At 38.0% G+C, this 88,181-nt stretch carries 93 protein-coding genes, 1 pseudogene and 2 riboswitches; of the genes and pseudogenes, 11 read left to right on the top strand and 83 right to left on the bottom strand.

The genetic code is table 11. The annotated features are described in order from the left end of the window. Positions 1–45 precede the first annotated feature (45 nt). The 10 genes from gcvPB to comGA all read right to left on the bottom strand — a co-directional run bounded on the left by gcvPB (position 46) and on the right by comGA (position 8,742). Positions 46–1,509: an aminomethyl-transferring glycine dehydrogenase subunit GcvPB gene (gene gcvPB / locus ACFSY7_RS09770; protein WP_126990269.1), complete on the bottom strand. Its 1,464-nt coding sequence runs from the start codon at positions 1,507–1,509 to the stop codon at positions 46–48. Continuing rightward, positions 1,502–2,869, bottom strand: a complete 1,368-nt coding sequence (gene gcvPA, locus ACFSY7_RS09775; RefSeq protein WP_139992351.1) for an aminomethyl-transferring glycine dehydrogenase subunit GcvPA — start codon at positions 2,867–2,869, stop codon at positions 1,502–1,504. The genes gcvPB and gcvPA overlap by 8 nt, the downstream gene beginning before the upstream one ends. A gap of 27 nt (positions 2,870–2,896) precedes the next feature. Next, complete coding sequence (gcvT, locus tag ACFSY7_RS09780; RefSeq protein ID WP_380147721.1) at positions 2,897–3,988, bottom strand: glycine cleavage system aminomethyltransferase GcvT; 1,092 nt, start codon at positions 3,986–3,988, stop codon at positions 2,897–2,899. A 58-nt stretch (positions 3,989–4,046) separates the two neighbouring features. Beyond that, a riboswitch (glycine riboswitch) is annotated at positions 4,047–4,125 on the bottom strand. 3 nt (positions 4,126–4,128) lie between these two features. Continuing rightward, positions 4,129–4,220: riboswitch (glycine riboswitch) on the bottom strand. A gap of 126 nt (positions 4,221–4,346) precedes the next feature. After that, a complete protein-coding gene (locus ACFSY7_RS09785) occupies positions 4,347–4,859 on the bottom strand; it encodes a shikimate kinase (RefSeq protein ID WP_126990272.1) in 513 nt (170 codons plus the stop codon). A gap of 127 nt (positions 4,860–4,986) precedes the next feature. Beyond that, on the bottom strand, positions 4,987–5,157 hold the full coding sequence (locus ACFSY7_RS09790) for a hypothetical protein (RefSeq protein ID WP_380147722.1): 171 nt from the start codon (positions 5,155–5,157) through the stop codon (positions 4,987–4,989). 40 nt (positions 5,158–5,197) lie between these two features. Further along, the gene (locus tag ACFSY7_RS09795; protein WP_380147723.1) at positions 5,198–5,503 is read right to left on the bottom strand and encodes a ComGF family competence protein; all 306 of its coding nucleotides are present in this window, start codon (positions 5,501–5,503) and stop codon (positions 5,198–5,200) included. Between the two features lie 429 nt (positions 5,504–5,932). Continuing rightward, the gene (comGD, locus tag ACFSY7_RS09800) at positions 5,933–6,367 is read right to left on the bottom strand and encodes a competence type IV pilus minor pilin ComGD (protein ID WP_380147724.1); all 435 of its coding nucleotides are present in this window, start codon (positions 6,365–6,367) and stop codon (positions 5,933–5,935) included. Continuing rightward, a complete protein-coding gene (gene comGC / locus ACFSY7_RS09805) occupies positions 6,357–6,662 on the bottom strand; it encodes a competence type IV pilus major pilin ComGC (protein ID WP_126990275.1) in 306 nt (101 codons plus the stop codon). Before comGC ends, comGD begins: the two co-directional genes overlap by 11 nt. Positions 6,663–6,677: 15 nt before the next feature. Next, complete coding sequence (gene comGB, locus ACFSY7_RS09810; RefSeq protein WP_380147725.1) at positions 6,678–7,754, bottom strand: competence type IV pilus assembly protein ComGB; 1,077 nt, start codon at positions 7,752–7,754, stop codon at positions 6,678–6,680. Further along, positions 7,720–8,742: a competence type IV pilus ATPase ComGA gene (gene comGA / locus ACFSY7_RS09815; RefSeq protein ID WP_370323597.1), complete on the bottom strand. Its 1,023-nt coding sequence runs from the start codon at positions 8,740–8,742 to the stop codon at positions 7,720–7,722. Before comGA ends, comGB begins: the two co-directional genes overlap by 35 nt. A gap of 227 nt (positions 8,743–8,969) precedes the next feature. Between comGA and ACFSY7_RS09820 the strand changes: the two genes are divergently transcribed. Continuing rightward, positions 8,970–9,665: a helix-turn-helix transcriptional regulator gene (locus tag ACFSY7_RS09820; protein ID WP_126990277.1), complete on the top strand. Its 696-nt coding sequence runs from the start codon at positions 8,970–8,972 to the stop codon at positions 9,663–9,665. A 290-nt stretch (positions 9,666–9,955) separates the two neighbouring features. Here ACFSY7_RS09820 and ACFSY7_RS09825 read toward each other — a convergent pair whose 3' ends face one another. The 4 genes from ACFSY7_RS09825 to rpmG all read right to left on the bottom strand — a co-directional run bounded on the left by ACFSY7_RS09825 (position 9,956) and on the right by rpmG (position 11,759). Continuing rightward, positions 9,956–10,594: an MBL fold metallo-hydrolase gene (locus tag ACFSY7_RS09825; RefSeq protein ID WP_380147726.1), complete on the bottom strand. Its 639-nt coding sequence runs from the start codon at positions 10,592–10,594 to the stop codon at positions 9,956–9,958. A gap of 134 nt (positions 10,595–10,728) precedes the next feature. Beyond that, complete coding sequence (locus ACFSY7_RS09830) at positions 10,729–10,968, bottom strand: YqgQ family protein (RefSeq protein ID WP_126990279.1); 240 nt, start codon at positions 10,966–10,968, stop codon at positions 10,729–10,731. Beyond that, complete coding sequence (locus tag ACFSY7_RS09835; RefSeq protein WP_380147727.1) at positions 10,961–11,551, bottom strand: 5-formyltetrahydrofolate cyclo-ligase; 591 nt, start codon at positions 11,549–11,551, stop codon at positions 10,961–10,963. Before ACFSY7_RS09835 ends, ACFSY7_RS09830 begins: the two co-directional genes overlap by 8 nt. A gap of 58 nt (positions 11,552–11,609) precedes the next feature. Next, the gene (gene rpmG / locus ACFSY7_RS09840) at positions 11,610–11,759 is read right to left on the bottom strand and encodes a 50S ribosomal protein L33 (RefSeq protein ID WP_126990281.1); all 150 of its coding nucleotides are present in this window, start codon (positions 11,757–11,759) and stop codon (positions 11,610–11,612) included. Positions 11,760–11,945: 186 nt separating this feature from the next. Here rpmG and ACFSY7_RS09845 point away from each other — a divergent pair, with 186 nt between their 5' ends. Continuing rightward, positions 11,946–12,302, top strand: coding sequence for a helix-turn-helix domain-containing protein (locus ACFSY7_RS09845; protein ID WP_139992361.1), 357 nt, complete (start codon positions 11,946–11,948; stop codon positions 12,300–12,302). Then, positions 12,299–12,748 (top strand): endolytic transglycosylase MltG, encoded by a 450-nt coding sequence (locus tag ACFSY7_RS09850; RefSeq protein ID WP_380147728.1) that lies wholly within the window; start codon positions 12,299–12,301, stop codon positions 12,746–12,748. The genes ACFSY7_RS09845 and ACFSY7_RS09850 overlap by 4 nt, the downstream gene beginning before the upstream one ends. 134 nt (positions 12,749–12,882) lie before the next feature. Here the strand turns inward: ACFSY7_RS09850 and phoU are convergent, their stop codons facing one another. The 9 genes from phoU to ACFSY7_RS09895 all read right to left on the bottom strand — a co-directional run bounded on the left by phoU (position 12,883) and on the right by ACFSY7_RS09895 (position 22,585). Next, positions 12,883–13,539 carry a phosphate signaling complex protein PhoU gene (gene phoU, locus ACFSY7_RS09855; protein WP_380147729.1) on the bottom strand — a complete coding sequence of 219 codons (657 nt, stop codon included), beginning with the start codon at positions 13,537–13,539 and terminating at the stop codon, positions 12,883–12,885. A 17-nt stretch (positions 13,540–13,556) separates the two neighbouring features. Beyond that, positions 13,557–14,336 carry a phosphate ABC transporter ATP-binding protein PstB gene (gene pstB / locus ACFSY7_RS09860; protein WP_139992762.1) on the bottom strand — a complete coding sequence of 260 codons (780 nt, stop codon included), beginning with the start codon at positions 14,334–14,336 and terminating at the stop codon, positions 13,557–13,559. Between the two features lie 58 nt (positions 14,337–14,394). Beyond that, on the bottom strand, positions 14,395–15,273 hold the full coding sequence (gene pstA, locus ACFSY7_RS09865; RefSeq protein ID WP_126990286.1) for a phosphate ABC transporter permease PstA: 879 nt from the start codon (positions 15,271–15,273) through the stop codon (positions 14,395–14,397). After that, positions 15,274–16,218, bottom strand: coding sequence for a phosphate ABC transporter permease subunit PstC (pstC, locus tag ACFSY7_RS09870; protein ID WP_380147730.1), 945 nt, complete (start codon positions 16,216–16,218; stop codon positions 15,274–15,276). Positions 16,219–16,287: 69 nt separating this feature from the next. After that, the gene (locus ACFSY7_RS09875) at positions 16,288–17,247 is read right to left on the bottom strand and encodes a PstS family phosphate ABC transporter substrate-binding protein (RefSeq protein WP_139992369.1); all 960 of its coding nucleotides are present in this window, start codon (positions 17,245–17,247) and stop codon (positions 16,288–16,290) included. 167 nt (positions 17,248–17,414) lie between these two features. Continuing rightward, positions 17,415–19,568 (bottom strand): peptidoglycan D,D-transpeptidase FtsI family protein, encoded by a 2,154-nt coding sequence (locus ACFSY7_RS09880; protein WP_380147731.1) that lies wholly within the window; start codon positions 19,566–19,568, stop codon positions 17,415–17,417. Between the two features lie 157 nt (positions 19,569–19,725). After that, positions 19,726–20,334, bottom strand: a complete 609-nt coding sequence (locus ACFSY7_RS09885; RefSeq protein WP_126990289.1) for a superoxide dismutase — start codon at positions 20,332–20,334, stop codon at positions 19,726–19,728. 139 nt (positions 20,335–20,473) lie between these two features. Further along, the gene (locus ACFSY7_RS09890; protein ID WP_139992373.1) at positions 20,474–20,953 is read right to left on the bottom strand and encodes a DUF456 domain-containing protein; all 480 of its coding nucleotides are present in this window, start codon (positions 20,951–20,953) and stop codon (positions 20,474–20,476) included. 15 nt (positions 20,954–20,968) lie between these two features. Beyond that, positions 20,969–22,585 carry a Na/Pi cotransporter family protein gene (locus tag ACFSY7_RS09895; RefSeq protein ID WP_126990291.1) on the bottom strand — a complete coding sequence of 539 codons (1,617 nt, stop codon included), beginning with the start codon at positions 22,583–22,585 and terminating at the stop codon, positions 20,969–20,971. 296 nt (positions 22,586–22,881) lie between these two features. Here ACFSY7_RS09895 and ispG point away from each other — a divergent pair, with 296 nt between their 5' ends. Both ispG and ACFSY7_RS09905 read left to right on the top strand, forming a co-directional pair. Further along, complete coding sequence (gene ispG / locus ACFSY7_RS09900) at positions 22,882–23,994, top strand: flavodoxin-dependent (E)-4-hydroxy-3-methylbut-2-enyl-diphosphate synthase (RefSeq protein ID WP_126990292.1); 1,113 nt, start codon at positions 22,882–22,884, stop codon at positions 23,992–23,994. 23 nt (positions 23,995–24,017) lie between these two features. Then, a complete protein-coding gene (locus tag ACFSY7_RS09905; RefSeq protein ID WP_126990293.1) occupies positions 24,018–24,590 on the top strand; it encodes a 5' nucleotidase, NT5C type in 573 nt (190 codons plus the stop codon). 41 nt (positions 24,591–24,631) lie between these two features. On the opposite strand, the gene ACFSY7_RS09910 is transcribed toward ACFSY7_RS09905, so the two are convergent. From ACFSY7_RS09910 to ACFSY7_RS09935, 6 genes are all read right to left on the bottom strand, one after another. Continuing rightward, entirely contained in the window at positions 24,632–25,786 is a 1,155-nt protein-coding gene (locus ACFSY7_RS09910; RefSeq protein ID WP_380147732.1) for a transglutaminase domain-containing protein, read from the bottom strand. Between the two features lie 442 nt (positions 25,787–26,228). After that, positions 26,229–26,645, bottom strand: coding sequence for a Fur family transcriptional regulator (locus tag ACFSY7_RS09915; RefSeq protein ID WP_126990295.1), 417 nt, complete (start codon positions 26,643–26,645; stop codon positions 26,229–26,231). Positions 26,646–26,660: 15 nt separating this feature from the next. Further along, a complete protein-coding gene (locus tag ACFSY7_RS09920) occupies positions 26,661–27,503 on the bottom strand; it encodes a metal ABC transporter permease (protein WP_380147734.1) in 843 nt (280 codons plus the stop codon). Beyond that, a complete protein-coding gene (locus ACFSY7_RS09925; RefSeq protein ID WP_380147765.1) occupies positions 27,500–28,249 on the bottom strand; it encodes a metal ABC transporter ATP-binding protein in 750 nt (249 codons plus the stop codon). The genes ACFSY7_RS09920 and ACFSY7_RS09925 overlap by 4 nt, the downstream gene beginning before the upstream one ends. Positions 28,250–28,393: 144 nt before the next feature. Continuing rightward, the gene (locus tag ACFSY7_RS09930) at positions 28,394–29,281 is read right to left on the bottom strand and encodes a deoxyribonuclease IV (RefSeq protein WP_139992375.1); all 888 of its coding nucleotides are present in this window, start codon (positions 29,279–29,281) and stop codon (positions 28,394–28,396) included. A 110-nt stretch (positions 29,282–29,391) separates the two neighbouring features. Next, on the bottom strand, positions 29,392–30,696 hold the full coding sequence (locus tag ACFSY7_RS09935; RefSeq protein WP_126990298.1) for a DEAD/DEAH box helicase: 1,305 nt from the start codon (positions 30,694–30,696) through the stop codon (positions 29,392–29,394). Between the two features lie 207 nt (positions 30,697–30,903). Between ACFSY7_RS09935 and ispH the strand changes: the two genes are divergently transcribed. Then, positions 30,904–31,800, top strand: coding sequence for a 4-hydroxy-3-methylbut-2-enyl diphosphate reductase (gene ispH, locus ACFSY7_RS09940; protein ID WP_380147737.1), 897 nt, complete (start codon positions 30,904–30,906; stop codon positions 31,798–31,800). A 154-nt stretch (positions 31,801–31,954) separates the two neighbouring features. Here the strand turns inward: ispH and ACFSY7_RS09945 are convergent, their stop codons facing one another. From ACFSY7_RS09945 to ACFSY7_RS09975, 7 genes are all read right to left on the bottom strand, one after another. Then, positions 31,955–33,076 (bottom strand): Nif3-like dinuclear metal center hexameric protein, encoded by a 1,122-nt coding sequence (locus ACFSY7_RS09945; protein WP_380147739.1) that lies wholly within the window; start codon positions 33,074–33,076, stop codon positions 31,955–31,957. Continuing rightward, a complete protein-coding gene (locus tag ACFSY7_RS09950) occupies positions 33,076–33,771 on the bottom strand; it encodes a tRNA (adenine(22)-N(1))-methyltransferase (RefSeq protein ID WP_126990301.1) in 696 nt (231 codons plus the stop codon). Before ACFSY7_RS09950 ends, ACFSY7_RS09945 begins: the two co-directional genes overlap by 1 nt. Positions 33,772–33,912: 141 nt before the next feature. Then, positions 33,913–34,458 (bottom strand): hypothetical protein, encoded by a 546-nt coding sequence (locus ACFSY7_RS09955; protein ID WP_380147741.1) that lies wholly within the window; start codon positions 34,456–34,458, stop codon positions 33,913–33,915. A 177-nt stretch (positions 34,459–34,635) separates the two neighbouring features. Further along, a complete protein-coding gene (gene rpoD / locus ACFSY7_RS09960) occupies positions 34,636–35,763 on the bottom strand; it encodes an RNA polymerase sigma factor RpoD (RefSeq protein WP_126990303.1) in 1,128 nt (375 codons plus the stop codon). 30 nt (positions 35,764–35,793) lie between these two features. Beyond that, positions 35,794–37,611, bottom strand: coding sequence for a DNA primase (dnaG, locus tag ACFSY7_RS09965; RefSeq protein ID WP_126990304.1), 1,818 nt, complete (start codon positions 37,609–37,611; stop codon positions 35,794–35,796). A gap of 204 nt (positions 37,612–37,815) precedes the next feature. After that, positions 37,816–38,622, bottom strand: a complete 807-nt coding sequence (locus ACFSY7_RS09970) for a pyruvate, water dikinase regulatory protein (RefSeq protein ID WP_126990305.1) — start codon at positions 38,620–38,622, stop codon at positions 37,816–37,818. A 14-nt stretch (positions 38,623–38,636) separates the two neighbouring features. After that, complete coding sequence (locus ACFSY7_RS09975) at positions 38,637–39,275, bottom strand: helix-turn-helix transcriptional regulator (RefSeq protein ID WP_126990306.1); 639 nt, start codon at positions 39,273–39,275, stop codon at positions 38,637–38,639. Between the two features lie 329 nt (positions 39,276–39,604). On the opposite strand from ACFSY7_RS09975, the gene ACFSY7_RS09980 reads away from it, so the two are divergent. Both ACFSY7_RS09980 and ACFSY7_RS09985 read left to right on the top strand, forming a co-directional pair. Beyond that, positions 39,605–40,993, top strand: coding sequence for a glycine--tRNA ligase (locus tag ACFSY7_RS09980; RefSeq protein WP_139992387.1), 1,389 nt, complete (start codon positions 39,605–39,607; stop codon positions 40,991–40,993). A 334-nt stretch (positions 40,994–41,327) separates the two neighbouring features. Continuing rightward, on the top strand, positions 41,328–42,143 hold the full coding sequence (locus ACFSY7_RS09985) for an MBL fold metallo-hydrolase (protein WP_380147744.1): 816 nt from the start codon (positions 41,328–41,330) through the stop codon (positions 42,141–42,143). Between the two features lie 102 nt (positions 42,144–42,245). On the opposite strand, the gene ACFSY7_RS09990 is transcribed toward ACFSY7_RS09985, so the two are convergent. From ACFSY7_RS09990 to ACFSY7_RS10005, 4 genes are read right to left on the bottom strand one after another with little or no spacing between them, the layout of a single operon-like run. Beyond that, positions 42,246–42,821, bottom strand: coding sequence for a 5' nucleotidase, NT5C type (locus tag ACFSY7_RS09990; protein ID WP_126991172.1), 576 nt, complete (start codon positions 42,819–42,821; stop codon positions 42,246–42,248). Between the two features lie 9 nt (positions 42,822–42,830). After that, a complete protein-coding gene (locus ACFSY7_RS09995; protein ID WP_380147745.1) occupies positions 42,831–43,913 on the bottom strand; it encodes an FAD-dependent monooxygenase in 1,083 nt (360 codons plus the stop codon). Positions 43,914–43,925: 12 nt separating this feature from the next. Beyond that, positions 43,926–45,026: a bifunctional diaminohydroxyphosphoribosylaminopyrimidine deaminase/5-amino-6-(5-phosphoribosylamino)uracil reductase RibD gene (ribD, locus tag ACFSY7_RS10000; protein ID WP_380147746.1), complete on the bottom strand. Its 1,101-nt coding sequence runs from the start codon at positions 45,024–45,026 to the stop codon at positions 43,926–43,928. A gap of 19 nt (positions 45,027–45,045) precedes the next feature. Beyond that, the gene (locus tag ACFSY7_RS10005) at positions 45,046–45,768 is read right to left on the bottom strand and encodes a GTP cyclohydrolase II (RefSeq protein ID WP_126991169.1); all 723 of its coding nucleotides are present in this window, start codon (positions 45,766–45,768) and stop codon (positions 45,046–45,048) included. Between the two features lie 164 nt (positions 45,769–45,932). On the opposite strand from ACFSY7_RS10005, the gene ACFSY7_RS10010 reads away from it, so the two are divergent. Then, positions 45,933–46,331 carry a hypothetical protein gene (locus tag ACFSY7_RS10010; RefSeq protein WP_255512402.1) on the top strand — a complete coding sequence of 133 codons (399 nt, stop codon included), beginning with the start codon at positions 45,933–45,935 and terminating at the stop codon, positions 46,329–46,331. A gap of 146 nt (positions 46,332–46,477) precedes the next feature. Here ACFSY7_RS10010 and recO read toward each other — a convergent pair whose 3' ends face one another. The 30 genes and pseudogenes from recO to lepA form a co-directional block, all read right to left on the bottom strand. Beyond that, a complete protein-coding gene (gene recO, locus ACFSY7_RS10015) occupies positions 46,478–47,248 on the bottom strand; it encodes a DNA repair protein RecO (RefSeq protein ID WP_126991167.1) in 771 nt (256 codons plus the stop codon). Positions 47,249–47,265: 17 nt separating this feature from the next. Continuing rightward, the gene (gene era / locus ACFSY7_RS10020) at positions 47,266–48,168 is read right to left on the bottom strand and encodes a GTPase Era (protein WP_380147747.1); all 903 of its coding nucleotides are present in this window, start codon (positions 48,166–48,168) and stop codon (positions 47,266–47,268) included. A gap of 20 nt (positions 48,169–48,188) precedes the next feature. Further along, positions 48,189–48,539 (bottom strand): diacylglycerol kinase family protein, encoded by a 351-nt coding sequence (locus ACFSY7_RS10025; protein ID WP_139992397.1) that lies wholly within the window; start codon positions 48,537–48,539, stop codon positions 48,189–48,191. After that, entirely contained in the window at positions 48,526–49,011 is a 486-nt protein-coding gene (gene ybeY / locus ACFSY7_RS10030) for an rRNA maturation RNase YbeY (RefSeq protein ID WP_126991164.1), read from the bottom strand. The genes ACFSY7_RS10025 and ybeY overlap by 14 nt, the downstream gene beginning before the upstream one ends. Positions 49,012–49,038: 27 nt before the next feature. Next, the gene (locus ACFSY7_RS10035; protein ID WP_139992399.1) at positions 49,039–51,165 is read right to left on the bottom strand and encodes an HD family phosphohydrolase; all 2,127 of its coding nucleotides are present in this window, start codon (positions 51,163–51,165) and stop codon (positions 49,039–49,041) included. A 30-nt stretch (positions 51,166–51,195) separates the two neighbouring features. Continuing rightward, positions 51,196–52,152 (bottom strand): PhoH family protein, encoded by a 957-nt coding sequence (locus ACFSY7_RS10040; RefSeq protein ID WP_126991163.1) that lies wholly within the window; start codon positions 52,150–52,152, stop codon positions 51,196–51,198. 123 nt (positions 52,153–52,275) lie between these two features. After that, a complete protein-coding gene (locus ACFSY7_RS10045) occupies positions 52,276–52,770 on the bottom strand; it encodes a hypothetical protein (protein ID WP_380147749.1) in 495 nt (164 codons plus the stop codon). A gap of 13 nt (positions 52,771–52,783) precedes the next feature. After that, positions 52,784–53,761: a flotillin-like protein FloA gene (floA, locus tag ACFSY7_RS10050; RefSeq protein ID WP_126991161.1), complete on the bottom strand. Its 978-nt coding sequence runs from the start codon at positions 53,759–53,761 to the stop codon at positions 52,784–52,786. Between the two features lie 19 nt (positions 53,762–53,780). Then, positions 53,781–54,488 (bottom strand): NfeD family protein, encoded by a 708-nt coding sequence (locus tag ACFSY7_RS10055; protein ID WP_126991160.1) that lies wholly within the window; start codon positions 54,486–54,488, stop codon positions 53,781–53,783. A 68-nt stretch (positions 54,489–54,556) separates the two neighbouring features. Next, positions 54,557–56,548 (bottom strand): ABC1 kinase family protein, encoded by a 1,992-nt coding sequence (locus tag ACFSY7_RS10060; RefSeq protein WP_380147750.1) that lies wholly within the window; start codon positions 56,546–56,548, stop codon positions 54,557–54,559. A gap of 194 nt (positions 56,549–56,742) precedes the next feature. Next, a pseudogene (locus ACFSY7_RS10065) lies at positions 56,743–58,119 on the bottom strand (amino acid permease). 261 nt (positions 58,120–58,380) lie between these two features. Beyond that, on the bottom strand, positions 58,381–58,554 hold the full coding sequence (gene rpsU, locus ACFSY7_RS10070) for a 30S ribosomal protein S21 (protein ID WP_010287987.1): 174 nt from the start codon (positions 58,552–58,554) through the stop codon (positions 58,381–58,383). 143 nt (positions 58,555–58,697) lie between these two features. Continuing rightward, positions 58,698–59,366 (bottom strand): deoxyribose-phosphate aldolase, encoded by a 669-nt coding sequence (gene deoC / locus ACFSY7_RS10075; protein ID WP_126991157.1) that lies wholly within the window; start codon positions 59,364–59,366, stop codon positions 58,698–58,700. A gap of 144 nt (positions 59,367–59,510) precedes the next feature. Further along, positions 59,511–60,350: an N-acetylmuramoyl-L-alanine amidase family protein gene (locus ACFSY7_RS10080; RefSeq protein WP_380147751.1), complete on the bottom strand. Its 840-nt coding sequence runs from the start codon at positions 60,348–60,350 to the stop codon at positions 59,511–59,513. 131 nt (positions 60,351–60,481) lie between these two features. After that, positions 60,482–61,825, bottom strand: coding sequence for a tRNA (N(6)-L-threonylcarbamoyladenosine(37)-C(2))-methylthiotransferase MtaB (gene mtaB, locus ACFSY7_RS10085; protein WP_380147752.1), 1,344 nt, complete (start codon positions 61,823–61,825; stop codon positions 60,482–60,484). 21 nt (positions 61,826–61,846) lie between these two features. After that, on the bottom strand, positions 61,847–62,587 hold the full coding sequence (locus ACFSY7_RS10090; RefSeq protein WP_126991154.1) for a 16S rRNA (uracil(1498)-N(3))-methyltransferase: 741 nt from the start codon (positions 62,585–62,587) through the stop codon (positions 61,847–61,849). Between the two features lie 4 nt (positions 62,588–62,591). Continuing rightward, positions 62,592–63,533 (bottom strand): 50S ribosomal protein L11 methyltransferase, encoded by a 942-nt coding sequence (gene prmA, locus ACFSY7_RS10095; protein ID WP_126991153.1) that lies wholly within the window; start codon positions 63,531–63,533, stop codon positions 62,592–62,594. Between the two features lie 19 nt (positions 63,534–63,552). Then, complete coding sequence (gene dnaJ / locus ACFSY7_RS10100; protein ID WP_126991152.1) at positions 63,553–64,701, bottom strand: molecular chaperone DnaJ; 1,149 nt, start codon at positions 64,699–64,701, stop codon at positions 63,553–63,555. 177 nt (positions 64,702–64,878) lie between these two features. Further along, entirely contained in the window at positions 64,879–66,717 is a 1,839-nt protein-coding gene (gene dnaK / locus ACFSY7_RS10105) for a molecular chaperone DnaK (RefSeq protein ID WP_139992418.1), read from the bottom strand. A gap of 88 nt (positions 66,718–66,805) precedes the next feature. Beyond that, entirely contained in the window at positions 66,806–67,381 is a 576-nt protein-coding gene (gene grpE / locus ACFSY7_RS10110; RefSeq protein ID WP_126991150.1) for a nucleotide exchange factor GrpE, read from the bottom strand. 26 nt (positions 67,382–67,407) lie between these two features. Continuing rightward, a complete protein-coding gene (gene hrcA / locus ACFSY7_RS10115) occupies positions 67,408–68,433 on the bottom strand; it encodes a heat-inducible transcriptional repressor HrcA (RefSeq protein ID WP_380147753.1) in 1,026 nt (341 codons plus the stop codon). A gap of 91 nt (positions 68,434–68,524) precedes the next feature. Continuing rightward, the gene (hemW, locus tag ACFSY7_RS10120; RefSeq protein ID WP_126991148.1) at positions 68,525–69,670 is read right to left on the bottom strand and encodes a radical SAM family heme chaperone HemW; all 1,146 of its coding nucleotides are present in this window, start codon (positions 69,668–69,670) and stop codon (positions 68,525–68,527) included. 150 nt (positions 69,671–69,820) lie between these two features. Beyond that, on the bottom strand, positions 69,821–69,994 hold the full coding sequence (locus tag ACFSY7_RS10125) for a hypothetical protein (protein WP_158621038.1): 174 nt from the start codon (positions 69,992–69,994) through the stop codon (positions 69,821–69,823). 293 nt (positions 69,995–70,287) lie between these two features. After that, positions 70,288–70,560 carry a hypothetical protein gene (locus ACFSY7_RS10130; protein WP_380147754.1) on the bottom strand — a complete coding sequence of 91 codons (273 nt, stop codon included), beginning with the start codon at positions 70,558–70,560 and terminating at the stop codon, positions 70,288–70,290. A 35-nt stretch (positions 70,561–70,595) separates the two neighbouring features. After that, positions 70,596–71,033, bottom strand: coding sequence for a hypothetical protein (locus ACFSY7_RS10135; RefSeq protein WP_380147755.1), 438 nt, complete (start codon positions 71,031–71,033; stop codon positions 70,596–70,598). Between the two features lie 55 nt (positions 71,034–71,088). After that, entirely contained in the window at positions 71,089–72,399 is a 1,311-nt protein-coding gene (locus ACFSY7_RS10140) for a lipopolysaccharide biosynthesis protein (protein WP_380147756.1), read from the bottom strand. Between the two features lie 12 nt (positions 72,400–72,411). Beyond that, positions 72,412–72,825 carry a hypothetical protein gene (locus ACFSY7_RS10145; protein ID WP_380147757.1) on the bottom strand — a complete coding sequence of 138 codons (414 nt, stop codon included), beginning with the start codon at positions 72,823–72,825 and terminating at the stop codon, positions 72,412–72,414. Between the two features lie 138 nt (positions 72,826–72,963). Then, positions 72,964–73,533, bottom strand: coding sequence for a YveK family protein (locus ACFSY7_RS10150; protein ID WP_380147758.1), 570 nt, complete (start codon positions 73,531–73,533; stop codon positions 72,964–72,966). 3 nt (positions 73,534–73,536) lie between these two features. Beyond that, positions 73,537–74,148: a sugar transferase gene (locus tag ACFSY7_RS10155; RefSeq protein WP_380147766.1), complete on the bottom strand. Its 612-nt coding sequence runs from the start codon at positions 74,146–74,148 to the stop codon at positions 73,537–73,539. Between the two features lie 340 nt (positions 74,149–74,488). After that, positions 74,489–76,324 (bottom strand): translation elongation factor 4, encoded by a 1,836-nt coding sequence (lepA, locus tag ACFSY7_RS10160; RefSeq protein WP_126991144.1) that lies wholly within the window; start codon positions 76,322–76,324, stop codon positions 74,489–74,491. 242 nt (positions 76,325–76,566) lie between these two features. Between lepA and rpsT the strand changes: the two genes are divergently transcribed. After that, entirely contained in the window at positions 76,567–76,815 is a 249-nt protein-coding gene (rpsT, locus tag ACFSY7_RS10165) for a 30S ribosomal protein S20 (protein ID WP_126991143.1), read from the top strand. 54 nt (positions 76,816–76,869) lie between these two features. On the opposite strand, the gene holA is transcribed toward rpsT, so the two are convergent. From holA to ACFSY7_RS10230, 13 genes are all read right to left on the bottom strand, one after another. Further along, entirely contained in the window at positions 76,870–77,898 is a 1,029-nt protein-coding gene (holA, locus tag ACFSY7_RS10170) for a DNA polymerase III subunit delta (protein ID WP_126991142.1), read from the bottom strand. Positions 77,899–77,986: 88 nt separating this feature from the next. Further along, positions 77,987–80,218 (bottom strand): DNA internalization-related competence protein ComEC/Rec2, encoded by a 2,232-nt coding sequence (locus ACFSY7_RS10175; protein WP_380147759.1) that lies wholly within the window; start codon positions 80,216–80,218, stop codon positions 77,987–77,989. Between the two features lie 11 nt (positions 80,219–80,229). Further along, a complete protein-coding gene (locus ACFSY7_RS10180; RefSeq protein WP_126991141.1) occupies positions 80,230–80,811 on the bottom strand; it encodes a ComE operon protein 2 in 582 nt (193 codons plus the stop codon). An 81-nt stretch (positions 80,812–80,892) separates the two neighbouring features. After that, complete coding sequence (locus ACFSY7_RS10185; RefSeq protein WP_126991176.1) at positions 80,893–81,519, bottom strand: helix-hairpin-helix domain-containing protein; 627 nt, start codon at positions 81,517–81,519, stop codon at positions 80,893–80,895. Positions 81,520–81,603: 84 nt separating this feature from the next. Continuing rightward, on the bottom strand, positions 81,604–82,344 hold the full coding sequence (locus tag ACFSY7_RS10190; RefSeq protein WP_380147760.1) for a class I SAM-dependent DNA methyltransferase: 741 nt from the start codon (positions 82,342–82,344) through the stop codon (positions 81,604–81,606). Further along, positions 82,337–82,690 carry a ribosome silencing factor gene (gene rsfS, locus ACFSY7_RS10195; RefSeq protein WP_126991139.1) on the bottom strand — a complete coding sequence of 118 codons (354 nt, stop codon included), beginning with the start codon at positions 82,688–82,690 and terminating at the stop codon, positions 82,337–82,339. The genes ACFSY7_RS10190 and rsfS overlap by 8 nt, the downstream gene beginning before the upstream one ends. Before the next feature lie 2 nt (positions 82,691–82,692). Next, positions 82,693–83,265, bottom strand: a complete 573-nt coding sequence (gene yqeK / locus ACFSY7_RS10200) for a bis(5'-nucleosyl)-tetraphosphatase (symmetrical) YqeK (protein ID WP_126991138.1) — start codon at positions 83,263–83,265, stop codon at positions 82,693–82,695. Continuing rightward, the gene (locus ACFSY7_RS10205) at positions 83,252–83,824 is read right to left on the bottom strand and encodes a nicotinate-nucleotide adenylyltransferase (RefSeq protein ID WP_139992444.1); all 573 of its coding nucleotides are present in this window, start codon (positions 83,822–83,824) and stop codon (positions 83,252–83,254) included. Before ACFSY7_RS10205 ends, yqeK begins: the two co-directional genes overlap by 14 nt. 11 nt (positions 83,825–83,835) lie before the next feature. After that, a complete protein-coding gene (gene yhbY / locus ACFSY7_RS10210; RefSeq protein ID WP_126991136.1) occupies positions 83,836–84,138 on the bottom strand; it encodes a ribosome assembly RNA-binding protein YhbY in 303 nt (100 codons plus the stop codon). Further along, positions 84,139–84,975 carry a shikimate dehydrogenase gene (aroE, locus tag ACFSY7_RS10215; protein ID WP_380147761.1) on the bottom strand — a complete coding sequence of 279 codons (837 nt, stop codon included), beginning with the start codon at positions 84,973–84,975 and terminating at the stop codon, positions 84,139–84,141. Positions 84,976–84,986: 11 nt separating this feature from the next. Continuing rightward, the gene (gene yqeH / locus ACFSY7_RS10220; protein ID WP_380147762.1) at positions 84,987–86,090 is read right to left on the bottom strand and encodes a ribosome biogenesis GTPase YqeH; all 1,104 of its coding nucleotides are present in this window, start codon (positions 86,088–86,090) and stop codon (positions 84,987–84,989) included. 3 nt (positions 86,091–86,093) lie between these two features. Further along, positions 86,094–86,612 carry a YqeG family HAD IIIA-type phosphatase gene (locus ACFSY7_RS10225; RefSeq protein ID WP_380147763.1) on the bottom strand — a complete coding sequence of 173 codons (519 nt, stop codon included), beginning with the start codon at positions 86,610–86,612 and terminating at the stop codon, positions 86,094–86,096. A gap of 53 nt (positions 86,613–86,665) precedes the next feature. Continuing rightward, the gene (locus ACFSY7_RS10230) at positions 86,666–87,442 is read right to left on the bottom strand and encodes a phosphatidylserine decarboxylase (RefSeq protein WP_380147764.1); all 777 of its coding nucleotides are present in this window, start codon (positions 87,440–87,442) and stop codon (positions 86,666–86,668) included. Between the two features lie 82 nt (positions 87,443–87,524). Between ACFSY7_RS10230 and pssA the strand changes: the two genes are divergently transcribed. Continuing rightward, on the top strand, positions 87,525–88,064 hold the full coding sequence (pssA, locus tag ACFSY7_RS10235; RefSeq protein ID WP_126991132.1) for a CDP-diacylglycerol--serine O-phosphatidyltransferase: 540 nt from the start codon (positions 87,525–87,527) through the stop codon (positions 88,062–88,064). Positions 88,065–88,181: the final 117 nt, after the last annotated feature.

Here is an 88,181-nt window from a genome sequence, read left to right on the forward strand (position 1 = left end):
TCCTTTCTTTAGCTAGGGTTTTGTCCCAGCCTCTTCATTAATAAATTATGCTTTTTCGTAGCGTAATACCGGCTTACGTGCAGCTAACGTTTCATCTAAACGTTTAATGACTGTCGTGTGCGGTGCTTCTTGTACGATTTCAGGATTTTCTTCTGCTTCTTTCGCAATTTGAATCATCGCGTCACAGAAAGCATCTAATGTTTCTTTTGCTTCTGTTTCCGTTGGTTCAATCATTAAACCTTCTTCAACATTAAGTGGGAAGTACGTAGTTGGCGGATGGTAGCCAAAATCTAACAGACGTTTTGCAATATCCAATGTACGGACACCTAATTTTTTCTGACGGCTACCAGATAATACGAATTCATGCTTACAATGGCGGTCATATGGCAACTCATAAAATGGTTGCAGACGACGCATCATGTAGTTTGCATTAATAACCGCATTTTCTGTGACAGCTTTTAGACCATCTGGACCCATTGTGCGAATATATGTGTACGCACGTACGTTGATACCAAAATTCCCATAGTAAGGTTTTACGCGACCAATTGTTTGTGGACGGTCGTAGTCGAAGTGGAATGTACCCTCTTCTGTTTTCACTAATACTGGTTTTGGTAAGAATGGAATTAAGTCTGCTTTTACGCCAACCGGACCTGAACCAGGACCGCCACCGCCGTGAGGGCCTGTAAATGTTTTGTGTAAGTTTAAGTGAACACAGTCAAAGCCCATATCCCCAGGACGTGCTTTTGACATAACAGCGTTCAAGTTTGCGCCGTCATAATACACTTTACCCCCGACACTATGCACGATATCTGCGATTTCTAAAATATCTTCTTCAAATAAGCCAAGTGTATTAGGGTTTGTTAACATTAATGCTGCTGTATCGTCACCCACTTTTGAGCGAAGATCTTCTAAATCGACAAGACCATTTTCCGCTGTCGCAATCGTCACCGTATCAAAGCCTGCTACTGCTGCAGATGCTGGATTTGTACCATGCGCTGAGTCAGGAACTAATACTTTCGTGCGTTGTGTATCACCATTTGCTTCATGGAATGCACGAATCATCATAAGTGCTGTCCACTCACCATGCGCACCTGCTGCTGGCTGTAATGTTACTTCATCCATACCCGTGATTTCGATTAAATGTTCTTGTAGGTCATACATTAATTCTAATGCGCCTTGAACTGTTTCTTCATCTTGTAATGGGTGAATATTTGCAAATCCAGGCATACGCGCTGCTGTTTCATTCATCTTCGGATTGTATTTCATCGTACAAGAACCGAGTGGATAGAAGCCTGAATCAACACCATGATTACGACGAGATAGTGCGGTGTAGTGACGCATAATATCAAGTTCTGCTAATTCTGGTAATTCTGCTGCTTCTTCACGAATGAATTGTGCAGGTAAAATGCTTGCTAAGTCTACTTCTGGAACATCTAAAACAGGTACGCTATGGCCTACGCGACCTTCGCGAGATAATTCAAATACAAGTGGTTGATTGTCTTTATGCATGGTGGGCCTCCATTTCTGCTACTTGAGCAGCTGTTGCTTGTACAAACGCATCGATTTCTTCTTTTGTGCGTTGTTCTGTCACACAAACTAATGTGTGATTTTGAAGTTTTTCATCAACGCGACCAAGGTCGAAGCCACCGATAAAGCCTTGTGCTAATAATAATTTATTTAATGCTGTGACATTTGCTTTCACATCAACAACGATTTCGTTAAAGTGTGCACCATCAAATGCGACAGTAAAGCCTGCTGCTTCAAATTGTTGTTTCGCATAATACGTTTTCACAATATTTTGTGATGCCATTTCACGAATTCCTTGCTTGCCAAGTGCTGTCATCGCAACAGAAGCTGCTAATGCATTGAGCGCTTGGTTTGAACAAATATTAGATGTCGCTTTTTCACGACGAATATGTTGTTCACGTGCTTGTAATGTTAACACGTAACCGCGACGACCTTCTTCATCTAATGTTTCCCCAACAAGACGGCCTGGCACTTTACGCATTAATTTTTTCGTTGTTGCAAAGTAACCACAGTGCGGTCCGCCAAAGCTTTCTGGAATACCGAATGGCTGTGCGTCACCTACTGTGATATCTGCACCCATTTTACCTGGAGGAGTAATCGATGCAAGTGCTAATGGATTGGAAGAGACGATTGATAAACCTTTCACCGCATGCACAAGCTCTGAAACTTTTGTCACATCTTCTAATTGACCGTAGAAGTTCGGATATTGCACCATAACAGCTGCTGTATTGTCATCGATTTGCGCTTCAAGTTCAGCTAAATCGGTTACACCATTTGTTGCTTTCACTTCCACAACTTCGATTGATTGACCGTATGCATATGTTTTCACAACATCTTTTGCGATTGGATGAACAGCTTCTGATACTAAAATTTTCGACTTACGTGTAGAGCCCGCTGCAAGCATACCTGCTTCTGCTAATGCTGTACCGCCATCGTACATGGATGAGTTTGCTAAATCCATACCTGTTAATTCCGCAATCATCGTTTGGAATTCAAAGATAGCTTGTAATTCCCCTTGAGAAATTTCTGGTTGGTATGGTGTGTAAGCTGTATAAAATTCTGAGCGTGAAATAACGTGGTCTACGACAACTGGTTTGTAGTGATCATAAACGCCTGCTCCTAAAAATGATGCGTATTCGTCGGTGTTGGCATTTTTCTTTGCTAAGCCTGCAAGTTCTTTAAGCAATGCTGATTCTGTTTTCGCTGGTTTAATATTGTATTCCCCTTGGAAACGTACACGTTCAGGGATGTCTGCAAATAATTCATCAACGGAAGAAACGCCAATCGTCTCTAACATTTCTTTTTGGTCTTGCTCAGTCATTGGTAAGTACCGATGCTTCATTGGAAAAAACCTCTCTTTTAGTAAAATTTATTTTTGACGCTTATAAAATGGTGTTGCGACCGTTTTCACTTTCAAACGACGGTTACGAATCTCTACTTCTAGCTCTTTATCAAGCTCCGCATATTCCGCTTTAATAAGCGCTAAGCCGACATTACGTTTTGTGCTTGGTAATTGTGTTCCAGTTGTTACTTCACCGATTTCTTCATCGCCTAAAAATACTTTATAGCCATGTCGAGGTACACCTTTATCAATCATTTCAATACCGATTGATTTACGTGGTACACCTTGCTCTTTTTGTGCTAGCAACGCTTGTTTACCATTAAAATCGTCTTCTTTGTTTAATTTCACAACGAAATTGATGCCCGCTTCTAATGGTGAAATGTCTTTTGCTAACTCTTGTCCATAAAGTGGTAAGCACGCTTCAAAGCGCAATGTATCACGAGAGCCTAAGCCACATGGTACAACCGCATCTGTCGCTAAAATTTTATCCCATAATGCTACAACTGTTTCTGGTGAACCATAAATTTCAAAGCCATCTTCCCCAGTGTAGCCTGTACGTGAAATTAATGTATTATGGCCTGCAATATCAACATTTTGTGCTAAACGGAATGGTTTAACATCTGTTAATGTGAAGTCTGTTAATGTTTGTAATGCCGCAATCGCTTTTGGTCCTTGAATCGCCAATTGTCCAAAATTTTCTGAATCATTCGTGATTGTAATGTCACCAAATGCTTGTTCTTCCATCCAAGCAACATCTTTTTCAATATTCGCTGCGTTTACGACTAATAAATATTTTTCTTCACCTAATCGGTAAATAAGTAAGTCATCAACTACCCCACCGTCTGTATAACACATTGTTGTATATTGTGTTTGATCGATAGCAACTTTTGATACATCATTCGTTACGAGCTTTTGTAAATAAGCTAAGCTGCCAGGACCTTCAACGAATACTTCTCCCATATGTGAAACATCGAAAAGACCAGCTGCTTCACGAACTGCTGCATGCTCCTCTTTAATTGAACTAAATTGAACTGGTAATTCCCAACCACCAAAATCGATTGTTTTGCCGCCGAACTTAGCGTACGAATCGAATAATGGGGTACGTTTTAATGTTGACACATTAACCCCTCCTTGTTTTCAAAAAAAAACAGAGAAATCCCTTATAATTAAAGGATTTCTCTGTCCATGCACCTGAAAGTTTAACCAGAAAACTGGCTGTCATCGTGGGTGGCTACCCGAAGTAGCGCTCTCCAGAGTTGCGTCCAATACGAGTCTTTTTGCCTGAGAGATTCATAGTTTCCCATTTGCTCCTTCGGCGACACAGTCAAGTGTTCTCTCCCCATATCTTCATCCGCTTCCATTATGATCATGTAGTATTACAGGATTTCTTGTCTATATCCTAACATTCACAATTCATTCTTGCAATATAATTCGTTAAATATTTTAAATACGAACAATTAATGTTTTTATCATTAAATTATTCGCCTTTTAAACGATTCACTTGGAAGCCACAATATTCTACAATCTGTCTCAACGAACGATTTTCCGTTCGTACTGAGATATGTGTGCACTGCTTATAATATTTTCTGCGCTCGTGGTACAAATCTTCTAATTCTTGTTTCGTTGATCGTTGAACAATTGGACGATTTTTATCCTTGTGGATACGTTTCCAAATGTCTGGGAAAGTAGCATCTAAAAATAATACTAAGCCTGTTTCTCGCATGATTTTACGGTTTTTTGGGTTCATCGCAACGCCACCACCTGTGGCAATGATACAAAATTCATCACGAAAATCCATTAAAAATTCCGTTTCAATTTTTCGAAAAGCTTCTTCTCCCTTTTGTTCAAAGATTTCCGGTATAGTCATCTTTTCTCTACGAACAATTTCTGTATCCATGTCGTAGTAAGGTAACTTTAAAAAATAACTAAGTCTTCTGCCAATGGCACTTTTTCCAGAGCCCATAAAACCGACCAAATAAATTTTACGCACATTTTCACCTTCTTAATGACGACAAACAACACTGTTGCTACTCAACACTATTTTTATTTATAGTAGCATGAACATCTCCGGATTCCAACGATATTCTCTAATATATCATGAAAAAGAAGGGAATTTTTTACGGTTTATTTTGCAAATCTGTAACTGTTACAACCTCTTCATTCCTTTGCTGCATAATAAACATCCGTTTTTCAATGCGCTGCTGTTCCAAATAACGATAGTTTTCAATCGTATTTAAATACGTTGTATATGATAAAACCATTACGGTGACATAGAGCGTTGTCATCATCAAAAAGAAAAAACTAATTAGAAATAACGACCCCTGCTCATTAGCTAGTATTCGGTAAAATGATGGTTGCCTCTCTATTCTGTTGGGCACGCAAAAATTGAATTTGTACATACAATTTATCCTCTTCTACTTTAAAATTTATCGTCTTTACATTCGTCAACAGCACAACATGACCTCCCGCTTTTTCAAATGTTGAATACACAATATGGTCACGGAATATAATACGATTTTCCTCCCCTTTATTTTGATGGAAATAAACGATATTCTGTGCATCATTGTCAACTTGAACCGTCGTGCTCTCTTCTATATTTTTTGACAGAATGGTCACAAATCGTTCCCATAACATATTTTCGGGAATAATATATGATTGTAATTTTGCAATGAAAGGTGAAAATACGAGTATCATATTTAAACACAACATTAAAATGGACAACTGTAATAACGCATCTAATAACGTATAGCCTCTGTCACCTAGAAATTTCGAAGCAAATATCCTTTTGCTGCTGAAACACCTCATATTCTACGCACATCCTTTTTTCATTGCCATGCCAAAAGTAGCTTTCTCCATTATAGGTGACTCTATTACTCATCAACGTCGGCTGTTTTTTCTGCTCAAGTAATGCATTGTAAGCAATTCGATGTGCATGATAATTACGTTCAACTATATGGACCTGTTGCATCATCGTAATAAAAAGGGGAAACAGCGTCCCAAAAACAAGTAAACAAACGGCTAAGCTAAATAACGCTTCAATAACTGAAGTTCCTCGCTCCTGCTTTAGTATCGTTCTAATTTTGGTACCCCCTCCCCGATATATAAGATGATTCTGTATTTTTTCTGATCAGCTTGAAAGTGAATTTGTTTTGATTCACTCGCGGCTCCGCTATTATTAAAAGTAAGTTTATTCATGCCACTTGAGATTAATTTCATTTGTTTTGGTAACGCCATTTCTTTCATAACAATATTACCGTTATAAACTTCATAATAAAGTTGATTATTTTTTGTCATAAATAAAATCGAACTTTTTACATTTGTCCGTTCCGCAAGGCTTTGTACATATTGAATATCTTTTAAGATTTGTTCCATATATAAATCAGACTCGTGAATCGTCCATTGGCGATAGCCAAATTGTGTCGTCACAAGTAAAATCATTAAAATAATGGTTAGTACGAGAAGCATTTCAATGAATGTAAAACCTTTGCTACTTCGCAACACCTACCACCCCATCAATAAAGGTGATTTGTTTTCCCTTACAACTTCGTTCATCCGAGCCTTTTGTCAAGTAACCTTTCGTTTCTAACTCGCCAATTGACGCTGGATAAACACCTTCATCAATCCGATAAGCCTCCACCTGTCCTTGTGCCATTTTAAGATATGCATTACACCCTTTTTCATCTACTGTAGCGAAATGCTTTGTGACATTTGGAATCGCAATCAAAATAAGCACTGTAATAATAAACAACACAATCAACATTTCAATTAATGTAAAACCTTTTTCATTTTTCAATATCTTTATTCCTCCTTATACAAAATCAATCATTTGATACATCGGTAATAAAATGGCTAAATAGGCACCTAAAATACAAACCGCAATTAGGCAAAAAAACAACGGCTGTACAATGCCAAGCAACCGATTTACGAGCTGCTGTTGTTTTGTTGCAATCAATTCCCCGTACATAATAAGTTCGCGACCTAAATTCCCTCCTCTCTCTCCGTGCATAATACAACTAGCAAAATCGCGCTGAAAATACGGTACTTCTTTTACTGCTTCTGACAATAATTGTCCTCGTAAAATAAACGTATACAAATGCGTAGCCAAATAACGAATATATGGCTGATAGGTTTGTTGCTTTAAAATGGTCAACGCATCTTGTAGCGACAAGCCACTCGTCAGTAATGTGCCAATTTCTTCTGCTAGTTGCTTTGTAAACATTAATTGAAAAAATAGCCTTAGTGGATAAATACGATAAACAAACGAAAGTTGTGCTGCTACATCACGTCTTGAGCCGATTATGACCGCTCCTGCAATCGCTACAGCCACCATGCTAAATAGCACAATAAAAACATCTGGTAAATGTAATAAAAGCCTTGATACGGTCAATTCAATCCATGTTTTATGACTAGTCGTCGTAGAAAACATGGTCGACATTTGTGGTAAAAAAAACTGGCGAAAGCCAATGAGAAGAAAAACGAGAAGAAAAAAAAGGGTGAATGGATAGGTTAATAATTTAAGCATCATCTGGTTATTTTTTGTTTGGCGGTCCATCTGTGCTGCAACATGCTCTAATGCACGATGAAATTCACCACGCTGTTCTGCTAATTGCAGTGTTAATAAATAGCGCGAGGATACACCAAAGTAAAAAAAGACCGTCGTCATCGGATGCCCTTCTTTTAATAAATTCTTTATATGTGCCAAAGATATTTCTTCATTTGTCATATGATGGGGCGCTAGCATATGCAGTGAATCATAAAAGGTATAGCCTTCTGATAGTAATTTAGCGAGTTTCCCTAAAAAGGCATTTGGTTGCTTCAGGCGTTTTTTACTGCGTTGTCTAGTACGCCACTCACTGTAAATTAGTGGTGCAGAGAATTCGACCATCTCGTATACCCCTTTCATATTGTCCTTGTAATGTTTCGTCATAAGGTAGCTGAAATGAATGACCCGTATCCGCTAACACTTCGTGAATTTTTTGTTCATCTAAAATTTCAAATAAAGCACGAACATTTTGCTGTTGCTCATCTTTTATTGGCACAAGCCGCTGCGCAATAATCGCTACCAAGGTTTGACGTAAATCCTCTTTTGAAATACCTAAATCGAGTAAACGATAAATACAGCCTACTGAATCTTTTGCATGTATCGTACTAAAAACGAGATGCCCTGTCAGAGCTGCCTCTATCGCTATTTTAGCTGTTACTTTATCTCGAATTTCACCAATCATCATCACATCAGGAGAATGTCGTAAAATTGCTTTTAAGCCGACCTCATATGTAACGCCAGCACGTTCATTCACTTGCACTTGTAGTAAATGGGCTTGTGGATGCTCTACAGGATCCTCTAGTGAAATCACCTGTTTTTGCTCTGCTACGGCACATTGCTGTACGAGAGAATACAGCGTCGTTGATTTTCCAGAGCCTGTCGGACCGGTCATAAATACCAAACCTTGTCTTCTTTTAGGTAATTCATATAATGTGGCAATACTTTGCTCGAACACGCCTAGCTCATCAAGTAATTTTGCCTCGTGATGATACATCATACGTAAAATTAAACTTTCATGTGAAAAAGCAGAAGGTAATGTAGAAACGCGACATGCGAAGCGCTCCTGCTCTAAATCCATTTGAAAGGCCCCACTTTGTGGCTTTCGTTGATCGCCAATATCTAACGCAGCTTCAAACTTAAAGAATGAAATAAAGCGCGTCGCTAGTGGAATCGTCATCTCATTCATATGGAAAAGTTGATGAAATTTCCGAAAATAAACGTCATATCGTTCTCTATTGGGCAAAAAGAGAACATCACTCGCCTGAAATAACATGGCTTGCTGCAATAACTGCTTGGCTTGTTGTTCAATTTGCTGTTCGATGATGCTCAACCTCCTCAATTATTATTATAATGAGTATACGAACTTCCGTTTTTTAAAAAAAGTGCTTGTCCGATCTTTAAAAAACAGACTTTTTTAGTACATACTATTTTAAAAACAAGGAGGTTTTCATGCCATTTTTTAAAAACCCTAGGATTTTTGAGACGTTTTAGAAATTACTATGCTTATTTAGGTCGTTTGTTCTATAATGAAAGTAACAATGATGGAGGTGCATTCAAATGATCGATCCTTTAAAAATTACTAGCACACTCGCAGATGAAACGAGATACTCAATTTACCAGCATATTATTAAACAAAAAGAAGCGTTCTCTGTTCAAGAAATTGCCGATGTTTTCCATATACATCCCAATGTTGCGCGGTTACATTTAAGAAAATTAACAGATATTGGTGTTTTAAATGCGGAATTTGAAAAAACAGGGAAAGGTGGTCGTCCTGGCCGTCTTTATAAAGCAACAGACGAAGGTGTAGCATTATCCTTCCCATATCGCGATGACCGTCAATTAATGGACTGGCTGCTTGATATTCTAAGTGCATGTGGCCCTGATGCAATCGAAGTAGGGAAAAAAATCTGCTACCGTAAAGGGATGGAATCGATTCAGGAAACACTTCAAAATCGCCGTCTCTCTATGACCAATTTAAAGCTTGAACAAAAAGTTGATTTAATTACAGAAACTGCTTCTCTTGTTGGCTATATTCCAATTATTCGTGATACGGCCGACGGAAAAACAATGAAATTCACCGTTTATAACTGTCCTTTCCATAATGGCATCGCCAAACATAGTAATTTTATTTGCGACTTACATGAAGCCTTTTTAAAAGGCCAATTTGAAGCTTTATTTGATGTCACAGAATTTACACAAGTAGAAAGTATGGTTCATGACTGCAAATTCTGCTCGTATCATGTCGGTATTTAAGGTATTAGCCTCGTTGAAAAATTTCAGCGGGGCTTTTTTATTTATAACGCGCATTAAAATCTATTATTTTTTGAGGTTTTCCAATTAACACTATTGACATAGTGTTAACGTCATCTTATAATAATTCTCGTAGCTTAACTTTATCCCTCCCATTTTATATGGTGAGAAAACATCCCCTAGATGAAGATATTTGCACATATCTTCCAAGTTGAAGAGGCATCCATCGCCTCTTTTTTTATGCCGTTTTTTGCAAACAAAAAAGGAGAGCATTCACCCTCCTTCACTAACTATTAAAAACCATTTAAAAATGGATTACTTTCCATTTCTTCAAATACAGTCGTTGCTTCACCATGCCCTGGATAAATTATCATATCCTCATCAAGTGATAATAATTTTTCATCAATGGATTGCACCAAAACCTTCATATTACCATCAAGTAAATCCGTACGACCAATACTTCCTTTGAATAGTGTATCTCCTACAATTGCAAAGCCCTGGTCCTCAAAGACAAACGATACACTTCCTGGAGAATGGCCTGGTGTATGGCGTACATCAAATGTGAAGGAGCCAATCGTCATATTCCCCTCTTTTGAAAAGAATTCATCCGCATCATGCGCCGTAACATCCGGAATTTCACGATATTTCCCTGAGCCATTTAACGAAGGGCTCCCTAACCATTTTGCTTCGTTTTTATGCACATACACCGGAATCGTAAATGCTGTGCGTATATCATCTACAGCGCCAATATGATCAAAATGGGCATGCGTTAATAAAATAGCGACTGGCTTTAAATTTGCTTTGCGCAATTTTTTTATTAATTGCTCCCCTTGATCACCTGGATCAATAATTAATGTTTCCTTATTTGCATTTGAAATAAAGTAACAGTTCTCCTGTACTAATCCTACAACATAGCGTCGAATATTATACATTTCTCTCACCTCTTGCTCATTATAACGGCAGACTAACACAACTGCCACTTTATGCCATATAAAAAAACTGTTCAATCAACAAATCGCCCACATGTTTATTATAAACATCGTCGCGACTCATCGATTCAAACAGTTTATTGTCGGTAACCTTCTTTTTCTAAGCGCAGTTCCTCTGCCCGTAAAATATGGCGTGCCTTTTGATATTCTCGAACATCTAAAATGCCCGCTTCGTATAATTCCTTAATATCTGCTTCCATCATACGCAGGTCGCCAATACGGTTTTTCGTATAGACAAATGTGCCAAATCGTTTTAAATATTGTCGGATGTCTTGCATATTTTCAATTTGATCAATGTCGATGACGCGTTTAGCCATGTGTTTCTTCCTTTCGTACTTGCTTACAATGAATCCATTCAAGCTCTGTCAAAATACTATCTATAGGATAATCATACGTATCTTTTGGTACTTTTGCAACCATCTGAGCCGCAAAGCAAAATGCCACCGTTTCCCCTTTGTACTGTGGCAAATAGCGGTCATAATAACCGCCTCCGTAACCAATGCGATAGCCTGCTTTATCAAAAACAACCCCTGGTACAACAAGTAAATCGATGTCCCGCGGTGTGACATATTGCGTACGCGATGGAACAGGCTCTAAAAGCGCCATATAGACCGTTTCTAGCTCCTCAAAATCGCTAAAAATATAAAAGTCCATTTCATGCGTTTCTGGCTTACAGCGTGGCACAGCGACCTTTTTCCCCATTGACCATAGCGTTTGAATAAGCGTACGTGTTTCAACTTCTGGAAATGCTGATACCGTTAAGCCAATAATTGCTGCTCGCTGCACTGCCTCGCTTTCTAAAAAACGCTGTTGTATTTGTTGTGACCATGCTTCATATGTAGCAGCATCTAGTTGTTTCAAAAACTGTTGTATTTGTTTGCGCAAATCTTTTTTCTCCATTATAATCCCCCTTAAAATAGAAAAAGCCAGTCTCAAAGGAGGCTGGCAAGAAGCGTGATTACTTAGTTTCACGGTGAAGTGTCATTTTGTTATCACGAGAGCAATATTTTTTTAGTTCTAAACGTTCCGGATTGTTACGTTTGTTTTTCTTAGTAATGTAGTTACGTTCACCACATTCTGTGCAAGCTAATGTAAGATTAACGCGCATTGTGTTATCCCTCCCACTCGTTATATTTTTTTAGTGAGCATGATTTATACGACTAGCCCATTATATCACATTGGTTAAAAAAATCTACAAGTATTTCGTTTTTTTTATGTTACAATGTAGTCAATTAGCATAATTAGCTTTTTTTAGTTAATTTGCGCTAGATACTACATATTGGAGTGATGAAGTTTGGATTTATCGATTATCTTAATGGGCGCAGGTATCCTCGTAATCATCGTGTCATTGTTTATGAGTCGCTCAAAAACTATGGACGAAGACACCGAGGACATCTCTGTCACATTATACAAAGAAACCTCCCAAATCAAACGGCGCTTAAAAGTAATTGAAGAAGAATTATTACTTGAACAACCTACCTTTAAAGCCCCTTCATCAAAACCCGCTACATCAGGCATTCACCAAATTTTAGTTAGCCAAGTACTTGCATTGCATAAACAAGGATATACGATTTCACAAATTGTCGAACGCTCTTCTCTTACACCACAGCAAATCGAAAAAATTATTGCTACGGGAGGAAAACTATTATGAGTGCTTCACTTCGCTCCTTTGGCATTGGCCTTTTCGTTGCTGGCGCAGTACTTGGTATGGTGCAGCTCACATCGAAAGAAAGTCCTGACACGCAACAGAGCGTGAAAGACACGTCAACAACTGCTACAACTGTCAAAACACTTGAAAAAGAAAATGCCGCACTAAAAAAAGAACTTACGGCACTTGAAAAAAAACTTAAAAAGCAGCAGCAAAAACAGCCAGCAAAAAAAGAAACAGCACCAGCAACTTATACATTACATATTGAAACGGGTATGGGGACAACTGAAATAACGAATACGTTACAAAAGGATGGCATCATTTCCGATGCGCGTGAATTTGAACAATATATTATCGATCAAGGTCAGGCTACTCGATTGCAAAACGGCTCGTTTACACTTCAAAAAGATATGAGCTACGCCGCTATTTTAAAGGCATTGACGAACTAAATAAAAAGAGGCTGAAAACATGTCATTTTCCTTTTTTAGCGTTCGCAACGAAAAGCCGGAACCGCGCTACAGCGCGATTCCGGCTTTTCTTATACTCATATGAACGTTTTTATACGTATGTCCCAGCCTCTTTTTTAATCAAAAGCATAATGCTTTCCTTTTACTAAATAAAACAGTGATTCTGCCAAATTCGTCGCATGATCTGCTGCGCGTTCGATGTATTTACATACAAATGACAACTGCTGTAGCTGACTCTCTGCGCCAGTTTGTGTATGGGTTGCTTCTAATAATTCAGTTAGTGCCTCGCCATATAGCGCATCAATTTGATCATCCATTTCAGCGAGCACCTTTGCCTCGAGTAAATTTTCCGTAATAAACAATTGCAGCATATCACGTAGCATTTTTACTGCCAGGCCCCGCATACGATCAATTTTTTCAATTGGTAGCATTAATTCTGTCTCACCAAGACGAATCGTTTCTTTTGCGATATTTACGGCATAGTCTCCGATACGTTCCATTTCGCTCGCCGCCTTTACAATGACCATCACCCGACGTAAATCCGTTGCCACTGGCTGCTGCTTTGCAATTAGTAATAGTACATCGTCTTGGATATGCTGCTCTAGGCGGTTAATAAAACGATCTTGATCAATAAGTACCCATGCTTTTTCAACATCTTTTTGTAATAATCCATCTACTGAGCGATCAAAAGCATGAATCGCTAATTCACATAAATCGACAAGACGCTGCTGCACACGCGTAAGCTCTTGCTCATATTTTTCACGAACAACCATCATCATAGCCCCCTAGCCTAGCCGAATCGTCCAGAAACATAATCTTCTGTGCGTTTATCTGTTGGATTTGAGAAAATTTTATCTGTCGTATCAAATTCAATGACCTCACCATTTAAGAAAAAGGCTGTTTTATCTGAAATTCGCGCCGCTTGTTGCATATTATGCGTCACAATAATAATCGAGTAATTTTCTTTTAGCTCTTGTACAAGTTCTTCTACCTTTAATGTCGAAATTGGATCAAGTGCCGAAGTTGGCTCATCCATTAAAATAACATCTGGTTCAATCGCCAGACAGCGTGCAATACAAACACGTTGTTGCTGCCCACCTGATAAACCATATGCATTGTCATGTAAACGGTCCTTTACCTCATCCCAAATGGCCGCACCGCGTAGTGACTGCTCAACAATTTGATCTAATACTTTTTTATTTTTGATGCCATGAATACGCGGTCCGTACGCAATATTATCGTAAATTGATTTTGGAAAGGGATTCGGCTTTTGGAACACCATTCCCACCTTTGTACGTAGCTCCTCTACCGAATAGCCTTTATCTAAAATATTGTGCTGACGATAATTAATTTCTCCCGTTGTACGCACACCTGGTACGAGCTCTACCATACGATTTAATGTTTTTAAATACGTCGATTTCCCACAGCCAGACGGTCCAATAATGGCCGTCACATTATTTTCTTGAATATTTAAATTAATATCTTTTAACGCATGATTATTGCCATACCATAAATTTAATTGATTCGTTTCATAGACATTTTCACGCTGTTTATTTTTTAAAACCTGCATCTCTTTTTTGGCTTGTTGTTGTTCCTGTACGATAGCTTGCACCATGACAAGTCCTCCCTTAATAACGATTTTGGAATTTATTTCGAATAAATACGGCAATACTGTTCATAAAAATTAACAGCACCATTAACACTAAAATACCAGCCGCTGCAACATATTGGAATTCTTCTTGTGGACGCTTTGCCCAGTCAAAGATCAACATCGGTAACGCCGTAAATTCACTTAATACGCCTGCTGGTAAAAACTGCACGATAACGGGAATACCAATAACAACAAGTGGTGCTGTTTCACCGATTGCTCGTGATAATGCTAAAATACTTCCTGTTAGTACCCCTGGAATTGCTGCTGGTAGCACGACTTTACGAATCGTTTGCCACTTTGTTGCGCCCATACCATAAGATGCCTCACGAAGACTTCCTGGTACCGAGCGAATCGCTTCCTGTGCTGCCACAATAATGACGGGTAAAATTAATAAACTCATCGTTAAACCTGCTGCTAAAATACTTTTGCCCATGCCAAGCATTCGTACAAAAATCGTTAAGCCTAATAAACCGAATACAATCGATGGCACACCTGCCAGATTTGAAATATTCATTTGAATAAATGTCGTCAGCTTACTTTTTTTCGCATACTCTTCTAAATAAATCGCGGCACCTACACCAAGTAGAAGCGATACCGGTGCAACAACTGCTAGCATTGCAAGAGAGCCTACTAACCCGGCAAATACCCCTGCTTTCTCAGGAAAGCGTGATGAGAAATTTTGAAGAAAATCAAAGGATACATAACCAGCACCTTGTGTAATCATTCGATAAAGTAAAATGACTAAGGCAAGTAAGGCAAGTAAGGTTGCGCCAAGAAATATATTTTTAAAAACCGTATTTTTCACACGGCGCTTCGTCATCTGGCGCTCGACAACCTCATGATTAATATAAGCCATTTAGTATTCCTCCCTAAACTTCTTCGAAATCCATCCCGCAATTAAATTCATCATCAACGTAAAGATAAATAATGTGAAGCCTACTGCATAAATTGAGTAATAAATTGTCGTACCATATCCTGCATCACCCGTTGAAACTTGGACGATATACGCTGTCATTGTTTGAATAGAACCTTCTACATCAAAGTTAAATAATGGTGTTGAGCCACCTGCAAGTGACACGATCATCGTTTCACCAATGGCACGTGACATCGCGAGAACAATCGATGCAAGGACACCTGATAATGCGGCTGGTAGCACAACTTTTAAGGCCACTTCAAATTTTGTTGAGCCTAGGCCAAATGCCCCTTCACGCATCGCATTTGGAACGCTTGATAGCGCATCCTCTGAAAGTGAAGCAATTGTTGGTAAAATCATAATACCGATAATAATCCCCGGACTTAGTGCGTTAAAAATCTCTAGACTCGGAAATACCTTTTGAAGCATCGGTGTCACAAACGTTAAAGCAAAGAAGCCATAAACAATTGTTGGTACACCAGCTAATACTTCTAAAATCGGCTTAATCAGGCGACGAACTTTATCAGATGCAAATTCACTTAAATAAATCGCTACAGCAAGGCCAAGTGGAACTGCAACGATAATTGCAATACCCGTTACTTTCAGTGTTCCGATAACGAGTGGTAGCACCCCGTAGGAAGGATCCCCTGCAAAAGGTAGCCATTCCGTACCCGTAATGTACTCCCAGAAGCTAACACGCCTGAAAAATTCCACTGTTTCAAAAATCAATGTAAACACAATACCAATCGTTGTGAGGACAGAAACGGCTGCTGTAATAAACAGCAATATTGGTACTATTTTTTCTGCTTTGCGGCCAAGCCCCTTTTTTTTCTTGTCCGCAATCATTTGCTGCACATCGAGCGACTTTTCTCGTTTTTGTGAGACCAACTTCAAAGACTCCCTTCTATTTAAAAAGACGGCATGCTTTGCAGACCGTCTTTTTACCTGCTATATCGCTTACTTTTTAAATTCTTCTAATTTTTTCTTATCTTCTTCATATACGTTATCTGGTGATTTCACATAACCTACGCTCTCAGCCATCGCACCTGCATTTTCAAGCGCATATTCCATGAAATTATACATTGCTGGCTCCTCTAATGCTTTATTGTTTGCATAGACGAATAATGGACGAGAAAGCGGTGTATAATCGCCTGATTGGATCGTATCATGTGTAGGTTCTACGCCATCAATTTTCACAACTTTTAGTTTATCTTTATTCGCTTCGTAATAAGCAAATCCGAAGTAACCAATCGCATTTTTATCTGACTCAACACCTGTTACAAGAACATTATCATCCTCAGATAGCGTTGCTGATTTATCAAGTTGCTGTTCTTCAAGTACATCGTTTACAAAGTAATCGTATGTGCCGGAGTCAGTTCCTGGCGAGTAGAATTTAATTTCTTCATCTGGCCAGTCTTTGTTGATATCCGACCATTTTTTCTTTTTGCCGTTATCTACCCAGATCTCTTCTAGCTCTTTAACGGTCACATCCTCAATCCAATCATTATCTTTGTTAACAACGATTGAAATTCCGTCATAGGCAATCTCAAACTCTGTATAATCAATGCCTTTTTCTTTTAGTTTGGCCGCTTCCTCTTCTTTTACTGGTCGAGAAGCATTTGAGAAGTCTGTTTCGCCATTAATGAATTTTTCGAAGCCGCCACCTGTACCAGATACACCAACAGAAACTTGAACTTTTGGTTGAGTAGCTGCGTATTCCTCAACAATCGCTTCCATAATTGGTGATACAGTAGAGGAGCCATCGCCTGCAACTTTACCTTGCAATTGTTCTTCAGATTGTGCGCTTGTTGATGTTTCTGATGACGAATTACTCGCCTTTTGATCAGCGCCACACGCTCCTAGTAATAAAGCTGATGTTGCCATTGATGTCACCATTAGGTACTTCCATTTTTTCATTGTTACTTCCCCCTACACATGTCGTTTGTTATTCTTTACACGTTTAACTATAAAGAATGATTGTAAGGCTCGTATTTGAGTTATGTAAGGAAATATGAAAGCATTGTAAATTCCATGTAAATAAAAAAAGAGAACCGCTATAAAGCGATTCTCTTCCTATTATAAGCTTAACGAGTAATTTTATCTCCGACCGTTTGCTTTTGATCTTTTGTTTCTTGTTTTCTCAATTTAAAGAATGCATCTACTGCTTCACGTGCCATGAGGTTATTAGGCGTTGAATGCTCTGCAGTCGTAGACATCCATGGCATAATAACCGCATAAGCTACTTCTGGATTATCTTTTGGCGCGAAACCAATGTGAGATACCGTAATTGAATACGTACCATATTTCTCCTTTTTTGGACCGTAGTAAATTACTTCGGCTGTTCCGGTTTTACCGGCTGCTTTATATTTTGCATCCGAGAAGAATTTAGAAGCTGTACCGCTAGGCGTATTATAAACCATGCTCATACCTTCATGAACCTGATTGTATTCTGCCTGTGTATTATTCGTATGATTTAAAATAGTTGGTTCGATTTCTTTATCTAGTCTACCAAGTGTTTTACCATTTTCAGACGGCTCATGAATTTCTTTTAAAATATGCGGTGCAATACGATCCCCGCCATTTGCTACAGTTGACACATATTGTGCTAGTTGGAGCGGTGTATACGTATCATACTGCCCAATTGCTAAATCGAGGTATTTCCCTGGTAATGTTTCATTCCCTTTAACCCCAGTAAATTCGCCTGGTAAATCAATACCCGTTTCCACACCTAAACCAAAACGAGCATACCCATTACGCATTTTTTGGAAGTCAGCTGCTGTGATGCCATTAATACTTTGTTGGCCATAATCAATACCTGCTACTTTTAACGCTGTTTTAAACATATACACATTCGATGATTTTTGAAGCGCAACCTTATCACTGATAACACTTGATTGTGCACCTGATCGGTTATAAAGAGAAGATTTCGTCATGCCACCAAGCTTCATCGGTGCATCCAAAATACCTGTACCTGGTGTAATTGCACCATATGAATACCCTGTTAATAGCGTACCCGCTTTCACGACTGACCCTACTTCATACGATGATGTAAAGGCACCAATCGAATAATCCGTTACTTTCATTTTGCCAGATTCATCGGTTTCAAGCTTTTTGCCACTCATTGATAAGACTTCACCCGTATGTGGGTCCATCATTACAAGGAATGCACGGTCTAATAAACCGGCTGTGCCATTTGCTTTTGTTTTTAATAAGTATTTTTCAACAATACTATCCGTTTTTTCTTGTAATTTACTATCAATTGAAATGACTAAGTCTTTGCCAGCCTGCCCTTCTTTAATCGTTTTCGTATCAACGACTTGGCCGCTTGAATTTGTTTCACTTTTCACAACGGCTTTTTGACCTTGTAGTAATTCTTCATATTGTTGCTCTAAATAACTTTTACCAACACGGTCATTACGTGAGTAATCTCGTGCTAAATAATATTGCAACTTATCTGCCGGAATCCCTTCTTCAGGCGTTGTTGTTTTCCCTAAGATGGTTAAATCCGATTTTTTCTTACGTGCCCAATCTGTTGTTGTGTTAACGCCTGGTAAGTTATTTAATCTTTCAGATACAACCGCAAATTCTTTATCACTTACACCATCACTTTTAATAATCTGTGGCGATAAGTTATACCCTGCAACCATTTTGCTATAAATTGCTAATGTTTTTAAATCTGATTTGGTTAATGTTTTTAATTCTTTTTTCGTAATGCGATCTCGTGTAAGTTCATCGATTTTCGCTTGAATTTCAGATGTTTCGCCACCTTTTTTACTAATGGCTGCCTGCTCTTCTTTGCTAACTTTCTCCGCAGCAGCATCTGCATTTAAACGAATCCAATAATCTTTTTTGTCCCGCTCAGTCAACTTCGACGTATCCATTTTTATTAACTTTGATAATGCCATCGCTGTTTCTAACATCTCTGTTTGTTTCGTTGTAGGATATTTGGTGTACGTAATGGCATTTTTCGCTTCATTATCAACGAGCACTTTCCCATTACGATCATAAATACGGCCACGCGGAACACTTGTATTGACCGTTACTTCCTCAGTTTTTTGTAATTCCTTTACATAATCTTCACCTTTGACAATTTGCATGTAACCTAGGCGTAAAATTAAGACCGAAAATAGTACGAAAATCGAGAAGAAAAGAACATTCATTCGAAATGAAAGACTAGCGCGTTGGTTCGCTTTTGGATTCGCTGCGCGCTGCTTTTGTGCTTTTTGTTTTCGTCGCATCAAATTCCCCCCTTCTGCTCAATTCACAATTAGTAGTATATCATTTTTCACCTTAAAAAACATAAAGTCTTAGCGGGTTCACGCAATTTTTCGTCCATAAAAAAAGCACGCACCTTCATGACGTGAAGGGTACGTGCTTTGTTCCATTTAAAATGGATTATTTTGCAGCAGCGTAAAGTTCTGCTACTTTATCCCAGTTTACAACGTTCCAGAATGCAGCGATGTAGTCTGGACGTACGTTTTGATAGTTTAAGTAGTAAGCGTGTTCCCAAACATCAAGACCTAATACTGGTGTTTTACCTTCCATGATTGGAGAATCTTGGTTTGGAGTAGAAGAAATTTCTAATTCGCCGTTTGCTACTGATAACCAAGCCCAGCCTGAACCGAAGCGAGTTTTTGCAGCGTTAGCAAATTGTTCTTTGAATGCGTCGAATGAACCAAATTTAGCATCGATTGCAGCTGCTAATTCACCTTCTGGAGCGCCTTTACCGTTTGGAGTAAGTAAAGTCCAGAATAATGAGTGGTTTGCGTGACCGCCACCATTGTTGCGTACAGCTGTACGTACTTCTTCTGGTACAGCATCTAAGTTAGCAATGATTTCTTCAACAGATTTACCGTCGAATTCTGATTTGCCTTCTAAAGCGCCGTTTAAGCCTTGTACATATGTGTTGTGGTGCTTGTCATGGTGGATTTCCATAGTACGAGCATCAATGTGTGGTTCTAGTGCGTCAAACGCGTAAGGTAATTGTGGTAATTCAAAAGCCATAATTCAAATTCCTCCTTGAGATAAGTAAATATTAGTTTTTACACTCTTAGATTATCAAAAACTTCCCGGTTGTTCAAATAAAATTCACTGAAACTGCATATTTCAGCCTTTTGACTGAAATCCTAGTAAACTTCAAGGATTAGACAGCAATGACAAAAATGACAATCATGATAACTTGAATAATCCCTTTTGTAACAACGGATGTCAAGAATCCGATGAGTGAACCGAACCCAATTTTGCAGCTTGTTAAAAAATCTTTTCGACTAACAATCCATTCTGCGACTACAGCCCCAATAAATGGGCCTAATAGTATACCTGCGAACGGAATAACAAAAGGTCCGATTAATAAACCAATTGTACTTCCCCATACCCCTGCATTTGTGCCACCAAACTTTTTTACACCAATCCAGTTTGAAATGGCATCTGCCCCGAAAATTAATACTGTTAATAAAATTTCAATAAGCCAGAACCACCAAGGTAAATCACCGAAGTTGAAGAAGAGGCCATATACAATAAACCCTGCAAAGATACACACAACCGCTGGAATAATCGGATAAACTAACCCGGCAAATGCCGCAATAAATAATAGGATAATAATTGTCCACGCTAAAATTGTCATCAAACTCCCCCTTTCTTATTTTCTTATAGATGCTTCTGCAATATTGACACAATGGTCACCAATTCTTTCTAAATTGCTCATCATCTCACTAAATATAATACCCGCATGTGCCGAACATTCACCATGATTTAGCCGATGAATATGTTTTTTACGACTGGCCCGTTCCATTTCATCAACTTGTTCCTCTAGCAGCATAATCTCCGCACGTAGCGAACGGTCGGCCGTATCAAATAATAAAATTGCCTTCGCTATCATTTGTTCGGTCATTTCAAACATGCGATTGAGCTCTGTCATCGCAACATCACTAAAGGAACTGCGCTGATGCATTAAATCATCATAAAGCTCTACAATATTTTCTACATGATCGCCGATACGCTCCAAATCACGAATCGTTTCTAATAAGGTATGATGCCGTTCGGATTCAACTTTTGATAATTGGTGCGCTGAAATTTTGACTAAATAATTCGTAATCGTCTGCTCGCTGCTATTTAAAAACCCCTCAAGCTTTAACGATTTCGTTCGCAAGCTACTATCACCTGTATTCACATACTCTCGCATTGCTTGATAGCCCTGCTGGCAAATTGTTGCCATATGAATCGTTTCTTCTTTCGCTTGGCCAACTGCTAGCACCGGTGAAATCTCTACTAAATTACGCTCTAAATGGGTCGGCACGTAATCCGTATCAGATATATTCCCTTTAATACATTTTTTAATTATCCACATAATAGCTCCAATAAAAGGTAAGAGTACAATCGTCGTGACACTATTAAAAGTACCATGCGCAAAAGCGATACTCATACGTAAGCTTAAATCCGTTGTATGCTGTAGCCACGTAATATAACTAATAAATGGGGTCATAACGATGAAAAATAATATTGTTCCAAAAATATTAATGACTACATGTGATAATGCCGCGCGTTTTGCTGACGTTGCCATCCCAATCGAAGCAACGCACACCGTTAATGTCGTACCGATATTTTCGCCATATAAAATGGGCATCGCCGCTTCAAGCGAAACGCCCCCTTGCGCATATAAGCTTTGTAAAATGCCCACTGTCGCACTACTAGATTGCACAATAGCCGTTGTAATGATACCGAGTAGCATTCCTGTAACTGGCATTTCACTTAATTGTCCACTCCATTCTAAAAAGCGTGTGGATTGAATAACTGGTTTAATCGCTGAGTTCATCCAAGCTAAGCCGATAAACATCCCACCAAACCCGAATAAAAACTGTCCCATATTTTGAAACGTGTGACGCTTTGAAAAGTACACACTGAATGCGCCTAACGCTAGTATTGGAAAGGCAAAGTAGCCGATATTAAAGCCGAGTAAAAAAGCGGTCAATGTCGTACCAATATTGGCGCCTAAAATAATCCCGATTGATTGACGCAATGTCATAAAGCCGGCACTGACTAAGCCAATCGTAATAATGATGGCTGCTGTACTTGATTGTAAAATAATTGCTAAACCAATGCCGATGAGCACACCCATCATTGGATTTGCGGTATAGCGATGCAATAATAAGCGCAGCTGCTCGCCCGCCCAGTTTTGTAAACCATGTCCCATATACTTTAACGAAAATAAGAAAAACCCTAAGCCACCTATAAATTGAAACGCGGTTTGCCAATCCATTTTTGTCGTTCCTCCTAAGTCTTGATGTCACACTAAATTATGTACTACATGTAAATCATTTGTAAATCATTCCTTTTTTACTGTAAAGCACTGCAACTTTCCAATCAAATCCTTCGTTTACTGTAAGAAAAAGGCTTATACTTATGAAAGAACAAGTATTACAACATTAAAACACCACAAAAATGCTGTCTCAGACAATTTTTGTATACGAAATGTTTCTTTGTTGTCAATTCATAAAAAACACTGCTAAAATAGTGAATAGTGAAGGCAAAAAGCCTATGAAGGAGAGAGTTTTCATGAATGAAATCACACACCGTTCTAAAACACGCCCTGTACGTGTTGGGGATTTAACTATCGGTGGTAGCAATGAAGTCATCATTCAAAGTATGACAACAACAAAAACACACGATGTAGAGGCAACTGTAGCAGAGATTCTTCGTCTTGAAGAAGCAGGCTGTCAAATCGTTCGTGTCGCTTGCCCAGATGAACGCGCAGCAGATGCATTAGCAGACATCAAAAAACGTATCCACATCCCATTAGTTGCAGATATCCACTTTGACTATAAACTTGCCTTAAAAGCAATTGAAGCAGGCGTAGATAAAATTCGGATTAATCCGGGGAACATCGGTCGCAAAGAAAAAGTAGAAGCTGTCGTTAATGCAGCAAAAGCAAAAGGTGTACCAATTCGTATTGGTGTAAATGCCGGATCACTCGAACGTAAAATCGTTGAAAAATATGGTTACCCTACTGCAGATGGTATGGTTGAGTCTGCACTTCACCACATTAAAATCCTAGAAGATTTAGACTTCCACGATATTATCGTATCGATGAAAGCTTCTGATGTAAATCTAGCAATCGAAGCGTATGAAAAAGCCGCAAAAGCTTTTGATTACCCACTACACTTAGGGATTACAGAATCAGGCACATTATTCTCTGGTACAATTAAATCTGCTGCCGGTCTAGGTGCGATTCTTTCAAAAGGTATCGGGAATACATTACGTATCTCCTTATCTGCTGACCCTGTAGAAGAAATTAAAGTAGCACGTGAATTATTAAAAACATTTGGTTTAGCTTCTAATATTCCAACATTAATTTCTTGCCCTACTTGTGGACGTATTGAAATTGATCTAATCTCAATTGCTAACGAAGTAGAAGAGTATTTACAAACAATTAAAGCACCAATTAAAGTGTCTGTACTTGGCTGTGCCGTAAACGGTCCTGGTGAAGCACGTGAAGCCGATATTGGTATCGCTGGTGCGCGGGGTGAAGGTTTATTATTCCGTCACGGTAAAACTGTTCGTAAAGTTCCTGAAGAAACAATGGTTGAGGAATTGAAAAAAGAAATTGATATTCTTGCAGAAGAATATTATGCGAAACAAGCGGCTGCAAAAGAAGAAGCAACGAAGTAGTCATTCACTTAGGAGGGCATTCGATGAGTAAAAAATACAGCTTTGGTATTGATATCGACGGTACCGTGACAACGCAAGAATTTATGGTGCCCTATATTAACAAACACTTCAATACGAATGTAACTCTCGATGATTTTACAGAATACAATTTATTAAATGTTTTACCGATTGATGCGGTTGAATTTCAAAATTGGTTTTTAGCAACTGAAATTGAAATGTACACAAATCCACCTGTACAAAAATTTGCACATGAGACATTACAAAAATGGTATCCAAATGCTGCATTAAACTATATTACAGCCCGCCAAGACAACTCATTTGATGTCACAAATCATTGGTTCAAAAATCAACAGATACCGATGGATTCATTGAGTATTGTTGGCAATGCTAGTAAAGTAGCTGCTGCAAAAAAACATCAAGTTGAATTATTCTTTGAAGATAAATATGAAAATGCCATTCAATTGCATGAAGAATTAAATATTCCGATTATTTTATTCGATGCACCTTATAATCGTCTTACACTACCTAACGACGTGATTCGTGTCCAAAGTTGGCAAGAGGCTGAACGCTGGGTCGCAAAAGAATTTGGTATTTAATAAAAAAGAGGAAGTGCCTAATCGCACTTCCTCTTTTTTTATTAAGATACTTTTAATTTATATTTCTTTCCTGCATTTGAATAGTACACATAATTTTTATTAATATACACATTCGTGCTAAATTTCTTTTTCAACGTTTTTAATGACTTACCATTTGTTTTGATACTCGCTAAATAGCCACTGTTTGAATAATTGCTGAAATATAGTTTACCGTTATAATACGCTAAATCTTGTACACGAATTGCCGCTAAACGCTTATGCTTTTTCGTTTTTTTATTATATGAATAAAGCTGTTGATTTTTCTTATCATTCGCATAATAAATCATTGTGCCATTTATCGCTACAGAAGAGGTATCCTTCAAGAAATCATATTTTGTATCCGTTGCTTTTGGATAAAGTGTCGGCGTTGTTGCGACATGATCCTTATTTAACGTTTTATCGCTCAATAAGAAGTATTTATGTGACACGCTATTGGCACGATTTGGTACTGGGTCATTCCACGTGACATCTAAGTTATACCACTTACCGTCCACTTTTACTTTATTCCACGCATGATCTTGCGGATTGCCATCTTTATCATAAGCTACCCCTACGACATAACGTACTTCCATCCCTAATTCTTTTAATAATGCATATGCCGCCGTTGCGTAGCCCTGACAGACAGCCACTTTATCTTGCAATAAACCGTACGCTGTATAACGATCATCTGTTGTGCCACCGTATGTCGTATTTAATACTAAATAGTCATTCACTGCTTTTACACGGTCAAATTGACTTTTGTTATTCTTTTTAATCGTATTCGCAATCGTTTTTAATGTCGCATCTGCTTGCTGTTTTTTCGCTTTTGTTGTGAAATAATCAATATTTAATTTAAAATCGGCTGATACCGGTTTCCCCCCCACAGACTTTAATGAAGAGCTCGTTGAAACGCTTTGTAAGATGCCTAAAATTTCATCATTCCCATTACCAACAGCCATTGAAATTGGGGTGATATTACGATAAATCGATTCCACATCTGCACCAGTGTACGTTATTTCTAATAAACTATCCGCATTTTCCATTGCCTGCTCAATTGCTTTTTCCAAATCTTGCTTATTATCAATATTAACATTGACGGCTGAAGCACTCGTAGCTAGTGAGCCACACGCCAACATGCATGTTGCTGTTAAACTAACGAGCCATTTCGATTTCGTCATACGTATCGTCTCCTTTAGCATTTAATGAAACTATTATCATATAAAATATACATTTTAAATGTCTTTTGAATCATTATATACATTTATTATGTATCAAAAGAGCAATTAATGTCAATTTAACGTATTAGAACTTTAACTTCATTTCTCTCTTTTTTTGAACATGTACTTTATCATGTTTTTTAAATTTATAGAATCTTTTTACCCATTAAAATGTTTCTCAATCTATTCTTTATAACGATTTTATTTTCTCTGTAACTATTTTAGAGAAAAGGCCTTTCCACATAAAAAAGAGACTGGGGCAAAACATGTCATGTACCTTTTTTAATGTTCGCAACAAAAAAACGGAACCGCGCTAAAGCGCGATTCCGTTTTTCGATATACTCCGATGAGTGGTTGTTTTTACACATAGTCCCAGCTTCTAATATACTTAACTCTTTATTTTTTACGCCTTTTGACAGGCTGGACACTTACCGTAAATTTCAAATTTATGACCTTCAATTTCATAACCTGGCAATTGCTCTTGTAAGAAATCCATTGGGCATAAATGAATTTCGCGAATGCTACCACATTCCATACAGATAAAATGATGGTGATGATGCTCCGTTTCACAATGCATACGGAAATGTTTCTCACCCGATAGCTCCGTTTCCTCTAAAATCCCTAAGGACACGAATGTCGATAAGTTTCGATAGATTGTATCATAGCTCATCCCAGGATAATCTTTCTTCATTACATCAAGCAAATCACGTGCTGTTAAATATTTTTCGCTATCTGCAAACATCTCCAAAATTTGTTCACGCTTATCTGTTTTTTTAAATCCTTGCTCTTTTAATACTTCCCATGCTTTTGATACATTCATACTCTACTACTCCTTTCAGACACTTCGTTTTGTTGCGATTTTCTTCACAAGCATTGCCATTAATAAAATAATAATCGATGTAATAACAATCGTTCCACCTGGTGCTAAATTTAAATAAAATGCTGTCACAAGACCGACTAATACCGCTGTTTCACCAAAGATAATGGCATAAATAATCGTTTGCTTAAAGCTTTTCGCTAAACGAATCGCTGCCGCAACAGGTAATGTAATCAGTGAGGATACGAGTAAAATGCCGACAATGCGCATACTTGCTGCAATGACAAGGGCTGTAATGACCATAAATAACATATGAATGGCTTTTGTGCGTAAGCCGCTTGCCCGTGCATACTCCGCATCAAATGATGACACAAACAATTCTTTATAAAATAGTGAAATAAAGGCAATTACAACAATTGCAATAACGATGACTATCCATAAATCTTGACGACTTACAGCAGATACGGAGCCAAATAAATAACTAAACAAATCGGTACTAAAGCCTTGTGCTAACGAAATAAAAATCGCACTCAGGCCAAGTCCTGCAGACATAATAATTGGAATCGCTAATTCTTCAAAATGCTTATAAACGCCACGTAGTTTTTCAATTAATAGAGACCCTCCTACAGCAGAGGCAATCCCTAAGTAAAGTGGATTTAATGTTGCGAACCCAACAAGGGTTTGTGATAAATATAAACTTCCTGCGATACCCGCTAGTGTAACATGGCTTAGCGCATCGGCAATTAAGGATAAGCGTCGTACAACAATAAAGACGCCTAATAGCGGTGCTAAGACACCAATCACCATACCAGATAAAAAGGCATTTTGTAAAAAATCATATTGAAATATTGAGGAAATCATACACGTTCCTCCTGTTCAATTGAATAACTGTACCATGCACTGATTTGTTCTTTCGTCAGCGCCTCATAGCCTTCTTTTGAGCCATAGTAATGGATTTTACCATTAAGACAAGCCACATCCGTTACCGCGCTCTCTACAACGCCCATATCATGTGTGACGAGCACAAGCGTCATACCCTCTTTATTTAATTTCTCCATTAACTGATAAAAGATAGCGACATTTTCTTGGTCGACACCTACTGTTGGCTCATCTAAAATAAGCATTTTAGGCTTCGCGATAAGTGCTCTTGCAATAAAGACACGTTGCTGTTGCCCACCTGATAGCTCCCCGATATTACGATTTAAATACGGTAGCATATCTACTGCTTGTAAGGCCTCTCTTATCAAATCTTGTTGATTCGTTGCTTTACGTTTAAATAAGCCCAATTTTTTCGTTAAGCCACTTGCGACTACTTCTTTCACGGTCGCAGGGAATCCCCCATTAAAGGCATTCGCTTTTTGAGACACGTAACCGATCCACTCACGCTTTTTAAATTTCGATGCTTCTTCACCAAATAGATGAATCGCACCTGTTGTTGGCTTTAATAAACCTAAAATAATTTTTAAAAGAGTTGATTTCCCCGAGCCATTGGGGCCTAATAATGCGACGAAATCTCCCTCATTAATTGTTAAAGATAAGTGACTAAGCACTTTTGTATAGTCATATTGAAATGATATATTTTGCAACTCGATCAGGGGCTGCTTTATCATACACTTCTCTTCTTTCTAATTCAGAATCGTTACGATTTACAAATATTTAGTATAGCGAAAAAAGATTCTATTGTAAAGTAAAAATTCTTGTCTTTCATTGTTCATTAAAAAAAGCCAGCCATCGCCAGCTTTCTTCGTTTATTATCCGCGTAATGCATCGATTTGTTCTGGCTTAAAGTTGCCTGTGCGTAACATCTCGATTTCATATAAATACGGTGCTTTTGTATTCTTTTTATCCGGTCCTACCCATGGTGTTTCTAAAATTTTCGGTACCGCTTCGAATGCCTCATGATGTACAATACGATGCAGCGCTTCAAAACCAATATGACCAAAGCCAATATTTTCGTGACGGTCCTTATGTGCACCACGTTCGTTTTTACTATCATTAATATGCAGTACTTTAATATTTTTCAAGCCAATATAATGCTCGAACTCAGCTAGTACGCCATCTAGGTCTGCCACAATGTCATAACCCGCATCATGTGTATGACATGTATCAAAACAAACCGATAAACGATGATTATTATGCACACCATCAAAAATTTGTGCTAACTCTTCAAATGTACGACCACATTCTGAACCCTTTCCAGCCATTGTTTCGAGCGCAATTTGCACTGGCGAATCAACCGTTAACACTTCATTTAAGCCCTCGATAATACGTTTAATACCAACCTCAGCACCCGCTCCAACATGCGCTCCTGGATGTAGGACGATTTGTTTTGCACCTAATGCTTCTGTACGTTCAATTTCTTTTTGTAAAAATTCCACACCTAGCTCAAATACAGCCGGCTTCGTCGTATTACCTAAGTTAATAATATACGGTGCATGCACGACCATTTCCATAATGCCATGCTCTTCCATATGAAGTTGCCCTGGGATAATATTCAATTCTGAAATATCTTTACGACGTGTGTTTTGTGGTGCGCCTGTATAAATCATCATTGCTGATGCTTGATATGATGCCGCCTCTTCACTTGAGCCTAGCAACATTTTTTTGCCACTCATTGAAACATGTGAACCAATTAACATGAAAAAATCCTCCAATTCAACAAAAGAAACGCGCTTATGCATGAGCGCGTTTCCTTTCTTTTCGATAATAAAATTATAGCAATTTCCATCGGAACTTCCTATGAATATGCTTATTTCATACGTTGACGACTACGTTTACGACGTTCTTTTTTCTTGATTTTATCCATTTCCCAACGCATATTACGTTTATACCCTGGTTTAACTTTTTTCGGTTTACGAACTTTTGATTTTGCGATACGGTCGATTTCGTCTTCTTTACGTTCACGTTTTTCACGTGCATGACGTTCTTTCATATCGATAATTTCACCATTTTTAATATCTTTTGGTTTAAATTCAATACCGAATTTTTCTACTTCTACAATACGATGCTCTTCAGAAGGTTCAAAGATTGTAATCGCTAAACCTTTGTTACCCGCACGCGCTGTACGCCCTACACGGTGAACGAAGAATTCTAAGTCCTGTGGCAGTTCGTAGTTGATTACGTGAGATACACCTGGAATGTCAATACCACGAGCAGCAAGATCTGTTGCTACGATATATTGGAATTCTAAATCACGAACTTGTTTCATCATTTTCTTACGTTCACGAGGTGTTAAATCACCGTGAATACGTCCTGGCTTAATACCATTATGAGAAAGGAAGTTTGCTACGTAATCAGCTTGTTTACGTGTATTAACGAAAATAATCGCTAAATATGGGTTGATTGCTTTTGTGATTTCCAGTAATTTATCATTTTTTGATTTTGAACGAGTTGGAATCAAATAAAATTCTAAGTTTTCAGCAACTGGGCGTTTGTCATTCATTTCAACATGTACTGGTGAAGTCATGTATTTACGTAAGAATGGTTGTAAGCTTTCTGGTACTGTTGCAGAGAATACATACATTTCTAATGTATCTGGCATTTGGCTAGCGAATGTATCGATATCTTCAATGAAACCCATATCGAATGCTAAATCCGCTTCATCGACTACAAGCATATTAGCTGTATGAACAAGCAACGCTTGTACGTTCACTAAATCGCGAATACGTCCTGGAGTCCCTACGACGATTTGAGGTTGCGTTTTTAGTTTATCGATTGAGCGTTGTTTATCTGTACCACCGATGAATAATTTCGTCTGGATATCTGTGCCTTCGACAAGTTTAGCTAACTCAATGTGAATTTGCGTAGCAAGCTCACGAGTTGGTGCAGTAATAACTGCTTGGACTTCTTGTTTGTCCTCTACAATACGTTGTACGATAGGAATTAAGAAACTATGTGTTTTCCCTGTACCTGTATGCGCTTGACCAATTGCGCTTTTTCCTTTTAAGATAAGCGGAATGATCTCCTTTTGAATAGGTGTTGGTTCTGTAAAACCTAATTTCGCGATTGCGTCACGCAAAAATGGTTTAAATTGATAATCTGTGTACTTTGACATTTTGTCACTCCTTACTTCATTCCCTCATTGTAACATGCTTTCGTTCGAGAATCCATTTGACTATAATAGCTTTTTGTATGTTTTTCGTCAATAAAATCTTCAAATTGTCAAAACTTTGTATAACGTAAAAACGTCCGTTATAATAGAACCGATGAATGTTTCTTTATTTTTAGATGAAGAAACCACTCGAAAGGAGTTAAATAATTTATGAAAGTCACAAAAATTACCCCACGAGGATATTGCTACGGTGTTGTCGATGCGATGGTCATTGCGCGAAATGCCGCATTAGATAAATCATTACCACGCCCTATTTTTATTTTAGGTATGATTGTACACAACAAACATGTAACAGATGCCTTTGAACAAGATGGCATTATCACATTAGATGGTCCAAATCGTTTAGATATTTTAAATCAAGTCGAGAGTGGTACTGTTATTTTTACAGCACATGGTGTATCACCTGAAGTACGTGAATTAGCACGTAAAAAAGGGTTAGTTTCTATTGACGCAACTTGTCCTGATGTAACGGTTACACATACGTTAATTGAAGAAAAAACAGCAGAGGGATACGATATTATTTATATCGGTAAAAAAGGCCATCCAGAGCCTGAGGGTGCTGTCGGCGTTGCGCCAGACCGCGTCCACCTCGTGCAAACAGTAGCAGATATTGAGGCACTTGAAATCGAGAATGATAAATTACTCGTAACAAACCAAACAACGATGAGTCAGTGGGATGTTATGAGTTTAATGCAAACATTAACATTAAAATTCCCAACAATTGAAGTACATGAAGAAATTTGTTTTGCTACACAAGTTCGTCAAGAGGCGGTTGCTNAAGTTTCGGAAGAAATCGCTGGTACACCATCTCACCGCATTGCTGATTTATCTGAACTAAAATTAGAATGGCTAGAAGGTGTTGAAAATGTAGCCGTAACAGCAGGTGCTTCTACACCAACACCAATCGTTAAAGAAGTGATTAAATTCTTAGATCAATATGACCCAGAAAACCCAGAAACACACGCCATCGAACGTCATATTACACTGGATAAAATTTTACCAAAAATTAAAGAACCAAAACCTGTTAAACGCATTGAGCCATATTAATGCGATAAACAAAAAAGAGCCTAGGAAAAAACATGTCATTTTCCTTTTTTAGCGTTCGCAACGAAAAACCGGAACCGCGCTACAGCGCGATTCCGGTTTTTCTTATGTTCATAGGAGCGGTTGTTTTCACACGTATGTCAAAGCCTCTTTTTTATTAAATAAACTGAAATGGCTCTGTTGATAATTCAGATGACAGAAATGACACTTGTAGCTGTTTCTCAGCACATAATGCCGCCATTTTACTTGCTACACCTTGCTTCATAATGCTCTCTACGTGATGTCCTGGATCCACAACATGTAAGCCCATTGCTTCTGCATCCTGTGCAACGTGGAAATATAAATCCCCCGTTACATAAACGTCCGCACCTGCTCTTTTGACTGCTTGAATATATTTATTACCGTCACCACCAAGTACCGCCACTTTTGTGACCATATCCTGTAAATCGCCAACCACACGTACAGTTGGTACATGCAAGGATGTTTTTACATGCTCCGCAAAGGCTTGTAATGTCATTGAATTTTTTAATGTCCCAATGCGACCTAAGCCCATTGTTTTCGCCGCTGTTTCAAGTTTAAAAAAATCAAAAGCGACTTCTTCATATGGGTGTGTATTGTACATTGCACGTAATACTTTATTTTTTAAAGAATCCGGTACGACAACTTCTACTTTTACTTCAGGCTCTACATGAAGTTTACCAATACTACCCGCAAAAGGTTCTGCACCTTGTTGTGCCTTATAACGACCTTCACCAGTTGATGTAAAACTGCATGCTTCGTATAAGCCAATGCTCCCTGCACCCGCGCCTGCAAGTGCCTGTCTTAGCGCATCCGCGTGACTTTCTGGCACAAAAATAGCCAGCTTATATAACGTTTCCTCGTAACTAGGCACAAGTACTTCACGCTGTTGAATATCTAAAGCATCTGCTAATAAATCATTGACGCCACCATCAGCAACATCTAAATTCGTATGTGCTGCATAAACAGCAATATCGTGTTTAATAAGTTTTTCAAATAACTGACCTTGTGGTGTATCTGTACGCAGATTAGCGAGCTTACGGAAAATCGGTGGATGATGCGCAATAATTAATTCGCATCCCTTTTCAATTGCTTCATCTACAACTGCTAAATTCACATCAAGCGTCACGAGTACTTTTGTTACTGCTTTGTTTAACGTACCAACAGCCAACCCAATCGGATCACCGTCCATTGCGGCAATTTTTTTAGGAGACCAACTCTCAAAAATTTGAATAATTTGTTGACCATTCGTTTGTTTCACTATGCGAGCACTCCTTCTACCGTTTCAATTTTTGTTAGAAGCTCTTGCTTTTTATTCATAATGGCTGGCGTTTGTTCTGCCTTTTCCATATTTTTTAACACAGTATGCCATTGTGCAATTTCATGTGTCCATTTTTCAACAAATACATCATTGCGCTCGGCCATTAATTTCTCACCAAGTAATAATTCTAGCTCAGAGAGTGGTTTTTTCCCTTTTTCTAACACTAAAATTTCGTAAATTTTTCCATCTTCTTTAATAATCGCTTCATCTACAATCATAAAGTCATGAGCAACAGCCCATTCACGTATGGCAATCGCGTGAATATTTGGCTGTAAAATTAAGCGCGTAACGCCTTCTAGACCTTGTGGATAATGGTCTAAAATAGAAGCGATTAATGGCCCTCCCATACCAGCAATGGTAACTGCTGTTACACCGTCCTCTGGTTGAATAGCTTCAAGACCATTGGCTAAACGCACGGTAATTTGCTCGCTTAGTTGTTCTCGTTGTACTTCATGACAAGCAGATTCATACGGACCTTTCACTACTTCACCTGCAACGGCTTTTTTAACAATTCCTTGATTCACTAAAAAACAAGGTAGGTATGCATGGTCGGAACCAATATCTGCAACAACCGCATCTTGTGGAACAAAAGCTGCGACTGTTGCTAAACGTTTTGATAATTTCTGGGCATTCATAAAAACTGTGCCCTCCCTTCGATACCATTGTAACGAATTTCATGTTTTTTTCATAGAGAAAGTACTACAGTTCTTTGCACAAAAAAAGACGAAATCTTATCATCTCGATTCGATTTCGCCTTTCATAATTATGTAGCTAGCTTATAGGAAGAAGCCAAAGAGAATAATAACGGCTAATCCTAAATATCCTGAAATGATAAAATAAATTAATTTCATTTTTGTACCAACTAAAAGCCATGCGACACAATTAGCAATTAACACACTATACATCAACCATGTGTCACCCGGTGCAAACATACTCGTAACGCGTATACTGAGCGCAAAAAGTAATAATGCCGCAACTGCAAATGTTACCGTTTTCATTAGCTTTGTCGTCGTTTCTTTAAATGTCATGTAGAGTACAATCCCAATTGCTACCACACTAATGGCAATTGGAATGAGGATATACTGTGCGCTAAATATGTACAACATCATCATACTACCCACTGCTAATAGTGCAGCAATTCCATATACTAGCCAAGTTTTTGAACTAGGTTTTTTCTTAACAGGTTCATCAGTTGCTGTATCACCATCATCTCCTCCAGTATAAAGGGTCGTTAAAAAGTCACAGTAATGCTCTGGAAGTAATTTATTCGTTTTCCAAAACGCAATTTCATGTAGAATGATGTCTTTTTTCTCCTCTTGCACGGTAAGTCACCTCCTCGCTAATCAACCTTTTGCGTCACAATATAGCGTTAAAGGTATCAGGCTTCTTCTAATTCATCGGCATAAATTGTTTTATCTTTTACTATTTTCAGGAAAATTAGCGAAAAAGAATTTAAGACACAAAAAAAGAGGCTAAGTATTAACTTAACCTCTTATATTTTATTCCAAGAAATCTTTTAGACGTTTACTACGTGATGGGTGACGTAGTTTACGAAGCGCTTTTGCTTCAATTTGACGAATACGTTCACGTGTAACACCGAAGACTTTACCTACTTCTTCAAGTGTACGTGTGCGACCATCATCTAGACCAAAACGTAAACGAAGTACGTTTTCTTCACGGTCTGTTAATGTGTCTAAAACATCTTCAAGTTGTTCTTTTAATAATTCATATGCCGCATGATCTGCTGGAGATTGTGCTTCTGAATCTTCGATGAAATCACCTAAATGTGAATCATCTTCTTCACCAATTGGTGTTTCAAGAGAAACAGGCTCTTGTGCAATTTTTAAAATTTCACGAACTTTTTCTGGTGTTAAATCCATTTCTTCACCAATTTCTTCTGGTGTTGGTTCGCGGCCTAAATCTTGTAGTAATTGACGTTGTACACGGATTAATTTGTTGATTGTTTCAACCATGTGTACTGGAATACGGATTGTACGTGCTTGGTCCGCAATCGCACGTGTAATTGCTTGACGAATCCACCATGTTGCATAAGTTGAGAATTTGAATCCCTTACGGTAATCGAATTTTTCAACGGCTTTGATTAGACCCATGTTACCTTCTTGAATTAAATCAAGGAATAACATCCCACGACCAACATAACGTTTCGCAATACTTACCACTAAACGTAAGTTTGCTTCTGCTAAACGTTTACGTGCTTCGTCATCGCCTTGTTCAATACGTTCTGCAAGTGCGATTTCTTCTGCTGCTGAGAGTAAGTCTACGCGTCCGATTTCTTTTAAATACATACGAACAGGGTCATTGATTTTCACACCTGGTGGCACGCTTAAATCATTTAAGTCAAACGTTTCTTCTGCTTCTTTTAAAAGAGGTTCTAAATCAGAATCTTTATCACCATTTAATTCGATATTATTCGCTTCTAATTTGTCGATGAACTCTTCAACTTGATCAGCTTCTAACTCATAAGTTTGTAGCTTATCTGCGATTTCCGCGTAAGTTAGTTCACCTTTCTTTTTACCTGCTTCTAGCAAGCTTTTTTTCATTTCTTCTAAAGTATGTTCTTGTTCTGCTTTTTTATTCGCTGCTGTACGTTTAGACTTTTCTGCCATTAGGTGTATTCCTCCTTATAACATCTTTAGCTACATGCTTGCTAAAGATTTCGTTAACTCTATTACTTCTTTTGAAAGTGTCAGAGCACGTTTAAAATCATGCATTTTTTCAGCTTCTTGGAGCTGTTGTTTTTTTTGTGCAACTTGCTGCTGCACTTTATATTTCGCCACTTGTCGTAAGCAATCATCCCACTCTTCTTCTAGATGGTCTAAATCGCGCTCTACAAGGGCTGCCTCCATCACAAGCTTACGAAGTTCTGAGTCGGTTAGCATCTCTGCAAAACGCTGAAAATCCGGCTTATCATGATGGGCATAAAAGCTGAGTAAGTGAATATAAATTGCGACATATTCATCTCGAACAAATGGTGGTTCCACACCATCTAACTGCAAGCGCTCCACGATATCAATATCGTTTAACATACGTGCTAAAATGAGACGTTCCGCACGGTCTATTGCAGTTAATTTCCTGCTAGATGTAGGCTTTTGTTCAACACGAACAGTACGTCTTTCAGGTTCAGTTCGTCGCTGTGCTTCTTTATGACGTAATTGAGTTGTCAATGTTTCCTGCGTAATACCGGTTTCTTGTTGCAATTGCTTTAGGTGTAATTCTCGCTTTACAGCAGATGAATCAAGCGCTACATATTGCAGTGCCTCCTCTACATATTGCTCGACATCGGTCGCATACTGGAAATTTTTATTGCGCTTAGAATAACTCATCATAAAACTCGTAAAATCTAGGGGCTCTCCGATGATTTTATCTCGAAAAGCTTCCGTACCATATTGCTTTATATAATCATCTGGGTCTAAGCCTCTTGGGAGAACGGCTATTTCAACTGATAGTTTCTCTGCGTGTAATAAGTCCGCAGCACGTTTTGCAGCCTCCCAGCCAGCATTATCGCCATCATAACAAACAATGATATCATTCGATAGTCGCTTCAGCTTTTGTACATGTTCAAGCGTCAAGGCTGTCCCCATTGATGCGACGCCATTGTGTACATTAGCTGTTTTTGCACTTAATACATCCATAAACCCTTCAAAAAGTACAACTTTCCGTTCCTTACGAATAATCGGACGTGCTTGATCTAAATTATAGAGTATCTTTCCTTTATGGAAAATGGGCGATTCTGGGCTATTCATATACTTAGCATTTTCGCCTTCTGTATCGATTACTCGTCCAGAGAAACCGATAACCGTTCCCGCTTCATTACGAATCGGAAACATGACACGCCGACGAAAACGATCAAAATAGCCATTACTGTCTTCTTTTTGAATAACGAGTCCAGCCTGGGCCATTTCCGCTAAATCATAGCCTTTACGTGACAGTAATGTTGTTAAGGCATCCCAACTTGGCAATGCAAAGCCAATGCCATATGCCTCAATCATCTCCCGTGTAAAACCACGCCCCTCTAAATATTGAAGCCCTTCTTCACCATCTTCTGTATTCAATAGTAAATGTTGAAAATATCGTAAACAAAATTGATGCGCCTCAATCATACGCTGTTGTTCAGGAGATACTTCTGTCTTATTCACATGCTGATGTTGATGCTCGGCAATATCTACTTCAATTCCTGCTCGCTCACCTAAACGAGCTACAGCATCCTGAAACGGAATATTGTCAATATCCATTAAAAATGTAATGGCGTTTCCGCCTGCACCGCAGCCAAAGCAATGGAAAATCTGCTTGTCGACAGATACAGAAAAAGACGGTGTCTGTTCCCCATGAAATGGGCACAGACCAAAGTAATTTCGACCACGTTTCGTCAGTTGCATATACTCACCGATTACATCGACAATATCTGTTTGCGAACGAATTTGCTCGATTGTTTCTTCTGGAATTCGTTGTGCCATCTCATCACCATCTTTGCTTCTAACTCTTTAATTCGAGATATTACCGTAAAAATCCTTCTTTCTCGAATAAAAAAATTCTTTTTTCTTTTAAAACTACTTAATTTCTTTTTACCACAATTCTTCATTATAAAACATATTGCTCATTTATTCTATCTATTTTCATAATAAAACAAAAAAACTCCCCTACTAAAAGGGGGGCTTGTATTACTCTTTTATTCGACGCAAAATGTCATTTGCTGTTTCTTCAACAGCTTTATTCGTCACATCAATGACAGGACATCCAATACGGTCCACAATGCGATAGAAATGATTGATTTCTTCATCAATTCGTTCAACTTTTGCATAACTCGCACTATCATTTAAGCCGAGTGCAATTAAGCGCTCTTTCCGAATATTGTTTAGTTTTTCTGGTGAAATAACTAAACCAAAGCATTTTTCCTTTGGTACATGGAATAGCTCTTCAGGGGGCTCGACTTCTGGCACTAATGGTACATTCGCTACTTTTAAACGCTTATGCGCAAGAAACTGCGACAATGGCGTCTTCGATGTACGCGACACGCCAATTAATACGATGTCTGCCTTCAATAATCCTCTTGGATCCCGGCCATCATCATATTTTACAGCAAATTCAATCGCTTCAATCTTTTTAAAGTAATCATCATCGAGCTTACGAACAAGACCTGGCTCTTCAATCGGCTCTACTTGTAGTGCTGTTGTAAACATCTCCATAGTAGGACCCATTAAATCAATATTCGGGATATTTTTACGTGCACATAATGTCTTTGTAAAGTCGCGCATTTCTTCTTTAACGAGTGTATAGACGACCATCGCTTGTTGCTCGATTGCAAACTGCAGAATTTCATTAATTTGTTCGCGATTTTCAATATGTGGGAAACGTCTTACAGCAACATCCTGCATTCCTGGACGAAATTGACTAATAGCAGCCTTTGCTACTAATTCACCCGTTTCACCAACTGAATCTGAAACGATAAAAATTGAGATTTTTTCCATTTAATGCACCCACCTCACAAATCATGGTTTTCGGCGAGCGATAAAAATGCTCGCGTAATATTCGTTTTCGTTAAACGCCCAATTACTTCGAGGCCATCTGTATGTTCAATGACAACTGGCAATGCATCAATTTGTCGTTCAATTAATTTATTTGCCGCCTGAATAAGACCATCTGTTTTAAAACAATAGGCAATATTCGGCATTCTCGTCATAATGATATGTACGGGAATATGATTTAAATCTTGACTTCCAATTGCAGTACGCAAAAGGTCCTTTCGAGATAAAACCCCTGTTAAATAAGAGTTTTTATCTACAACGAATAATGTTCCTACATCCTCTAAGAACATTTGACAAATGGCATCATAAACAGAAATATTTTCACTGACCACGACAGGAATAGATTGAAAATCCTTCACTTTCATATTGGTCATACTCTCTGCTACCGCTTGTCCTGTTTGTTTACCAGAATAAAAATAGCCTACACGCGGACGCGCATCTAAAAATCCAGCCATCGTCAAAATAGCTAGATCTGGTCGCAATGTAGCTCTTGTTAATGAAAGACGTTCCGCAATTTGTTCGCCTGTAATAGGGCCGTTTCCTTTAACAATTTCAACTATTTCTTCTTGACGTTTGTTGAGTTCGATCACGCTCACCGCCCCAAATGTTATATACTTTATTCTTAATAAGTATATACTATTTCATTCGATATTGCGAAGAAAACTATTGCATGGTACAATGTTGCCAAACGATATAAGGCGATGAATGAGTAATAAGTAGTTTGCAATAGAAGCGAGTAGTGATGGTGAAAGACTACACCGCAAACAAAAAGGCGCTCAGGAGCTAACAGTTAGAAAGTGGATCATCTTCTATGTTAATAGGATGATCAATCGGGGTGGAACCGCGGGCGCATACACAGCACTCGTCCCCGGGCAAAAGTTGCCCGGAGACGGGTGCTTTATTCTTTTTACTGGAGGTTTTTCAAATGGCAGAAAAAACAATGGAAAATGTAGTTAGTTTAGCAAAACACCGTGGCTTTGTCTTCCCAGGCTCAGAAATTTACGGTGGTTTAGCAAACACATGGGATTACGGTCCCCTAGGCGTTGAATTAAAAAACAACGTAAAAAAAGCATGGTGGCAAAAATTCATTCAAGAATCTGAATACAATGTTGGCTTAGACGCCGCAATTTTAATGAACCCTAAAACTTGGGTAGCTTCTGGTCACGTTGGTAACTTCAATGATCCAATGATCGACTGTAAATCTTGTAAATCTCGCCACCGCGCAGATAAACTAATTGAAGATGCTTCATTAGAAAAAACAGGTGTTGAAATTGTTGTTGATGGCATGACATTCGACCAAATGAAAGATAAAATGGAAGAATTAGATGTTCATTGCCCAGACTGTGGTGCAAAAGAATTCACGGACATCCGTCAATTCAACTTAATGTTCAAAACATTCCAAGGTGTAACAGAAGATTCTACAAATGAAATTTTCCTACGCCCTGAAACAGCACAAGGTATTTTTGTAAACTTTAAAAACGTTCAACGTTCTATGCGTTTACGTACTCCATTCGGTATCGGTCAAGTTGGTAAATCATTCCGTAATGAAATCACACCAGGTAACTTCACATTCCGTACACGCGAATTCGAACAAATGGAACTTGAATTCTTCTGTAAACCAGGTACGGAATTAGAATGGCATGCTTACTGGAAAGAATTCTGTAAAAACTGGTTACTAAACTTAGATATGCACGAAGATTCTATGCGTTTACGTGACCACGGTGAGGAAGAACTTTCTCACTACTCAAATGCTACAACAGATATCGAATTCCGCTTCCCATTCGGTTGGGGCGAACTTTGGGGCGTAGCTTCTCGTACAGACTTCGACTTAAAACGCCACATGGAGCACTCTAGCGAAGACTTCACTTATATTGATCCTGTAACAAATGAACGCTATGTACCTTACTGCATCGAGCCTTCTCTAGGTGCAGACCGTGTAACATTGGCATTCCTTTGCGATGCATATGACGAAGAAGAATTAGAAGGCGGCGACTCTCGCAAAGTATTACGCTTCCACCCAGCACTTGCACCATTTAAAGCTGCGGTTCTTCCATTATCTAAAAAATTATCAGAAGAAGCACATGGTGTATGGGCAGAGCTTCGTAAGGCATTCCCTGTAGACTATGATGAATCTCAATCAATCGGCAAACGTTACCGTCGTCAAGATGAAATCGGTACACCATTCTGTATCACATATGACTTTGACTCAAAAGAGGACGGTCAAGTAACAGTACGTCACCGCGATACAATGGAACAAAAACGTATGCCAATTTCAGAAGTAAAAGCATATATCGAAGGTTTCCTACAATTCTAATCGAAACAAATAAAAGCCGTTACTTCTTAAGAAGTAACGGCTTTTCATCTTCACTACATCAGCTCTTATTTTCGCTAGTATTCACCGAGAAATAAGGTCATTTCTTACAAAAATAAGTCAATACACCCAAAATGCTTGCATTATAAGACGTAAGATTTTATGATATTTAATATTTACGATGTAATTATAGATTTGGACCATCTATGATTCCTTTCGTCAAAGCCAACAACAGAAGAGACACGGTAACGATAATGGTTACCGTGTCTCTTTTTTATGAATAGCTATTCACCATCGGTATTGCTATACTAATAAAAAGCAAAAAGGAGTGAAAAGAATGATTGAAGTAGAAAAAAATCGTATTTCCTCAACACACGGACCATTAGAAATAGTCGAGCATATTGTGAAAATCCCAGGCGCACCCATGAATGTCTATAGCTTTTTATTAGATGGCGTCCTCATTGATACGGCTTCTCCTGGGTTACGCACACAATTTTTTGAATTTATTGAGCATAAAACCGTTGACCATGTGCTGCATACACATTTTCATGAAGACCACATCAGTAATACCGCTGAAGTGATTCAAAAATTCGGTATCGAAGCTTACATACATCCGATAAGCGTCACAAAAACGACGACTAAAATGCGTCTACCCCGTTATCGCCAAAACGTTTGGGGGCCACCACCAACGCCTTTTACAAGCCATGCCTATAGTTCAACATTTGCTTCTAAAAATAGCGTCTGGGACATCATTCCGACACCCGGGCATACAGAGGATCATGTCGCGCTTTATAATCGGCAGCATGGCTATTTATTTACCGGTGATTTATTCGTGACGCCAAAGCCAAAAATCGTACTCGTCGATGAAAATATTTTAGCGACAATGGCTTCGTTAGAAAAAGTACAGAAACTTGATTTTGATACAATGATTTGTCACCATGCAGGTGTGCTTGAAAATGGACAGGCATTAATTGATATGAAACTGAATTATTTAAAAGAGCTCCAATATCGTGTTCAAAAGTTCATGAACGAAGGGCTAGATGTTTTCGAAATTACCAAAACCATTTTTCCAAAACAATACCCTATCGTCGAGCATTCTAATTCTGAATGGTCAGCTATGCATATGATTCGCGTCTTTATGAATAACGGTTGACTAAAAACAGTGCCTCTGTTGGCAATAAAAAGAAGGGTTCGCGCTGACGCAAACCCTTCTTTTCTTATAATTATTTTTTCCAACCGGAACTGTCTATTTATACTAGCTTTTTTTATATTGATTTACCAATGTAAGAAATTCGCGCCAATCCGTTAAGCGTGTCCACGTTTCGTCGCGATTATACGCCTGGTCACGAATAATCGAAAGCGTTTGAACATCTTTTAATGTACGTAAAACGGTTGGCTTATCATCTACATAAACATCTAACTGCAATGTTTGAATCGTCGCGATTTTTTCAGCATCCTCCATACCACAGAAAAAATGCCCTTCTGCAATCGGATAGCCTTGCTCTTTCATCCATGCTTTAGAACGTGCACAATATTCTTTCGGACGCGCCGTAATATAAAATACCTCATGACCATCCGCTACAAGCTGCTGTAGTGTTTCTTTAGCGTATGGAAAGCTTGGACAGGTAGTGAAATAAATCGCTTCTAAATGCGCTTTCCACGCCTCATAGCCCGCTTCATCTGTTAGGCCGAACGGTTCATGAATTTCCACACGCTTAATCTGTTCAAAAACATCCATACTAAGCGTTTGATGAAATGTTTGATTGTACAGTGAAAATGCATGACGACGTAAATCAATTAACGTATCATCAATATCAAAACCGAATCTCATAAAATCCTCCTAATGCACCGCTTCAAATTGCTGCGCAAAATGCTGTTCTTCTCGTAGCTGCTCATGCTGTAAATGGTGAATCGTCGAACGACGCGATGCTTCGAACTGCTCGATTTGTACATTCGATAACGTTCCTTCATCCGTGATAATGGCTGCTAAGTACTCTGCATCTACTAAAGCACTATTCAACCCAAATGCTCCTGTTGGTGTCATCGTATGTGCTGCATCTCCTAATAAGACAACGCCATTACCACCCCAACGATCTGCATAAGAACTGTGCACATCAAGTAGTACAAAATCGCTCCATGACGTAATTGTGTCATCTACAACATCCGTTAACGTTGGAAATGCCTCTTTTAACTGTGCAATAAAGGGCTCAAATGGCTGTTTACGCCATTCTTTAAAACTTCCCTTATCGATGTTCCATCCGACTTGAATGCGGTCCTCAGCCTGCGTAAAGAGCGCTAACTGTTTCCCATCAATTAAAGCCATGCGAATAATTGGCTCCCAATCCTTTGGACGTGGAATACGTGCCCACAATAAATCATAGCCATGCTCCCACGTATGATACGGAATATTCGCTTTTTTGCGAACTGCTGAATAACGACCATCCGCTCCGACAACGAGCTTACTATGTACGCTAATGCGTTCTCCATTCATTTCTACAACTGTTCCAATAACTTGTTTGTTATCATATAAAAGTTCTCTCATACGCGTATTCAACAATAATTCGAAATTAGGCGCCTGCATAATTGGCTCCAAAATCGCCGCTAATAAATAGCGTTGAGGTACATGAATTCCTAGATGCCCCACTGTAATTTCTGGAAAAATTGTGTTATAACATACGCCGTCTTTCCAATTTTCCAAGCGTGTCATCGGAAGCATTCCACGTGCTTTGACGCCAGCTAATAACGCGTGACGCTCAAGCACCGCTTCTCCTTGTTCATTCACATGCTCTCCTCGAAAAGTCTTCCCAAGTGAGGGACTACTTTCAATCAGTGTAACATGTAAGCCCCGACGCACAAGCAATGTTGCCAGTAATGCGCCGGCAGGTCCTGCTCCAACGATACAAATATCCGTTGTTCTTTCCACGTTAAAAGCCTCCTAGTGCTTTGGGTAAGCAACGATGCGTAAGTCATTGCCTACAAAGTTTACCGTATCAAATTCAAAATCACGAGCTTCACTCATTTGCTGTGCATCACTACCGCCAACAGGTGTAATACTATTCGTCCCGCCTAATACTTTTGGCGCCATATAAATAATGACCTTCTGTACAAGCTGTTGACGGAAAAATGAAGCGTGTACACCTGCTCCCCCCTCTACTAGAATGTCTGTAATGCCCGCTTCATAAAGTGCATCAAGCGTTGCCTCTAAATCTAAGCCATCTGTTGTTTTTTCAACACGAATGATTTCAACACCTTGGGCAAACAATGCCTGTGCTCGCTCTGCAGGTGCCTCATTCGATGTCACAATAATCGTTCTTGCTTCAGCTGTTTGTGCAACCGCTGCAGTTGGTGGTGTTTGAAGTTCGCTATCTAAAACGATGCGAATAGGGTTTTTGCCTTCTTTTGAAACAAGACGTGTTGTAAGTGATGGATTATCTGCTAAAACCGTACCGATGCCAACAAGAATCCCATCCATTTCATGACGATATTCATGCACATCTTCACGTGCATCATCACCTGTCACCCATTTGGAATCACCTGTAGCAGCCGCAATTTTACCATCTGCTGTCATCGCATATTTTGCTACGACAAACGGACGCGCTGTCAGCATGTTATGAATAAAACGTTCATTTAATTTATACGCCTGTGCTTCTAGTACACCTACCTCTACTTCGATACCGGCATCACGTAATAGCGCAATGCCGCGTCCTGCGACACTTGGATTGGGATCAGTCATTGCGACAACGACACGTTTTACGCCCGATTCTTTTACTAAATTGGCGCAAGGCGGCGTTTTCCCGAAGTGTGAGCACGGCTCTAGCGTGACATACAATGTAGCACCTGCTGCATGGTCTCCCGCCATACGAAATGCATGTACTTCTGCATGAGGCTCTCCTGCTTTTCGGTGTAGGCCTGTACCTACAATCACATCATTATTAACAATGACGGCACCTACCATTGGATTGGGATTTGTGTTCCCTCGTGCACTCGATGCTAAATCAAGCGCTAACCGCATATAATATTCATCATTTCTAAGCATACCTGTTCCCCCTAAATCGCTAGCGAATATGTCCTGATTTTTCACGTTTCGTTTCTAAATAGTAATGGTTTGTCGCATTTTCACCACCCCATAATGGTACATGCCCATTCGTAGATAAACCATGTGCTTCAAGTGCCGCTAATTTTTTCGGATTGTTTGTAATTAATGTTACGGGTTTTTGACGTAGTGATTCTAATACTTTTAACGACTCTTCATATGAACGTGTATCATCTTCAAAACCTAATGCATGATTTGCCTCTACTGTATCAAGTCCTTCTTGTTGCAATAAATAAGCCATTGATTTTGAAAACAAGCCAATGCCACGGCCCTCATGATTTGCTAAATAGAAAATAGCCCCTACACCGTTATCAACAACCATTTTCATCGATTCATGTAATTGGTAGCCACAGTCACAGCGTTGACTTCCGAAAATATCACCCGTATGGCAAATACTATGCATCCGTACAAGTGCATCAGGCGCATGTTCAAAATCACCGTATACTAATACCGATGATTGTTGCCCAAAGGCTAAATTCATTGTATTTAAATGATTGATAACTTCTTTTTTAGACCAAGATTTTTGTACTGTTGTCCAACAGTACCAATTAAAAGTTGCTTCAAAATCCCCCTGTTTAATTGGTAACTTAACCGGCCCTACCACACAAATATTTTCTTCATTAGTAAGCGGCACGAACGTCATCTTTTCTTCTATCATAGTTAAATTTGTTTGTGTCATTTCCATATAGCGTCGCTCTTTTCATTTCGTTTTATTTGTTACTTTTCGTAACTTACTATATTGTAGTAAGTTTTGAATGTCAACTATTTCAATCTGAAAATAGTTTCATTCGATTTTTCATGCAAAAACCTCTATACTGAATTGTATGTGAAAAAGAGAGGATGATTATTGTGGGATTTCCTACCCATCATAAAGTGTACCGTATTTACGCTCAAGGCACCGTAGTTGTCCTTTTTAAAGGTGCCTTAACGAATCCATCTGATTTAGAGGAAGATTTAACCGTCTCAAACGGTTCATTTGATATTGAGCTTAAAATCAAAAACGCCTCAATTGTATCATCAATTGCCCCTGATATGTTAAACCTTACAGTGGAGACGATTTTTAGCTATACAGCCAAAGAGCCTTTATCAACGAAAGAGCTTCATCAAATGCAATTATCAATTTTAAACGGCCAAAATATTATGATTAAACCAAATTCGTTCCCATATGATGTTCCCGTTGTTTCAAGTAATATTTTTTGGGATTCGATGAGTTATCGCGAGGTCGAGCATTTAGATGCTTATCGCTAATCATACGAAAAGAGGCTGGGACATATGTATAAAAACAAACGTTCATATGAACATAAGAAAAACCGGAATCGCGCGGTGGCGCGGTTCCGGTTTTTCGTTGCGAACGCTAAAAAAAGAAAATGACGTGTTTTGTCCCAGCCTCTTTTTTATTCGTCTTCTTGTTCTTTAAATAGCAACGGTGTACGTTCTAATTGATCAATAAATTTCTTTGATTTAAAGCGCATACCCGTTTGCTCCTCATAAATTGTTGAAACAATATTTTTGATAAATCGCTTTGTTTCTTTTTTTAACGTTAACGAACCTACTTGCTCGATCGGCATCTTATAAAACATCCGAATTAATTTGAGTTGCGTTGGCGTTAAACGAATAATATACGGGTCTTGATGAAAACAGCGATGACATAAAAAACCGCCACTTGAAAATGAAAATGCAAATTCCCCTTCTGTAGCACCACATGAAGCACATTGATGTAAAATAGGTTGCACCCCTGTATACGGAAGCATCTTCCATTCGACAAACAAACTAATCGATTCTGGGTCATACCCTTCTTCGATTGCATGAAGCGCTTGTAATAGCACATTATAGGCGTACTCATCAGGCGTATCTTGCTCGGTTAGACGGTCTACAATTTCAACACAATAACTCGCATACGCCGTCGCGACAATATCGGTTTGAATATGTCGCATCGAATCAATGGCCTCACCTTGTTGCAATGTACCCATACCACGCCCATGATGAACAATAAAGATTCCATGCATGAATGGTTGACAAATACCTGCTAGACGACTAGAGGGCTTTTTCGCACCTCGCGCCATCGCAGCTACTTTCCCCGCCTCGCGCGTTAGCAATGTCACAACCTTATTTGATTCTCCGTACGGTTTTGTTTTTAAGACAATGCCTTCCCATTTATTCAGCAATTGCCCCACTTCCCTTATTAGTATTCATCATCACGGTAGCCGTAGTCACGTAATTGTGAAGAACGGTCACGCCAATCTTTTTGTACTTTTACCCATAGTTCTAAATACACTTTCGAGCCAAGTAAATTTTCGATATCTTTACGTGCGCGTGTACCGATTTCTTTTAGCATTGCGCCACGTTTACCGATAATAATCCCTTTTTGTGATTCGCGTTCGATAATGATTGTCGCCATTACATGGACACGGTCCTTATCTTCTTCACGACGGATTTTTTCAATTTCCACTGCGATTGAGTGTGGCACTTCATCGCGTGTTAAGTGTAATGCTTTTTCACGAATTAATTCTGCAATAATAAAACGTTCTGGGTGATCGGTTACTTGGTCAGCCGGATAATATTGTGGACCTTCTGGTAAATATTTTTTAAGCGTTGTTAATAGATTGTCCACATTATTTCCTTGAAGTGCCGAGATTGGTATGATTTCCGCAAAATCAAATTCGTCTTTATATTGGTCAACGATTTTTAAAACTTCGTCTGGGTGAATCGCATCGATTTTGTTAATAATTAAAAAGACAGGTGTTTTTGTGCCTTTTAACATATCGATTACATAACGGTCACCCGTACCTAATTTTTGTTGTGCATTGACCATGAGCATAATGGCATCTACTTCACGTAAAGCGTTTTTTGACACTTTTGACATGAATTCACCAAGCTTATGTTTTGGTTTATGAATCCCTGGTGTATCGATGAAAATCATTTGTGCATCATCTTGCGTTAATACACCTTGTACTTTGTTACGTGTTGTTTGTGGCTTATCCGACATAATCGCAATTTTTTGTCCAATTACACGGTTTAAAAATGTTGATTTACCAACATTCGGGCGACCGATAATTGAAATAAAGCCTGATTTAAATTCTGACATAAAATAAGTTCCTCCGTTGTTTAAAACCATTTTGGTAAAAAAATGATGCAAGCGATAACGACACTCGCAAGTGCATAAACAAGCACTGCTCCTGCAGCAATATCTTTTGCTGCCTTCGCAAGCGGATGAATATCTTGCGTTGCTAAATCGACGACTCGCTCAATTGCACTATTCACCATTTCAAGTGCAAGCATACCGGCAATTAATAAAATGATGATACACCATTCTAGCGCAGATAAGCCTGTTAAAAAACTAACAGCTAAAACAAGAATTGTCGCTACTAAATCCACGCGAAAATTCTGCTCAGCTGCAGCTTGTTTCATTCCACTTAGTGCGTAGCGAAATGAACGTATAAATTTAGTGACGTTCATTCGTGTCGCGCGATAAGCCATATGATTCTAAAATTTCATCTTGTTTACCAAACATGATTTTTTCATCTTCAGGAACCATATGGTCGTAACCTAACACATGTAGTAAGCCATGGACAGCTAAAAAGCCTAACTCACGCTCAAATGAATGACCGAACTCTTCTGCTTGTTCACGTGTACGATCAATTGAAATGATAACATCCCCTAAAATACGAGGCATACCCTCTGCAATAATCGCTGTTTCACCTTCACCAAGTTCTTCTAGCGCAAATGAAATCACGTCTGTTGGGGCATCTTTATGACGATACTCCTTGTTGATTTCATGAATTGCTTCATTCGTAACGAATGTTACCGATAACTCGGTACCATCTTCTACTTGCTCGATTTTCGCAGCATGTTGAAGTAATCCTTCTACAAGCTCTAAATCTTTGTCTGTTACTTTTCCTGTTTCATCTAAAAAATCAATATTTAACATATGTGCCTCCTAAGCAATCCATAAGTCTTATTCGTTTGGCTCTGGATATTCAATACGTGAATGGAATGTACCATTCAATGTTTCACAGAACACTTGCTCAATTGTATGCAACTCTTGAATCGTTAAATCACATTCATCAAACTGGCCATCCTGCAACTTGTCTTGCGCGATAGCATGGACCAAGTTTTTAATCTTCTCTGGTGTTGGATCTTTCATCGAACGCACAGCTGCCTCCACACTATCTGCTACTGTTATTATAGCAATTTCTTTCGTTTGTGGCTTAGGTCCTGCATACCGATAATCAGATTCTTTTACCGTCGGGTCTTGTTGCTTCGCCTTATAATAGAAAAACTTCACTGCCGTTGTCCCGTGATGTTGACGTGCAATATCAACGATTTCTTTTGGCATTTTATGTTTTTCCAAAATACGCACACCATCTGCCGCATGAGCAATAATTATATCGCGAGATTTCTCTGGTGGCAAATGGTCATGCGGATTTAAGCCATTTGTTTGATTTTCAACGAAAAAGCCGGGGCGTTTTGTTTTTCCAATATCATGATAATAGCAGCCAACACGTGCCAATAAACCATCTGCTCCAACTGCCTCACAAGCGGCCTCTGCCAAGTTTGCGACCATAATACTATGATGATACGTCCCAGGCGCTTCCATTAAAATCTTTTTTAGTAATGGATGATTTGGACTTGATAATTCGATGAGGCGCAGGCTAGATAAAATGCCAAATACCGTTTCAATAAATGGTAATGTGCCGATTGTTAATGCACCTGACAATAATGCGGAAACAATCGCTGCTACTAAATAAAATAGCAATTCTTTTGCTGTATAGCTTGATTGTGTCATTAATAAGTAAAATGCGATAAACAAACTATTGACGATTGCAACACCAAAGCTTGTTTGCAACACCTTCGAACGTTTTTGCATATTGCGTACAAAATACAAGGAGCTTATACCACTTAAAATCATATACAGCGCAATCTCCATCTGCATAACCGTAGAATAACCTTCTTGGAAAATAACGCCTGCAGAGATTCCTAGCATCATTGTCACCAATACCGCAATTCGCTCGCCTACAAGCATGCGGATCATCATTGGTGCAAGTGCAGCTGGAAATAGAAAACCTAGTAAAAGGTCAAATTCTCGGTCGACAATGCCTAGTAGTTCCATAAAGCCAATGCTTAATACATAAATAATCGATACAATTAAAAGATTACGAATTTTATGCTCGATTTTCATATTTTTCGCATTATTAAATATCATATAAAAGAACAACATTTGGATAATAATTAATAATGCGAGACCAACATAAGGTTTAAGAGATTGATGTGTAGCAAGCATACCGGTTACTTCTAATTGATGATATACATCGCGGTCAATCACTTCTCCCTCTTGTACGATGATTTGGCCTTGTAAAATACGCGTCGGATCTATTGATTCAATAGCCTGTTGACGTTTTTGCTCCGTTGCATCTTCATCTAATAATTCATTCGCTACCATCGCACTTCGCGCAATACGAATACTCACATTCATTAAATCCGTTGGAAATGAATAGGTCAGACGAATGGCATTTCCAATTGATTCCCGCTTTTCTGCCACATCTGCTTCACGAACCGGTTGTTGCAATACGGATGTTACTTTTTCAACAACCGAATCTCTGCCATCTTCGAGTTCACTTTTCGTTGCAGCTAATAATACAGCTAAATCTTCATCAGATAACTCAACATTTAATTCCTTACTATCTAATGATTTTTTTAGCGCTTCTAGTTGTTTTTTTTGTTGTGCCTTCGCTGCTTTCGCGGAATCGCTCGTCGCCTCAATTTCCTTTGCATCTAGCGCATAATTATAAATAGAGCGAACGACGGATGCCTGATTTTTTCCAACCTCTTCTGAATATGTATATACCGGCTCTACGCTATCTGCAGCGGCTTGTTTGTCTAGCTTCGTCTGTTCTGTATCTTCGACTGTTTTAACAGCGCGAATCGTTTCAGGAGACACTTGGAATAACTTCACATTATAATTTTGCCCCTGAATATTCCCCATCATTAAAAGAAATTGTAGGAGTCCTACAACACTAAGTGCAACGATTAGTAGTAGACGAAATGGTAATAATCGCTGTAACTTTTGGATGATTGTGGTCAATCGACTCATTCCCTTCTCACGAGCTGTCGACTACTGATTGGTATCATACGCATTAATAATTTTTGCAACAATTGGATGACGAACGATATCGCCTGCTTCAAGTACTTGGAATGAAATTTCCTTGATACCTTTTAACATATGTTCTGCATGCATCAAGCCTGAAGCCACACCATTTGGCAAATCAATTTGTGTTTTATCACCCGTAATAACCATTTTCGAGCCAAAACCTAGTCGTGTTAAAAACATTTTCATTTGAGCCTTCGTCGTATTTTGTGCCTCATCTAAAATAACAAAAGCATCATCTAATGTGCGACCACGCATATACGCAAGTGGCGCAATTTCAATCGTTCCACGTTCAATTAAACGTGTCGTTTGATCAAGGCCTAATACATCGTGAAGTGAATCATACAGCGGACGTAAATAAGGGTCTACTTTTTCTTTTAAATCGCCAGGTAAAAAACCTAATGATTCTCCTGCTTCTACAGCTGGTCGCGTTAAAATAATGCGCTTCACATGCCCATTTTTTAGCGCTTGCACAGCCATCACAACCGCTAAATACGTTTTACCGGTGCCTGCTGGTCCAATACCAAATACAAGGTCATGCTTTTGCATCGCACGAATATATTGGCGTTGACCAATTGTTTTCGCACGAATTGCGCGCCCTTTCGTTGTATGAGCAATCGCTTCATTATATAACTCAGCAAAATATTCGATTTTCCCCGTTTTCGCTAACTCAATCGCAGATACAACATCTCGCTGATTAATATTTATATTTTTTCGAATTACACGTAAGAGTTGATCGATCAGTGCAGCTGTTAGCTCTTTTTCAGCTTCATCACCAACAATATGAACCGTATCGCCACGTGTAATAATTCGTACACTAAACGCTTCTTCGATTAATTTCAAATTAGCGTCCGATGTACCTAGTAGCATTACGGCTTCATTTGGGTCTTTTAATGTTAATTGAATCGGTTGTTGTTCAGTCATGTTCATTCTCCTCAATCAAGAATTGCCTAGCTTAGTTTTACTGTAGCATTATCACTTCATTGGTGCAAAGTATACCCATAAGAAAAGAGGGTACTGCTAACTTCCTAGTACCCTCTTTTCTTATTATTTACGCTTGGCTTTTGGTGGCCCTAAAATTTCAGCCATTAATACCGCACGCTTCACGTCATTTTTTGTATGAAATAACAGATTTTTTTGTTTTTTAGCAGTAGGACCTTGCTCATTTAGCATTCGGTCCATTGATTTAATACGAACTTTTTCGACACCTTTTGAATCCGTTAAATCATGAGCACCTATTTTTTGTTCAAGTGCATCAAAACGTTCTTTATAACGTGGGTCTTGCGCCAATTGCTCCGCACGTTTTTTCGCTTGTTGCGCCACTTTACGTGCTTGCTCTTGTCTTTTAGACAACGGCTTTGCATCGTCTTCAATTTCATTCATTTTGTCTTTCATTTGTTGCATAAACTCATCTAGACGCCCTGTATTTTGGCTATTTGCTGAGCGTCGATTCGAGTTTTTCTTTGGGCTTTTTTCTCCTTTTTTATCAGAAAAGAAATAACCAATCAATGAAACAATAATAAAAATAATGAGTCCTTCCATTAATCAGACCCCCTTATTTTTCTTCTTGATGTGAATCATCCATCTTACTTAATGATGTACGCATTGATGTATCTGCTTGGACATTTTGATAATTCATATAATCCATGACACCAATATTTCCTTTTTTGAATGCTTCTGCTAAAGCTAGCGGTACTTCTGCTTCTGCTTCTACCACTTTCGCCTTCATTTCTTGTACACGCGCAATCATTTCTTGTTCATTTGCTACGGCCATTGCACGACGTTCTTCTGCTTTGGCTTGTGCAATGTTTTTATCCGCTTGCGCTTGTTCAATTTGTAATTCTGCACCGATATTTTTGCCAATATCCACATCTGCGATATCAATCGATAGAATTTCGAAGGCTGTCCCTGAATCTAAACCTTTTGATAATACGGTTTGTGAAATCATATCTGGGTTTTCAAGTACTTCGGTATGATGTTTTGCACTACCAATTGTCGAAACAATCCCTTCACCTACACGAGCGATGATTGTTTCTTCACCAGCACCACCGACTAAACGGTCAATGTTGGCACGTACTGTAATACGTGCTTTTGCTTTTACTTCAATCCCGTTCATCGCAACCCCTGAAATAAATGGTGTTTCAATAACTTTTGGATTTACCGACATTTGAACCGCTTCTAATACATCACGACCTGCTAAATCGATTGCTGCACAACGTTCAAATGTTAAATCAATATTAGCACGATGTGCCGCAATTAATGCATTCACAACGCGGTCTACATTACCACCTGCTAAGTAGTGACTCTCAAGTTGATTAATTGTTACTTCAATGCCCGCCTTATGTGCCTTGATTAACGGATTTACGACACGTGACGGAATAACACGACGTAAGCGCATACCGATTAATGTAAAAATACTTACTTTGACGCCTGCTGCTAGAGCTGAAATCCATAATGCAACTGGTACAAAAGTAAATAATAAAACCAGTACGACAAATACGACGACGATTGCAATAATTGTTCCGATTGCCATCAGTTTTTCCCCTCTTTCTCTATGCTTCTTTTATTTTTGCACGCACAACGATACGCGCTCCTTCAACCTCAATAATCACAACTTCTGTACCGGCTGCGATAAAGCCTCCTTCTGTTACGACATCAAGGCGCTCATCTCCATACATTGCTGTACCTGATGGGCGTAATGGCGTAGCTGTAATCGCTACTTGCCCTAAAAGTTCCGTACGGTTGACGTTCGATACATAACCACTCTTCGTATCTGTTGCATCGGATAAAACCATCTTATTAAAGACATTCAGTTTTTTACCGAAAAATTTCATCATAATCACCATTCCTACTACTGCGACGATAAGCGCAGTCAAAATTGAATACAGCATATACGGCGCATGCGGTGCTATCGACATCAAACTCATGACAATAAATGCAAAGCCAATGGTCCCAATGATGCCCCCTGGAACGAATAATTCTAAAAATAATAAAATCATTCCAGAGATAAGCATTAGTACTGCAAGCGCTGTCAAACTTCCTTCTACGAAAAAGATACCGTAAACAAAGCTAATCGCCAATAGGTGTACGATAATTGGTGCAACGCCACTTGCCGAAAATAATGAAAAAACTAAGCTAAGACTAGCAATGCACAAAAGAACAGTAATGATGAGCGGATGCGTCAATGACAACGACTGAGCCGACTCATGCGTACATCCACTAAGCAATAGCACACTTCCGATGAAGGCCATTCGTTTCATTGTTTTCACCCTTTCGTTGCTGTGCTTACTTTATTTACGGATTTACCTAGAAAAAGTTTCATAATTTTTCAAATTCTTTTCGAATAACGCAATGCTTGGACAGACAATCTAACAAGAATGACTGCACTCAAAAATAAACCAACAAAGGCTGCTGTATTTAAATACACAGCGTACATGCCATCAATAAACTGAGCTATGGCTAATAGTGCCACTGAAATAAAGCTAAATGTAATGGCCACTGTTAATAAAATCAGCAATGATAGCCAGTGCGAAATAAAAGTAGCATTTTTCGTATCTGCAAAAATATCTGCTTTTACTGTCATTTCGCCACGCTCAAAATTTTGAAAGATTTGATCTACACGCCTTGGTATATCGCGTAACTGCGGCATCAACAAAATCATTTCCTGAACGGCGGTTGTTTTTAACTCATCAACGGTTAATGTTTGTGCAAACTCCTGTTTATTATCGATTGAAAAGCGCTTCGCTTCATTAAAAATATCATAATGTGGATCGACAGAGCTTAATGTCCCATCCATCGTAATTAATGCTCTAAGCGCCATACTAACCATTGGATAAAGCTTTAACTCATGACTTTTCATAATATCAAACAAACGTTGGATAAGCGTTTCTGTTGAGATTTTATCCATATATTGAATACTAATTAATAATTGACTTAAATCCTGTTCTAGTCGCGCACGATTTTTCAAATTACCGTCTGTTACTAAGTTTTCAAGTCCTTGTGCCATAATTTTTACGTCGTTACGTGCAATGCCTATCAGCAAGGTTCGAAGCCCTCTGTTTTGAAGTGGACCAATCCGACCTGCTGCACCAAAATCTAAAAATACCGGTTCCCCCGTTTCTTCCATGACATAAACATTTCCTGGATGTGGGTCTGCATGAAAAACACCGGCCACAAGCAATTGTTCTAAAAAAGCACCATATATTTCACCTAAAACTTTTTGCTGCGGAATCCCTCGTTGCTTCAATAATGGTGTTGCTTTCGTAATCGATACGCCTTTAATATACTCCATCACTAAAATTTTTCGATTTGAAAGCTCAGGGTACACTTTTGGAATACGTACATTATGTTCTGAACCTTTTAATGCATTAGTAATTTGCTCCATATTGCGGCGTTCAATATCAAAATTAATTTCTTCCCGCAAACCCGAAGCAAACCCTGTCGCTAATTGATAGAACCCTAAATTTTCAGCCCAAATAGATTCTTCTTCTAACCACATCGCAAAATGAAGTAAAATATCCAAATCCTTATTCATAATACGAGTCACATCAGAACGTAGTACTTTTACAATTACCTCTTCATTTGTATCTCGAAGTTGTGCGCGATGTACTTGTCCAATAGAGCCTGCTGCAAGAGGCGACTCTGAAAAGTATTTGAAATAAACACTTGGATCCTCTCCAAATTCACGACGGATAATTTGCTGTACTTCATCACTTGGCATAGCCCGAACATTTTGTTGTAATTTAGAAAATTCTTCAATAAATATGGGTGGTAAAATATCTTTACGCGTCGACAGCACTTGTCCAAACTTAATAAAGATACCACCTGTTTCTTCTAAAATATTTCGCAGTACAACAGCAATATAACGATCATTCTCATACGAACGCTTATATTGTAATGCCTTCCCAATCCCTTGCTTAAATGCAATTCGAAAAACTTGTGCAAGACGGCGTTTACGATAATAATTACTACGAATTTTTAAAAATGTATTTTCTTGATTTGCTTGAAAGTCACTTTCCTGCTTTGGATCAAACAATTCAAAGATTAAATAAAATAGCATTGAGATAAGCAACATACTACCAAACCAAACAAGTGTTGTAATATTTGATACTTGCTCAACTACATCTTGATTAAAAAAATTCGTATGACGGAAATAAGAATACCAGAAAATAAATGTTGTAAGCCCGACACTAAGCATAGCTGACAAAATCCGTTTAATCATATTTAATTTTGTCCCCATCAAACGCCCACTTAAAAAGTAAATGAAAAAGCCCATTACGAGCAGTTGTATGATTGTCACGACGATACTCAATTCTAACACCACCCTTTCTACTCTTTAAGCATACAATCCTTTCCAAAAAAAGTCGCATATCTAGCTGAAAAAAAGAAAAGAAAGCACTGCCTAGATACCGAGACAGTAAAAAACACTTCCAAAGGTTTTTCCTTTAAAAGTGTTTGTCGTTATATTTTCTTAGTTTTTTAATTCAGTAAGTTTAAGCATCACTTTGTTTTTTATTATGCATGTGATTTTTTACGATAATACATATCAAAACCTACCCAGGAAATAATAAGTGCCGGTACACCAAAGTAAAAAACACTACGCTGACCTGGGTCTAATAATAGTCCTAGTGTAAAGATAGTTAATAACACAAACGCTACGATTGGCATCAATGGATATAGTGGCACTCGAAATGCCAGTTTCTTTACATCTCCACCATCACGTATATATTTACGGCGGAACATATACTGTGCTCCTACAATGCCCATCCATCCAACGACACAGCCAAATCCAGCAATTGCTACTAGCATTACATAAACCGTTGTTGGTGCGTAAATACTTGAAAGTAAGCATAGACAAGAAATAAGCATACAAATAATTAACGCTGGCATTGGAATTCCACGTTTATTCACCTTTAAGAACATTTTGGGCGCCATACCTTCATTTGCTAACGACCATAGCATACGTGTTGATGCATAAAGACCTGAATTCGCTACAGAAATAAGTGCTGTAATAATAACAATATTCATAATGTCCGCTGCATACGGAATCCCAATCATATCAAATACAGTTACAAATGGACTCTCTGATACACTTGCATCTTGCCATGGTAGTAAAGCCCCTAAAACGATGACAGCCCCCCCAAAGAAAAATAGTGTGCGCCAAATAATATTTTTAATAGAGCGTGGAATATCTTTCCCTGGATTTTCACTTTCCCCAGCGGTGATCCCAATGAGTTCTGTTCCAGCAAACGCAAAACTGATTGATACCATCGCAATTAAAATAGGTGCTACACCATGTGGTAATAGTCCGTCTTCACTCATAAAGTTCGAGAAAAGAGGTGCTTGTTCATGACCTGTAATTGGTACAATGCCAAAAATAGCCGCTGCACCTAAAACAATAAATACTAATACTAGAATAATTTTTAAGCTAGCAAACTAAAACTCACTTTCGGCAAAAAATTTAACAGAGAAGGCATTAAAAGCAAAAATAATGACACCAAAAATGACACTCCAAATCCATACCGAAATATCTGGAAACCATCGTTGCATAAGCAATCCGACAGCCGTAAACTCCGAACCTACTGTAACGACCCAGTTGAGCCAGTATATAATACCGACAGCAAAACCTGCCCCTGGACTGATAAAACGTGTTGCATATTCATGAAATGAGCCAGTAGTTGGGCTATGTACAGCAAGTTCTCCGAGGCACATCATCACAAGAAACATTGTGAGGCCCCCAACTAAATAAGCAAGCAATGTCCCAAATGGGCCCGCTTCATGCATAATATTACCGGTACTCAAGAAAAATCCCGTGCCGATAACTCCCCCTAATGAAATCATAAACATATGTCTACTTTTAATTGAGCGTTTTAACTGATATTGTTGCTCCATATGTATCCCCCTGTTGTGCTGATTAGAAAAACAGATATTTCCCATCATTCTTTTCTAATTTTTTCAGCAATACAACCATATCGAATATTTATTCATATTTCAATATAAAAATTCAATTTTATACAAAAAAAGAATAATTCATATCATTTCAACACATAAAAAAAGACCTAAAGGATAAATCCTTTAGGTCTGATTCATTTGCAATTTGTTAAATCATGATAGTGCGTGTTTATGAACGTAGGGATTGTCTAGGAATGGAAATTACCACTTACGTTTACGAGCAGCTTCTGATTTCTTTTTGCGTTTTACGCTTGGTTTTTCATAAAATTCGCGTTTTCTTACCTCTTGAATAGTACCGCTTTTAGAAACAGTACGTTTGAAGCGACGAAGAGCATCTTCAAGCGATTCGTTTTTTCTAACGACAGTTTTTGTCATCTCTTTTCCCTCCCTCCGAACACACATCAACACAACATGATACTATTATATGTTCATATCGTTGTGTACTTAAAAAGTATACCAGATTATATTTCTGTGGTCAATAGGTATCAAAAAATTTTAGTCGAATAATGTTTTGTTGCTTAATAATCTGATTCTGCAGCTAAACCTTGCATAATTTTCACGCCAGAACTTGCACCAATACGCGTTGCACCTGCTTCGATCATTGCTTTTAAATCTGCTAAAGAGCGCACGCCACCTGAAGCCTTAACACCAAGGTCTGGACCTACTGTTTTACGCATAAGCGCTACATCTGTAGGTGTTGCACCACCTGTTGAAAAACCAGTTGATGTTTTCACATAATCAACCCCTGCTTCAACAGCTAATTCACATGCTTTTACTTTTTCTTCATCTGTTAATAAACATGTTTCGATAATAACTTTTACAAGTGTGCCGTTTGCCGCTTCGACAACCGCTTTCATGTCATTTAATACTAGTTCATAGTCGCTACCTTTTAATGCGCCAATGTTTAATACCATATCTACTTCATCAGCACCTTTAGCAATCGCATCTTTCGTTTCAAATGCTTTTACATCTGATGTATTTGCTCCAAGCGGGAATCCAATTACTGTACATACTTTTGATACAGCGCCTTCTAATTCTTTTGCAGCTGTTTCAATCCATGTAGGATTAACACAAACAGAGGCGAAATCATATTGCTTTGCTTCTGCGCATAATGCGATAATTTGTTCTTTTGTTGCCTCTGGTTTTAATAATGTGTGATCAATGTATGATGCATAATTTTCAGTCATGAAAAAAAACTCTCCTTTAAATAAAGTTGTCCGTACCTCTCATTAGAATAGCATGTTGCGTTCTAAATAGAAAGCGTTTACTAAAATTATACCCACTCCAATTTAGACAAAACGTTTTGCTTCGACAAAAAAAAGGAATTACCATTATTTCGCGGCTTGTATACCGTTCGCAATTCTTTTTACTAGCTTCTCCATATAAACGTTATCAGCTAATTTTTTATCATCTTTTACATTCGTTAAAAACCCTAGCTGAATCGAAATTGCAGGTGCTTTCGTATAATTAAATAGCGCTAAATCCTCTCGATAAAAATGTCCTGTTGAGAAAACCTTACCTTTTGTGGAAACCTTTTTTAAAATGGCATTGGCCTGCTGATTACTTTTCTTGTATCGTTTAGACGTCGTTGATTTCTTTGAAGGGCTCATTATATAAAAGCCGTTCTGATAGCTTTTCCCACCATCTGCATGCAATGAAATAACTAACGTTGCTCGCGCTTTATTTGCCACTTTAGCGCGTTCTTTATTGGAAAGCTTCACATCATGCGCAGAACGCGTTAAAACGACCTTATAGCCCTTTTCTTCAAGCTGTGTACGCAACGCTTTCGCATAGTTCATTGTTACGTGATATTCCTTTTGCTTCGTCACAACCCCTATAGCACTCGCTAATTGTTTTGCGCGCCGTTCTGTCGATTTTGGTGCAATTGGTTCTGTTGTTAAGTCCTTCGTTCTTTGATGACTTGCATCAATGACAATGACTGGTTTGCTTATTTTTTTCTTTTCTTTACTAACTACAGATTTTTTTGCACCTTGTTTATCCTTTTTAGATTCCACCTGCTTTATAATTACGTTCTTTTCAGGTTTTGCTACTAGTACATGTTCTTTATCTAGTGTAACCAATGAATCTTTCCATACAGGCTGTAGTAGCGTAAAAAAGGCTAAAGGAATAAGCACTGCTACTGTTAAAAGTGCTAAATGAAGTTTTTGCATGGCTATCACACCCTTCTGTAAGTTAAATTATACCCTACCCAGACATACTTAAAGAGATGTCAAAAATCCTCTCTTTTATAAAATACCACAAAAAAGGAGCAGTAGTTACCTACTCCTCCCTTCTAACATTGCTATAACTCTACAGGTTCATCATCCATTACACGAACAAATTGTCCGCTTGAGATTGGGTATCCTGCCTTGGTTACCTTCACTTTGACAATTTGACCAATCATATCAGGCGTACCTTCAAAGGCTACCTTCATATAATTCGCTGTATGCCCTAGTAACATACCTTCATGCGGTTCGCCAGCCTTGACGATTTCTTCAGGAATAACTTCTAAGACATCTTGTTCAAAACGACTTGCATATTGTTTTGCTAATTGATCATTAAGTGATAATAAGCGATGTACACGCTCATTTTTCACTGTTTCATCAACCTGATCCTCCATACGCGCTGCAGGTGTGCCTGTACGTTTTGAGAATGGGAAGACATGAAGCTCTGCAAATTCATATTCACGAATGAAATTATAGGTTTCCATAAACTCTTCTTCTGTTTCACCCGGGAACCCTACAATAACATCTGAAGTAATCGCTAAATCTGGTAATACTTCTTTCAATTTAGTTAAACGTTCTCCAAAAAATTCCATCGTATATTTACGACGCATACGTTTTAACACCGTATCAGATCCGGCTTGAATTGGAATATGCAAATGATTGACAATAATTTTTGAATCTCTTAAAACATCCATTACTTCATCAGTAATTTGCGAAGCTTCAATTGATGAAATACGCAAACGCTTAAGACCCTTTACTTTCGTTTCAAGATCACGTAAAAGCATTGCTAAATTATAATCTTTTAAATCTTGACCGTAGCCACCTGTATGAATTCCTGTCAATACAATTTCTTTATATCCTGCATCAACAAGTTGTTGGGCTTGTTTTACAACCTGTTCAGGGTCTCGCGAACGCATTAAGCCTCGAGCCCAAGGAATAATACAAAATGTACAGAAGTTATTACAGCCTTCTTGTATTTTTAAAGATGCTCGCGTACGGTCTGTAAAATAGGGTACATCAAGCTCTTCATAAACACGATTTTTCATAATATTACGTACTGCATTAATGGGTTGACGTTCTTTTTTATACTCTTCAATTAAACCTAATAATTTTTGACGGTCTTGTGTTCCAACAACAATATCAACACCTGGAATTGCCATAATTTCTGATGGTGATGTTTGTGCATAACAACCAGTTACACAAATAACAGCATCTGGATTTTTACGAACAGCTCGGCGAATCACTTGACGGCTTTTTTTGTCTCCACTATTCGTCACTGTACATGTATTAATCACATATACATCTGATTGGTGGTCAAAATCGGTACGCTCGTAACCATCTTCTTTAAATAATTGCCAAATTGCTTCTGTTTCGTAATGATTTACTTTACAACCTAATGTGTGAAAAGCCACCTTAGACAAGGTTGCGACACCTCTTTCTAATTACTCAAATTCATATGAAATTGCAGACAGCATATAAAGTGGTGCTGTTTCTGCACGTAAAATTCTTGGCCCTAAAGAGGTTGTAATGACACCTGCTGCACGGAGTTTTTCTGCTTCATCACGCGCAATACCACCTTCTGGTCCAAAAATAACCAATATCGATTTGCAATCGTAAATTTTTTTTAGTTTATCAACGAGTCGTGTGCGCTCTTTTACTTTTGCATCTTCTTCATCTGCTACAAAGACAACATCATACTTTGCACACTTTTTAACAAGTTGCGCAAAAGAAACTGGCTGTTCTACGACCGGAATATGTGTGCGGTGAGATTGCTCTGCTGCTTCTTTTGCAATCTTTTGTAAACGTTCTATTTTTTTCGCGCTTTTCTTAGCATCCCACTTCACAATAGAACGTGCCGCTTCAAATGGTAGTATGCCGTACATACCCAATTCTGTACCCTTTTGAACAATCAAATCTAACTTATCACCTTTAGGTAATCCACAAGCAATTGTTACATCGATTGGTAATTCAGGTGATGGAATTGTACGTCCCGTTTGTTGAACCAAAACATCGTGCTCGTTAAAGGCAGTTATTGCACAAATATGTGCTGTTTCCTCACATTCAACAACAATGATTTCTTCTCCTTCACGCATGCGCATTACTTTTGTAATATGACGTGCATCGTCTCCAGTTAACGTCACTGTACCTTCATGAAATCGTTCTTCTATAAAATATCGTTGCATCGTCTTACTCCGGTTTACGTGACACAATCGTTACCCAGTCTTCCATCATCATCACTTCATCGATGACAAATCCTGCTTCCGTAAGAGATTGTTTCACGTCTTCTTTTTTCGTTTCAATAATACCTGATGTGATGAAAAGACCACCTGGTTTAACAACTGTATATGCATCATTTGTAAAGGTCATAATGATTTCAGCTAAAATATTTGCGACTACGATATCTGCAGGTTCTCTTACGGTATCAAGTAAGTCCCCCTCGACAACGTCGATTGTGCTTGTAATATGATTTAGTGCAATATTTTCCTTTGCAGCCGTTACTGCAATAGGGTCTAAATCAAGTGCGTGTACATGACTTGCACCTAACATTGATGCGCCGATTGCTAAAACGCCAGAACCAGTACCAACATCTGTTACGTACATATCTTTTTGTACATATTTTTCTAATGCTTGTAAACTCATGACAGTCGTTGGATGTGTCCCCGTACCAAATGCCATTCCTGGATCTAATTCAATCATCAATTCATCGCTTTCAACAGGCTCGTAATTCTCCCAAGATGGAACAATTGTAAAGCGATTTGAAATTTTCACGGGATGATAATATTGTTTCCAAGTAGTAGACCAATCTTCTTCATCTACTTCTGAAAGTGATACAAGATTTTCACCAACATTAATATTGAAGTTCTTAAGATTATTGATTGCAAGTTTGATTTCTTCGACTGTTTCAGCTAAAAAACTTGATACGGGTAAATATGCTTTGACGATAACTCCATCTGCAGGAAAATCTTCACGATCTAACGCATAAATTTCTCCGTATTGTTGGTCGCGTTGTCGTTCAAAATCTTGTGAGTCCTCAATCACGACGCCACTAGCGCCGGCCTCATGTAAAATATTCGAAATTGCGTCTACCGCTTCTTCCGATGTGTGAATGGATAGTTCTGACCATTTCACTTGCAATCAACTCCTAATTTTAGTCTTTTAAATCGTTAATTTTACGTTTAATCTTATCAAATAATGAGCTACCTTGTTCTTCCGGAATGTCACCAGAAATTTCCGCAAACTCACGTAATAGTTCTTTTTGTTTTGCATTTAATTTTTTAGGTGTAATAACTTTTACAATGACATGTTGATCCCCTTGCCCGTAACCTTGAACATTTTTAACACCTTTGCTACGTAAACGGAATCGATCGCCGCCTTGTGTACCAGCAGGAATTTTCATTTTCACTTTACCGTGTACAGTTGGTACTTCGATTTCATCTCCTAATGCAGCTTGCGCGAATGTAATTGGTAATTCGTAGTAAATATCATCGCCATCACGTTCGAATTTATCGCTTTGTCGTACACGTACTGTTACGTATAAGTCACCGTATGGTCCACCATTTAATCCAGCTTCACCTTTACCACTTACACGAATTGTTTGACCGTGGTCAATCCCTTCAGGAATCGAAACTTTAATTTTTGTACGTTTTTTCATTTTACCTGCACCGTGGCAAGTATCACATTTTTCTTTAATAATCGATCCTGTACCACCACATACTTGACAGGCACGACGATTTGTCATTTGACCGAATGGTGTATTAACGGTTTCATTCACTTGTCCTACACCATGACAGTGAGAACATGTCTCTTTTGTTGTACCTGGTTTTGCACCTGAACCATGACATGTATCACATGTTTCGTCACGCACAAGTTCGATTTCTTTTTCAACCCCAAAAATAGCTTCTTCAAACGTTAAGACGATTGAATGCTCGATATCTGCACCTTTACGCGGTGCATTTGGATCACGACGTCGGCTGCTTCCGCCTCCGCCTCCGAAGAATGAACTAAAGATGTCTTCAAATCCTCCGAAGTCACCGCCACCTCCGAAGCCGCCAAATCCGCCGCCTCCAAAGCCCTGCTGTGCTCCAGCATGACCAAATTGATCATATTGAGCACGTTTCTGGTCATCACTTAACACTTCATATGCTTCTGCAATTTCCTTAAATTTTTCAGCCGCACTAGGTTCTTTATTAATATCTGGGTGATACTGTTTTGATAATTTTCGGTATGCCTTTTTTATCTCTGCTTGTGTCGCTGTTTTTTCGACGCCAAGCACTTCATAATAATCACGTTTTTCCATTTGTGTTCTTCAACTCCGCTCTATTCACATAGCTATTATTGTATCATGTTTTTTTCTGTTTCGATATATTGAAAAGAGCCAAAGCCCGGATACGGTCTTTGGCTCTTTATATACGATGGACTTTTACTAAAAGCTATTTAGTTGTCTATCTTTCGATACGCCAATTAGGCATCATCATTATTTTTTGTCTTCGTCTACTTCAGTGAAGTCTGCATCTACAACGCCGTCATCTTTTTTAGATGCTGTGTCAGCACCAGCCTCGCCTTGTTCTGCTTGTTGTGCAGCCGCAGCTTGTTCGTAAACTTTCATTACTAGTGGTTGTAATAAACCTTCTAATTTTTCTTTTGCAGCTTTAATGCCTTCAAGTTCGCCAGCTTCGATTGCTTTTGCTAACTCATCTTTCGCTTCTAAAACTGGTTTTTTCTCATCTTCTGTCACTTGTTCACCAAGGTCAGTTAATGTTTTATCAGTTTGGAATACTAATTGATCTGCTTCATTTTTAAGATCTGCTTCCTCTTTACGTTTTTTATCAGCGTCTGCATTTGCTTCTGCTTCTTGTACCATACGTTCGATATCTTCTTCAGATAAACCTGAATCAGATTGGATTGTAATGTTTTGTTGTTTTTGTGTGCCTAAATCTTTAGCTGTAACACTTACAATACCATTTTTATCAATATCAAATGTTACTTCGATTTGTGGAATACCACGTGGTGCAGCAGGAATATCTGATAATTGGAAACGACCTAATGTTTTGTTATCAGCAGCCATTGAACGTTCACCTTGTAATACGTGAATATCTACAGCTGGTTGGTTATCTGCAGCAGTTGAGAATACTTGAGATTTAGATGTTGGGATTGTTGTATTACGGTCGATTAATTTTGTAAATACACCGCCCATTGTTTCAATACCTAGAGAAAGTGGCGTTACATCAAGTAATACGACGTCTTTTACATCCCCTGTAAGTACGCCGCCTTGAACTGCAGCACCTAATGCCACTACTTCATCAGGATTTACACCTTTATGAGGTTCTTTACCTGTTGCTTTTTGTACAGCTTCTTGAACTGCAGGGATACGAGTAGAACCACCAACAAGAATTACTTGATCGATTTCTGAAGCAGAAAGACCAGCATCTTTAAGCGCTTGACGAGTAGGAACCATTGTACGTTCTACTAAATCAGCAGTTAATTCGTTGAATTTTGCACGAGATAGAGATACTTCTAAGTGTAATGGACCTTCTGCACCCGCAGTAATGAATGGTAGTGAAATTTGAGTTGTAGATACACCAGAAAGTTCTTTTTTCGCTTTTTCAGCAGCATCTTTTAAACGTTGTAATGCCATTTTATCTTGAGCAAGATCAATGCCGTTTTCCTTTTTGAATTCTGCTACTAAATAATCAATGATTTTTTGGTCGAAGTCATCACCACCAAGACGGTTGTCACCAGCAGTTGCTAATACTTCAAATACACCATCACCTAGTTCAAGGATAGATACGTCAAATGTACCTCCACCAAGGTCAAATACTAAAACTTTTTGGTCAACGTCTTGTTTTTCTAAACCGTAGGCAAGTGCTGCTGCTGTTGGTTCGTTGATAATACGTTCTACTTCAAGACCAGCAATTTTACCAGCATCTTTTGTGGCTTGGCGCTCTGCATCGTTGAAGTAAGCAGGAACAGTAATAACCGCTTTTGTTACTTTTTCGCCTAAATAATCTTCAGCATATTCTTTTAAATGTGTAAGAATCATTGCTGACACTTCTTGTGGTGTATATTCTTTATCTTCTACTTTTACTTTATAATCCGTACCCATATGACGTTTAATTGAAATAATTGTGTTAGGGTTTGTGATCGATTGGCGTTTTGCTACTTCACCAACTTGGCGTTCGCCATTTTTGAAAGCAACAACTGAAGGAGTTGTACGTGCGCCTTCTTTGTTAGCGATTACGATTGGTTCGCCACCTTCTAATACTGCTACACATGAATTTGTTGTACCTAAGTCAATACCAATAATTTTAGACATATTGAATTTTCCTCCTATATTTAAGCGCCTATTTTAGACGTTTGTTCCATTATATTTATTATACGTTCTTGACTGCGAATGGTTTCAGTTATTCATTAACTTTTACCATAGCTGGTCGTAAAACGCGATCTTTTAATTGATAGCCACGTTGAAGCTCTTGAAGTACGATGCCAGATTCTTGCTCTGGATTTGATTCTTGCATAACAGCTTGATGGATATTTGGATCAAACACTTCACCTTCTGTTGCAATAATTTTTAAACCTTCTTTAGTTGTGGCTTCAACAAGCGAACGATAAACCATATCAATACCTTTTTTCATATTTTGCGCTTCTTCAGAAGTCGCCTCTACTGACAAAGCACGTTCAAAGTTATCAAGCACTGGCAGTAAATCTGTTAATAATGTTTGGGCACGATATTTAGCTTGCGCCTCGCGGTCTAGTTGACTACGACGTTTTAAGTTATCGAAATCCGCACGAAGACGTAAATAGCGTTCTTCTTCAGCTACAAGTTTCGCCTCTAGCTCAGCTACAGGATCCACTTCTTCTGCAACTTCCTCTTCGACAATTTCTTCAACAGCCTCAGATGATTCTGTTGTTTCAATTGTTTCTTCAACAGCTTCATTTTCTTCCATTACTTGCTCTTGATTTTCATTTTTCTCAGTCACTGGTCATCCTCCTTCAAGATGTCGGCTTAGCGATTGTCCGTTAGCAGTCGGCTTAAATCACCGCTCATAAAATCGAGCAATGTTACGACACGCTTGTAGTCCATACGTTTAGGACCAATAATTGCAATTGAGCCATGTTGATTATCGCCTGCATCAAATGACGCCGTAATAATACTACAATCCTCCATTGCCAATAAATTATTTTCCGAGCCAATTCGAATTTGTACGCCTTGTTGATTTCCTGCCTGGAAAAGCGTTTGTACTTGTGGCGTTTTATCCATCAAGTCTAATAACATGCGCACCTTATTAATATCATGAAACTCAGGTTGGTTTAACATATTTGTTTTACCACCGTAATAAACGCGTCCTTCTTCTTGTGCAGAGATTCTATTAAATAGACTCGACACAAAATCACTGTACGCACCAACATGTTCTTTAATAAGCTTTGCAATTTCACCATCCATACGTAAAGGGATTTCAACAAGTGGCTTGCCTACTAATCGTTCATTTAAAATATTCACGACTTTCTCAATACGACGCATTGAAAAATCCTCTGGTAATGTAAACACACGATTTTCAACATGCCCACTATCTGTCACGATAATCGCAACCGCTTGCGTAGAAGATAGTGGGACGATTTGGAATCGTTTGACCTTATGCATATGGACATCAGGACCTAAAATAACAGACGTATACGTTGTTAAATCGGACAAAATATTAGCGGATTCACGAATCATTTGCTCAGTTTCCATTAACTGATCTGCATAGATCGAGCGAATGGATGCAATTTCTTGGTTCGTAATTACTTGAGGTTTTAGCAAATGATCCACGTAAAATCTATATCCTTTTTCCGATGGCACACGCCCCGAAGAAGTATGTGTCTTTTCTAAAAAACCTAAGTCTTCTAAATCCGCCATTTCATTGCGAATCGTAGCAGAACTAAATGACACATTGTCTTTTTTCGCAATTTGACGTGAACCGACCGGCTGTCCAGAAGAGATAAAATCGTCAACGATTACTTGTAACACTTGAAGTTGTCGATTTGTTAACATGATCATCACCTCTTTTTTAGCACTCGTTGTTAGTGAGTGCTAACACTATATTCAATATAACGAATGTTACTTTTTATGTCAACGTATAAGCTTATGAATCTAACAAAAATTGTTGAAAAACTTCATTTCCAACAAAACGCCCCTTATAACTTAATTTCAATGCATCTTCCGTATTTTCCACTAATGCTTCTTTCACAAGTTCCTCAATATGATTTGAAAACAATTGCTCCATTGGTAAATCAAATTTTTCAATAAAATGTTGTTTCGATACACCATCGATTTTACGCAGCCCTAAAAACATTTCTTCTTCAATAGACTCCTGCTTCGTTACAACATGTGTATTTAATAGAGGAAAGTCTCCATTTTCTATTGCTTCAATATATTTTTTTAACGGTCCAATATTTTGATAGCGAACTCCATCTAAGTAACCGCTTGCACCAGCACCAAAACCTGCGTATTCATCATTTTCCCAATAAATACAGTTATGTGTCGATTCAAAGCCTGGTTTAGCAAAATTACTAATTTCATATTGTTTTAATCCATGCGCTTCCATTTGATGCATCAGCATATCATACATTTTTGCTTCTGAATCTTCTCCCGGTAAACTCAATTTACCTTTATTCATGAGGTTATAAAAAATCGTTTTAGGTTCTACAATAAGTGAATACGCTGAAAAATGCGGAAGCTCTAATGAAAAAGCAATATCTAATGTTTCTTGCCACTGTTCAATGGTTTGTCCCGGTAATCCATACATTAAATCGATGCTAATATTATCAAAACCTACCTCTTTTGCATCGCGAAGTGTCGAAAAGACATGGTCATTTGAATGCGTACGGCCTAATTTTTTTAAAATCTCTTGGTCAAATGATTGTACACCTAAACTCAATCGATTGATGCCATATTTTTTTAATACAAGTAATTTATCATGTGTTAATTCATCTGGATTCGCCTCTGAAGAAAATTCTGTCACGTTGTTTACCGGTAAATATAAATGAATTAACTCCATTAATCTTGTTAGTTGTTCAACTGATAAGGATGTCGGTGTCCCGCCTCCTAGAAAAATCGTTTCAATATTTACGAATGCTGTCGGATTTTTTTCAACAGTCATACGCATTTCTTGTCCAATTGCTTCAATATATTCACCTACTGGCTGATTTTTAAAGAACACTTTATTAAAATCACAATAGTTACAAATTTGATGACAAAAAGGAATGTGTATATAAACACCTCTAGCCATTTGTAGATCCCTACTTTCTTTCTCGTTAAAGTTCTGCTTAAGTGTACCGTATTTTCAGCTAAAACTATACCGACAGCTTTTCTCATAAATAAAAGAACGCATCACACTTGCTTTTACAAGTATGATGCGCTCTTTTATATCTTTCTATTTTTATACGGCCGTTGTACGCCATAATTTATTCGATGGTTCAATTCGTTGATTTTGGATTGTTTTTAACTCCGCAATTTTCTTTTGCATGTGAGAAATGTTTTTTTCAAAATGATTTAGACGTTTCTCAATTGTCAAAATTAAACTGTCTAGACGTGCTTCATCTTTGTCTAACATGTTTCTCACCCCTTCAATTTCTACTATGCTAATAGGATAAACCAATGATAGCAGATAGCAGAACGTTTGTATATAACTTTTTACTCATGATTTTGCGCTTTTTCGACGTTACTTAAAAAGACTAAAAGCCATAAATATTGAAATTATTTTTTTACCTAAAGTCTCACTATAATATTCATAAAACTAGATGTAGTTATTTTATACTTGAAAAAAACACCAAATAATTACAAAACAATTCTTCCTATACTAGTCTTTTTACCCTCAGTCCATATTTTAAAACAATTTCCTAACACTTATTGTATTTTTCTATCAATTCCATTCAAACAGTCTTTTTCGTTGGATAGACGATTTGTGCTTCGACGCGTTGTCAACAATGTTTGATTTTTCAAAATCACTAGTACACCAGCAAGTACGACTAATGTTAAATAAACGCTAATACCTCTGCGCCAATTAGCCTCTTTAGCCCGCGGTAAAATATAAAATATAAAAACAGCAATAGCAAGATTTAACCAAGCAGCGCGAGAAAAACTAATCAACACAGCTCCAACAAAAATTATTAATAGCACGAAATATAGTGCTCGATGTCTTTGTTCTAAAAGCCCTAGCATATACACCGCTGGAAGAACAAAATAAGGGCCAAAAACATTTGGGTCCTTAAAGAACATTTTAATACGCTCAAATATAAACCAATCAGGTTTATACCTGGCATAATACCAAAGTAAACACTAAGCGCCACAAGTGCTGTGATAAGAGCTCCTATTGTATAAAAAGTCATTAATTGTTCTGCTAAACGTGTTCGATAAATTTCACCAAACCCGGCTACACCAGACCATGTAATAATTAAATATAGTGTGATTACAAAATAACTCATGCCGTCTATTGCTTCATATGCCATCCATGTTGAAATAAAATTTGCGACAATAAAACCAACTAAAAATAACGTACCAAGTAACGTTTCTTTTGAAACATACAAGCGCTTTAAAAGAATAGCAAGGATGGTTGCCAAAATTAACAATAAATCTGTTGGTGCAGGTTCCATGACAACATAGGAGCTTGTTAGCATGCTAATGATTAAACATAGCATAATCATCCGATCAGATTTCACGCTGTTCTGAGTTGTTGATAACGTTGTCACGCTTATCACCTGTCTTATTCATCACTTGCCACGCAAAGATGGCACATACAATATAGCCTAATGTTGTCATAATACTAATCATCCAAAGCGCTTCAAAATGCGTCATTTTATGGGTGGATGCAAAAAACAATGCCAAAATAATAAACACAAAGCGAATGGACTCTGCAGTAATTTGCATATAAAAAGCCTCACATACTTGGAAAACGCCATTAATTGGTTGTAACACCATTTTTGTGAAATACATTAATGATAGTATTTGAATAAATGTTACCGTCGTATCCCAACCATGACCAAAGAAAAATGTAAAACCAATTGGTGCTAAAATATCGATGCTAGCGATAATAACAAATGCGATAATAAATAGATGCTTCACTGTCTCTAAGCAATGTTTCTTTAAATCTTGTCCTTCTTGCATCATTTTGGCAGCTTGTGATAGATAAACTTGTGTTGCGGAAAACCCAACAAGATTTTCTGGCACTGTTAAAATTTTTTGTGCCAGATAATAAAAACCTGCTGTAGCAACATCAAAATAAGCCGCTAGAAATAATGCCGGTAAATTAACAGCAACGCTATAAATAACATTTGAAATGCTTGATATAAGTGGAAATTTTTTATAGCGTACAAGTATTTCTTTTGCCTGATGAAACGTTGTATGATTCGCTTGTTGTAAATCTTTTTTATAATAGCGTACATACTGTATCATGCCTGTTAACCGCCCCAGCATTTCTCCGAGCAATAAGCCGATGACACCAATATTTAAAAACCCAAATACTAATTGTCCAAAACCTTGTCCGGTATTCATCGAAATTTTTGCTCGATTAATAACGTCGTACTGCTCATAACGCAATGCCCAATTATTCATCGATTGGAAAATGCCTACAAATAATAAGCTCAGCCCTAAAATCCAAAAGAATGAATGCGTTTCACCAATGCCAATCCAAGTCGTAAAAGGGGTCGTCACAAGAAGTAAAATAACGATTCCTGCTACGATAAATGTACTAGCATTTGCAATGAATAATAAAGCCAGCGCCGCCTTTTTTTCTTTTGGCAACACAAGAGCCGCTTCATAACGCAACGAGACAATAATCATCAACACATATAAAATCGACGTAAAAATGGACAATACCCCAAAGTCTTCCGGTGTATACAGTCTCGTTAAAACGGGTGTGATGCAGAGCAGAATGATGCTTGAAACTGCTGAACCAGCAACTAATACAGATAACGCACGAATAAAACGATGCTTCATTTGCTTCTGCAACCACTTCTTCATAGTCAGCTCCCCCTACTTCGCAATGACGATGCCTAAACGATGCATCTTCAGTTGAACGACCTTTTTTAAAATGGATTTCGCTTGCTTTAAAGTGGTTTTTTTCGCATCAACGCAATAAATAAACTGTGTTTGATTAGAGGCCACTAACATCGTTTCTGCGCTATCTAACTGTGATGTTTCAACGAGTACAATATCGTACTGTTGTTCTAACTCATTGTATTTTTGTTGTAATGCAGAGAATGGTGTTGCCGTACTATAGATGAATGCATCGGGCTCGCCTTCATTTGTTTTAACAAAGTGGGCATTCCCTTCTATTTGCTTTAATACAACTACCTGCTTATGCTGCGCTAATAATTGGCTAAGTGGTTGTAAATAACCGCTCTCTTCCTTTGCCGAATTTAATAATAAAACGGTTTTTTTACCCAATTTTACTTCTCCTTGAATTAGCGCCGCTATATGATAAAGCCACTGTTGAGCTGAGTCCTTCTTTGTAACTTTAGCAAGTAAAGGCACATTCAGACGCTGCACATTTGTTTCCGTATCTACCTTTGTGCTATAAATCTCTCACAGTAGACAATAACAAATTGCTAACAGGAGACCAATTACGCCACCAATTAAAATGCTTACTAATTCGTTAAATGTACTATCTTGATTCGATGTACTTTGTGTCGCTGGATTTAGCACAAGTGCTGTATTAATTTTTGAATAATTCGTCAATTCTTTTTTGAACACTGTCGCAATTTTATTAACTAGTTTTACAGGCTCCAGCTCATTATCTGCTTTCGCTGTAATCGTAATTAGTTGTGACGTGTTAATCATCGTAATTTTCACTTGTTCATTGTACTCATTTGTCGTTAAATCAAAATTTCCTTGCTCATTTACTTTCTTAATTAACGCACTACTTGTTAAAACTTCGCGATATGTCTCCATCATATTTTGCGTATACAATAGATTGTCGCTTTTATCTGTCTCAATTAAAATTTCTGTCGTCGCCTCATACTTAGGTTTCATTTGAGTAGAAATAACATACCCTAAGACAATTCCTAAAATTGTAATTAAAAGAATAAGCCATTTTTTACGCCATAGTACTAGTAACAATTCTTGTAATGAATAGGGAGGTTCTAGCGTTTTCATCCGTTAATACGCCCCCTTCCGTTTAATAACTTGCATAATCGTTTTTTGTACAATCTCCACATCCATCTTAAAATTAAAATGTTCTACATAATAACGATCAAATTCAATTTTTTGTCCATGATTAATAGTAGAACGCCCATTAACTTGTGCCCAACCAGTTATACCAGGTTTTACATCTAAGCGTTTTGTTTGATAAGGTGAATAATAGAATGCATAGCTAGGTGTCTCAGGACGTGGACCTACAATACTCATTTCTCCTTTTAAAACATTTAACACTTGTGGAAGCTCATCAATACTCGTTTTACGCAACCACTTCCCTACTTTTGTAATGCGCGGATCCTCTAAATTATCTTTGAACACGAATGTATCTGGGATACCATTTGACCAAGAACTCCGATTTTTTGAATTAACCGGTAAGCCCAATTGATTTGTATACATTGTTCTAAATTTCCATATTGTAAATATTTTTCCTTTTTTACCAACTCGCTGTTGTTTAAAAAAATAGGACGTCCATCGTTTACTAAAATCACAATAACCGCCAGCAAGAAAATAGGTACTAAAAATGGGAGCGCAAGAAGTGAAAATGTTAGGTCGAATATTCTTTTCCCAAATAATTTATATTGCTGCATAAATCCACCTCTTTATCTTCTTTCTATATTCTTTAGTTAAACTAAAATAAGGAAATCAAAACCCAATTTGTTATATTCCTTTGTAAATTGCTATAAAATGAATATATTTTTACTTTTTTTTACATAAAAATGTTTTTTAGAACTATTATATTTTTAAAAATTAAAACTAACAATATAAAACTAACTACTTATTACTTAATTATAAAATCACTTATTAAAACTTTAAAAAAATATAGGTATTTTAGGTTAACAATTATTTCTTTATTGGTAAATTTTAAAGTAAAAAAAGAAGACCCCCTTACGAAAGGTCTTCTTCATATTTTTAATTATTTTTTCGGTTGATCATCGTCCATTTTAAGAACAGCCATGAACGCTTCCTGTGGAACTTCTACTGAGCCAACTTGTTTCATACGTTTTTTACCTTCTTTCTGTTTCTCAAGAAGTTTACGTTTACGTGAAATATCGCCGCCGTAGCATTTTGCTAATACGTTTTTACGCATCGCTTTAATTGTTGAACGCGCAACAATTTTATTTCCGATCGCTGCTTGAATTGGCACTTCAAATTGCTGACGTGGGATTAACTCACGTAGCTTATCAACAATTACTTTACCTCGTTCATATGCAAAGTCACGGTGTACAATAAAGCTTAATGCATCAACCTGTTCAGCATTTAATAAAATATCCATCTTCACAAGTTTCGAAGGTTGATAGCCAATCATTTCATAGTCGAATGATGCATAGCCTTTTGTTGACGATTTTAATTGGTCGAAGAAATCATATACAATTTCAGATAATGGCATTTCATAGAAAATATTAACACGTGTCGTATCAATATAATCCATTGTTAAGAAATTCCCACGTTTACGCTGGCAAATTTCCATAACAGCACCAACATAATCATTTGGAACCATGATATTTGCTTTTACATAAGGCTCTTCGATTTGCTGAATCTTTTGTGGATCTGGCATTTCAGATGGATTCGCTACTTGAACTTCTTCGCCATCTGTCATTTGTACATGATAAATTACAGATGGTGCCGTTGTAATTAAATCAATATTAAATTCACGTTCAATACGCTCTTGAATAATTTCCATGTGTAGTAAACCTAAGAAACCACAGCGGAAACCGAAACCTAATGCTTGTGATGTTTCTGGTTCATATTGAAGGGCCGAGTCATTTAACTCTAATTTTTCTAATGCCTCACGTAAATCATTATATTTTGCAGTATCAATTGGATATAATCCACAGTAAACCATTGGATTTAGTCGACGGTATCCTGGTAATGGCTCTGCTGCTGCATTGATAACAGAAGTGACTGTATCACCGACACGCGTATCACCTACATTTTTAATAGAGGCTGTTAAATAGCCTACATCCCCTACTGTAAGGAAGTCACGTGGCGTCATTTTTGGGGTATGCACACCTACTTCTATAACTTCGAACTCGGCACCTGTCGCCATCATACGAATTGTATCGCCTGGTTTTACAGTTCCTTCTGCGATACGAATAGAAATAATTACACCGCGGTAGGCATCATAAACAGAGTCAAAGATTAATGCTTGTAATGGTGCTTCCGGGTCTCCTTCTGGTGCTGGAACTTTTTCTACGATTTGCTCTAAAATATCTTCAATACCAATCCCTGCTTTTGCAGAAGCTAATACTGCTTCTGATGCATCAAGACCGATAACATCTTCTACTTCTTGACGTACACGTTCTGGATCTGCAGAAGGTAAGTCGATTTTATTGATAACGGGCAAAATTTCAAGATCGTTATCAAGTGCTAAATAAACATTGGCTAATGTTTGAGCTTCAATACCTTGTGCAGCATCTACAACTAAAATAGCGCCTTCACAAGCAGCTAAACTACGTGATACTTCATACGTAAAATCGACGTGTCCTGGTGTGTCGATTAAATGCATTGTATATTCTTGACCATCTTTTGCCTTGTAGTTCAATTGCACGGCATTTAACTTAATTGTAATTCCTCGTTCTCGTTCCAAATCCATTGAGTCTAATAATTGATTTTTCATTTCACGAGATGTTAGTGCTTCAGTTTTTTCTAAAATACGATCGGCAAGCGTCGATTTACCATGGTCGATATGCGCGATGATAGAAAAGTTACGAATATGTGATTGTCTATCTAATAGTTCTTGTCGATTCATTTATTTTCACTCCTATTTAAACTACTAGAATTATAGCAGTCGCAGTAGTACATTGGCAATATTCCGTGCATTTCCTACGAAATTCTTAAAAAAAATGCACTTTTTTTCTGTCAAGTAAATATTCTTTGCATTTCTCTCTTGCATTTACATAACTTGCTTTGCTATAATAATGCTTGTTGTATTAGATACAGACACAAGTTGAGAATTTTGCTCATCTCGATTTATCCTAGGAGGTGAATTTCATGCCAAACATCAAATCTGCTATCAAACGCGTTAAAGTTGCAGAAAAAGCGAATGCTGCTAACGTACAAGTTAAATCTGCTATGCGTACTGCAATCAAAAAAGCTGAAACTGCTTTAGTTGCTAAAGACGAAAACGCTGCTGAATTATTAACAGCTGCAGTTAAATCTGTAGATAAAGCTGCTTCAAAAGGCTTAATCCACAAAAACGCTGCTTCACGTACAAAAGCTCGTTTAATGAAAAAAGCTTAATTCTATATAATATAGAAAGAAAAAAGACGTTCCGATCGGAACGTCTTTTTTCTTTTATTTTATATTATATCCAATCGGTTTCATCAAGAAAAACTCTAAAAATCGCGCACGATTGCCACTCATTGTTTTTAATTGTAAATCTACTTCACCTAAACCATAAAGGGCATCAAGCAATTGTTGGTCGCCAATATGCCCTCGGTCTTCAACAATTCGCTTCACACGATACGGGTTTACTTTCAATTGTTTTGAAATTTGTTGTGGGTGATACCCCTTTGTCAGTAAATAATACACGTTAGACATTAAGCGCACTTGAGATGATATTAATGCTACAAGCGCAATCGGTTCTTCTTTTTGTCGCAATAAATCATGATAAGTTGCTAAAGAAGTCGTTTTGTCTCCTCGAATATACGCATTCAGCAGTTTAAAAACATCTTGTTCAAGTGTTTTGGCGACCATTTCTTCTACTAATGGTGGTTCAATCAATTCATTTGAATTTGCTGTATACAATGCTAGTTTATCAATTTCTGAACGTAGTTGTAGCATATCCATCCCAACCATTTCAATCAGTTGCGCAATTGCCGCATCTGATATCATCGCATTACGATTAGTTACTTCATTTTTCACCCAGATAGCCAGATCGCGTTCTTTTGGTGTTTCAGCAAATAAATAAAGTGCATGTTCTTTCATCTGTTTCGTTATTTTTTTACGTTCATCCAACTTGGGATATGGTGCAATAAACACTGTTACAGAGGTATCTGATGGAAACTGCAAAAAACGCTCTAATTTCTTTAAATCATGATTCAGTTTCTCTTTCCCTTTTTCCGTTGCCTTTAAAAAAGAAGCATTTTTTGCAATCACTAACTTTTTATCGGAGAAAAATGGGATTGTATCTGCTTCATCGATTACTTCATCCACAAGATGCTCTTCTAAATCATAATTCATAATATCAAGTTCGCCTTGTTCTGCTAATTTATCTTTCAATCGACGCAGCGTTTCGTCGATAAAATATGTCTCTTCGCCAACAATAATGTAGACAGGTGCGATATGCCCGTTTGTGATTTCTTTCCATACTTTTTGAAACATATAACCAACTCCTATAATACGTTAAGTATACACAAAAAAAATGCCCACAGTCACCTTCCTCTATTGCTTATATCGAAAATCATACAAATTAACGATTCGTTAACACATACCAAGAGTCTTTCACAATCACCTCTATCGTTCCATCCTCTGCTGTATTTAACGTTGGAATTGAATTTGCGTCAAAACGCGCTCGAATTTCTTGCGCAGGGTGACCATAGCGATTATTAATACCTGTTGAAAAAATAGCAAGCTGCGGCTGCGTTGTTTGTAAAAATGCTTCTGAGCTTGACGTTTTCGAGCCATGATGACCTGGCGATAGAATGGTTGTATGAAGCGTTTTATCATCAAGAAGCTGTGATTCCCCTTCTGCTTCAATATCGCCTGTTAAAAGCGTTGAAAATGCGCCTTTCGACACTTTTAGTACCAGTGAATCATTATTTCCTTCATACGTCGTATCACGTGGCCAAATATACGAAAAACCCACCTCTCCTTTGTTAAAAGTATAACCCGCCATTCTTTCTCGTACAGGAATATGTTGACGCAATGCTTCATCCATAACATCTTTCATAACTGCTTTTTGTGAAGAATTCGGTGTAATATGCACTTCCTTCACTCGAAGCGATTGCATGACTTCCTCTGCTCCTTCTACATGATCAGCATCTGCGTGTGTCAAAATAAGCGTATCAATTGTGGTAAGTCCTCTTCCTTTTAAATAAGGAACGACGACTTGTCGCCCAACTTCATACGGCGAATCACTCGTTTTCCATGCTTCATCTTGAAAACGTAATACACCACCTACATCAATGACATAAACACCTTGGCGATGCGGCAATTCAATAATCGTACAATCTCCCTGTCCAACACTTAAATACGTAATACGAAGCTCATCATTTAATAATGGATTTATTTCAAGCATCATGACAGGAATTAATATGGTACAACTAGCTATAATATAGCGTTTTTTTTCGAATGCCAAAAAAAGAATAAATACTCCAACCATCGCAATGCCCAACCACAGCATATCTGGTTTACCCGGTTGCCAAAGTTGATAAGGCTGTTTTGACATCCAAAGTAAAAACGTCGTTAAATGTTCGCGTAGAGGCTCATAAATACTTAAAAACAGCGCGTTTAACTGTGGCGATAGATACGACAGCATCAAAAAAAAGATATTAAGTGGCAACACAATAAATGAAAATAAAGGCACCATCAGAATATTAACAAAAAACGAGGATAAACTAAGTTCATAAAAATGATGTAACAGAAGCGGATAAACAAGCATCTGACATACAAAGGTTAAAAAGAAAGCATTTTTTAGCCAATGACTTGTCATTAAAATTTTTGTTGAATAAATAAGCGCGACTGTAGCCAAATAAGACAGCTGAAATCCTACTTGATAAATTACACTTGGATTATAGAGAACAAATCCAATAAAAGTTAATGATAATGCATCTGCAGCAGTTAATTTAGTTTGTCTAAGCTGTAATAATACAACAACCATCGTCATAGCTGCCGAACGCCAGACAGATGCTGAACTCCCTGCAAGAACTGCATAAATTGGCAAAGCTATGAGCAAAATTATTTTTGCATGATGAAGACGCAAACCACAAAAAAGTAAAAGCTGATAAAATGCTCCTCCTAATAACGCAATATGAAGACCAGAAATTGCAAATAAATGCGTAATGCCTAATACTTGATAAGCACGAGATAAATCCGAATCGATATCCCGCTGATCACCAAATAATAAAGCCTTTGCCTCCGCTTGTAGCGATTCTGGAAAAGTTTCATCAATATGTGTTAAAAGTGTATAACGATACCTTCCAAGCTTTGTCATAATTCCTGTTTTATAGCGAATAACATTAAAATCCTCAATGTCATATATACCGATAGCATGCTGACTTTTTAAATAATCTATCATTGAAAATTGGTAGCGATGCAATGGCTTATTCGGTTCTGTTAGTTTCCCTTTTGCGTGAATTGTTAGACCTGCTAGTGCTGTATTTTCAATTTGTTCTTTTTGTTTTGCACTCTCTATCGCATATGCCACATAAACTCGACCGTATTCGGACATTGCAAAGCCACGAAGCGTGCGACCGTTGATTTTTGTATTATCTTGAAATGTTAGTTGAATGGTTGATGGGAGAGTTGTAGGTAGCTGTGAGGTCATATGTGTACGCCAAGCTGTTAAAAGTATTAAAAGAAGTAGCGTTATTAAAAATAACGTATTGTGACGACGCCAAATAAGGAAAATGACGTAGGGAATAAAAATCAAAAAAAGCTTTGGCGACACCGAAGCGGCTACTGTCGCTAATAATGTTGCCAAAGCCAAATAAATTACTTCGTTTCTAAAATGTGTTTGCCAAATAATTGCTCCACCTTCTGTTCATAAGGTGCCAATTCTTCTGACGTTGCTCCTTTATCGCGCAGCTCGTTGAGTAATGAAAGGTATAACGTGACTTTTTCATCGCTTAAGAAGTCAATCTTACGTTCATCAAATGGTACATGTACAACATTAACGCCTGCTTGTTTAAACAGTTCAATCGCATACGTATTATTTTTATAGTCTTTTGCATAATATAAATTTTTAATACCTGATTGAATAATTGATTTCGTACAAGGTAAACAAGGAAAATGCGTTACATATAAATCGGCGCCATTTGTTGGTGTACCATATTTTGCACATTGCAATAATGCATTGGTCTCTGCATGAACTGTTCTTACACAATGATTATCAACCACATAGCATCCTTTATCGATGCAATGGTCATCTCCTGATATCGAACCGTTATAGCCCCCTGCAATAATTCGTTTATCACGCACAATTGTCGCACCTACTGCTAGACGTGTACATGTGCTACGTAGCGCTAATAAATGACTTTGTGCCATAAAAAATTGATCCCATGTAATACGCTCCATATGAATGCCTCCTAATGATGTCCTACTGTCTAGTTTATCCTTTGACTCTTTTTGACGTCAATGGTTTTACAAGAGGTCAGACTATTGTACAGTAACAAGAGGTCTCAAACGTTCAACAGTTTTATCACCAAAACCTGAAACTTTTTTCAAATCATCAATGCTTTGAAAAGGACCATTTTCTGTACGATATTGAATAATTGTTTTTGCTTTTGCAGGCCCAATTCCATTAATCGTTTGCAAGCCTGCTTCGTCTGCCGTATTAATGTTAACGGCGGTTGTTGAAGATTGTGGTTCTGTAGACTGTGATGTAATCGCTACAGTAGGTGTTTCTATCTCTTCTCCCCGTTTTGGCACATAAATGACCATTTCATCTTGTACATGTGCCGCATGATTAATCGTTTTAGAATCCGCATTGTTTTTATAGCCACCTGCAGCTATTATCGCGTCGTATACGCGGTCTTCTGCATTTACAGTATAAACGCCTGGATTTTTGACAGCGCCCTTAACATCGACGGCTATTGTTGTTTGAATAGATGTCTGAGTAGTAGATTCTGATGTTTTAGATAAAACTTGTTCGTTAGAAGTAGTTGAGAGTTGTTCGATAGGTTCTAAAGGGGTTGTGTGTTCCGTAGATGATTGTTTGAAGAAATAGAAGAGGATGGCAACTAAAACAACGCTGCCAATTAAAAAATATTTTTTATTTTGCATAAAAAAAGGAATTAGCTTCACACCTTTCTTTCGGCATCCATAGAAGCTAATTCCAATATACAATATTTTCTAATTTTTACAAGTTTATTTTACACAATGAAAGAAAATTCTTTCTGAATCAATAGCCGGTGCTTCATCAGTAAAATCTGCTGTCACCGTTATATTCGTAAAACCAGCTTGTTGTAACATTGTCATGTACGTTTCAATCGCATACGTACGTTGATAATGTTGTTCCTCGAAACGTTCATACGTTCCATCAGCTGTCACAACATAAAATAACATATCATGCTTAACAGAATGAGCCGCTTCACCTGGCTCAGTATCCCATAAATACGTAATGTCTCCATCATCGTATGTGAATGGGCTATCCATGAAAATTTCATCCATTTTATAAAGTGAATGGACATCAAAGAACAAGTGACCACCTGTTTTTAATGCTTCATATACATGTGTAAATGTTTGTTCTACCGCTCGTTGTTCTGGCACATAGTTTAATGAATCAATTGGAATTGTCACGACATCCAGGTCATTAAATCCATCTAATTCATCCATCGATTGGCATACGAAGAAAACATTCACATTTTCCTCATAGCAGCGTTCACTTGCAATCATCAACATTTCCTCTGATAAATCCAAGCCACTTACATTGTATCCTACTTTGGCAAATTCAACAGCCATTACGCCTGTACCACAACCAATATCTAGTAAATTTTGATTGTTTGCAGCCGGTGCATGCTTTTTAACCCATTCCACATATGTTGCATACGGAATATCTGTCATTAACGCATCATACACTTCTGCAAAACGACCATAGCTATTACTCATTTGAATCAGTTGCGACGAATGTTTCTGGTGCATCGCCCCATAAACGTTCTAAGTTGTAGTAGCTACGTTCATCTTTGTGGAAAATATGCGCAACAACATCGCCTGCATCAACTAATACCCAGCGACCTGCGTCAAAACCTTCCATACGTTTAACTTCATGCCCTGATTTTTCTGCTTGCTCTTTTACTTCACGAGCGATTGCTTGAACTTGACGTTCAGAACTACCTGTACAGATTAAGAAATAATCTGATAGTAAAGAAATACCTTGCATATTTAATACGACGATATCCTCGGCGCGTTTGTCATCTACTGCTTTAAAAACTGTATCTAAAAGTTTGTGTGTCATTGTTAAATTCCCTTCTTAGTTAGCAATAAATCATTGTAACAATTAAATGAATCTGGAAAAACAGGTTGGTGTTTAGACATCAAAAATTGAATGGAATGACTAAGACATGTAATCATTAAGTCATTTAACTCCATTGATTTTGATGCTTCACGCAACATATCGACGTCTGGAAATTTACGATTTGGTTCAATCATGTCTGCAATATAGATAATCTTTTCTAAATCGCTCATTCCTATTCGACCTGTTGTATGAAAACGAATCGCATTGAGCATATCTTCATCTTCTACACCAAACTCTTGTTTCGCCACATAAGCACCTACTGGTCCATGCCATAATTCATGATGATATACCAATAAAGTTGGATCCATTTTCTGCTCAATAATTGTTTGCTTCATCCATTCGCGGTCTGCATATTTACATGAATCATGTAAAATTGCTGCAATTTCCGCTTTTTTCGGATTTTGTCCGAATTGCTCCGCTAGAGCCATTGCTGTGTCTGTTACGCCAATTGTGTGAATATAACGTTTCTCAGGCATACGGTCTTTCATCGCGGCAAGTAAATTAACGCGTTCCATATAATCCTTCCTCTCGAATATATTGTTCCACTGCTTCTGGCAGTAAATAGCGCACGGTTTTTCCCGTTTGTAGGCGCTCGCGAATAATCGTTGAAGAAAGGTCTATTAGAGGTGCTTCAACGAGCTCCACATCATATGTCGTCTCGCCAAAAAAACCAGGACGTTGTACCCCGACAAAATGCACAATTTTCATAAGCTCATCTATATGATACCATGTGCCAAGTGCATCAATACTATCTCCACCAATGATAAAGTAAAACATTACATCCGCTTCACGTTGCATTAACAATGTCATCGTTTCAAATGTATACGAGACTCCACCGCGCTCGATTTCAAAAGGCTCAAGCTTAAAACGGGGATTGTCCGCAATCGCAAGCCTCGTCATTTCGAGGCGTTCTTCTGCAGTCGCATCACCTTGCTTTATTTTATGTGGAGGTACAGCATTTGGCATAAAGCGCACTTCATCAAGTCCAAGCTGGTCGGCGACTTCATTTGCCATTATTAAATGAGCAATATGGGGCGGATTAAATGTACCACCTAATAGACCAATTTTCTTCATAACCATCATCCTTACGCGTGTGGTAATTCGATTTTACGGTTTTCACGTTTTGACGCTTGTTTATATAATACGACTGTTAAGCCGATTAATTGTACTAATTCTGCATCTGTGCCTTCTACTAATTCTGCTGCAACAACTTTTTTGTCATCTTCGCAGTTATCTAAAATACGCACTTTTAATAATTCGCGTGCATTTAATGCTTGGCGAATTTGTTCGCATTGTGCTTCATTGACGCCGCCTTTACCTACTTGGAAAATCGGGTCTAAATGGTGCGCTTCCGCACGTAAAAATCGTTTTTGTTTACCTGTTAACATCTATTTGTTTCCTCCTAAATTTGCGAGCAGAATGTCCTCTACGACGGCTGCTTTGGGATACACGTCAGTCCAGTAACTATAGGCAAGTGCTCCTTGATGGATAAACATGCCTAATCCTGTCACGACCGTGGCTCCCTTTTCTTTTGATTGTGCTAAAAATGGGGTCATTAATGGATTATACACAATATCCGCGACAATTGCAGTCTTAGATAAATTTTCGAGCGATAATGGCAGCGCAAATTCGCTATGATTAAGTCCTGCAGAAGTCGTTTGTACGATAATATCGAATTCACCAAGTTGTGTTGCCGCTTCATCTAATGACAATGCTTCTGCATTTGTGTCAAGTTCATTACAAATTGCTTGTGCCTTCGATACAGTACGATTAGCAATTGCAATATTTGTATAGCCCTCCTGTACGAGTGCAAAACAAATTCCTCGTGAAGCCCCACCTGCACCAATGATTAATAGACGTTTGTTCTTATGCTGTGTACCTACCGCATCTTCTAACGATTTCACAAAGCCAAGTCCATCGGTATTATATCCTTTATACTGACCATTTTCGAGACGAACGACTGTATTAACAGCCCCCATCTTCTTAGCTAATGGATCTAGTTCATCTAATAGTGGAAGAATCGTTTCCTTATGTGGAATCGTAATATTAAAACCACTAATGCCTAAAACTTTCATCCCTGTAAATGCCTGCTCTAAATTTTCCGGTAGTACATGTAGCGGTAAATACGCCGCATCACGTTCTTCCACTGTCATCCACGTATTATGCATAAGTGGTGACAGTGAATGTTCTATCGGATTCCCAATGACTGCATACCATTTTTTCACATTAATTCCCCCTAAATAAGTGACGGACGAACCATTACTTCTACGCCAGCTGGTGCATGTGCTGCAATGACAACATCTGGATTTTGAATTGTAATCCAACCAAGACCAGAAAATACGATATCTGTTTTTCCTTCTTTGATTGAAAATTCATGACGCACTAGTTCTGGTAATTGCTCGATAAACTCTTTCGTTGGTGGCGCAAGAAGCTCCCCTTTATGTGTTGCATAAAGTTCATCTGCATTTTCTAACTTCGTACGGTGAATGTTTAAGTCATTCGCAATGTGCACAGTAAAGTTTGAACGCATTCCTTGAATAAAATCAAAACGTGCTAACGCGCCAATAAATAACGTTTGTTCTGCATTTAATTGGAATGTTTTCGGTTTAATTTCTTTCTTCGGCATAATATATTTTAACTCTGACGGATCAATATAGTGTGCCATTTGGTGATGATTAATAATCCCAGGTGTATCAAAAATTGCTTTTTTATCATCTAATGGGATTTCAATCATATCAAGTGTTGTACCTGGGAAGTATGATGTTGTAATAATATCTCCTTGTCCAGTTGCTTGTTTGATAATACGGTTAATGAATGTTGATTTTCCTACATTCGTACAGCCAACTACATAGACATCTTCACCGCGACGATATTCTTCAATTTTTGTCATTGCTTCTTCAATGCCTGTCCCTTTGTGAGCAGATACGAGTAAGACATCAATTGGTTTTAAACCAAGTTGTTTTGCTTCTTGACGAAGCCAGTTAACAACTTTTTTAGGATTAATTGATTTTGGTAATAAATCGACTTTATTCGCGATTAAGAGTACCGGATTATTCCCTACAAAACGGTGTAAGCCTGGCAACCAACTTCCGTTAAAGTCGAAGATATCTACAATTTTCACAATCAATCCTTTTTGTGTACCAAGGCCATTTAAAATACGTAAGAAGTCATCATCTGTTAATGCGACTGGTTGTAATTCATTATAATTTTTTAAACGGAAGCATCGTTTGCAAATAATTTCTTCTTTTTCTAAAGCAGATGCTGGTGCAAAACCAGGTGCTTTTGGATCTTCCGTTTGGATTTGCGTGCCGCAACCAATGCAGTGTGGCATTTCGTTCATAATTTATTTTTCCCTCCAAGTTTCAATACCTTTTTTGCGTAAATAATTAAATACGCGACGTTCAAGGCGACGGTTTAATTTTGTAACAAGGCCGTCTGATTGAGCGACAGGTTTCACTAAAATTGTATGCAGATGAAGTGCATTCGCACCAAGCATATCCGTCATCATCTGGTCTCCTAGCATCAACACTTGATGTGATGGTAGATTCATCAATTGTAAACCACGCCGAAAAGCATTTGTTAATGGTTTTCTAGCTTGGAAAATGTACGGTAAATCAAGTGGTGCTGCAAAATGCTTCACACGTGCCTCTTTATTGTTTGACACAATGACCACTTGAATGCCTGAATCACGAATAAGCTTTAGCCAAGCCATTAATTCTGGCGTGGCATCTGCGCGGTCCCATTCTACTAATGTATTATCAAGGTCTGTAATAATCCCTCTAATTCCTAAAGAATGTAATTTCTCAGGTGTCACGTCATAGACAGAATCAACAAACTCTCTTGGCATAAAACGTTTATACAAAACTATTTCCCTCATTTTTCGATTATTCATTGTGCAACAAGTTACTTAAACGATTATAACACATCCGCAAACGCTTCACCCACTCGGATTGATGCGTTCTTTTGAACATTATTTAAGAATGTTACACAATCTTTTTCAAATAGCATAATCACTGTCGAACCAAATTCAAAATAACCAACTTCTTCGCCCTTTGTCCATTGCTCTGTCGTATTTGTCAGTTTAATTGAATTAACAAACATTGCACCCACTTTAATAAATGCAGCGTTTCCACATGTCGCGCTTAATTCCGTAACAAGTCGATAATTATGCGATAGCGGTTGCTTTCCATATGTTAAACCTAATTGATTCACTGGATAAGAATGATTACCAAGCACATACTGACGAAGTACGGTCGCATCTAACGGACTATGTATACGATGATAATCTGCTGGACTTAAATAAAAGACAATAAATTGCCCCTCTTCATAGCGTTTCGCATGTTCTTCTTTCCCTAATAAATCTTGAAGAGAATAATTTTTTCCTTTCACCCTAAATTTTTGCTGTACTGTAATATTTCCAAAAGATTCGATTTTTGCATCTACTGGGCTAACAATTTCATTTGAGGCAATTGGGCGTGCTTCTGTCATTAATTTTCTTGTGAAAAATGTTTGTAAAGTTGGAAATTCATCTAATTCTTTTGAAACTTCTGTTGTATCAATTCTGTAGAATTGTTTATATGATGGAATGAAACTTTTGCTAATACGGCTCGTCATTATATGTTGAAGCATTTTTGATGTTATTTTGTTATTTGTTAGTTCGATCATAGTGCGGTATACTTTTTCTTTAAGCATCTAGTTTAAACTCCCTTGTTATCTGTTTGGTTTCTTAACTAACAGTATAATAAAGCTATAAGAAAATAAAGGAGCATAATTTATGTTTTTACTCCAAAGAGTCGATGAGACTATAAAAAAAGTAAAGTCACAACTAGCGAATATTGTTACTTTATGTAATATTTCATTCGGTGGTGCCTCGATTATGGCAACGTTTAACGAAGCCTATAGTCATGCCGTCCTTTATATTTTCATTGCAGCGCTGTTGGACCGCTACGATGGGAAAATCGCTCGAAAATTCAACCAAGAATCTGAACTTGGTAAACAACTTGACTCAATGAGTGATATTATCTCATTCGGTGTCGCTCCGGCCTTATTATTATATTCATATGTATTATTCCAACTAGGTCCTGTAGGTATGATTGCAGCCGTATTATATATTGTATGCGGCGCATTTCGTCTTGCGCGCTTCAATGTCACTGAAGCAAATGGTTGTTTCACGGGATTACCTATTACTGCAGCAGGTGTTATTTTAACCGCTTCATTCTTGATTGCACCATTTATCAATCCAGGAGTTTACTTGGTTATTTTCCTTGTACTATCTTATACAATGGTTGCAAATTTTCAGCTAAAAAAAATATAGTGGACAAAATGTAAGAGGCTGGGACATAAGTAGAAATTCCAGTCTTTAATAGAGAAGGTGATGTCGAATTTGACATCACCTTCTCTATTTTTATGCGCAAATTGGGAATTACCATTC

It is taken from the genome of Kurthia populi (genome assembly GCF_042686175.1).
Lineage (GTDB): Bacteria > Bacillota > Bacilli > Bacillales_A > Planococcaceae > Kurthia > Kurthia populi.

What these genes read in the sequence shown, in the direction of transcription:
- ACFSY7_RS10040 (WP_126991163.1), bottom strand. Translation starts at nt 52,152, where the DNA reads ATGACTGAACAACAACCGATTCAATTAACATTAAAAGACCCAAATGAA.
- comGB (WP_380147725.1), bottom strand. Translation starts at nt 7,754, where the DNA reads ATGGTCGAATTCTCTGCACCACTAATTTACAGTGAGTGGCGTACTAGA.
- ACFSY7_RS09880 (WP_380147731.1), bottom strand. Translation starts at nt 19,568, where the DNA reads ATGCGACGAAAACAAAAAGCACAAAAGCAGCGCGCAGCGAATCCAAAA.
- pstB (WP_139992762.1), bottom strand. Translation starts at nt 14,336, where the DNA reads ATGCAGGTTTTAAAAAATAAACAGCGTGAAAATGTCTATGAAACGAAT.
- ACFSY7_RS09790 (WP_380147722.1), bottom strand. Translation starts at nt 5,157, where the DNA reads ATGATGACAACGCTCTATGTCACCGTAATGGTTTTATCATATACAACG.
- ACFSY7_RS09905 (WP_126990293.1), top strand. Translation starts at nt 24,018, where the DNA reads ATGAGTAAAAAATACAGCTTTGGTATTGATATCGACGGTACCGTGACA.
- ACFSY7_RS10190 (WP_380147760.1), bottom strand. Translation starts at nt 82,344, where the DNA reads ATGAGTAATAGCTATGGTCGTTTTGCAGAAGTGTATGATGCGTTAATG.
- ACFSY7_RS10080 (WP_380147751.1), bottom strand. Translation starts at nt 60,350, where the DNA reads ATGCAAAAACTTCATTTAGCACTTTTAACAGTAGCAGTGCTTATTCCT.
- gcvPB (WP_126990269.1), bottom strand. Translation starts at nt 1,509, where the DNA reads ATGCATAAAGACAATCAACCACTTGTATTTGAATTATCTCGCGAAGGT.
- ACFSY7_RS09820 (WP_126990277.1), top strand. Translation starts at nt 8,970, where the DNA reads ATGATCGATCCTTTAAAAATTACTAGCACACTCGCAGATGAAACGAGA.
- ACFSY7_RS10025 (WP_139992397.1), bottom strand. Translation starts at nt 48,539, where the DNA reads ATGAACGTCACTAAATTTATACGTTCATTTCGCTACGCACTAAGTGGA.
- ACFSY7_RS10230 (WP_380147764.1), bottom strand. Translation starts at nt 87,442, where the DNA reads ATGCTTAAAGAAAAAGTATACCGCACTATGATCGAACTAACAAATAAC.
- ACFSY7_RS09915 (WP_126990295.1), bottom strand. Translation starts at nt 26,645, where the DNA reads ATGAATGTATCAAAAGCATGGGAAGTATTAAAAGAGCAAGGATTTAAA.
- ACFSY7_RS09825 (WP_380147726.1), bottom strand. Translation starts at nt 10,594, where the DNA reads ATGTATAATATTCGACGCTATGTTGTAGGATTAGTACAGGAGAACTGT.
- pssA (WP_126991132.1), top strand. Translation starts at nt 87,525, where the DNA reads ATGTTTTTACTCCAAAGAGTCGATGAGACTATAAAAAAAGTAAAGTCA.
- hemW (WP_126991148.1), bottom strand. Translation starts at nt 69,670, where the DNA reads ATGGCTAGAGGTGTTTATATACACATTCCTTTTTGTCATCAAATTTGT.
- ACFSY7_RS09980 (WP_139992387.1), top strand. Translation starts at nt 39,605, where the DNA reads ATGGCAGAAAAAACAATGGAAAATGTAGTTAGTTTAGCAAAACACCGT.
- ACFSY7_RS09875 (WP_139992369.1), bottom strand. Translation starts at nt 17,247, where the DNA reads ATGAAAAAATGGAAGTACCTAATGGTGACATCAATGGCAACATCAGCT.
- floA (WP_126991161.1), bottom strand. Translation starts at nt 53,761, where the DNA reads ATGGCAATCGGAACAATTATTGCAATCGTCGTCGTATTTGTCGTACTG.
- ACFSY7_RS09835 (WP_380147727.1), bottom strand. Translation starts at nt 11,551, where the DNA reads ATGGAGAAAAAAGATTTGCGCAAACAAATACAACAGTTTTTGAAACAA.
- phoU (WP_380147729.1), bottom strand. Translation starts at nt 13,539, where the DNA reads ATGGTTGTTCGTGAAAAATATGAGCAAGAGCTTACGCGTGTGCAGCAG.
- ACFSY7_RS09895 (WP_126990291.1), bottom strand. Translation starts at nt 22,585, where the DNA reads ATGGATTGGCAAACCGCGTTTCAATTTATAGGTGGCTTAGGGTTTTTC.
- rpsT (WP_126991143.1), top strand. Translation starts at nt 76,567, where the DNA reads ATGCCAAACATCAAATCTGCTATCAAACGCGTTAAAGTTGCAGAAAAA.
- holA (WP_126991142.1), bottom strand. Translation starts at nt 77,898, where the DNA reads ATGTTTCAAAAAGTATGGAAAGAAATCACAAACGGGCATATCGCACCT.
- dnaK (WP_139992418.1), bottom strand. Translation starts at nt 66,717, where the DNA reads ATGTCTAAAATTATTGGTATTGACTTAGGTACAACAAATTCATGTGTA.
- yqeK (WP_126991138.1), bottom strand. Translation starts at nt 83,265, where the DNA reads ATGGAACGCGTTAATTTACTTGCCGCGATGAAAGACCGTATGCCTGAG.
- ACFSY7_RS09830 (WP_126990279.1), bottom strand. Translation starts at nt 10,968, where the DNA reads ATGGCTAAACGCGTCATCGACATTGATCAAATTGAAAATATGCAAGAC.
- pstA (WP_126990286.1), bottom strand. Translation starts at nt 15,273, where the DNA reads ATGGCTTATATTAATCATGAGGTTGTCGAGCGCCAGATGACGAAGCGC.
- ACFSY7_RS09930 (WP_139992375.1), bottom strand. Translation starts at nt 29,281, where the DNA reads ATGTTAATTGGTTCACATGTTTCAATGAGTGGCAAAAAAATGTTGCTA.
- ybeY (WP_126991164.1), bottom strand. Translation starts at nt 49,011, where the DNA reads ATGTTAAATATTGATTTTTTAGATGAAACAGGAAAAGTAACAGACAAA.
- ACFSY7_RS10005 (WP_126991169.1), bottom strand. Translation starts at nt 45,768, where the DNA reads ATGGAAATGACACAAACAAATTTAACTATGATAGAAGAAAAGATGACG.
- ACFSY7_RS10090 (WP_126991154.1), bottom strand. Translation starts at nt 62,587, where the DNA reads ATGCAACGATATTTTATAGAAGAACGATTTCATGAAGGTACAGTGACG.
- ACFSY7_RS09920 (WP_380147734.1), bottom strand. Translation starts at nt 27,503, where the DNA reads ATGATTTCCTCAATATTTCAATATGATTTTTTACAAAATGCCTTTTTA.
- rpoD (WP_126990303.1), bottom strand. Translation starts at nt 35,763, where the DNA reads ATGGCAGAAAAGTCTAAACGTACAGCAGCGAATAAAAAAGCAGAACAA.
- ACFSY7_RS09935 (WP_126990298.1), bottom strand. Translation starts at nt 30,696, where the DNA reads ATGTCAAAGTACACAGATTATCAATTTAAACCATTTTTGCGTGACGCA.
- ACFSY7_RS10135 (WP_380147755.1), bottom strand. Translation starts at nt 71,033, where the DNA reads ATGGAACCTGCACCAACAGATTTATTGTTAATTTTGGCAACCATCCTT.
- ACFSY7_RS09890 (WP_139992373.1), bottom strand. Translation starts at nt 20,953, where the DNA reads ATGACAATTTTAGCGTGGACAATTATTATCCTATTATTTATTGCGGCA.
- ACFSY7_RS09850 (WP_380147728.1), top strand. Translation starts at nt 12,299, where the DNA reads ATGAGTGCTTCACTTCGCTCCTTTGGCATTGGCCTTTTCGTTGCTGGC.
- ACFSY7_RS10125 (WP_158621038.1), bottom strand. Translation starts at nt 69,994, where the DNA reads ATGTTAGACAAAGATGAAGCACGTCTAGACAGTTTAATTTTGACAATT.
- rsfS (WP_126991139.1), bottom strand. Translation starts at nt 82,690, where the DNA reads ATGACACACAAACTTTTAGATACAGTTTTTAAAGCAGTAGATGACAAA.
- ACFSY7_RS09950 (WP_126990301.1), bottom strand. Translation starts at nt 33,771, where the DNA reads ATGAATGCCCAGAAATTATCAAAACGTTTAGCAACAGTCGCAGCTTTT.
- hrcA (WP_380147753.1), bottom strand. Translation starts at nt 68,433, where the DNA reads ATGTTAACAAATCGACAACTTCAAGTGTTACAAGTAATCGTTGACGAT.
- ispG (WP_126990292.1), top strand. Translation starts at nt 22,882, where the DNA reads ATGAATGAAATCACACACCGTTCTAAAACACGCCCTGTACGTGTTGGG.
- deoC (WP_126991157.1), bottom strand. Translation starts at nt 59,366, where the DNA reads ATGACTGAAAATTATGCATCATACATTGATCACACATTATTAAAACCA.
- dnaJ (WP_126991152.1), bottom strand. Translation starts at nt 64,701, where the DNA reads ATGGAAAAACGTGATTATTATGAAGTGCTTGGCGTCGAAAAAACAGCG.
- ACFSY7_RS10185 (WP_126991176.1), bottom strand. Translation starts at nt 81,519, where the DNA reads ATGCAAAATAAAAAATATTTTTTAATTGGCAGCGTTGTTTTAGTTGCC.
- ACFSY7_RS09990 (WP_126991172.1), bottom strand. Translation starts at nt 42,821, where the DNA reads ATGAGATTCGGTTTTGATATTGATGATACGTTAATTGATTTACGTCGT.
- rpmG (WP_126990281.1), bottom strand. Translation starts at nt 11,759, where the DNA reads ATGCGCGTTAATCTTACATTAGCTTGCACAGAATGTGGTGAACGTAAC.
- ACFSY7_RS10045 (WP_380147749.1), bottom strand. Translation starts at nt 52,770, where the DNA reads ATGGAAGGACTCATTATTTTTATTATTGTTTCATTGATTGGTTATTTC.
- era (WP_380147747.1), bottom strand. Translation starts at nt 48,168, where the DNA reads ATGTCAGAATTTAAATCAGGCTTTATTTCAATTATCGGTCGCCCGAAT.
- ACFSY7_RS10205 (WP_139992444.1), bottom strand. Translation starts at nt 83,824, where the DNA reads ATGAAGAAAATTGGTCTATTAGGTGGTACATTTAATCCGCCCCATATT.
- ACFSY7_RS09970 (WP_126990305.1), bottom strand. Translation starts at nt 38,622, where the DNA reads ATGGAAAAAATCTCAATTTTTATCGTTTCAGATTCAGTTGGTGAAACG.
- ACFSY7_RS09910 (WP_380147732.1), bottom strand. Translation starts at nt 25,786, where the DNA reads ATGACGAAATCGAAATGGCTCGTTAGTTTAACAGCAACATGCATGTTG.
- ACFSY7_RS10140 (WP_380147756.1), bottom strand. Translation starts at nt 72,399, where the DNA reads ATGAAGAAGTGGTTGCAGAAGCAAATGAAGCATCGTTTTATTCGTGCG.
- yhbY (WP_126991136.1), bottom strand. Translation starts at nt 84,138, where the DNA reads ATGTTAACAGGTAAACAAAAACGATTTTTACGTGCGGAAGCGCACCAT.
- gcvPA (WP_139992351.1), bottom strand. Translation starts at nt 2,869, where the DNA reads ATGAAGCATCGGTACTTACCAATGACTGAGCAAGACCAAAAAGAAATG.
- ACFSY7_RS09885 (WP_126990289.1), bottom strand. Translation starts at nt 20,334, where the DNA reads ATGGCTTTTGAATTACCACAATTACCTTACGCGTTTGACGCACTAGAA.
- ACFSY7_RS10055 (WP_126991160.1), bottom strand. Translation starts at nt 54,488, where the DNA reads ATGAAACGAATGGCCTTCATCGGAAGTGTGCTATTGCTTAGTGGATGT.
- dnaG (WP_126990304.1), bottom strand. Translation starts at nt 37,611, where the DNA reads ATGGCACAACGAATTCCAGAAGAAACAATCGAGCAAATTCGTTCGCAA.
- lepA (WP_126991144.1), bottom strand. Translation starts at nt 76,324, where the DNA reads ATGAATCGACAAGAACTATTAGATAGACAATCACATATTCGTAACTTT.
- ACFSY7_RS10180 (WP_126991141.1), bottom strand. Translation starts at nt 80,811, where the DNA reads ATGGAGCGTATTACATGGGATCAATTTTTTATGGCACAAAGTCATTTA.
- ACFSY7_RS09985 (WP_380147744.1), top strand. Translation starts at nt 41,328, where the DNA reads ATGATTGAAGTAGAAAAAAATCGTATTTCCTCAACACACGGACCATTA.
- ACFSY7_RS09795 (WP_380147723.1), bottom strand. Translation starts at nt 5,503, where the DNA reads ATGTTATGGGAACGATTTGTGACCATTCTGTCAAAAAATATAGAAGAG.
- ACFSY7_RS10150 (WP_380147758.1), bottom strand. Translation starts at nt 73,533, where the DNA reads ATGAAAACGCTAGAACCTCCCTATTCATTACAAGAATTGTTACTAGTA.
- yqeH (WP_380147762.1), bottom strand. Translation starts at nt 86,090, where the DNA reads ATGAACGAAATGCCACACTGCATTGGTTGCGGCACGCAAATCCAAACG.
- rpsU (WP_010287987.1), bottom strand. Translation starts at nt 58,554, where the DNA reads ATGACAAAAACTGTCGTTAGAAAAAACGAATCGCTTGAAGATGCTCTT.
- ribD (WP_380147746.1), bottom strand. Translation starts at nt 45,026, where the DNA reads ATGCTTAGAAATGATGAATATTATATGCGGTTAGCGCTTGATTTAGCA.